The sequence below is a fragment of the Leptospira kemamanensis genome (assembly GCF_004769665.1).
Classification (GTDB): Bacteria; Spirochaetota; Leptospiria; order Leptospirales; family Leptospiraceae; genus Leptospira_A; species Leptospira_A kemamanensis.
Genome location: NZ_RQGG01000032.1, coordinates 461374 through 543613 on the forward strand (window position 1 = coordinate 461374; position 82240 = coordinate 543613).

83 protein-coding genes and 2 tRNA genes (1 of these 85 cut by a window edge) are annotated in these 82240 nt (G+C 38.5%); 34 read left to right on the plus strand and 51 right to left on the minus strand.

Annotation, left to right across the window (positions count from 1 at the left end; translation table 11 throughout):
* A protein-coding gene (locus EHQ59_RS12310; RefSeq protein WP_135619930.1) for a biotin--[acetyl-CoA-carboxylase] ligase crosses the window boundary here: on the minus strand, positions 1–412 show its 5' portion. It extends 344 nt beyond the left edge of the window; only the first 412 of its 756 coding nucleotides appear in the window; the start codon lies at positions 410–412; its stop codon lies beyond the left edge, outside the window.
* A gap of 61 nt (positions 413–473) precedes the next feature.
* On the opposite strand from EHQ59_RS12310, the gene EHQ59_RS12315 reads away from it, so the two are divergent.
* Both EHQ59_RS12315 and metF read left to right on the plus strand, forming a co-directional pair.
* Positions 474–1289 (plus strand): SDR family NAD(P)-dependent oxidoreductase, encoded by an 816-nt coding sequence (locus EHQ59_RS12315; RefSeq protein ID WP_135619931.1) that lies wholly within the window; start codon positions 474–476, stop codon positions 1287–1289.
* A 12-nt stretch (positions 1290–1301) separates the two neighbouring features.
* Positions 1302–2189, plus strand: coding sequence for a methylenetetrahydrofolate reductase [NAD(P)H] (gene metF / locus EHQ59_RS12320; protein WP_135619932.1), 888 nt, complete (start codon positions 1302–1304; stop codon positions 2187–2189).
* Here the strand turns inward: metF and EHQ59_RS12325 are convergent.
* Positions 2154–2651, minus strand: a complete 498-nt coding sequence (locus EHQ59_RS12325) for an MORN repeat-containing protein (protein WP_135619933.1) — start codon at positions 2649–2651, stop codon at positions 2154–2156. The genes metF and EHQ59_RS12325 overlap by 36 nt on opposite strands.
* 80 nt (positions 2652–2731) lie before the next feature.
* On the opposite strand from EHQ59_RS12325, the gene EHQ59_RS12330 reads away from it, so the two are divergent.
* From EHQ59_RS12330 to EHQ59_RS12340, 3 genes are read left to right on the plus strand one after another with little or no spacing between them, the layout of a single operon-like run.
* Positions 2732–3097: a response regulator gene (locus EHQ59_RS12330; RefSeq protein WP_135619934.1), complete on the plus strand. Its 366-nt coding sequence runs from the start codon at positions 2732–2734 to the stop codon at positions 3095–3097.
* Positions 3094–3696, plus strand: a complete 603-nt coding sequence (locus tag EHQ59_RS12335; RefSeq protein ID WP_135619935.1) for a chemotaxis protein CheC — start codon at positions 3094–3096, stop codon at positions 3694–3696. Before EHQ59_RS12330 ends, EHQ59_RS12335 begins: the two co-directional genes overlap by 4 nt.
* Positions 3696–5306, plus strand: a complete 1611-nt coding sequence (locus EHQ59_RS12340; RefSeq protein WP_135619936.1) for an ATP-binding protein — start codon at positions 3696–3698, stop codon at positions 5304–5306. Before EHQ59_RS12335 ends, EHQ59_RS12340 begins: the two co-directional genes overlap by 1 nt.
* Positions 5307–5332: 26 nt before the next feature.
* Here the strand turns inward: EHQ59_RS12340 and EHQ59_RS12345 are convergent, their stop codons facing one another.
* The 3 genes from EHQ59_RS12345 to prfA all read right to left on the minus strand — a co-directional run bounded on the left by EHQ59_RS12345 (position 5333) and on the right by prfA (position 8750).
* Complete coding sequence (locus EHQ59_RS12345) at positions 5333–5917, minus strand: hypothetical protein (RefSeq protein WP_244245516.1); 585 nt, start codon at positions 5915–5917, stop codon at positions 5333–5335.
* 4 nt (positions 5918–5921) lie between these two features.
* Positions 5922–7613, minus strand: a complete 1692-nt coding sequence (locus EHQ59_RS12350; RefSeq protein WP_135619937.1) for a S8 family serine peptidase — start codon at positions 7611–7613, stop codon at positions 5922–5924.
* A 75-nt stretch (positions 7614–7688) separates the two neighbouring features.
* Positions 7689–8750: a peptide chain release factor 1 gene (prfA, locus tag EHQ59_RS12355; protein WP_135619938.1), complete on the minus strand. Its 1062-nt coding sequence runs from the start codon at positions 8748–8750 to the stop codon at positions 7689–7691.
* Positions 8751–8817: 67 nt separating this feature from the next.
* Between prfA and EHQ59_RS12360 the strand changes: the two genes are divergently transcribed.
* Positions 8818–9438, plus strand: a complete 621-nt coding sequence (locus EHQ59_RS12360) for a hypothetical protein (protein ID WP_135619939.1) — start codon at positions 8818–8820, stop codon at positions 9436–9438.
* Positions 9435–10562, plus strand: coding sequence for a hypothetical protein (locus EHQ59_RS12365; protein WP_135619940.1), 1128 nt, complete (start codon positions 9435–9437; stop codon positions 10560–10562). The genes EHQ59_RS12360 and EHQ59_RS12365 overlap by 4 nt, the downstream gene beginning before the upstream one ends.
* On the opposite strand, the gene EHQ59_RS12370 is transcribed toward EHQ59_RS12365, so the two are convergent.
* From EHQ59_RS12370 to EHQ59_RS12400, 7 genes are all read right to left on the minus strand, one after another.
* Entirely contained in the window at positions 10559–10756 is a 198-nt protein-coding gene (locus EHQ59_RS12370) for a hypothetical protein (protein ID WP_135619941.1), read from the minus strand. The genes EHQ59_RS12365 and EHQ59_RS12370 overlap by 4 nt on opposite strands.
* A 98-nt stretch (positions 10757–10854) precedes the next feature.
* Positions 10855–12006 (minus strand): carbon-nitrogen hydrolase family protein, encoded by a 1152-nt coding sequence (locus EHQ59_RS12375; protein ID WP_135619942.1) that lies wholly within the window; start codon positions 12004–12006, stop codon positions 10855–10857.
* Positions 11999–12421 carry an NUDIX domain-containing protein gene (locus EHQ59_RS12380; protein WP_135619943.1) on the minus strand — a complete coding sequence of 141 codons (423 nt, stop codon included), beginning with the start codon at positions 12419–12421 and terminating at the stop codon, positions 11999–12001. Before EHQ59_RS12380 ends, EHQ59_RS12375 begins: the two co-directional genes overlap by 8 nt.
* A complete protein-coding gene (locus EHQ59_RS12385) occupies positions 12418–14868 on the minus strand; it encodes a hypothetical protein (protein WP_135619944.1) in 2451 nt (816 codons plus the stop codon). The genes EHQ59_RS12380 and EHQ59_RS12385 overlap by 4 nt, the downstream gene beginning before the upstream one ends.
* Positions 14869–14872: 4 nt before the next feature.
* Positions 14873–16315, minus strand: a complete 1443-nt coding sequence (locus tag EHQ59_RS12390; RefSeq protein ID WP_135619945.1) for an MDR/zinc-dependent alcohol dehydrogenase-like family protein — start codon at positions 16313–16315, stop codon at positions 14873–14875.
* Complete coding sequence (locus tag EHQ59_RS12395; RefSeq protein ID WP_135619946.1) at positions 16315–16977, minus strand: rhomboid family intramembrane serine protease; 663 nt, start codon at positions 16975–16977, stop codon at positions 16315–16317. Before EHQ59_RS12395 ends, EHQ59_RS12390 begins: the two co-directional genes overlap by 1 nt.
* A gap of 2 nt (positions 16978–16979) precedes the next feature.
* Positions 16980–17798: an adhesin OmpL37 family surface protein gene (locus EHQ59_RS12400; RefSeq protein ID WP_135619947.1), complete on the minus strand. Its 819-nt coding sequence runs from the start codon at positions 17796–17798 to the stop codon at positions 16980–16982.
* Between the two features lie 161 nt (positions 17799–17959).
* Between EHQ59_RS12400 and EHQ59_RS12405 the strand changes: the two genes are divergently transcribed.
* Together EHQ59_RS12405 and EHQ59_RS12410 are read left to right on the plus strand one after the other, a co-directional pair.
* Positions 17960–18502, plus strand: a complete 543-nt coding sequence (locus EHQ59_RS12405) for a hypothetical protein (protein ID WP_244245528.1) — start codon at positions 17960–17962, stop codon at positions 18500–18502.
* The gene (locus tag EHQ59_RS12410; RefSeq protein WP_135619949.1) at positions 18499–19536 is read left to right on the plus strand and encodes a zinc-binding dehydrogenase; all 1038 of its coding nucleotides are present in this window, start codon (positions 18499–18501) and stop codon (positions 19534–19536) included. The genes EHQ59_RS12405 and EHQ59_RS12410 overlap by 4 nt, the downstream gene beginning before the upstream one ends.
* Positions 19537–19703: 167 nt before the next feature.
* Here the strand turns inward: EHQ59_RS12410 and EHQ59_RS12415 are convergent, their stop codons facing one another.
* A complete protein-coding gene (locus EHQ59_RS12415) occupies positions 19704–21656 on the minus strand; it encodes a PP2C family protein-serine/threonine phosphatase (protein ID WP_135619950.1) in 1953 nt (650 codons plus the stop codon).
* Between the two features lie 36 nt (positions 21657–21692).
* Between EHQ59_RS12415 and EHQ59_RS12420 the strand changes: the two genes are divergently transcribed.
* Both EHQ59_RS12420 and EHQ59_RS12425 read left to right on the plus strand, forming a co-directional pair.
* Positions 21693–21989, plus strand: a complete 297-nt coding sequence (locus EHQ59_RS12420) for a hypothetical protein (RefSeq protein ID WP_135619951.1) — start codon at positions 21693–21695, stop codon at positions 21987–21989.
* Between the two features lie 18 nt (positions 21990–22007).
* On the plus strand, positions 22008–22949 hold the full coding sequence (locus tag EHQ59_RS12425) for an NAD(P)H-dependent flavin oxidoreductase (RefSeq protein ID WP_135619952.1): 942 nt from the start codon (positions 22008–22010) through the stop codon (positions 22947–22949).
* 66 nt (positions 22950–23015) lie between these two features.
* On the opposite strand, the gene EHQ59_RS12430 is transcribed toward EHQ59_RS12425, so the two are convergent.
* From EHQ59_RS12430 to thyX, 4 genes are read right to left on the minus strand one after another with little or no spacing between them, the layout of a single operon-like run.
* Positions 23016–24329: a protein-disulfide reductase DsbD family protein gene (locus EHQ59_RS12430; RefSeq protein WP_135619953.1), complete on the minus strand. Its 1314-nt coding sequence runs from the start codon at positions 24327–24329 to the stop codon at positions 23016–23018.
* A gap of 10 nt (positions 24330–24339) precedes the next feature.
* Positions 24340–25737 (minus strand): hypothetical protein, encoded by a 1398-nt coding sequence (locus EHQ59_RS12435; RefSeq protein ID WP_135619954.1) that lies wholly within the window; start codon positions 25735–25737, stop codon positions 24340–24342.
* Positions 25734–26447 carry a FecR family protein gene (locus EHQ59_RS12440; protein ID WP_135620030.1) on the minus strand — a complete coding sequence of 238 codons (714 nt, stop codon included), beginning with the start codon at positions 26445–26447 and terminating at the stop codon, positions 25734–25736. Before EHQ59_RS12440 ends, EHQ59_RS12435 begins: the two co-directional genes overlap by 4 nt.
* A 52-nt stretch (positions 26448–26499) precedes the next feature.
* The gene (gene thyX / locus EHQ59_RS12445; protein ID WP_135619955.1) at positions 26500–27423 is read right to left on the minus strand and encodes an FAD-dependent thymidylate synthase; all 924 of its coding nucleotides are present in this window, start codon (positions 27421–27423) and stop codon (positions 26500–26502) included.
* Between the two features lie 91 nt (positions 27424–27514).
* Here thyX and EHQ59_RS12450 point away from each other — a divergent pair, with 91 nt between their 5' ends.
* Positions 27515–29392, plus strand: a complete 1878-nt coding sequence (locus EHQ59_RS12450) for an alpha/beta fold hydrolase (RefSeq protein WP_135619956.1) — start codon at positions 27515–27517, stop codon at positions 29390–29392.
* A 12-nt stretch (positions 29393–29404) separates the two neighbouring features.
* Here the strand turns inward: EHQ59_RS12450 and EHQ59_RS12455 are convergent, their stop codons facing one another.
* A complete protein-coding gene (locus tag EHQ59_RS12455) occupies positions 29405–29926 on the minus strand; it encodes an SRPBCC family protein (protein ID WP_135619957.1) in 522 nt (173 codons plus the stop codon).
* Positions 29927–29977: 51 nt separating this feature from the next.
* Here EHQ59_RS12455 and EHQ59_RS12460 point away from each other — a divergent pair, with 51 nt between their 5' ends.
* Positions 29978–30451, plus strand: a complete 474-nt coding sequence (locus tag EHQ59_RS12460) for a nuclear transport factor 2 family protein (RefSeq protein WP_135619958.1) — start codon at positions 29978–29980, stop codon at positions 30449–30451.
* Between the two features lie 8 nt (positions 30452–30459).
* Here the strand turns inward: EHQ59_RS12460 and EHQ59_RS12465 are convergent, their stop codons facing one another.
* The 4 genes from EHQ59_RS12465 to metG are packed head-to-tail and all read right to left on the minus strand — an operon-like array spanning position 30460 to position 34766.
* Positions 30460–30816, minus strand: coding sequence for a rhodanese-like domain-containing protein (locus EHQ59_RS12465; protein ID WP_135619959.1), 357 nt, complete (start codon positions 30814–30816; stop codon positions 30460–30462).
* Positions 30813–31421, minus strand: a complete 609-nt coding sequence (locus EHQ59_RS12470) for a phosphoribosyl-AMP cyclohydrolase (RefSeq protein ID WP_135619960.1) — start codon at positions 31419–31421, stop codon at positions 30813–30815. The genes EHQ59_RS12465 and EHQ59_RS12470 overlap by 4 nt, the downstream gene beginning before the upstream one ends.
* On the minus strand, positions 31418–32716 hold the full coding sequence (locus tag EHQ59_RS12475) for an adenylate/guanylate cyclase domain-containing protein (protein ID WP_135619961.1): 1299 nt from the start codon (positions 32714–32716) through the stop codon (positions 31418–31420). Before EHQ59_RS12475 ends, EHQ59_RS12470 begins: the two co-directional genes overlap by 4 nt.
* A gap of 4 nt (positions 32717–32720) precedes the next feature.
* Entirely contained in the window at positions 32721–34766 is a 2046-nt protein-coding gene (gene metG, locus EHQ59_RS12480) for a methionine--tRNA ligase (protein ID WP_135619962.1), read from the minus strand.
* A 120-nt stretch (positions 34767–34886) separates the two neighbouring features.
* Between metG and EHQ59_RS12485 the strand changes: the two genes are divergently transcribed.
* Together EHQ59_RS12485 and EHQ59_RS12490 are read left to right on the plus strand one after the other, a co-directional pair.
* Entirely contained in the window at positions 34887–35378 is a 492-nt protein-coding gene (locus EHQ59_RS12485; RefSeq protein WP_425270143.1) for a tellurite resistance TerB family protein, read from the plus strand.
* Positions 35371–38094: a TIM44-like domain-containing protein gene (locus tag EHQ59_RS12490; RefSeq protein ID WP_244245517.1), complete on the plus strand. Its 2724-nt coding sequence runs from the start codon at positions 35371–35373 to the stop codon at positions 38092–38094. The genes EHQ59_RS12485 and EHQ59_RS12490 overlap by 8 nt, the downstream gene beginning before the upstream one ends.
* Positions 38095–38096: 2 nt before the next feature.
* Here the strand turns inward: EHQ59_RS12490 and EHQ59_RS12495 are convergent, their stop codons facing one another.
* On the minus strand, positions 38097–38807 hold the full coding sequence (locus EHQ59_RS12495) for a class I SAM-dependent methyltransferase (protein ID WP_135619964.1): 711 nt from the start codon (positions 38805–38807) through the stop codon (positions 38097–38099).
* A 23-nt stretch (positions 38808–38830) separates the two neighbouring features.
* Between EHQ59_RS12495 and EHQ59_RS12500 the strand changes: the two genes are divergently transcribed.
* The 3 genes from EHQ59_RS12500 to EHQ59_RS12510 are packed head-to-tail and all read left to right on the plus strand — an operon-like array spanning position 38831 to position 41252.
* Positions 38831–39304 carry a TIGR04452 family lipoprotein gene (locus tag EHQ59_RS12500; protein WP_135619965.1) on the plus strand — a complete coding sequence of 158 codons (474 nt, stop codon included), beginning with the start codon at positions 38831–38833 and terminating at the stop codon, positions 39302–39304.
* Positions 39305–39315: 11 nt separating this feature from the next.
* Positions 39316–40566, plus strand: coding sequence for a serine hydrolase domain-containing protein (locus EHQ59_RS12505; RefSeq protein WP_135619966.1), 1251 nt, complete (start codon positions 39316–39318; stop codon positions 40564–40566).
* A gap of 2 nt (positions 40567–40568) precedes the next feature.
* Positions 40569–41252, plus strand: a complete 684-nt coding sequence (locus EHQ59_RS12510; protein WP_135619967.1) for an START domain-containing protein — start codon at positions 40569–40571, stop codon at positions 41250–41252.
* A 221-nt stretch (positions 41253–41473) separates the two neighbouring features.
* Here the strand turns inward: EHQ59_RS12510 and EHQ59_RS12515 are convergent, their stop codons facing one another.
* The 3 genes from EHQ59_RS12515 to EHQ59_RS12525 all read right to left on the minus strand — a co-directional run bounded on the left by EHQ59_RS12515 (position 41474) and on the right by EHQ59_RS12525 (position 44909).
* Positions 41474–42277, minus strand: a complete 804-nt coding sequence (locus EHQ59_RS12515) for a hypothetical protein (protein WP_244245518.1) — start codon at positions 42275–42277, stop codon at positions 41474–41476.
* Positions 42241–43023, minus strand: coding sequence for a hypothetical protein (locus EHQ59_RS12520; protein ID WP_208652371.1), 783 nt, complete (start codon positions 43021–43023; stop codon positions 42241–42243). Before EHQ59_RS12520 ends, EHQ59_RS12515 begins: the two co-directional genes overlap by 37 nt.
* A 209-nt stretch (positions 43024–43232) precedes the next feature.
* Positions 43233–44909, minus strand: coding sequence for an acyl-CoA dehydrogenase family protein (locus tag EHQ59_RS12525; protein WP_135619969.1), 1677 nt, complete (start codon positions 44907–44909; stop codon positions 43233–43235).
* A gap of 133 nt (positions 44910–45042) precedes the next feature.
* Here EHQ59_RS12525 and EHQ59_RS12530 point away from each other — a divergent pair, with 133 nt between their 5' ends.
* On the plus strand, positions 45043–45543 hold the full coding sequence (locus tag EHQ59_RS12530; protein ID WP_135619970.1) for a crossover junction endodeoxyribonuclease RuvC: 501 nt from the start codon (positions 45043–45045) through the stop codon (positions 45541–45543).
* Here EHQ59_RS12530 and EHQ59_RS12535 read toward each other — a convergent pair.
* A complete protein-coding gene (locus tag EHQ59_RS12535; protein WP_208652372.1) occupies positions 45511–46260 on the minus strand; it encodes an SDR family oxidoreductase in 750 nt (249 codons plus the stop codon). The genes EHQ59_RS12530 and EHQ59_RS12535 overlap by 33 nt on opposite strands.
* A gap of 138 nt (positions 46261–46398) precedes the next feature.
* Here EHQ59_RS12535 and EHQ59_RS12540 point away from each other — a divergent pair, with 138 nt between their 5' ends.
* On the plus strand, positions 46399–46989 hold the full coding sequence (locus tag EHQ59_RS12540) for a TetR/AcrR family transcriptional regulator (RefSeq protein ID WP_135619971.1): 591 nt from the start codon (positions 46399–46401) through the stop codon (positions 46987–46989).
* A gap of 170 nt (positions 46990–47159) precedes the next feature.
* On the opposite strand, the gene EHQ59_RS12545 is transcribed toward EHQ59_RS12540, so the two are convergent.
* Entirely contained in the window at positions 47160–47690 is a 531-nt protein-coding gene (locus tag EHQ59_RS12545) for a DUF1697 domain-containing protein (protein ID WP_135619972.1), read from the minus strand.
* 51 nt (positions 47691–47741) lie between these two features.
* Positions 47742–48782, minus strand: a complete 1041-nt coding sequence (locus EHQ59_RS17725) for an arylesterase (protein WP_167481404.1) — start codon at positions 48780–48782, stop codon at positions 47742–47744.
* Positions 48783–48881: 99 nt separating this feature from the next.
* Between EHQ59_RS17725 and EHQ59_RS12555 the strand changes: the two genes are divergently transcribed.
* A complete protein-coding gene (locus EHQ59_RS12555; protein ID WP_135619973.1) occupies positions 48882–49172 on the plus strand; it encodes an LIMLP_16025 family protein in 291 nt (96 codons plus the stop codon).
* Between the two features lie 93 nt (positions 49173–49265).
* Here the strand turns inward: EHQ59_RS12555 and EHQ59_RS12560 are convergent.
* Positions 49266–49337 (minus strand) — tRNA-Pro (locus EHQ59_RS12560).
* 72 nt (positions 49338–49409) lie between these two features.
* Entirely contained in the window at positions 49410–49898 is a 489-nt protein-coding gene (sixA, locus tag EHQ59_RS12565; protein ID WP_135619974.1) for a phosphohistidine phosphatase SixA, read from the minus strand.
* A gap of 72 nt (positions 49899–49970) precedes the next feature.
* Between sixA and EHQ59_RS12570 the strand changes: the two genes are divergently transcribed.
* From EHQ59_RS12570 to EHQ59_RS12585, 4 genes are read left to right on the plus strand one after another with little or no spacing between them, the layout of a single operon-like run.
* Positions 49971–50489, plus strand: coding sequence for an RNA pyrophosphohydrolase (locus EHQ59_RS12570; protein ID WP_135619975.1), 519 nt, complete (start codon positions 49971–49973; stop codon positions 50487–50489).
* Positions 50490–50510: 21 nt separating this feature from the next.
* Positions 50511–50798, plus strand: coding sequence for an acylphosphatase (locus EHQ59_RS12575; protein ID WP_015677089.1), 288 nt, complete (start codon positions 50511–50513; stop codon positions 50796–50798).
* A 1-nt stretch (position 50799) separates the two neighbouring features.
* On the plus strand, positions 50800–51816 hold the full coding sequence (locus tag EHQ59_RS12580; protein ID WP_135619976.1) for an aldo/keto reductase: 1017 nt from the start codon (positions 50800–50802) through the stop codon (positions 51814–51816).
* Between the two features lie 14 nt (positions 51817–51830).
* A complete protein-coding gene (locus EHQ59_RS12585; protein ID WP_135619977.1) occupies positions 51831–52526 on the plus strand; it encodes a hypothetical protein in 696 nt (231 codons plus the stop codon).
* 8 nt (positions 52527–52534) lie between these two features.
* On the opposite strand, the gene EHQ59_RS12590 is transcribed toward EHQ59_RS12585, so the two are convergent.
* The 5 genes from EHQ59_RS12590 to EHQ59_RS12610 are packed head-to-tail and all read right to left on the minus strand — an operon-like array spanning position 52535 to position 56851.
* Complete coding sequence (locus EHQ59_RS12590; RefSeq protein ID WP_135619978.1) at positions 52535–53248, minus strand: histidine phosphatase family protein; 714 nt, start codon at positions 53246–53248, stop codon at positions 52535–52537.
* Entirely contained in the window at positions 53249–53698 is a 450-nt protein-coding gene (locus EHQ59_RS12595) for a hypothetical protein (protein ID WP_135619979.1), read from the minus strand.
* Positions 53688–54719 carry a phosphotransferase family protein gene (locus EHQ59_RS12600; RefSeq protein WP_135619980.1) on the minus strand — a complete coding sequence of 344 codons (1032 nt, stop codon included), beginning with the start codon at positions 54717–54719 and terminating at the stop codon, positions 53688–53690. Before EHQ59_RS12600 ends, EHQ59_RS12595 begins: the two co-directional genes overlap by 11 nt.
* Positions 54720–54725: 6 nt before the next feature.
* On the minus strand, positions 54726–55901 hold the full coding sequence (locus EHQ59_RS12605) for an acyl-CoA dehydrogenase family protein (RefSeq protein WP_135619981.1): 1176 nt from the start codon (positions 55899–55901) through the stop codon (positions 54726–54728).
* Between the two features lie 47 nt (positions 55902–55948).
* A complete protein-coding gene (locus tag EHQ59_RS12610; RefSeq protein WP_135619982.1) occupies positions 55949–56851 on the minus strand; it encodes a LysM peptidoglycan-binding domain-containing M23 family metallopeptidase in 903 nt (300 codons plus the stop codon).
* Positions 56852–56929: 78 nt separating this feature from the next.
* Between EHQ59_RS12610 and EHQ59_RS12615 the strand changes: the two genes are divergently transcribed.
* Entirely contained in the window at positions 56930–57829 is a 900-nt protein-coding gene (locus EHQ59_RS12615) for a CPBP family intramembrane glutamic endopeptidase (protein ID WP_135619983.1), read from the plus strand.
* Positions 57826–58587 (plus strand): hypothetical protein, encoded by a 762-nt coding sequence (locus EHQ59_RS12620; protein ID WP_135619984.1) that lies wholly within the window; start codon positions 57826–57828, stop codon positions 58585–58587. The genes EHQ59_RS12615 and EHQ59_RS12620 overlap by 4 nt, the downstream gene beginning before the upstream one ends.
* A gap of 14 nt (positions 58588–58601) precedes the next feature.
* Here the strand turns inward: EHQ59_RS12620 and EHQ59_RS12625 are convergent, their stop codons facing one another.
* The gene (locus EHQ59_RS12625; protein WP_135619985.1) at positions 58602–58937 is read right to left on the minus strand and encodes a hypothetical protein; all 336 of its coding nucleotides are present in this window, start codon (positions 58935–58937) and stop codon (positions 58602–58604) included.
* Between the two features lie 21 nt (positions 58938–58958).
* Between EHQ59_RS12625 and EHQ59_RS12630 the strand changes: the two genes are divergently transcribed.
* Positions 58959–59387: a DUF423 domain-containing protein gene (locus EHQ59_RS12630; protein ID WP_135619986.1), complete on the plus strand. Its 429-nt coding sequence runs from the start codon at positions 58959–58961 to the stop codon at positions 59385–59387.
* On the opposite strand, the gene EHQ59_RS12635 is transcribed toward EHQ59_RS12630, so the two are convergent.
* Positions 59363–59689 (minus strand): hypothetical protein, encoded by a 327-nt coding sequence (locus EHQ59_RS12635; RefSeq protein ID WP_135619987.1) that lies wholly within the window; start codon positions 59687–59689, stop codon positions 59363–59365. The two genes, EHQ59_RS12630 and EHQ59_RS12635, sit on opposite strands and share 25 nt — an antisense overlap.
* Before the next feature lie 22 nt (positions 59690–59711).
* Positions 59712–61223 (minus strand): carboxypeptidase M32, encoded by a 1512-nt coding sequence (locus EHQ59_RS12640; RefSeq protein WP_135619988.1) that lies wholly within the window; start codon positions 61221–61223, stop codon positions 59712–59714.
* An 82-nt stretch (positions 61224–61305) separates the two neighbouring features.
* Here EHQ59_RS12640 and EHQ59_RS12645 point away from each other — a divergent pair.
* Positions 61306–61376: transfer RNA gene (locus tag EHQ59_RS12645), tRNA-Gly, on the plus strand.
* Positions 61377–62130: 754 nt separating this feature from the next.
* Here the strand turns inward: EHQ59_RS12645 and EHQ59_RS12650 are convergent.
* The 7 genes from EHQ59_RS12650 to EHQ59_RS12680 all read right to left on the minus strand — a co-directional run bounded on the left by EHQ59_RS12650 (position 62131) and on the right by EHQ59_RS12680 (position 70835).
* A complete protein-coding gene (locus tag EHQ59_RS12650; protein ID WP_135619989.1) occupies positions 62131–62544 on the minus strand; it encodes an iron chaperone in 414 nt (137 codons plus the stop codon).
* A 12-nt stretch (positions 62545–62556) separates the two neighbouring features.
* Complete coding sequence (locus EHQ59_RS12655; RefSeq protein ID WP_135619990.1) at positions 62557–63948, minus strand: MATE family efflux transporter; 1392 nt, start codon at positions 63946–63948, stop codon at positions 62557–62559.
* Positions 63949–63973: 25 nt separating this feature from the next.
* Entirely contained in the window at positions 63974–64936 is a 963-nt protein-coding gene (locus EHQ59_RS12660) for an SRPBCC family protein (protein ID WP_135619991.1), read from the minus strand.
* Positions 64929–65291, minus strand: coding sequence for an ArsR/SmtB family transcription factor (locus tag EHQ59_RS12665; protein WP_135619992.1), 363 nt, complete (start codon positions 65289–65291; stop codon positions 64929–64931). Before EHQ59_RS12665 ends, EHQ59_RS12660 begins: the two co-directional genes overlap by 8 nt.
* 524 nt (positions 65292–65815) lie before the next feature.
* Positions 65816–66898, minus strand: coding sequence for an alkene reductase (locus EHQ59_RS12670; protein ID WP_135619993.1), 1083 nt, complete (start codon positions 66896–66898; stop codon positions 65816–65818).
* 110 nt (positions 66899–67008) lie between these two features.
* A complete protein-coding gene (locus EHQ59_RS12675) occupies positions 67009–69027 on the minus strand; it encodes a 7TM diverse intracellular signaling domain-containing protein (protein WP_135619994.1) in 2019 nt (672 codons plus the stop codon).
* Positions 69028–69092: 65 nt separating this feature from the next.
* On the minus strand, positions 69093–70835 hold the full coding sequence (locus EHQ59_RS12680; RefSeq protein WP_135619995.1) for a hypothetical protein: 1743 nt from the start codon (positions 70833–70835) through the stop codon (positions 69093–69095).
* Between the two features lie 131 nt (positions 70836–70966).
* On the opposite strand from EHQ59_RS12680, the gene EHQ59_RS12685 reads away from it, so the two are divergent.
* From EHQ59_RS12685 to EHQ59_RS12695, 3 genes are all read left to right on the plus strand, one after another.
* On the plus strand, positions 70967–72196 hold the full coding sequence (locus EHQ59_RS12685; RefSeq protein WP_135620035.1) for a PAS domain-containing sensor histidine kinase: 1230 nt from the start codon (positions 70967–70969) through the stop codon (positions 72194–72196).
* A 95-nt stretch (positions 72197–72291) separates the two neighbouring features.
* Positions 72292–73437, plus strand: a complete 1146-nt coding sequence (locus EHQ59_RS12690; protein WP_135619996.1) for a hypothetical protein — start codon at positions 72292–72294, stop codon at positions 73435–73437.
* 53 nt (positions 73438–73490) lie between these two features.
* The gene (locus EHQ59_RS12695; protein ID WP_135619997.1) at positions 73491–74513 is read left to right on the plus strand and encodes a pirin family protein; all 1023 of its coding nucleotides are present in this window, start codon (positions 73491–73493) and stop codon (positions 74511–74513) included.
* Between the two features lie 48 nt (positions 74514–74561).
* Here EHQ59_RS12695 and ilvD read toward each other — a convergent pair whose 3' ends face one another.
* The 4 genes from ilvD to EHQ59_RS12715 form a co-directional block, all read right to left on the minus strand.
* Positions 74562–76238: a dihydroxy-acid dehydratase gene (gene ilvD / locus EHQ59_RS12700; RefSeq protein WP_135619998.1), complete on the minus strand. Its 1677-nt coding sequence runs from the start codon at positions 76236–76238 to the stop codon at positions 74562–74564.
* A gap of 69 nt (positions 76239–76307) precedes the next feature.
* Entirely contained in the window at positions 76308–76958 is a 651-nt protein-coding gene (locus tag EHQ59_RS12705) for a hypothetical protein (RefSeq protein WP_341867148.1), read from the minus strand.
* A complete protein-coding gene (locus tag EHQ59_RS12710; protein ID WP_135619999.1) occupies positions 76955–79606 on the minus strand; it encodes a TonB-dependent receptor plug domain-containing protein in 2652 nt (883 codons plus the stop codon). Before EHQ59_RS12710 ends, EHQ59_RS12705 begins: the two co-directional genes overlap by 4 nt.
* A 56-nt stretch (positions 79607–79662) precedes the next feature.
* A complete protein-coding gene (locus tag EHQ59_RS12715) occupies positions 79663–80244 on the minus strand; it encodes a TetR/AcrR family transcriptional regulator (protein ID WP_135620000.1) in 582 nt (193 codons plus the stop codon).
* A 148-nt stretch (positions 80245–80392) separates the two neighbouring features.
* Between EHQ59_RS12715 and EHQ59_RS12720 the strand changes: the two genes are divergently transcribed.
* Entirely contained in the window at positions 80393–81085 is a 693-nt protein-coding gene (locus EHQ59_RS12720) for a nitroreductase (RefSeq protein WP_135620001.1), read from the plus strand.
* Between the two features lie 65 nt (positions 81086–81150).
* Positions 81151–81753 (plus strand): class I SAM-dependent methyltransferase, encoded by a 603-nt coding sequence (locus EHQ59_RS12725; RefSeq protein ID WP_135620002.1) that lies wholly within the window; start codon positions 81151–81153, stop codon positions 81751–81753.
* Positions 81754–81837: 84 nt separating this feature from the next.
* On the opposite strand, the gene EHQ59_RS12730 is transcribed toward EHQ59_RS12725, so the two are convergent.
* Positions 81838–82240: ankyrin repeat domain-containing protein (locus tag EHQ59_RS12730; protein ID WP_135620003.1), on the minus strand; the 403-nt coding region annotated here is incomplete at its 5' end.

Below are 82240 nucleotides of genomic sequence, written 5' to 3' on the forward strand. Positions count from 1 at the left end.
TTAGTCCAATGCCAATGACTATATCATAAACCCCATTTGTGAATTCGGATTGGACTAAAATGCCAGCTACCTTTTTATCTTTTTTATAAATATCATTTGGCCACTTGATGGTTGTGTCTTCTAAACGTTCAGGAAAAAAACGATAAATTGTTTTGAGTAGTGCGGAAGAGATAAAAATAGAAACCAAAGGAAGTGAAATTTCAGCTGCAGATAACCTAATTTTACCTGAAAAAATCAAAGGATCTTCGCCTAACGACTGCCAAACATTTTGGCCCCTACCTTTTCCAGCAGTTTGTTCATCTGCGATTACCCAAGAACCAAATGGAATTTCTGGATCCCGAATCCATTCATTGGTTGAACTTACGGAAGGTAGTCTATGCCCTAATTCAGGTTTCAAAAGTCGGTATTGCATTTGAGTCTATTTCCTATATGATTCGGATTGACGAAACTAAAAAATTCACTAATGTATTTGTATGAAATTATCTGGAAACACGATTTTAATCACTGGCTGTGGCATGGGGATTGGAGCTTTAACTGCGGAACGTTTAGCGAAAGAAGGAAATGATATCATTGGTGTGGATATCAATACATCTCTTTTAAAAGAAATCCAAACAAAGGTGGAATCCTTTGGAAAAAAATTTTACGGATTTGCTTGTGACCTTTCGAAAGAAGAACAAATCACGGCTCTTATCAAAAAAATTAGAAAAAACAAACTTAAGTTTCAAATTTTAATTAACAATGCAGGCATTGCACCAAGTGGTCCCTACGAAGGAAAAGACTTCTCAGTTTGGGAGAAAGCTTTACAAATCAATGTTCATGGTCCAATGAAACTTGTGTACGAATCGTTACCCATTCTCAGAGAACAAAAGGAAGCTGCTATCATCAATCTAGCAAGTATTGCAGGCAAATTTGGAACAGAAGGAACCGTTACTTATTCTGCAACCAAACATGCAGTGGTCGGTTTTTCCCAAGCCTTAAAGATGGAATTGTACGATACCCAAATTGGAGTTAGTTGGATTTGCCCGTCCATGGCAAAAACGAGAATGATTGATGGTGTCAAACCTTCCTTTTTTACCCCTTTGATCGAACCAAACCAAGTGGCAGATGCGATTTGTAAAGCCATCCAAAAGAACCCAGGAGAAGTTTTGGTTCCTTCCTACCTGAGGTCTACCATCGTCATCATGCCAGCGTTGTTTCCAAAATTTTCCCTCTGGCTTGCCGTGAAAACAAAAGCGTCAAAAGGTTGGTTACTTGCAAACAAGGGACTTGAGAAAAATATTCCTGTTTAGAGGATAGGTTTTATGCACATTTCTCAGGTCCTCCAGAAAAAACAGACTACGATCAGCTTCGAATTTTTCCCTCCCAAAAATGAGGAAGCATCTGAGGATTTATTCCGCAATATCCAAGAATTATCGCAAATGAATCCAGCCTATGTCAGTGTTACCTATGGCGCAGGAGGATCCACGAGAGATTTAACACACGATTTGGTCGTGAAGTTACAAGAGCAGACTGGTTTAACGATTGTTAGTCACTTAACGTGTGTAGGTTCCACAAAAGACGAAATTCGAGAGATTTTAAAACGATACGAAAAAAGTGGAATCCATAATATCATGGCCCTCCGCGGGGATCCACCGAAAGGACAAAACGAATTCCAAAAAACAGAAAATGGATTTGGATTTGCGGGAGAACTTGTTGGGTTCATCAAAAAAGAATTTCCAACGATGGGAATCGGAGTTGCTGGTTTTCCAGAAGGCCATCCCTCCACACCGAATCGTTTGAAGGAAATTGAATTTTTAAAATGGAAAGTTGACCAAGGTGCAGATTATATTTGCACCCAAATGTTTTTTGATAACAATTCGTTTTATGATTATGTGGAACGTTGTGAAATCGCAGGAATCAAAGTTCCAATCATCGCAGGAATTATGCCAATTACTTCTCGAAAAGGATTGGCACGTATGGCGGAACTTTCTTTAGGAACAAACTTCCCTGCCAAACTTCTAAAATCATTATCTCGCGCAGAAGATGATTCTTATGCTGAAAATGTGGGAATTCACTGGGCGACAGAACAAGTCCGTGATTTATTAGATCATAAAATTGCCGGCATTCATATGTATACTTTGAATAAATCGAAAGCAACACGTCGGATTTATGAATCACTCGGGATTCGAAATTTCGATACGATCGTTTGATTCTGCTTTCGGAGATAATCCAATGAATTGGTTTTGGTTCCAATAACCCTCCAAAACCAAACTACCTTTTACGTTGGTGATTTTGCCTTTGCCAACCAATTGATTTTCTGACCAAATTCCTTCTAAAAGAAAACCATCGGCAAATCGATATTTGCCAAGTCCTTCCCGTTTTCCTTTTAGATACGTCCCAATAAATTGATCACCATTCGCATAACGATACGTACCTGGACCGTCTTTATAACCGAATTTATATTCTCCTTCAAACTGATCTCCATTCGCATAAAGGTAAATTCCAATGCCATGTTTGACATCTTCTAAAAATTCACCTTCAAATTGATCCCCGTTTTCATATTTGACCGTGTGTTTTCCGTTTCGGCAATTTTCGCCTTCACAGATTTTTTGGTTCGACTTACAAAAAACAAAGAGAGAGAAACATAAAATGATTAAGTAATGGGTATACATGGATGATTTCTGGATAATAATTTCGTCAACTGTGTTTATACATACTGTTATAAAACTAGATTGGAAATAAGGCAATCGATATGTCACAAAAAAAAGCCCTCGTTGTAGATGATAGCACAGTCACCAGATTGATGATTCGAAAAATCATCTCGGAAAAACACCCAAATTGGGAAATCTTGGAAGCTGAGTCTGCAGACAAAGCGACCTTAATCCTGCCAGATCATCCTGACATTGACTTTTTTAGCTTAGATCAAAATATGCCTGGCACTATTTCTGGACTCGACCTAGCTGAAAATTTGAAATCATCTTACCAAAACGCAAAAATTGTTCTGATTACTGCCAATATCCAAGATGCAATAAAAAATAAGGCAAAAAGTTTAGGAATCGATTTTATTGAGAAACCTGTCACAGCTGAAAAAATTATCCCTGTTTTAGAGAATATATGAATACTCTTACAGAATTAGAACGAGATTCCCTATGCGAATTGTTTAATATCAGTTTAGGTGGGGCAGCCAAATTGATGAGCGAAATGATTTCGGACGAAATTTTACTAACCGTTCCAACTTTAAAACTCATCACCAAAGCAGAAGCTCGCAATTTTGAAAATCTAGCGGAACAAGAAGTTTGTACAGTAGAACAAAAGTTTGTTGGTGATATTGGAAATGGCTCAGCTTTCCTTTTATTTCACAAAAGTGCTAGTTTAGAAATTGTGAAGATGATGATGAAAGACTATGTTGCCCTCAATGAAGTTTCTCAATTTGAAAAAGATGCTCTGAGCGAAATTGGAAATATCATTTTAAACGCAATATTATCAAATTTGGCAAAGATGTCGAATTACAAAATAGAAACCAATGTTCCTGAATTTTTCGCAGGAAAGTATGAAGACCTACTTCTAAATCGAAATCCTGAAGAAGATAACTCGATTCTTTTAGTTTTTATTGATTACCAATTGAAAGGCAAAGAAATCAAAGGTTATATCTTTTTTATTCTCAATTTTGACAGCATTAAAAATTTATCACGAGTTCTAATAGAAAAATTAAAATAGTGAATGTTTTAACGAAAAAACATTTATCGACGGTGATCAAAAAATCAGGAATTGGAATCCTGATTTTAGACGAATCACTTAAAATTATTTTATGTAACCAATGGTTTTTAAAACATTCCCACTTACTTGAATCCAATCTACAAAACAATTTTATTACTGATGTATTTCCAGAACTATCAGGAACTCGAACGCTAAAGTCGATCGAACAATGTTTAGAATTTTCACAATATTCAATTCTAACTCATACATTAAATCCTTTCCCATTTCCTTTGTTTGAAAATGAACAACAAATGTTAAAAAATGAAAGGATATATCAATATCTTCATATCATTCCAATTTCCATTGATGATGAACCGAATCGTTTTTGTATGATTCAAATTTCTGATGTTTCCCAACAAGTCACACGTGAAAAACTATTACGAGAACAAATGATCATCGCAAAAGAGAGAGAAAGCGAAGCAAAAAAAGCATCCCAAGCCAAAACGGATTTTTTAGCTTCGATGAGTCATGAAATTAGGACTCCACTGAATGCTATTTTAGGAATGGCTGATACCTTACATGAAACAGAGTTATCAAAAGAACAATCCGAATATCTAACCATACTGAGGAATTCAGGAAAGGCTTTGTACAATATCATCAATGATATTTTAGATTTATCTAGAATTGAATCTGGAAAATTGGAAATTGAAAACATTGAATTTTTTATCCATGATTTGTTAAAAGAAACGATTTCTCTCTTCTTAATAAAGGCAAAATCAAAAGGGATCCAAATCTCTTATTCCATAAGCGACGATATTTCCAAAATGGTCAAAGGTGATTCCACTCGAATCCAACAAATCCTTATCAATTTAATTGGAAATGCGATGAAGTTTACCGAAAAGGGAAGTATCTTCGTTAATGTCTTGTTAAGCGAAAATAAAACCAATTTGGTATTTAAAGTCGTAGATTCCGGGATTGGGATACCAAGTGATAAGTTAGAATCTATTTTTGAAAGTTTTACCCAAGTTGATAGTTCCACCACACGCAAATATGGGGGAACTGGTCTTGGATTATCCATCACTCAAAAATTGATTATGATGATGAATGGAAAGATATCCGTTCAGAGTGAAGTTGGAAAAGGTTCAACCTTTATCTTCGAAATACCCTATGAAGGTATTACAGAGAAAGGATCACCGTTGCATCAAGATTGGCTCGATTTAGAATTACCATCACCAGAACAGTTTCCTCCATGTAAAATTTTATTAGCCGAAGATTCAGAAGAAAACGTATTCATCATCAAAACTTTTTTACGAAAATACCCTATTGAATTGGAAGTAGCACAAAATGGAATAGAGGCTCTAAGTAAGTTTCAATCAACGAACTTTGATTTGATTTTGATGGATATGCAAATGCCTGAGATGGATGGAATGGAAGCCACCAAACAAATTCGTTTCATTGAGCAAACAAAAGGCACTGACCATCGTAACGAAATCCCAATCATTGCGATTTCTGCCAATGTGCAAAAGGAAGAAATCAGAAAAAGTTTTTTGGTCGGGATTACATCCTATCTTGCGAAACCTGTCCGTAAAATTGAGATTTTGAAATTAATTTATTTTTATATAGCGATGTAAAGAAAAACCAATCATTGGTTTCACATTTACTTTAAAACTTTTTCCACTGCTGTTTCAGGGTATGCTTCTAAAATTGAAGACTCGTTCAGAAGTTCATTCGCTTTTTCCACTGAAAGATAACCTGGTTCCGATTGGAAACTTGCCAAACGAGGATGAAAGATATGAAACACTTGTACATTGTATTTTTTAGCAAGTTGATAGATGACTTCTTTGGATTGGTCAAATTGAAATGAAACAACTACAATTCCGGGCAAAACAATATTGGGGCCATAACCATTCCCTGGATTGTATACCTCAGTCACTTTGGTTTCGATTGCGGATTTAGTTTTATTTTTGATTAAAGGTTTCCCTGGAGATCTAAAATTCCAACCAACTTTTATATTTTTATTCGCATAACTCTTAGTTGGTGCGGATGTCACTTGGTTTGGTTCAATGAATTCTGCTTCCATATTTGGATTCCGATAAAATGTTTTCTGAATTCCACCTTCTTTGAATGTAATTTGGTTCGGTGGATCCTTCGCTTCCAATCGAAAACTTGGTAACAATCCAATCACAAAAATAAAAATTCCCAAGTGGGCAAACGTTATGTTCTGGTGAGTGTTATTTTTCATTGGATTACCTTCCATAGATTTTCATACGGACAGATTGAATGGTTCCCGTATCACCCACACCGTCATCATACACTCGAATCGTCCAAACTCCATTTGGATTCTCACCTAAAGAACGAGCGATTCCAAATCGATAGGTGGAAGAACCTGTCATAGTTGCAATGGATGTATTCCCAAACGTGCAACCTGAATTGGTGGATGGATTGGCACAGGCATGTGGTTCGGCAAGCACACTGGCCGTGTTTCCATTGGGAGACGTCACAACAATACCAAGTTCTGGAAAATAGATATGATTGGTTGTGATTTCTACATCTACATATTCAATATAACTTATGCTAGAGGATACAGGATAGTTCACAGTAACGCCAGTTATATTGTTATCTGGAATTGCATCTCCATAAGGAATAGAACCCATATCTTCGATCCTTTGTGGTGTTGTAATCGGAGTCCAAGAGCTCGCCGCTAATAATAATTGTTCTGCATCCACGGCACCAAATCCATACTTATGATTGACATGTAAACCTGCACCGTTTGTCACCCAATCGCCATCAGAAATATCATTTTGTCTTGCCGAATACGCGACAAGTTCTCTCACATCTCTCCAAGTTAAATTGGGATACTTACTCAATAACAAGGCAACTACACCTGCCGCAAGTGGTGTTGCAGACGACGTTCCGTTAAACCTTCTTGTATAATTTGCAAAAGTATAATCACCAGAGGTTCCGCCAGCATTCATCCCAAACACACCCGCTGCATCGGTGGTTGTGATGGCTGTGGTGTAAGCAGAAGCATCATTGCCCTGCGTATGCGCTACGGCCCAAAGGTTTGCTCCTTCTTCTGAATACGATGCCTTCTGACCATTTTGGCCAATCCCGCCAATTGCCATGACACCAAAGTAATTGGCTTGCCCATCATAATTGGCATTGTCCACTAACAAAGGTGATGAAACAGTAGCTCCATTGGCTCCATTTCCAGCTGCCCAAAGATAAACAGTACCTTTTCCACCACGACCAAGACTAATGCCTTCGTTGATTCCTTGTTGCCATAACGAACTAGAAGGCCATAACCAACCATAGGTATCAGGAGACCCCCAACTATTATTGGAGATGAATACTTTCCCACTTTCATTGACCATGGCTCGGTATTCATCAGATGTATAGATCGTAGATTTTTCTAATAAGTTGACACCTACTAATTTGGAACACGGAGCTGCTCCCCTAACACCGATTCCATTTCCACCACGAGCACCGATCACACCTCCCACGGCAGATCCATGGAAACTAGATGAATAAGCATGCGAAGGAAAAAGTGTATTGTTAAATAAATTCAAACCTTTAGTAGAAATAGAAATATTGTCTTTTAAGTCTTCGTGAGTTAAATCAATACCATCATCTACTACACTGACAATGACTTGGTTTCCAGAATAACCTTGGTTCCAAACCGATTGAACGTTTGCATCTTCCCCTGCTATCCCACCAAATTGTCCGTAATTAAAAAGATGCCATTGGTCATTGTATAAAGCATCGGAACTCGTAGGTGAGAACGTACAATCAAGTTCTCTGGCATTTAAGATGGAATTGAGTAAGTATAAAAATAGAAAATCGTCGCTGACTAAGTCATTCTTTTTTCTGGGAACACAATGACTCAAAAAAAGTAGTGCCACCAACAAAAAAGCGGAGATCCAACGTTTGCGAGTCATGGTATTTGTTTCCTCACTAAAAAATAACAATTAGCGGATTGGTTTCAACCGAATTCCGGGAAAAAATATTTCTTTTTAAGCTTTGGCTTCTGCTAAACGTTTAGACCGATCTTCCTGCACCAATGCATCAATTAATTCGTCCAAATCCCCTTCCATAATCGAAGGAAGATTATGGCTCGTAAAACCGATACGATGGTCTGTACAACGTCCTTGCGGAAAATTGTAAGTACGAATCCTTTCCGATCGATCACCAGAACCGACTTGGGCTTTTTTAAGTGCGTCTGCGCTTTGTTTGGCGGACTCTGCTGCTTGGTCAGCGATCCTTGCTCGGAGAACTCGCATCGCTTTGTCACGGTTTTTAATTTGGGAACGTTCTTCTTGGGAAGCAACCACGATACCAGTTGGAATATGTGTGATCCGAACCGCAGAGTCTGTTGTGTTGACGTGCTGCCCACCAGCACCTGACGAACGATATACGTCGATTCGCAGATCACTTTCTCTAATTTCGACTTCTTTTTCTTCGGCTTCTGGAAGAATGGCAACGGTGACAGCAGAGGTATGAATCCTTCCACCCGATTCGGTTTCAGGAATTCGTTGTACCCGATGTGTTCCCGATTCAAATTTGAATAAATCATAAGCCTTATCATCATCTAAAGAAAATACGATTTCTTTGTAACCACCGATCCCAGTTGGACTCATATCGATGATTTCAGTTCGAATTCCTTTTTTGTCCGCATACTTGTTGTACATACGAAACAAGTCAGCACAGAACAAACCAGATTCTTCGCCACCCGTTCCGGCACGAATTTCCACAAGTATACTTTTGCCAGAGTTCGGATCTGGAGGTAATAACATAATTTCGAGTTCTTTTGCCAGCTCTTCTAATTTTTTTTCACCTTCTTCAATCTCGGACTTCAACATCGTATGCATGTCTGGATCATTTTCCGACTCTAATAATGTTTTTGCATCTTGGCAATCTTTGGTGATTTTGAGATATTCGTCTGCTTTTGTATATACTGGTGTTAGGCGAGATCTTTCTTTCGATAGATTCTTCAAAGTATCCGATGCGGTGGCCTTTGCGAGCTCATCCTCGATACGCAGGTATTTTTCTTGAATTTTTTTCAATCTATCTATCATGTCTATGGAAAGGATACAGAATGCCTGTTTTTGATAAACCAAAATCTAATGAGGATTTAAGAAACACGTGAACGAACTCCCACATCAGGGCAAATCCAATGGATTTTTAGAGGGTCTTATCGAGTTATTTGCTGGGTTTGAGGACTACAGAAGCCCCTACGCTCCCACAATCCAACCTCCCGAAGAATTACTCAAAGATTTAGTTCAGAACGCATCCTTCAAATCTGGCCTCATCAGCGCGACCTGTTCCCTTCCCCCAGGGCCACTCGGAATTTTGAGTATTCTCCCTGAGTTACTCATGGTTTACCGCATCCAAGGCCATTTGATTATGGACATCGCAGCTCTTTATGGAAAAGAAGTGCAAGTAACCAAAGAATTGTTACTGTATTGTTTATTCAAACATGGCGGGGCCCAAGTATTTCGCAAAATTATTGAAGAATCAAGTTTCAAAATTTTGATTCGCCCAACAACCGTTAGATTATTTCAATCCGTTTTAGAAAAACTGGGGATTATGATTTCCAAATCCATCATTCGAAAACAATTTGCGCGTTGGGTTCCCATTGGTGGCGCGGTGGTAACAGGTACATTTGCTTATTACGATACAAAACGTGTTGGAAAAACGGCGATGGAATTATTTTCAAAAGAAATCCACTCGGAAGAAATCCGGGAAATCTTGGAGACTCAGTGAAATTTTATTTCCTTTTCATTTTTACTTTTTTGACTCTCAGCCAATGCCAATCCAAACATGAATCCTTAGTTTCTGAAATTGAAGATCTTATAGCGAAAGAAAAATTTGAGAAAGCACTTGTATTATTACAAGATCGTCTTTCGGCAAATCGTTCTAGTGCAGAAGTTTTATCCAAAAATAAACCAAACCAACCTAGGTTGTTTGCGGTATCAGAGGACAGAACTAAAATCGTTTGGACTGAAAACAAAACTTTATTTTTTAAAGATTTGGTTAATGACAATCGAAACTCGATCGAATTGAAACTTCGACCTGATTCCATTCAACTGTCGGCTAACGGAAATTATGTTGCAGTTCAATATCCGCTAAAACAATACGGTGGATGTGCCTTATTTGGGTATTCAACTTCGGATTCAACCTTAGAACACGAGTCTATTGTGCACATCCCGTGTAAAACAGGAATGGGAATTTCCAACTCGGGAGATATTTTATTATACTTTTTTGAAAATCAACTTTTCGTCGAACAAACTGGAAAAACGTCAAAACCAGAGCGTTTCCTTTCGGGAGAATTGTTTCCTTCCCCGTATCCAAAATTAAAAATCCAATATCATATTTCGTCGATCGGAAACGAATATTTGGTTTGGTCGGGTGTAGGTGGAGCTTATCATTTATTTTATCTCAACATAGAATCCAAACGTGTTTCTTTACTTTCAAAAGACATAGTCCTTCCAAAATTTTATTACAATAGCGGTAACTCTGGTTATGTGGTGGGTGGCAAAATTGGAGACTTGTATTTCAAAGAAGTCTCATACCAACAAGGTAAATCTCCTTCCATCAATCGCGGAATTCCTATTGTCACGAGAGAAGCCTATTCTTGGAGGTTAACTGGCAAGGATGAATTTATCACAACCAACCAAAACGATCCTAACCAACCAATGAAATGGAAAGTTTCTGGTAAAAAGGAACATTTCCCTTTTTTCTTAGAACGATTGTGGGGAGTGGCTGGGGATAAAATTGTTTACGAAAGTAGTCGTGGCGAACTCGTGTTAGACGATTTAAATTTCAGTGAAGAAGACTGGAAAATTTACGAATACTTTAAAAAAGTTCGCAAAATGAATGACGGCTAGGCTGCTTGTTCTTTCTCTTTCTTAGCTGAAAATATGTCACAAGCTTTGTATAAATCTTGCACACAATGGGAGGTCAATCTTTCCAAATCCTCGGACTGCAAACGATCCTTGGAACTCGGGCAAACAGAAAGTCCCTTTGCATATAAGGGGCATTTTACATAAAATTCATTTTTAGGTAGAGACTTCTGTGGCATAACTCTGAAAATTTTTTGTGAATTCGGTGCCCTGTCAAACGGATTTTAAATGAAATTCTAAATTTAAAATTCAAAAAATCTGCCTAACAGTCATAAATTTAAAAGTACAAATTTAAGATTGTAGGGTTTTCTACCGAGATCACTTGGTCTTCGAATGTAAAGTCTCTCAAATTGAAAGTTTTGCCATTCCAATGATTCTCAAATAAATGCCCAGAGAGAAACACTTGTACCAAGTCCTGTGCTCTAGTAGATTTGATGTATTTTGCCATCCCTTCTCGTTTCCAAACGTTTACATCAGTTAAATCCAAACCAGACCATTTCATATCAGGATACACAGACGCGGGTGAAATGATTCCATCAATTGGTTTCCCTGTTAGGCGACTATATAAATAAGACTCAAATACATCCTGTCCAATCAAAATAGCAACTTTCCAACCTGGTACGATCCAAATCCGATCTTGGTTGGTTTCACCTGGAGAATAAACTTTTTGTTCTTCTTCCGACAAAATGGTTTTTTTTACCAATGGCTCCATTAATTTTCCATCTGCCGAGAAAGGGATCGCCACATTGTACAATGGACCCTTTGAATCCAATACAAGGTTACCTTTTACAATTTTAGGATTTGGTAAAACAATGGTTCCACCAAGGATGGGAACATTAAAGTCTTTTGCTAACGAGGAGAAAGTACGAACGTAAACTTCTGCCATTAGTTCCGATTTTGCTAAAATCAAATCAGTAAGTTTGAAGTTTTCGCCTTTCGTTTTGAGTGCTTCTGCTAAGGAATCTGAATTTAAAAATCTAGATTTTTCATTGAGAAAAATGAGTCCACTTCCAATGTGTTCAGGAAAAATAACAATAGTTTTGCGATCAAAAATACCGGAAGACTTACCTTTGATCAAAGTTTCTTCAATTCGTTCTTTCCACCATTCTTCTTTTACGTAATCTTCAGGTTTTAGAACTAACTGGATTCCTACTAAGTTTCCATATTTTCTATCTGCACCATTTGTTTGAATGGTAACTTCATTCCATGTTTTGATCGGTTTTTGAATTTCTTCATCAACTTCAGGTTTGCTAAAATTAAAATCAAATTTGAAATCAAAGTTAAAACTAAAATCGGATTTTGGTGCTTCTATTTTAGGTGTCGGTTGAAAGGATTCGAGATCCTTTAAGTAGGTTGCAGAACCATATCCAATTCCAAACAATACGATGAATATTAAGATTTTATATGGTGGTACATAAAGGTTATGCATATTGTTTTAAATAAAGTTGGACAGCTTCCAACATATACTCCGAAAAAAGTTTTTTGGGGTCAAAGGATTTGATATCAACCCATTCCATATAATCATGTTCGTCTGACAATTCTACTTTTCCTTCAATTCGTTTTGCATCATAGGCTATGATGATACAAGGGTGATTTCCTTCATTCACTCGATGTTTATAAACAAAGATTGGATTTGGCTTCACCTCGATTTTAATATTAGGACCAAGTTCCTCACTGATTTCTCGGGAAATACTCTCTGTCCAATCTTCAAAAAATTCGTCTTCATTCATTCGACCACCAGGAAGGTCACCATGTCCCGATTTTCTATCGCGTAAAACTAATAATAAGTTTCCATCACGTAGAAACAATTTTTGGGTAATTTGAAAAAAACCGTGTTTACTCAAAGTGAACTTCCCCAAACATCAATTTGGTGATCAACTGCATATAATTCTGGTTTTGGTAGATTTTTTGTTTTATGTTGGTTCACCATTCCTAAAGATACACTCGCTAATTGAGAAATAATCGGATCCATGGATTCAGTAGGTACTCCGAAAAACAAAAAGTTCACTGGGCTTCCATCGCTAATTAAATAAATTTCTTTTTCTAATTGTAAGTCTGGAACCTGAAATAAGATTTTCGAACCTAAATCCATTTGAGTTTGAGGATCCAAAATTCTATGGAAAGAAATTTTCACATCTTTTCCATTTAGTTTGGGAGTTTCACTGGAATTTAATTCATTGGTCCATTGGATGAAATTAGAAAATTCGACCGTTTTAGTCGATCCAGATGCTAAAAATAATTGATTGTGTTCACTTTTAAGAATCCAAGTTTCAAAATCCTTTGGTTCTAAAATTGACTCTCCCGTTACACCAATCACTAAATCAATGTTTGCAAACTCATATTCAGTTATCGAGTGGAAAGATTGTTTTTCGAAATTTGAATCTTTATCAAATTTACGATCCACTTCCAAAATATCCAAGTTGGATTCGTGTAAGGAACCACCTATTAAATATTTTTTTAAAAAACCACCGATGTTTCCCTTTGCTCCCAAAAGAAGGACTTTTCGTTTGGATAAAACTTTTCCTATTCCATGAAGGGTATTTTCAATTGCATTGATGATGGAACGTGCTACCTCTTTTGATTCTTCCAAGGTTTTCTCTGTGGAGATCGCAATAGAATACGCAGGTAAAAATAAATTCTGTTTCTCTTTTTTCACTTTGGTCAAACGATCATATCCGTTACGAGTATGTTCCACCGATCCGATGACATGTGTTTTTAGAATTTCTGAAAAAGATTTGTTTTGAAGCGAAGTAGATTTTCCTTCTACCCAAAACTCAGTTAATACATCTCCGAAAGAAATTCCATCTAATGCGCGTTCATTCAGTATTGGCGCAACATAACCACCATCTTCTATCAAAATCATTTTTTCGTCTTTTTCAACAATCAACAGAAGTTGGTTTAAAAACAAATACATTGCTAACTGACGCATGGCATCAAAAAAACCCATTTTGGCTTCTTCTAATTTATGTCGAAAGGAAACATGTTTTTGGAAATCACTGTATAAGGGAGATACTCCATAATAAGGAGTATTGTTTTTTGTGAGTTTAAACTCAAGACCAGCCATGTAAAAAGATTCAGTTGGTATATCGAGTAAAATATCTAAATAAATGGGTGGGATGTTCCCACCATATTTTACAAACGCAACATTGAGTGAATTTGCTTTCAGTCTTCTAAATGTTTCAATCAAAGAAATGATTTCAGAAGTAATATGATGGATTAAAAAAATATGAATGCCTTCAAAATTATACTGATGTCCCTTCCCGTTAGCAATTTTTTCCAAAATTGGCATTCGTTTTAGATAGAAACTTGAATCAACTAACGTACGTTTCTGATTAAAACTAAAGTTTAAAACTCGATCCAACCGAGATAAATCTACATACACTGAAGTTCTTCCAATGATGGCTCGTAAGGTATTTCCTTCTTTGATTTTTTTAGAAGCGGAAGAATCTTCTAATAGTAAAAATAGTTTTTTTAAGATGGAAAGGGAAACACTTGGATCGGAACTCAAAATCAAATTTCGGTATTGTTCCTCCCAATAAAAATTGATATTGGATAGTTTACCCAAAGGTGTTTTTTCGATTTGTGAGAATACTTTACTAAAATGGCTATTTTCTTCTTCGTAAAATGTTTCCCCTTTTTGTGCAACATTGATGATTCCATTGCTAAGTGATTCACTGATTTTAGATGCACCTGCAATGTAGGTTCTAGAGTGAACATCACTGATCACTTCATGATGAATATTTGCCAAATTCAAACAACCATCTTCCCGTGAATCAATCGTTATGCGAATAAAAAAATCACCAATACGATTTTGGCTTTGCACCCTTTCCATCAAAATATAATACCCAGATGGATGAACAAATTCAGTATCAAAAGGAAATAATAAAGCAATGGAGGAATTTTTATTTGGATCCTCTCCATAAAATTCAGGATGGATTTTTTTAGCGATGGATTGTTGTTGGAACGATCCAAAAACAAAACGTAAATTTTCTTCAAATTCTTCTCGAAACAATACCCAATCTTTGAGGATTCCAGCTCTTGCAAACACTTGCACGTGTTGGATGTGCATGTCCACTAACTCATGATTGATGTTAGGATTTATTTTGTAAGTAAATGCTAAATCCCCAGGTAAGGATTGTAAAAGGTTACCAATTTCTTCTCCAATCGTTCGAGACAAAATCGAAAGTCCAAAAAAGATTCGAAGATTGGTTAAATCAATTTCCCATAACCCCTCTTCTACTTCTTCTAGGGTTGGACCAAGTGATGTTTTTATGTTTTTTTCTAGAGGCATATGATTATTGGAAATCTACAACTACCTTCACACTAGAGGGATCTTTTGCTTTTAAATAAGCTTCCTCTAATTTGTCAGAAGGGAAACGATGAGAAATCAAATTAGTTTCTAAAGACTTGGTGATCTCTGGATTATCTTTTAAAAGGGAAATAGCCAAATGGAAGTCTCCACAACGAGAACTATGAATTTCTTTTCCTTGTTTGAAGAAATCTCCCACCAAACGAAACTCAGTCGGCCAATTCGCGGTTGAAGTTGAATCCACAAGAATTGCTCCCCTTGGACGAACAAGTGAATTTTCATGATTTGGATTTGGACGAATGGTTAACCCAATCTCTTCTGGTTTTGAAACAATAACTAAATCAAAACGCGGCATTTGGCTTGCAAAAGTGCTGGAAGCCAATATTGTCTCACCTGTCTTTACATCTCCTTCAAACACTTGGAACTTTTGTTTTAGTTCAGCTTTTATTTTTTCTGAAACGCCATCAAAAACAAAAATAGTTTTGTTGGTTCTTTCTTCTTTTTGCCAATGGAAATTTGTATTATCGATTGTGTAAGGTAAAATTGAAAGTTCATCTACAACGAGTTCTGTTAAATGTTCTAAACCAGCCATGGTTTGCCCATTCGTTGTTTTTAGATGCACTTCCCGTTTTGCAATTCGTAAGGCAGTATCAAAACCAGAAGTAGTGGAAGTGGTGTCGTAAATGATATCAAATTTGTTTTCTAAATTTTCTACATTTGTGATACGAAGATCAACAATCTCATCAGCACCCATTTCTTTTGCCAATTTTACCAAATGATCATGTCGTGTAATGGCCGTGATGCGAAAATTTGATCCGTTGGTTTTACGGTAAGAGGATAGTGCTGCAAGTACCAAACTGCCCAATCGTCTTGGTCCAAGAACGGCAACATGGTCTCCAGATTTTGGTGGTGAGGCAATGATGGCTTGTAAAGCAGCAGCAAATGGTTCCATCAAAACAGCAGCCTTGGAAGAAACACCTTCTAAATTGATCGCTGCATGCACTGGCGCTAAAATATATGGACCAAAACCACCCGGCAGGCGATCAATTCCCAAAACTCTACGTTCGGGAGAATGGGTGGGGATTCCTTCTTTGCAAAATACATCTGGATTTTTGTCACCACGTGCTTCAAAGGTATCGTTGATTTCGACAACAAATTGTTTTCCTTGGTTTTCTTCGAGTCCTTCTGCTAACACTTCATGGCCGATGATTTGTGGAAGGGGGAAAGGTAAAAAACGTCGATCGATGTCTGTGGAACAAACTCCACAGGAAATGGTTTTGAGAGGAATGTAACCTGGACCTAATTGGAGGTAGGTTGAACCATTTCGTTTGATTTCCCAACCTTCTTTTTGATTGCCAATGTATTCGTATTCCGCTGATTCAAACGAGTCATCGGAAAGGTAATCCTTTGCTCGAAATTTTAGATTCATTACCTATTGTTGATAAAAAATAGAAGAATGATCGTCAATGTAAAAAAGGTAAAGTTAAGGAGAAAGCCCTGTCTGATTTCTTGTCTTTCTTTTTCACCGAGCAAATAACTTGTCACAAATACGGAAAAAAATCCACCCAAGTGCGCCCAATGTGCCACATTATCTCTAGCAAATACGTTCGTTACGTCAGAGTAGACCATCATCCAACCAAATAAAAAGACAGGAAACGGAATGGATTTATGTTTTGAAATTGGGAATCGAAAAGGTGAGAGTAAAGTAGCTGCGGAAGCAAGTCCGGAGATGGAACCACTTGCTCCTACGATGGGTGTTTTATCTCCCAAAATCAACCCACGGATGATTCCGTCGCCTAACACAGACAATAAACCAGCCATAAAATAGAAGAGTAACCATTTGGCTTTCCCAACTCTTTTTTCCACCACTCGCCCAAGTAATAAAAGAAAAAAAAGATTTGAGAGTAAATGAGCTCCTGATCCGTGAAAAAAAGTGGATAAAATCCAATTGATGGGTTCTATCTCGCCAGGTGTGGCGATGAAATATTCGGTCACCAAGCTTGGCATCAAAATAGAAACCGTTGGATATAATAAAAAAAGGAATAATGCGAAACTTGCAGTTAAAGGAAATTCCCAAATAAATGATCGCATAACTATTTAAATGTGGGAATTTTTGGTTCTTCTGGATTTCGAAAATAAGCAGGATCAAAATTCGGAATCCCAGTCGCTAGTTCGTGTAAATCCGGTTGTTTCCAAATTTGTTCGTAATAATTTAAACTACCATAAGAATCAAAATGACTATCATATAATAATCGTAGGTATTTTTCTTTATCACTGACGATGATTCGGATCACTTCATTCACCATTGCTTCAAAAGACCGACTTTCTTTGTCAAATTCATCAACGGAATCATGTAATAATCCCAATAACACGATGTATTTTTCAGCTTGTTTTAATGACTTTAAGGAATACGCCAATTCTTGTAATTTCATCAAATACAAATAAGGCCTGATATTTTTCCCGATGGTTAATTTTTGTTTGGCAACCGCGATTTCCCGATAACCCAAACGTAAATATAATTTCGTTTCTGTTTTTTCTTTTCCATTGGCAAGCCTTGCCAATCTTCCCAATTCAATTTCCAATTCTTCAATTTCATCTTCCAATACATTGATGTACAATTGGATGAGAAGTCCCTGGGTTCTACGTAGTTCTGCATATGATTTACCCAAATCCATTTGCAGATGTAAGATTTCGGATTCAATGTGGTGTTGTACGCAACGTTTGAAGTATTTTTTTTGGTCTTCAGTCCCTCGGTTACTGATTGTTGAATTTAAAATGCGAAGAAACTCGTAGTTATCCTTAAGTCCATAACTAACACGAATTAACTGTGTAGCTTTGGAGCTGGATTGATCCGGTGTCATCTCTCCCATGGCTGTAAAGAGAAGCATCAGTATGACTGAAAAACGTTTCATCTATGCAACTAGTTTCGGCCGTACCTGGAAAACATTAGCATGATAAAAAAGAAAAGACAGTTACGTCTCATATTTTAGAATTATGTCGAGAGGAAGCTGTGCAAAAGTTAGGATCACTACCCATTTCTCCATTAGAAGCCATTGACCAATTAAAATCGGAAATGGAACAACCAGTCTGGGAAAATCGCCTCTTAGAATTGATGAAATTGGCCGCCAATAACGACAAAAACGTATGGGCTATGATTTACCAAATCATACGGGAAGCTGATTCGGGCAGGTTGTCTTGGGGGTACCATAAATCATTACTGTCGGGAATGGTTTACCTACTTGCTTATGTGGGAGATTCCAAAAGTTACCGAGTCCTTCTGAATTATGTCAAATCTTTGGACCGTGCCATTCCCATCGGCGCCATGGAATTAATTTCCGATTTACTTCCGACTTTTGCCGAACTCGACATCCGAGAGTTGTTTACGATCGCATCCAATCAAGACGAATTAAAATCTGCGTTTGGAGTTTTGGCTTTATGCAAACTCAACATGGAAAATCGACTTTCTCAGGAAGAAAAAACCAATTTACAATCGTTTTTATCCAATTATAAAAATTTGAAATACTATTTAAACGATACCATTGATCTCACCTTAGAACAATTAAACGAAACTGATTCGAGTGAGTTATTATCAGAACTTGATGGAATTATGTTATGAAAGCTGCGGTATTACCTTCTGGATCTAGATCCCTAGAGATCCAAGAATTGGATATTCCTCCTTTACAACCAAACCAAGTTAAGGTGAAAGTAAAAGCCTGTGGCATTTGTGGATCAGACATTCATTTTATTTTACATGGAAAAATGAAAGCAACATACTCACCATGTGTTCCTGGTCACGAAACATCTGGTGTTGTCACCGAAATTGGGGAACAAGTTACAAAACTCAAAGTTGGTGACCGAGTGGTTGTGAGTGCCGGTACCTCTTGTGGAAAATGTAAACATTGTTTGGCGGGTAGAGAAAATCTTTGTGAACATATAGGTGTCATTGGTTTTAACCAAAGGGGTGGTTTTGCAGAATTCATCCAAACGGAAGAACGTTACCTCCATCTTTTACCAGAGGAAATCCCTTTTGCAGAAGGTGCCATTTTAGCTGATGCTGTATCAACTCCTTACCATGCTGTGAAATACCAAGGAGAACTAAAAACAGGGGAAACCATCGCCATCATTGGTTGTGGTGGGCTTGGAATCCATGCAGTAGCTATCGCGAAAGCCCTCGGTGCTGGAAAAATTTTTGCAATCGATATTGACAGTGGAAGTTTGGAGAATGCAAAAGCGTATGGTGCCGACGAACTCATATTAGTTGAAAAGAATATGCAAGTGGGTAAGGTTTTAAAAGAAAAATCGGGGGGAATCGATCTTTTATGTGATTTTACGGGTTATATGCCCAATATCGAAAGTAGTGTCCGTGCCATGAACCGAGGCGGACGGATTGTCCTTGTTGGCATTGGTAGAAACAAACTCGAAATTCCTATGCCATTTTTTCTCATTGAAAGGCAAATTCGGATCACAGGTTCCTATGGTTCCGATAGACGCGCCATTCCCGAACTCATCCAACTTTACCAAGAGAAAAAACTCAATTTAACAAAATCCATCAGTGGGATTCACAAATTGGAAGATACAAACGAATTCCTACATGCCTTAGAAGAAAAAAAAGGAAACCCAATTCGTTTTATCATCAATCCTGAACTTTGATTGAAGCAAACGATTTGATTCGTAATAAAATTTTGGATTCACTGACAAAATGATAAGGAATCCATCTCCACTCTCGGAATTGTATTCCGATTAGGAATGGGTACAAACGTTATAGTTCTCATTCTCAAATCTAAGATAATCTCCAAAGAAAATTGGAATCGAATCTATTATTTGATTTCAACCAATAAGTAACTTAAGTCATCCATTTGGTGTCTCCAACCATTCGAAAATCGAAACAAAGAATCCTGTAGGATACTCGATAGGTCTTGGATATTGTGGAATCGATATTCCCATAACAATGATTTGAGTCGATCTTCTCCAAAACTTTCTCCCTCTTCATTTAAGAGATCAAAAATCCCATCCGTATAGAGTAAAATTTTGTCTTTTGGTTGGAGGTTTACGGTTTCCTCCTCATAGGATTGGTGGGAAAAAAGACCTAATGGTTTTCCTTTGGCTGTGAGTGGTTTCACTTCTTTTTCGGAATTGCGAATGAGAAGAAAACTCGGATGACCTGCGTTACTTAACGTTGCAGTATAAGATTCGGTATCTATAAAGAGATATCCCGCAGTGATGAATAAATTCTTTGTTTTTCCTACTAAATGGCGATTCATCAAATGAAACACTCTTGCAGGAAATTGTAAATAAGGCCCTGCACCAACAAAAGCCATCTTCGACATAGCAGCAACCATAGCAGAGGAAATCCCATGACCCGAGACATCTGCAATGAGTATGGCCCAATTCCCCATACTATCTTTAGTATGATCAAAATAGTCCCCTCCTACTGATTCTAAGTTTTGCGAAAACCCAATGATTCGAATTTTTTCATCCTCATTGTATTTAGAGGACAATAAAGATTTTTGTAAGGCATTTGCTAAAGCTAAATCCTTATCAATTTGAATGAGTCTTTGTAATTCCTTATTTTTGTTTCGAAGCTCAGCATTCATACGATTGATGGAATGGAGTAACTCCCAATAATGTTTGAACACGTAGTATCCAAAAAAACCTAACATCAGAAAAAATCCATAGTGGATGATTCTAAATTGGTGATTCAAAATTTCTAAATCCACAAACGTATCATGAAGACCCGAGATCACAATGATGAGTATCCCAAAGATGATTTCTCTTACCTGTCGATTTCCTTTAATGAAAACATAAATCGAAGAAAATATTGCGATAGTGGCTTCTAAAACAACAATCCAATTGTATCCTTCTTCGCTATTTAAAAAAGAGATTCCATCTTCATAGTGTCGAAAGATGGAAAGTAAAAATACAATCACATGAACAAATGCAACCAGTTTGAATAAATTTCTGAAAAATGGAGGGAAAATGCAAACTAAGAATAACAACAAAGCAAATGGGAAAAAAGTAAAATTGATAAACGTAAGTGGTATGATATAAAATGAATATTGCCGTAGTGAAAATCCAACAAAACCATTTAAGGCTTCCATCAATGAAGCAGACATCAAAAGAATGGAAAAATTCAAAAAAATCATTTCCTTCTTTCGCAAAAAATAAAATCCCATGAATATAAAAGATAACACGAGTAAAACCGGTGCAAAAAATGTTTTGGAAAAGTTTTCCATAAACAAATCAATCAGTGCTTGAGAATGGTTTTTAAAAATTACATCCTGATCCATTCCAATATAACCTAGGTACCGAGATTGGAATTGGATATAAATGGAACCTTGGGGGGTTGCATTTAAAGGGATCAAATGAGGAAAAATAAAATCAGATACATCTGATTGATAAACAATCTCTTTCCCTTGGAATACTTTAAATCTTTCTATCGCAATTTCTGAATACAGGATTGGACTTTGCAATTGGCGAATGAATTGGTCACTAAACTTGATGTATAAATACTCTTTTGTTTTTGTTTTAAAACCTAATGACTTTGCCTCGAACGGCAACCATCCTTCATTGGGAATTGTTTCGGGGTCTGAAATTTCTTCTTCGGACCAAAAATAAAACCTGTCGATTAGGTATACCGACTGCTCGAATTGGTTTTCTACTTTGCTTTCCGAATGAAGGTCAAAACAATTTTGAAAGAAAAGAATCCAAAGGAAAAAAAGAACAAATTGAATCTGAATCAGAATGGATTTATATGATTTGACTTCTTTCAATTTTCAATTCCTATAGGAAAAGCAGGATTACATTCAATGAATCGCGTTCGATTCCAATCATTTTTTTACCTACTTCCCTTACTATTATTGTCTCTTTCTACTCTTTGGTCACAAGAGACCAAAAGTCCCCAACAGCTCTTCATGGAAGACAAAATGGAGTGTTATTCGATCGCTACTGAGATCGATGGCCAGGAATACCAAAAGTCGCTCAAATGTATTTCACAAGATTCCATTTGTTATATCATCCAAGGATTTGCAATGAGTTGCATTCCTAGATCTGGTCGTTATCCGTCAGACCTTCCTAACCTAACACCGAAACCAACTCAGCCATAATCGTATAACAGGAGATTTATGAAAATCAAAACAAAAATCAGTGAAATGTTAAAAATTGATCTACCAATCATAGCAGCACCGATGTTTCTCGTCTCATACCCAGAATTGGTTGTGGCCGTATCGGAAGCAGGTGGGATTGGTTGTTTCCCATCACTCAATTACCGAACTCCAGAACAATTACGGGAAGGAATTTTAGAAATCCGTTCCAAAACCAAAAAACCGATCGGAGTGAATTTGATTTTACATAAGGAACATAATCCGAATTGGGCAAAACAATTTGAAGTGGTAATGGACTTAAAAGTGGAATTAATCATCACAAGTCTTGGTACACCGAGAACGATCGCCAAAGAAATCAAAGCAAATGGTTCAGCTCTTTTTTGTGATGTGACCACTCTCAAACACGCGAACATTGTCGCAAAGTCTGGGGCCGATGCACTCATCGCTGTGTCCCAAGGAGCAGGTGGTCACGCGGGTGCGATCACTCCTTTTGCCCTGATCCCATACCTCAAAAAGGAAACAGGACTTCCTGTGATCGCCGCCGGTGCCATTTCCAATGGTTCTCAAATGGCGGCCGCATTATCACTAGGCGCAGATGCGGTTTATATCGGTACTCGTTTTATTGCAACTCCAGAATCGAGAGCTCAGAATGAATACAAACAGATGTTAATCGATTCAAGCCCAGACGAAATTGTGTATACAGAAAAAATCTCAGGGATCCCAGCCAATTGGTTGGCAAAATCTGTAGAGAAGTCTCCTGAGATTTTGGAAGACGGTCCTAAAAAAATTGCCGCGGGCCATGCAGGTGGAGAAAAAGCAATCGAACAGGAATACAAACGATGGCGAGACATTTGGTCTGCAGGGCAAGGTGTTGCTCAAATTGACGTCGTCAAACCTGCTGGAGAAATTGTAAAAGAAATCGCAGCTGAATATTTATCAACGATCAATTCCCTTCCCCGCTAATTTCGCTAAACAAATGTCATGCGAATCTATCTAATGTTGATGGATTCGCATGGTTTTCTTTTGTCTCTATAAAGACGATTTTTTCCATTTTTGAATGGTTTCGATCATCCCTTTTGTATCTAAATAGTCATTGGATTTGTACAAAATTTTCCCTTCGGGACTCAGGATCAAAAAGAAAGGGAGTCCTATTTTTAACTCTGGATATCTTGGATCAGCCGAAAAAGTTTCAAAGATTGGATCTGTATCAACAACTTTCCACAAGACAACTCCTTTCTGAAATGTATCATTCCATTCCTTGTTTGAAAGAGTGAGTTTCTGAAATTCTTTACAATTTGTACACCAGTCCGCATAAAAATCGATGAAAATCGGTGTTTTTCGTTCTTTAGCTAAAGCATAAACATCTGATTCATTTCGATACCAAACCAAATTTCCATGTTCTTCGGTAATCAATGTTTTACCAGAGTTTCCTAGACCATTCTCGCCACCTAACTCTTGTTTTAGGAATGAAACAGTGAGGAATGAAAAGAGAACTAGGATTGTGGTGATGGAAACAATTTGATAGAGAGATTGTTTCATTTTGTCTGTTTTTGTTCCTTCTTTCTTTTGAAGGTACAAAAACATTAGAGTGATTGACCAGAGGAGAAATGTTTTCGCACTGAGACCTTCCGGAAAACCCCAAAGATCAAATGCCTTTTCTAAATAGGTATACGAAAAATAAAAGATAAGGATGGCTAGAACCCATTGGATATACTTCATCCATTTTCCCGATTTCGGTAAGGACAAACCAAACACACCGATCATCAAAAAAGGGATCCCAAGTCCCATACCAAATAAAAACATTTTAAAGGATGTAAATAGAATGGGTAATACTTTAAAACCTTCTGTTTGGTACGTGATAAGTTGCACTAAGATGGAAACCACAACAGGACCTACACAAGGTGACGACAACAAACCTGCACCCATTCCTAAAAAGAAAGTATTCGCATAATTTACGTTTACCGAATTTTTTAAATCCCCGGAAAAAAATGGGAAATACAAAAACTCGGCAACACTAAGTCCCAAAACAAATAATAAAACTGCTAAAACAAATTGTGTTTCTGGAAATCGTAAAAAAGAATTAAACACCCCTCCACTCAAACCAGCAATCAAACCAAAGATGGCATACATGAGTGCCAGTCCAAAATAATACACGAGTGGATGTGACCATTTATGTTTGGCGACACGTGTTTTTAAAATGCCAGCTGTGATCGGATACAAGGGATAAACACATGGTAATAAACCTGCAAATAATCCTCCTAACGCTAAAAAGAACACAGTGGTAAACGAAAAATTGCCTGAGGACAATTGGGATTCAATGAAGGTTTGGATTTCAGAAAACATATACTTTATCTTAGAACGTAGCTGTGGCTTTCAAAACAATACTCCGATCCAATCTTCCATATTCGGAGATGGGATAGGAAACAGGTTTTGAAAACTGTTCTATATATTCGACACGATTTGATGCCTCCCCGGTACTGTCTACATACCATTTATTGGGTTCTCCTTTTGTGTCATAAGAACGCACTTCTGTATAACCCAGAGCAAACCTGGTGGAAGCCGTAAACAACCATTCTGCAAAAATTTGTTTGGAAACATAGTAAGACTGATCGGAATACCTAGGTTCTGCGGTTCCAGGTTGGAATCGGACCCATGGTTCTCGTTCCACCGATTCTGTGGCTCGTAGACCAGGACTCGGACCACCTGTGGCAACTTCCCCTCGGGTCACAAGACGAAGAACACCATTCCCAAGCCCCAACCAAAGATAGGCACCACGGCCCGTTGTCTCTGGAATCATGGTTCCTGGTTGGTAAGGTGCCATTCGATCAACGATGGTTCCCCCCAATTGTTTTTTGAACATTCCCCCGAGGCCTAAGTTGACCCATTCTTTCCAAAGGAGATTCGTTTCTAAGGCAACCACTTGTTCTTGGTTGAGTGAGACAGGGCCTTGTTTTCTTGTATTGGGATTTCCGTCATCCAAAAGGCATTTTGTTTTTCCTTCTCTACATTCATCACTCGCATAACCAAACGCATTCGATGCTCGACCAAGTAGGTGAAATCCAGTTTTGAAGTTTTCTGTCCAAGTTGGTTCCCAAGAAATTTTACCAATCACATCGTAACCAGTGTTCGTTGTGTTTGGCACATTCCGATACCCATCTCCATTCACAACTGCTGTTTGCAAAGAAAAGGATTTCCAACGTAATATATAATTGATTCCTAAATCCACTGGGACTCTTGCAAATCCTAGCGATTCCAATGGTGATTTATCAAAGTAACGCCAGTCATAATACCCAGACCATACCGAAAACATATGAGGTAATTCAAACATCCCAAATTGGAGTTGGTGTTTGGTTGGCCCAAGTTCAAAAGTTTTGGAGAGATTGGCTCGTCGTACAAGAAAAACATAGGGATTGGATTTATTGCCAGTGCCCGCTGCTGTATCGTTGGTTAATGCATCATTTCGTAAGATTTCTCCCCAAAATTCTGCTTTGATGCCTAAATCCTCCCATTCTTTGGAAATGGAAAACATCGTCCAAGGCAAAGAAAATCCAGATTTTTCAGAAGGAGAAAGATCCGTGGTTCCAGAGGCTTTATCTCGAATTCGTAAGGAAGCTGTGGGAGTGATGATGGCACCTAGTTTTAAACCATAGTAGCCATCTGGTTCTTCTTTTTTAGTAGTCACAACTTCTTCGCCTAAGATAGGATATGCGAAGAAGAAAAATACAACTATGAACCTAAAATTGATTCTCACTTATTACCGTAGGTTTCATCCGGAGTAAAACTTTTATCTTCCCATCCAATTGGTTTGTGGCATGGAAGGCAACGATTGAGCATTGGAAATTCTTTACGTTTTTCTTTCAAAAGAATCGTTGCTCCGTCTTTTGTGATTATATCTTTGTATTCGTTTTTCTCGAGTTCTGTCGCACCTTCTTTTTTGGCACCACCAGTTCCTTTTGCAAACTCGGTTCCATTGATATTCACAAGACCTTCACAAACACAAGTGTAACCCTTTTTCTCTTTTTCTTCGAAAAACACACCGAAGGCGGTGCCACGAACTCCTGCCGTAGTAGTAGGTGTTGAAACTTCAAAACTTCCTTTTTTGAAACCGTTCACACGAAACCAAGCGGCTCCGTTTTGGACATAGGCTTTGGCAACTTTTTTGTCGGAGCTCCATTCTTGTAAGGTAAAGTCAGTATTTGGTTGGATTCGAATTTCTGTTTCTTGGTACAAAAAGTCCACTTTGGAACCATTTCCCGTTTTGATACGATCTCCGGGTTTTAGTACATCATTTACTTTGAGTGTTTTCCAAAGTTTGGATGTATCGGATGCCGATAAAAAACTCACCTTTCCTCGAGTGAAGGTTGCCACAGCAAATTCTTCCGCCGAAAGAGAAACGGTCGTTAGGGAGAGAAAAAGAATTGTTAGAGAGATTTTGAGGCTCATAATCACTCTAACAATCATAAGGAAATAAATTATCAATCAAATTCTAGAAAAAGAAATGGATGGTTTCAGATTACCAAGGGATCGGAAACCCCAATTGAGACAATTTGTATTCCAATTCCTCGCGTTCTCGGCTTTTCTTAGCAGTAGAACCTTGTTCGTCTAACATTCCTAGTTCGATTGCCTTCTTTTTGGCTCCGTCTTTCCCGGATAGGTTCAATGCCGCAATGATTTCTGTGTCGTATTTGGTCAAGTGGAGGGCACTCAAACGGTAATCCACAAAGGCTTCCCAAGTATGAGGAACCCATTTTTGCACAATTTGTTCTCCAATCGTTTTGGCAAACAAACGGATTTCCAATTGTGCATGGTCATCCATACGAAGAGCTAAGAAATGTAATAAATTATGAAGGTCGATTTTCCAATACGCTTCTGTGTATGTGGCAAGAGGAAGGTCTTTTCGCGCTTGTTCCCGTGCAACTCCCATCTCCAATCTTTCATTGTAAATATCGTTTGCAAATTTTTGAAATTCCGTTTCACGCTTTGTTAGGTGATCGCCTTTGGATGATTCTAAAAAGCCATCACTTCCTTGTTTGTTCCCAATCGATTGCACTCTCCATTCTCCAGGCAAAGTGGTTTGTGCAGAGTCAATGGCTACGGAATAACGCGTAGAGTATTCATTGACATTTGCCATACGATGACGGATCCATTGGCGCCAAGTGTCCATAGGAACACGAACATGTAGCTTTAGTTCGCACATTTCAAACGGAGTGCTATGTCTGTGGCGCATTAAGTAACGAATGAGACCCCTGTCTTCATTTACCTTTTTTGTTCCTTTTCCGTACGAAACGCGTGCCGCCTGAACGATCGATTCATCTGAGCCCATGTAATCAACGAGTCTGACAAACCCATCATCCAAAATTGGGAAAGGTTTTCCTAAAATGGAGTCTAATTCGGGAACGGATACTCTTGGAATGGATTCGAAATCAGATTGTTGCATATTAGCTTTATTTTTTAGTTCACAGGCATATGAAAAGTCGAAAATAGAGTTATAGCGTACCGCACAGGCACATAAATAGAAAGGATGCTAAATGGCACTTGAAGAAAATACGTTGGAAGATCGTTTGATCAAAATTTCCAACAGAGAAAGTAACAAAAATCTCATGGTTAGTCCGGACAAAATTTACATTTTCCCGGTGCCCAAAACCACTTTCCAATTTTTGGAAAATATATGGCAATCCTTCACCAATAAAATGGTATCTCTCGTCGATTTCAACGATGATCCCATTTTCAATTTTTCCATTTTTGAAGTCATTGACCAAGACGAAATGAAAATTGTGGCCACTGCGACCCATTTCAAACTGAAAGAAATCGCGGAACGCCGAAAAATCCCAGGGATCGAAGAATACATCAAAAAATCGAGACCCATCCATTTGGCCGACCCACGCAACGAATCAGCACGTTTTATCCGCAAAGCCATCATCGATTTTAATAAAGGGCTTCGTCCTGAAGTCACCTTTGTGAACCTCAAAGAAGAAGAAATTCATCCTGAAAAAAAGGTACTTCTTTCTGAAACGATGAATCATGCGATTGGCATTCCACTTTTTGTGAATGAAAATCCCATCGGTATTTTATGGGGCATCACCAAAGACCCTATCCCCGATGACCAAATCAGGCAACTCACCTTACAACTTTATTCCCTCTTTGATGTGATTGAGTTTGTTGTCGCAAAAGAGATGGAATCGGGGAACGACCATTACATTGCCCAAAAGAATATCGAAAAGGCAGATACAGTTTCCAATTCTCGAAACCTTTTTTATACAACCACCAAAGACCAAAAAGAACCTGTAACCTCCATTATATTCAAATCTCACCAATATAACATTGAATATAGAATGGATGCTTCCTTCATTATTCCAACTACTGATGGTTATGCGGTTTCACTCAAAAGTTTTATCCCTGAAAAACTAAACAATACTGGAAAAAACTTACTGCTCATCCCTGGATTTTTTTGTAGACGATCCGTGATGGACAAACTCGCAAAAGAATTAGCTTTAAAGTATGGATACCGTGTTTTCCTCATGGATATGCGAGGAAGGTCCAGACAAACCATGCCAAAACATGGGAAAAAAGAAGGATGGACTGTTGATAATTACATCCAAGACGATTTCCCGGAAGTATTACGTTGGATTCGTTGGCATTACCCAAGTGAAAGGACAGTCGTTGTAGGACACAGTATGGGTGGAATGATCCCACGATTTTATGTGTCTTCCTATGATACGATTAAAGAACAAAAAGAAGAGTTCAATTTACCACAACCTGAAGAATACATTGCTGGCATTGTTTCGATCACATCTCCGAACTATATCAGCTTAAAGTCCAATTTTATTGGTTTGGATACATTGAAACGTGGGTTTAATCTGCTCCCTCATAAAATGATATCCGATATGATTTTGAGTATGGCAAGTTTTTCTATGCAAGCCACCATCCAAACCATCGACCTTAAAAAATTCTTCAAACTGATTTTAAACCTCCATTCCAGTCTGAGAAGTTTTAGTTATAATATTGGAACCAAATCGCTAACCATCAAAGACTTTGTGGGATATAAAGAAATCACTCCTCCTGAATGGTATTTTCTCATGGAAGACGTGTTTTGCGAAGAATCGGTTTCTGTGATCATGCAATTTTTCCAAAGCCAAATTTCCAATGAAAGAAGTTTTTGGTCAAATGATGGTCGTATCAATTACACGGAAAATTTTCTAAACAATTTCACGATGCCGATTTATAGTGTAGTTGGAACTGTTGATAAAATTGTTCCCGAGGAAAGTTTAACCGAACTAAAAGATCTTAAATCGGAAAACAAAGTGACCACCTATTATGAACAGGGACACCTTGGAATCATTTTCCATGGGGAAACAGTTCGTAAAATCTGTAAGGGAATGGATGAGTGGATCCAAGGATTAAAATAAATTCACATTCCCCTAACGACCGCTAAACCGGTTGCGAATGAATTCCATTTCTTTTAGTAATGTGGCATCGCGACCGGCAAGGACAGACGCACCTCTTACGGGGATACTTGTGATTTCTGAATCTTCAATGATGGTCACAACGGTTCCAGGAATTTTTGGCTCTAGGATGTAAGTCCAGGATCCACGCATTTTGATACTAGCATCTATGAGTTCAATTTTCCATTTCCGATTGGGAATGGATTCTCTCAATTCAAAGATCATAAATCCACCCATATCTGGTGTTTCCATCCATTTTGTGGGAGTGCCATCTTGCCTTGTTTCTAAAATTTTGATCGCCACTACTTCCTTTCTGCGATTGGGAAGGTCGTTAATATCGGTGATGTAATTCCAAATGTCTTCTGGTTCTGCTTTTAGCCACTCACTTGTTTCTTTTTGGAATTTTGGATCTTGGAAATAACCCACTGCAAGGAACAAAACCACAAGTCCAATCAGTAAAAAACTCGTACCAAAAGCAAAAAGGAGAATCCGTTTCATGACTTTTTTTCTTGCTAAGTGCAGAAAGAATCAATCATAATCTTTTCCACAATGAATGCAAATGAAGAGTTGATCCAAAAGTTTTACACAGCCTTCCAAAACAAAGATGGTCAGACCATGGTTTCTTTATACCATCCCGAAGTTCAATTTGAGGACCCTGCGTTTGGGAAATTAAACGGAAAGGAAGTGGGAGCTATGTGGCTTATGTTACTCGAAAAAAGTCAAAATTTGACCATTCGATTTTCGAATATCAAAGCAAACGATACAGAAGGTTCTGCAAATTGGGAAGCTGATTATAGTTTTAGCAAAACAGGGCGACTCGTACAAAACAAAATCCATGCAAGGTTTACCTTCAAAGATGGTAAAATCATCCAACACAAAGATCATTTTTCCATGTGGAAGTGGCTTGGGATGGCAATGGGACCGATTGGTTATGCACTCGGTTGGTGGCCTGCTCTTGCAAACAAAGTGAAAAAAGAAGCAGTCACCGGACTACAATTGTATATGAAACGCAAACGTATGTAGTGTTTTGATTATGGTTTTGGCATATTGGAAAGGCCACCCGCATTGATCACTTGTTTGTATCCAATGGATTCTAAAAAGGATTTGGCACTTCCACTGCGACCACCTGATGCACAATAAACAATGATCGTTTGGTTTCTATCCCCAAACTCATCCACACGTTTAGAAACTTCATCTACTGGAATATTATGTGCATTGGGATAATGACCCGAATTGAATTCTGCAACTGTGCGTACATCGACAACGAGAGCACCCGAATCAATTTTTTCTTTTAGTTGTGACTGGTCCATTCCAGACGCATTTCTCATAAGGAAAAAGATGACACCTACAGCAATGACAACGATAACAATTAAGACCATTCGATTCAAATTGACTCTCCCACTTTATTAGAATAGACGAATGAAACCGAATCATTCTGACCAAGTTCTCGAAAAAAACAGGAATAATAACCTGTATGACAAGCAGCTCCCTCTTGTTCGGTCACATACTGCACAAAAAATGGATCGGAATGGAGGTAAATTTGTTTTAGGTTTTGTAAATGTCCTGACTCTTCCCCTTTGACCCATTTTCCATTGCGGGAACGACTATAATAAGTACCAAACCCAGATTCAATGGCACTCACCAAACTTTCTTTTTTTCCCCATGCTAACATTAAATCTTTTCCTGTTAGGTCTTGGGCTAAAAAGGGAATGAGTGTTGGTATCGATTCCAAGATCGAATCTAACTCCGATTGACTCACTTTTAAATTTCCATTATCCCATAACAGTTGTTTAGCGATTTTTCTTTCCTGCGAATGAATTTCTAAAAAACAATCTTCATCGCAGTCTACAAATAGGTTTGCCTTGGTAAAATCAAAACTTTGCAAAAACTCTTGGGTTTGTTTTGTATCGAAAACCTTAAGAGAAACTTCGTGAGACAAAAACTTGGGTTTGGAAAGGACCACTATGTCTTTTCCCTTGGGAATTTGGATCATACTGGCACCTCGATGGACAAAATTTCTGTGGTTTTTGTTTTTCCACGTAATGACAATGGACCCATTGTTTTGATTTTTAGATTTTGTTTATATTCCAAAGAAACATTTTCCAATAGTTCTTTTGAGATTAGAAAATTCCGTTTTAGTTCTTTGCCAAGAGCTTCGAGGCGACTTGCTGCATTGACTGTATCGCCAATCACAGTATACTCCAAACGTTTTTCCACACCCACATTCCCAACAATGACGGGACCGTAATGGATTCCAATTCGCATGGAAATTGGTTTTTCCCCTTTGGACTCTCTATTTTTGTTCCACTCAGCTAATGCCTGCAACATGGCAATCCCTGCTTTGACAGAATTGGTAGCATCTTCTTTCGAAGTGGTTGGGGTTCCAAACGTAACCATCATTCCGTCACCAATGAATTTATCGAGAGTACCTTGGTTTTGGAAAACGATGTCCAACATGATGCTGTGGTATTCTGATAATAGTGACATGGTTTTTTCTGGTCCTAAGGTTTCCGAAATCTGTGTAAAATTGGCAATGTCGCAAAACAATACTGCTACAGTAGATTCCTTTCCTCCTGGTTTGAAAAAATCTTCCCCTGCGTGATCTAGTTTTTCTACAACATTGGGAGAAAAATAACGCGTGAGTTGGGTCATTTTCACTTCGTTGGTCACGGCGGCAAGCACCGTTCGCCTAACACGGTATGTTAGATAGGCCAAAAAGAAGCCGAGTACTCCGATGATTCCCATCGACATAATATAATTATTCACATGGGCAGCAGGACCAAGGACAGCCTCTTTAAAGTTCTCTGTCGTTACAAATCTTGGATCTTGTTGGGCATACACCAAAATCGCAGCTTGGCTAACCACCACACCTAACGCATACAACATTGGGTATAAAGGTTGAATGCTAAACGCATTGATGATGAGTGTACCAGCGATGATAAAATGAACATAGGTTTTGATGAGGTAAGTTCTTGGAACCTGAGTCTCTCCACCCACTGCATTGTACCAAATAAAGGGAAGGATCGTAATCATCACTAAATCGATCACAACACAGAAAATTCCTACAAACGATACATACTTTCCTTTTTTTAAAAATTTAGAAAGTATGTACAATACAATGTTTAAAGAAATGGAAACTATCGTAATTGCAAATATTTCATATAAAGTTTGTGCAACAAAAAAAGTAACAATAATTAAAAGGGATAAGATAACCATTTTTCCATAGAGACTAAATTTAATCCCTTGGATTTCTTTTTCCCTTAGTATTTGTTCTGACTTTGTTGCCATAGTTTTATTTTAAAAGGTCACCTGGATTTGCATCACGATCAGGAACAAACAAAGATAATGTTTTTTCCTTTCCTGAAGCAAGTAACATCGCTTCTGATAAACCAAATTTCATTTGGCGAGGTTTTAAATTGGCAACGACTACCACTTTTTTACCAACCAACTCTTCGGCAGTGTAACTTGCTTTGATTCCTGCAAATACGTTTTTGATTCCTTTTTCTCCTAAATCAACTTTCACAAACAAAAGTTTGTCGGCTCCTTCGACCGGGTTTGCTTCTTTGATGAGTCCCACTCGAAGTTCCACTTTGGTCAATTCATCTATGGTGATGAATCCATCTTCCGAAACCGTACCAACTTTTGGTTCGTTTGGATTGGACTTAGATGGTTCTTGTTTGGTTGGAGTCGGATTTGCTTTTTCGAAGGCTTCTTTTGTTTCTGAAATCATAAGTGAAATATTTTTTTCCTCAACTCGTTTGGATAACATTTGGTAGGGACCAAGAATTTTGTTTTCAATGGTTTCTGACAGGTTTAAAAAACTCAAAGTTGGAACTTGGAATAACTCCGTAATTGCGTTGGCAATTTTAGGAGTTACTGGTGCCAAATAGGTAAAAAGAATTTTAGCACAATTGAGGGAAGTGGTCACAACTTCTCTTGCTTTTTCCACATCCGATTTGATTAAATTCCATGGAGCATAATCATTTACATATTTATTGACTTTATCACCAAGACCCGTGATTTCACGCATCACCTTAGAATAGTTACGTGACTCATATGCTTCTCGAATTTCAGTTTCTTTGCTAAGAAGTTCAGTAACTAAAGATTTTCCTTCTGTAGACAAGGTTCCTAGTTTACGATCCATTTTGTCTAAAATTGATGTGGAAACACGAGACACTAAATTGACTAAATTGCCAATTAAATCGGAATTCACACGCGAAACAAAATCATCAAACGAAATGTCGACATCCTCCATCCCAGAGCCGAGTCGGCATGCCATATAAAAACGGAAATGTTCTATATCTAAGTATTTGGCAAACGTGGAAGCATTGATAAAAGTTCCTCGAGACTTGGACATCTTTTCTCCATTCACAGTTAAAAATCCGTGAACATTCAATTGGCTAGGAGCTTTGTATCCGGAACCCATTAACATGGCCGGCCAAAAGAGACCATGGAAATATAAAATGTCTTTTCCAATGAAGTGGACAATTTCTCCTTTTCCTTCTTTCCAAAACTCATTGAATTTTTTTTCATCTTTCAGGTGGTTTAAAGAAGATGCCATATAACCGATAGGTGCATCTAACCATACATAGAAGTATTTGTTTTCTTCTTCTGGGATCGCAAATCCAAAGTAAGGACCATCTCGGCTGATGTCCCACTCTTGTAACCCGGATGTAAACCATTCTTGTAATTTCTTTTGGGCTCCTTCATTCAATCGGTTCCCTTCTTCCATCCAAGTTTTGAGTTGGTTTTGGAAATCTTGAAGTTTAAAAAACAAATGTTTGGATTCTTTCAGGACGGGAGTGGTTCCACAAATGGAACAATAAGAGTCCTTTAAGTCTTTTGGTGAGTAACTGGTACCACAAACTTCACAAGAATCGCCGTATTGGTCTTTTGCTCCACACTTCGGACAAGTTCCTTTGATGAAACGGTCAGGCAAAAACATTTTGTCATGTTCGCAATACGACTGTTCAATGTTCCGAGCAACAATATGTCCATTTTTTTTAAGAGTTAGATAAATTGATTCTGAGAACTTTCGGTTTTCATCCGAATTGGTTGTGTAATAATTATCATACTCAACACCGAAGGAAGTGAGATCTCTGTAATGTTCCTTTTGCACTTCCTCAATCATGGACTCGGGAGTTTTGCCTGCTTTTTTGGCAGCGATCATGATGGGTGTTCCGTGTGTATCATCGGCACAGAAAAAATAACACTCGTTCCCTATTAACTTTTGGAAGCGCACCCAAATGTCTGTTTGGACAGCTTCTAAGATATGACCCAAATGGATGGAGCCGTTGGCATAAGGCAAAGCACTTGTAACTAAAATGTGTTTCGACATAGATTAGTTCCAGTTTCCTAATGGGATTTTCCAATTCAGCCTATTTTTGAGAAAAATCAAGAAAAGAGAAAAAAAATGAAGTTGAAGGAAGTGAGATCACTCATAAACTTCCTGTTTGTTATGGCTAAGAAAATCGTTCAAAATTTGAAACAAGTCAAAGGCAATAAAAAGAGTCACCCAGAAACCATCCACAAGACTCTCGACATCGAAACTGACCTACACATTGAATATGCAAAAGTTCTTTTGAGTTTGTGGTCCTACGCTTGTAATGCGGATGGCCAATTCAAAAAAAAGGAAGGAGAAATTGTAGGGGAACTGGTGAACGTTCTCTTTGAACCAGATTGTTTGCTCAGTGGTTTTCAAGCTCAGAAAAAACAAGTTTTAGACATTTTATCCAAAACGTTTGATAACCCCTTACCAATGAAAACCATCACGAAAGTTGTGGCCGATAGCGATGAATATGCATTGAATTTTTTTGAAGATGCAGTTTGTATCGTTGCCTCAGATGGTTCTCTCAACAAAGCGGAAATTCAATTTTTAGATGACTTAGCCAAAGAATTCAAGATAAGCCCAATGGACAAAGTGCGAGTCGAAAAAAAATACCTTGCGTAACATAGTCTCGTTTCTTTACCTACTTGTCTTTTGGTTGAGTGCCATAGAGGCAAGACCAGGGATGGGAAATTCCTATCGATCCTCTAGCTCTAGTTCCAGTAGTCGCAGTTCTTCTTCTAGTTACAAACCTTCGTATTCTTCCAGTTCTTCCTCCAAACCAAAAGACTCGTCCTCATCCAATTCCTATTCTACATCTAGCGGGCCTACTCCTTCATCTTATTTTGATACGACCATTCACAAAATCTATGTCCATTTTCATAACGATGGAACTGTCGACGTACAAGAATCATTTCGTATCCAGAAAGACCAATCCAAAATAGGAATCAAACGTCCTACATTTTTAATTGCAAAGGAAACTGAAATTTCCAATTTGATTGTTTTACCAGAAACACTCCAATCTTCGCATCACGCAGGTTTGGTTACTCTCTTTTGGCCAACACAAGATCAAAATCCTGAAATGGAGATTCAAATCCGTTACCAAATCAAAGAAGCCTATTTATCCTTGGGAACGTTTGCACTTGTGAATTGGAGGTTTTCCAAAACAAGCCAATCCTCAGAACCTTTCCAATTGGTTTTGACTTGGGACCCAGATTCTTTTTCGAAACAACTCCGCATTCAAAAAGAAATGTTTAATTCCTCTCTATTGGAGTATGAACGCAAAGATCTTCCAATATCCTTTGAAACTTCCCGATTTGAATTGCAAAAGGAAGAAAATGTGGAAACAAACGCGATCGTAGTCATTGATATGCCAAATGGAATCCAAATTGGATCTAAAACTGACTCGGATCTTAGAAATCAAAATCCAAAAGCGCTAACTGAACAAAATTTTTCTTCGCATAACAGTCACTATCAGATAGACGAAACGGTTACCATCCAGGAAAATGGATCCCATTTTTACCAATCCAAAATCTTTGTGCATAAGGAAAATCCAAACCACGATTCTCTCCAATACCAATTGGGTTTAAATCGATTTCGGGAATATGGCGAAACGTTTTGGAATTATTTTTGGGCTCCAGCCTTTCAAATTTCCTACGGATTTGAAGGTCTCACTACCCATTTTTGGCATCTCTTTAGCGTGTCTCTTTCTGACGGAGAATCTGTTTCCAAAGACCAAACGATGTATTCTTTTGCCTATCACACACTGGGGGAAACTTCCAATCGAAACAAGGAAGGTCTGGAACGTTGGATTCGCATTACTCAATTGGAAAAACGAGAGAATTTAGAACTGCAATCATTCTCCTTACGGGCATTATGCGAATCTGGAATTGATCCAAAACTTACAAAAATGGAATTGGTGTTCACTGCTTGCGAATATTGTTCTGAAATTGCAAACGAGTCAAGTTTAGTGATCCCTGTGGAACCAAAATGGGAATCGGATGGTTTTTCCTTGGTTTGGAATGACCCCATTCCTTCTGAGTATTCCATTTATCTCAGGTTGAGGGAAGAGAACAAACAGATCACATACAATCCAATTCTCATTTATTATGCGGTTCTCAATGCATTTTTCCATTCTCCAGGGTCTGGAAATCATTTGGGGCATCTCATCACAATGGGAATCACAAGCCTTGTTTTTCTCATCACGGGTTTTGTGTTTGTGAACCGAAAAAAACACCAAAGATCCAAAAAAGAATCCTACCAAACCATTCTCTCTGAAATTAGAAAGTATGATCCAAACTTTGATTTTTCTCTTTTTCGGAATAAGGTAATTTCTATTACCGAAAAAACGGTATCTGCCTGGGACAAAGGTACGATGGAACCTGTCCGAAATTTTCTTTCTGCTGCCGTATTTCAAAGATTTTCGATCCAACTGCATTTGATGAAGTTAGTGGATGGGGAAGTGAATCGAATGAAAGATTTCTCGGTTGTATCAGTCCAGATCATCGACAAAACCATGGAATCCGATTATTTAACCTTACACTTAAAATTGAAGTGTAAAACCAAAGACAAAACCTTTCCCAAACAAACCTCGGAATTAGAAATCCAAAACAGTTTAGAAAAAACAAGTTTTAGCACGTATGAAGAAATCCATTCTTATACGAGAAAACTATCCACACAAACGAAACCTAAGATTGATTTGATCCATGATTTATGCCCAAGTTGTGGAGCATCTGCCAAGTTTTCGCATACCACGAATCGTTGTGAGTATTGCGATGGTATCTATAATTCAGGGGAAGCGGATTGGGTACTCACAGAAATTACACAAACTGTGGAATGGGATTCTGCCAAACAATCCAAACTGAAAAATTTACCAGAAGGTGTCGCAAAACAACTATTAGAAGACAGAGCGGCTACTGTATTTTGGAAATACATTCACTTTTTATCCACCCCCAATAGCCAAATCCTTCATCGAGAAGCAACAAGGGATTCCTATCAAAACTTAGGTGTTTCTGGTAAAGAACCGATGTTTACCCCAGTTGTCGGATCATGTCATTTGGTTGGATATGAAAGTCAATCCACACCCCATCAAATGACATGTGAAATCCGTTGGAGTGTCGCACGAAAAAAAGGACTTCTACCCGAACACAGGCGATCTCATATCAGTTTGGTTTTGCCAAAAGAAAGGCCAAAAACATTAGGATTTTCAGAGATGTCATGTGAAAACTGCGGAGCGCCATTGCCTGAAGTGGATGCCAGTGAATGTAGTCATTGTCAAAAACCGATCCCTGAAACTGTAACCGATTGGTTATTCCATTCGATCCAGATGGTTTCCCTCTAAACTCAAACTTTGGGTTTGGAATAACAAATCCAATGCCGATCGGAAATAACTTCTACATTCAGTTTATGACTCATTCGAATTATTGAAATCATTTCTGTCACTTCTTCCCATCGGAAAGCCGCAAGTAAACTATTGAAAAAATCTTGTTTTAAAATTTCTGTTTCGTTCTTCGCATAACGTTCGACTAGTTGGTGTGCCTCTGCAATGGAACTGGGTCGCAACAAATCACAAATAAAGATAAAACTCTCATCATCCACTGACCTTTGGATCGCAGACCAAAACTCATACGGATTATGGATATGGTGTAAAAGTGAATTACTAAACACGAGTTCATAACTAGATTCGGGAACAAACTCTTGGATGAGTTCGTTTTTAAAAATCATTTTATTGTTTCTTTTTTCCCCGTTGAAAGTAGAAAGGCGCTTCTTACAAAAATCTAACATGTGATTGGAGCCATCAACAAACGTGAAATGTGCATTAGGAAATAACGGGAACAGACGAGAAGACATATCTCCAGGTCCACATCCTAAGTCTAACACTGAGTGTGGCGAAAATTGGAGAGGAAGTCTATTTTGAAACTGTTTTATGATCATCGAATGCGCGGATTCAAAATCGGCATTGGCGTAAGAAGCAACTTGATTGGGTTCTTCCATCAATTCCGGTTCGGGGATTCTCGGTTGGTTTTGAAGGTTTGTTTGTTCCCAATTTTTCATTTCTGTATGAGGTTCAGTTTTCTATGAAACAAATCATTTTATCCATTCTTTTCTTATCTTTCATCACAAATTGTATGATCACCGAAGGAATCGGAATTCAGACCTATGGGGCTGTCAAAGGGTCTGAGGCAAAAAAAAGGATTTCAGAGGCAATCCAAGAAGCAGAAGCAACTGCTTCAGCATTTTGGTTAGCCCAATCTGGAATGAAAGGTGGCCAGGGCCCCATCTCACCACTACTCCTCATCAATGGTTTTTTAGCCAAGGCATTGTTTTCTTTCACTTCTAAAATCGAAGACAATGAACAATTTATGGAATCATCTGTTTTACAATGTGAATCCGACATTCGGACGAAAGGTGCCGTTATATTGGGCAGTGTTTATGATGGCCTAACAACTGTTGGGGGAGTCGCGAGAGATGCATTATTATTACCTGAGTTTGCTTCCTGTGATCTTGAAAATACAGGCAAAATCATCACACTCGAGCCAATTCGATTTTAAGGAGAATTTGTATGAAACACAATCGATTATCTCAATTTGCTTTTCTTAGTCTCTTAATCCTTTTTTTCCAATGCCAAAAATCCGTGGAAACAAACAAAGAAGCTCGTTCTATCTTATTTGCTGGAATCTTAGGTTCCTGTTTTAGTTTGGATTCCTGTTTTGACGAGTACGCGCAAACAACGGATGAAGGTGCGAGTTTCCAAGTGTATGACCAAAACGGTTCTAGAATTTATGCAAGGCAGTCAGTCTTAGATTATAACACTTACAAACCCATTGCCTCTGGATCCAAATGGGTGACGGCGATTACGGTCATGCGAGCCATTGATTGTAATGCTAATACTGCAAGTGATTGTGGAACAGTAGCACAAAACTCTTGCAATAACGGAGCAGTTGCCGGTGCAATCACACTTTCTCGCACCACGGGCCAAGTCTTTGGTTGGACGGGAACGTATGCCAATATCACCTTACGCCAATTACTTTCCTTTACTTCGGGATTGAATGCGGGTGGTGGAAATGGTTCAGGCCAAGCCAGTTGTATTTCCACTTTGCCACTGGGTGCTTCAAATACACAAAAAGACAGTTGTGTGAATGAGATCCGGGACCAATCCACAGGGACTCCAGGAGCACTCTACCAATACAATTCGAACCATATGGCCGTCGCACAACGGATGTTAGAAAAATCTTGCAATCAATCATGGGATACTTTATTTACCCAGTTGATTGTAACCCCCCTTGGTTGGGATGCAAGCCAAGCTGTTTGGCGAGGGAATTTTCGCACTGGAGAAGATACTGATGGAAGTTTGTCAGGTGCCTATGGTTTATCAATTTCACCTTCGCACTACGCTGGGATGTTGAATGTTTTACTAACCAATGGAACAGCAAAGAATTCTAGCGGAACCAATGTGAATACCTTTCTCTCTACCACTTCTGTGACGGAAATTCTGGCAGACCAATACAATGGAGCCAAAATTGGATACTCTCAATTTTCTGCCTTTGGTTACCGATGGCAATATGGATTGGGAAATTGGAGGTTTTGTACGGTTACCGATGTTCCTTCCGAATGTGATAAAGATTTGATCTCACATAGCATTGGAATCAATGGATTTTTCCCTTGGTTGGATAAAAATAGAAGTTATATGGCAATCCTTGCAGTCAATAATGTGGGAAGAAAAAATGGATTGAACTTGTTACCACCTTCTTCAACCTCATTATTCTTTGCAGAAACAGTAAGACCACTGATCCATACGCAAATAGGCAGGTAACCATGATCAAAACACAGACGATATTCAAAATTCTCTTAGGATGTATCCTAATTACAAATGCTCTTCCACTTTTTTCCCAAGCTCCAGAGTGGTCGGAAGCCAAACGAAAAAAAGGAATTCAAATTCTCACAAGGCCTGTGGCAGGTTCGAATATCGAAGAGTTTTTAGGTAAAACAGAAGTAGACGCATCCATTTCTCAAATCATCGCCCTTCTAGTCGATCCACAATCTTGCAAAAACTTATACCACCAATGTAAGGAACTCTCTGTCCTTTCTGGTTCCGAAAAAAAATCATCCGTATATTTGCGAAATGGTGCTCCATGGCCTGTGAATGATCGCGATGTCATCATGGACCGAAGTTTTGAACAAAACGAAAAGACTCTTACCACGACGATGAAGATGAAACGATTAGATTCCAATGCAAAGGCCGCTCCATCGGGTGTCACAAGAATGCCAGCATTTGAAGGATATTGGAAACTCATTCCTCTTGCAAATGGCAAAACCAAAATCGAATACCAAGCTCATTTTGAGCCAGGTGGATCGGTTCCACAATCGGTCATCAACATGGTGTTAACTGACACTCCTTACGAAACTTTATTAAATTTAAAGTCACTCGTGGAACAAGGGAAACACAAAGAAGCCAAATACGACTGGATCAAAGAACCAGTAACAAATCCTGCAAACTAGTTTTTAATCACAAAATAGAAACGTATCCTACGAATTCAAAATGCAAAAATGAATTCGTGGGATAAAGATTGTATGTGTTCCAAGCAGATTGGAATCAAATTCACGCACATCTTCTGGTTCAATCAAACTTTCTCAAAAAAATCAAATGGAACTGGAAGGTGGAAGAATGGAATACAATCGATTCCAGAATTACACTTTTGAAATCACTCGCCTAACTGAAATTAAAAGGCAGTTCTAAAACCATAGGAAATAAAATTCGAACCACAATTGGGGTCGGGTGGACAATACAAACCAAAAATTCCAGAACGATGGTGAACTCGTAAAAAGATTTCCGTTTTTCGTTCAAAAGGAAGATACGAACTTACCTCTACCATCATATAATTGAGAAGTGCTCTGGACTCTATGGCATCTTTTTGCAGGCCAGTTTCTAAATAATAACCTTTCGCTTTATTCTCCAATCTTGGATTTTCGGATGCCAAGGACAATCCTTCCCCAAGTGAGAGACTGATGGGAGAATCATAGATTCGATTGATTTTGACAATGTAAAATGCGTTTGTTTCCCAATGTTTCATTTCGCCAAAATGTTTGGTGACATTTGCTTCCCATAAAAAATCAAACCATCGAATCCGATATTCAAGGGGTCGAGTGACTCCAATCGTTCCTATATACGATTCTTTATAATCAGTCTTCTGGCGAAAGACAATGGGAATTAGATCCGTTGTCGAAAAGATTCCACCATATAACACAACACTCCAATTTTCTTTCGGAAGCGAAATGGAATGCAGGTGGGAGATAGGAGACAATGAGAAACCAAATAAAAGTAGGATTGTAACTAGACGCTTAGCTCGATTTCGCAATCGATTTTGTGATCCCAATCGTTGGTTTGGTGATCCAAAGTCCACTAATGGATTTTTGAAATGGATTCTGATTTTGAAAATAATTTGTGAAGGTAAAAACATTTGGTTCGTAGAGAAATCCATAGATCCGTTTAAGGTTGGAACCAATCTTGGTTTCGTTTTTCCCATTCCGATAATTGTAAATGAATGGCATCATAATTTTGTAAGAACAATCGGCGTAAAAAAAGTTCATACTCTTTACAGTTTTCTGTTTTGGATTGTTCCATGGATTCCCGAAGTTTTGTTGGTTTCTCTTGGACACAATACTTTTGTAAATGAGAAGGATATCGATTGGAATTGAGTATGGGAGCTACGATACTCGAACCTGTTCCAATATAAAATGGCATGGGAGCCCAAATGGTTTCATCAGTGGATAAAAAAGAAATCCGATGTAAATTGGTTTCTCCAGAAGTCCAAACGAGTTCTGCTTCTGTTTCCATCGTTCCGTAATACATCATTGTGAGAGCAAGTAAACTGATTCCAATACTTTTGAATGGCCTTTGGCTTTCACTCCGAATGACAAGAGTTAAGTTGTCGATATTGGTGAGTTCAAATCCTCTATCCCAACGCGGAAGTTCATTTGGACTTATGGGTTTTGGTTTTGTGATGATGGGAGCCTGATTGGGATCAGGTGGTGCCATCGGAACGGTTGTAAGATCGGCAACATTTACCTGGTCCTCTAATAAAACTGCCGGGGGAACAGGAAATACCTCTGGAAATACTTTGGCAAGTATGGGATCCGTAGTGGTCCATCGAATGGAAATGGTTTTGCTTTTGGAAAGTTTTGCTTCGGAACTGAGTTCTGGCATTGGTGTTTTGCAAGACATTTGCAAAACCAAAAGAACACTGAAATAAAATACGAACTGTAACTTCATATAACAGAGATAAGATTTAGACAATACCTTAGACTTTTTTTCTAAAGAAGGAAAGAACATTATCTATTTAGATTCTAAATTTAAACATAAAAAAGCCCGATTTCTCGGGCTATTCACTCGATCATGTCGTATGTTTTATGACATACAACAAAATGTTTTAGTTGGATCTAAAACGAAAGAGAAAACTCCTCCGTTTTAGCTTCTTCTATTTAGGAAGCGAGAGCTTGGTCAAGAAGGTCTTTCGCTACTACACGAAGAGCCATTACTTCTTCCGCACCTTCAAAGATAGAGAATACACGAGCATCCACGAAGTAACGTGATACTGGATATTCTTCCGCATAACCCATACCACCATGAATTTGCATTGCTTCACGAGTCACCCACTCAGCAATTTTGGATGCATACAATTTCACAAGTGTTGCTTCCATTTGGCCTTTGTGGTCATCGAGTAACGTTGCTACATAGTTTGTGTATTGGCGAGTGGCTTGTGTGATCATTGCCATCTTCGCAATTTTAAACTTTGTTAAAGTATAATCGTAAATTGGTTTTGCGAACACTTTACGTTCTTGGGAATAACGAAGTGCTGCTTCGAGAGCTGCTTGCATCACACCATTGGCACGTGCTGCCGTTTGGATCCTTCCACCAGCAAATCCTTCCATTTGGAAGTAAAAACCTTTTCCGCGACCTGCGTCGCCACCAAGTAGGTTTTCTTTTGGAACAAAGTAGTCTTCAAAAGAAACTTCGTAAGAGTGCATTCCACGGTAACCAATCGTTCCGATTGCTTTTCCTTGGATGGAACCACCACCTTCTTGTTTGTAGCTGAACTCATGTCCTTCAAAGGATGGTTTTTCAGCAAGTAGGATTGATAGACCTCTGTGTTTGAGACTTGGGTCAGACTCTGTACGGCAAAGGATGAGAAGTAAGTTTGCATACCCTGCAAATGTACACCAAGTTTTGACTCCATTGATGACAAATCCACCTTCTACTTCTTTTGCTGTTACAGAAACTCCGGCAACATCAGAACCGTAGTTAGGTTCTGTTACCATGATCCCTGCAAATTTTTCACCAGAAGCAAGAAGTGGTAACCATTTATTTTTTTGTTCTTCGGTTCCCCCTTTGAGGAGGGCCTTCGACATAATTTCAGGACGAGTGATGAGGGAACCTGCTGCTCCGAGTGAGCCTCTAGAAAGTTCTTCTGTTACCACTAACATCGAGATGTTGTCAGGGCGATCGTTTGGTTGGATTCCACCAAACTGTTCTGGAATACAAAGACCAAAACATCCCATGTCACGAAGGCCATTGATGATCTCTTGTGGGATCAAATCATCATGTCTGTGAACATGTTCTGCGTGAGGAACAACTACGTTCTCAGCAAAGTCTTTGAAAATTCCACGGAAGTTTTCGTGGTCTTCCGAAAGTCCGTAAGCACCGAAATGTCCAAGATCAACAATCTTGTCTACGATGGCTTCGTAGTTTTCCATTTTCGATGCGGCTTCAACAAACGCATTGATTTCATCGGAAAACAATTTAGAGAATAATTCTTGGTAGGTAAGTTCGTATTCTGCAGGACGCGCTGCGAGTTCAGAACGAATGTTAGAAACAGTTTCCGCCACAAATGTAAGCGCCATTTTCTGTTCCAATTCACCAGTTCCTTTGGAAGCGTCCCAAGCATATACGATGAAGTTTTCAGCTACACGTTGTTGTGCTGTCATCCAAGCAAGTTGGTAAAACACATGTTGCGTTTTGTCCATTTTGCTGATGGAAACTTTACCGTTGTCGGAATTTTTCTGTGCGAGTCGTTTCGTAACTTCATTGAGGAGGGCGGCTTGGGCGATCAATGCCTTCTCCGCCTGGGATTTTTCGAGTTTCACTGCCGTTGCGGTCATGTGTTTAACGTTCCTGCGGGTGGTTTTCTTCCACTATACGGAAGGAAAGTACCCTGTCATTTTCATTTTTAGACTAGGTTTTGGCTTTGAGTCAGTGAAAACTGTCCGAAGATAGATTTTAGGAAAGAAATAATTGAAAATTATCGGAATTGATCCAGGGTCCCACCGAGTGGGCTATGCCATCTTGTCCTTCCCCGAGGGACAACGCCGTAACCCAAGCCTATTGGGATACGGAACCATCGAAGTGACTCCGAAAACCCCTTCCCCTGATAATTTATTGCAAATCCACAGGGAACTCCAGGCAATTCTTACTGAATTCCAACCGGAATGTGCGGCCGTCGAAGAACTGTTTTTTGTGCAAAACACGACTACGGGGATGAAGGTTTCCGAATCTCGCGGAGTGATTTTACTCACCTTGGGAGAAAACCAGATCCCGATGGTTTCCCTTACGGCCACACAAATCAAAAAAGGAATCTCTGCCAAGGGGAACGCGACCAAAAAAGAAGTGCGTGCTGCCATCCAAATGATTTTAGGATTTAAAGATCTAACAGGCCACGACGACTCTTGGGACGCCATCGCTTGTGCCTTTGTAGGTCGTTCTTTAGTTGGAAGTGCTCCGAGCCAAATTCATTGATAAAAAGATTTCATTCTTTTGTTCACGACTCACATTCGCTGTCACTGTTGAAAAACCAGTGGTGATTTCTAAATCTCCCTTTTTTAGTCCCTCTATCACACTATCCGCATACACGTCCAAATTGAGTCCCGCCGTATGTGTGTTAGGGATTCCCAAATCGGTATCAACCATCGGTGGAGATACTTCAATGACTTCGATGGGTTGATTACGAAATTGAAATCGTAAGGTCAATGTGAAGGAATGTAATGCTGCTTTTGTGGCACTATACACTGGAGCATACGCCAAAGGTATATGGGATAAACCAGAAGTTGTATTTAAAATGACCGCATTCTTCTTTGCAAACAGGTGTTTAGCGAATAACATAGAAAGATGAATGGGCGCTCCTAAATTTACATCGATTTCCTTTCCTAAGTCTGTCCAAGGTTCTAGTTCGTTTAATTTAGGATACCGTTGGATCCCTGCATTATTGAATAGTACATTGAGTTCTGGAAAATCTTTTGTAGTTTCTTGAAACAATTTTTCTCTCTCATCAGCTTTAGAAATATCACGAAGATAAGTCCCCCATTTGGGATATGTTTTCTGAATCTCTTCCAATTTCTTTACATTGGTTCCACAGACTAAAATTTGGTTTCCCAAATCAGAGAATCGTTTTGCAAGAGCCAGACCGATCCCACTTGTTCCCCCAGTGATGAGGATTGTATTTCCATTCAATTGCATTATATTTACCTTTTCCTTAGTTACATTTACATTATTTTGTAAGTTACAAAAAATCAAGTCCGTAAGTTCGCAAACTGACATTTTTTTCGTTTTGTAATTTGAGATTGACCCTCCCGATTTTCCCCGGAAACTTTCCTTATGCCAAGAACCGGTCTCACAGCCTCGGAAATCCAAGACAAAGCGGTGGAAATTGCGATCGACCAAATGCGGGCCAAAGGATTTGAAAAAGTTCGATTGGTGGATGTAGCCAAAGAAATGGGGATTAGCCATGCGGCTCTCTATTCCCATTTCCAAGACAAAACTGCACTTTTTGATGCTGTTTCGGAACGATGGCTCAAAAGATTGGATGAGAAACAAGATTTGCTTGTAACTGAAAAACGGGATCCTATCCAAAAAATCCTTACATGGTTTCTAAATTTACACCGAATGAAATTGGAAAAAGTAAAACTGGATCCTGAATTGTACAAAGCATTTGATATGGCAGCAGAAGAGTCAAAACCCTTCATTCAAACCCACTTGTCCAATATGCGAATCCAAATGTCTAGTTTGGTCACAGAAGCCATAAACCAAAAAAAAATCAAAAAACGTGATGTGAACCTTGTGGCAGAAATTCTGATTTCGGCAGGAGCGGCTTTCACTCACCCTAAACTTGTGGCCCAACATTGTCATGAGAACAGAGAATCCTTGTTAGTGGATACGATTGAGGCAGTATTGAAGGGATTAGGTTGAGATGGTAATCAATGTAGAAACTTATCTGAAACGTAATTTCGAGATGATTACTAAATATATGAAGTTTTCCAAAATATTAGATTAAACTACCAAACCACTGGTGGATTTAAAACTTAGTCTCCAAAATATTTTCCAGAGGTTAGAGAAAATGTTGGATCTCTATATTAATTTTACTCTTTTTCACCTGCTAAAAATCTAGCAGTGTTTACATTACGGATCGTCATGGATTTGTACAATTTATGGCTGATGAGTTTTGCCAATTGACTTTTGTTTACATTTTCTCGTTTGATATTCCAAAAGATGGCGCCTTTGATATAACGAATCTCTAAAAATTCTATTTTGAGAGGAAGTTCCTCAATGATTTTTTTGGAATCAGCTTCTGGAAACAAATAGGCCACATCCGTTCTTTGTGTTGGATCATTTTGCCATTCCTCTGGAATTGATTTGGCTATTTTTTTCATTTCATTTTCCGTCTTAACGATGGTTGGGATTTCAAAATCAAAGGTATTATGAAAACAGTTTTGAATTTTCATTAAAACGGATTTGGTATCTAACTCTGATTCAAAAAGAATATTACCAGAGTTAATATACGTGGAAACCTGACTGAAGCCTAAGGATTCAAAGAGGGTTCTTAATTGTTTCATATCAACTTTTCGATTCCCTCCTACATTGATTCCTCTAAATAGTGCAATGTATTTCATACTTTGTTAAAAGCGAGTCTCTACATTTGAACAAATTCTCACATCATTACTTTAAGGTTTTGGACAAACCAAAAGGAAATCTTCAAACACTTGGGAGATGAGTAGTTTGTCTTTGTACACAAGACCCGTGCTTCCTGCAGAAATTTCTGCCCCTTCGTTGGCATACACTTCCGTGATTTCTTTTGTTTCTGGATTGATTTTGAAAACTCGAGTAGGTGCTAAGTTGGTTCGGTTCATGACATGGCGAATGAATTTATAAGTAGAATCATGGGCGGCAAGCCATAACATTCCAGAATCATCTTCTAAGATATTATCTGGTCCCGCACCGATCTGAATCGATTCTAAATATTGCAAATTGATTTTGCCATTCACTCGATTCACTTCATACACACGAATTGCTTTTTCTGAAAACACTGAACGATACAATAACTCTTGATTGCCTTTTTTACGAATATAAATTCCATTTCCAAGCATCACAGGAACTTCTAAATTTTGAAAGGTTTTGCCATCATAATAGGAAATATCTGCTCTTGCACTGCGAATGATCATGTCCCAATACTTGCGAATTGCATTACTTGTTCCATTGTCATTAGAAGAAAAAATTTCACCAGACTCGTTCATAAAAATATCATTTGGACTTGTGAGAGAAGGATCACTTAAAGTTTTAGTATGTGTCCATTTGCCTGTTTTGGAACGTTCAAAGATCTCAAGTGTATGTGGATTATCCTCTTGGAGTGTGTGGGAGATGACAGCCAAAGTATCCACACCATTTACCTTCGCATAACTAATCCCATGTGGTCTAAAATTCTCTGGGTAATTGGTTTCTATTTTTTTTGCGTCTAATTTCTGTTTTGGATCGGCAAAGGAAATTTCATATAAGGCTCCAATGTCTTTTAGGCCATTTCTCCTTTCATGGGAAGAAACAATGACAGTGGAAGTTTCTCGGATGAGATCAAAGTCTTCTGGTCCAGGTGTGCCCGAAATTCGTTCACAACCAGCGATTGGTTTCTCTTGGATTTGCCCTCCACAGCTTACCAAAACTAGCAAAAAGGAGAAAATGAGGATGAGAAGTCGAAGCGAAGTCACGTGCATTTGGGTAGTTTACCCTAAAAATTCACTTTCCACTATCAATTTCTTTCTCGACATTATTGTGCAGTGCAAAATAATGGAAACCAGAAGGAGTCCTTTCCGATGAGCAACGTGGAAAACAAACTACAAGATATCGTGAATGCCGGAATTGGTGCTGTCAAAACTTCGAAAGAAGTTTGGGAGAAACTCGTCGAGGACCTAAACGAGAAAAAAAGCCAATTTGAAACCAACTTTCAAAAGCTGAAAGAACAAGGGGAAAGTGACACGAGTGACAAAGCCCTAAAAGTAAAAATGGGTGTAGCTTGGGGAATCGTTCGAATTGAAGAGCTCAAAGACAATGTTGTGAAGTATCTCGACAAAGTAAAAGAAGGCAAAGACAACAAACCTTCCTAAGGTTTTATTTTTTCATCTCACCATCCTGAATTTTCTACCGGCAGGTTTGTGCTCAAACCTGCTGGGCTTTTTGAAAAAAAAAACAATGTAACATCGGAGTGACCGGATTTGAACCGGCGACCCCTTGCCCCCCAGACAAGTGCGCTACCGCTGCGCTACACCCCGTGTTATGAAATCCAAAAACTGAATCTTACAAACTTGGTCAAGTCTTACTGATTTTAGAAAGTGGAAACTGACTTATGATCCTAAATTATCAGGTGAGATGGCCCAGATGATTTGGCCGTGGTTGAATTTTTCACGAGCAACATTGATGGCGATAGTGGAACCAGGTTGGAAAACCAAATTTTCAGACAAACTGGAATTTCCAAGAAGTTGTGCGGCAAAATAAGTAATATCAGGATTATGACCAACTAACAAAACTGTATCGGAATTGGTAAAATTCACTAAACAAGAGACGATGTCAGAACATCCCCGACCAGCCGCCAAATCATCCGAAGCCACCATTTCCCCGTTGTATTTCAATTCTTCCGATAAAATTTCTGCAGTGTGTTTGGTTCTTGTATAAGGACTGTAATAAACTTGTTTCACAGATAAAGATGAGTTTTTGATGAACTTTCCAATTTTATGAATATCACTGATTCCTTTGTCGGTAAGTTCTCTTTGTGAATCGGAAATGGTAGGTGTGGAGTTCTCTGCCTCACCGTGACGAACCAAAATGATCTTCATACTATCTCCTAATCCCAAGATTGAAACCACGGATTTCCCAAGAAACAAAAAATTAAGGAATTTCTTGCGAAAATGAATGAGAGAGACATTCTAACGATTATGACAAACAAACCCTACCGCAAAAATGTAGGCATGGTAGTATTTAACTCTTTGGGAAAAGTCATTGTCGGTGAAAGGACTCAATTTCCTGGTTCATGGCAATTTCCTCAAGGAGGAATTGATGAAGAAGAAGATTATCTAGAAGCCGCTAAACGCGAATTATACGAAGAACTTGGAATCAAAAAAGCGATTTATGTAACAGAATATCCAGATTGGATTCCATACGATTTTCCGAGTAATTTAGGACTCAATTCCCATTTACAAAAGTTTCGGGGACAATTACAAAGATGGATTTTGTTTTATTGGGATGGTGGTTTAGATGAGTGTGACCTAGTCCACCATGAACAAGAATTTTTGACCATTCGTCATATGGAATTAGAGGAAACAGTCCAAGCAGTGGTTGACTTCAAACGACCCGTTTATGAAAAGTTTGTTCCTCTTTTTAAATCAGCGATTCAAAATTACATTGCAGAGAATGTGAAAACCAAGTAAGGTATTTGTAGGAGACAATCTTTGGGAAAATCAGAAGAAGCGAGAGCAAGAATTTTAGTGCGGGGAACCGTACAGGGTGTGGGATTTCGATATTATATCTTACAAAAAGCCCAAGAAATGAGACTCAAAGGTTATACACAAAACTTACCGAATGGGGAAGTCGAAGCTGTGGTAGAAGGGGACAAACTTTTTATAGAAGATTTGTATCGTGCCATGCAACGAGGACCAACTAAGGCTAAAGTAAAGGATCATGTGATTGAATGGAGTGATCCTAAAAACCAATTCAAAACTTTTTTAATTAAAAAATAACATGAAAAAACGAAGACTTGGCAAAACAGGAATGGTGGTTTCCGAAATTTGTATGGGAACCATGACTTTTGGATCTTCATGTAACGAAGATGAGGCGTTTCGAATTTTAGATCGAGCATATGACGCAGGTATTGATTTTTATGATACAGCAGAAATTTATCCTGTTCCCCCGCAAAAATCTTGGGTTCACCGAACAGAAGAAATTTTTGGTAAATGGTTAAAAACAAAACCGAGAGATGGGATCATCCTGGCAACCAAAGTGGCAGGACCAGGCCACGGATGGTTTAGTCCACCACTTCGCGAAGGAAAAACAGCTCTCGACAAATATCATATTCGTCGCGCTATCGAAGGCTCCTTACAGAGATTAGGTGTTGAGACAATTGATTTGTACCAAACTCATTGGCCAGATCATGATGTTTCTTATGACGAAACCATGGAAGCACTGACGGAATTAAAAGAAGAAGGGAAAATTCGTTACGCGGGTTGTTCGAACGAAACATCTTTTGGACTTATGAAAAGTCTTTGGACTTCGGACAAATACAATTTGATTCGTTATGATTCCATTCAAAATAATTTTTCCATTCTCAATCGTCGTTTTGAAGATGAGTTAGCACAAGTTTGTCGCAAAGAAGGTGTATCCTTACTTCCTTATTCTCCTTTAGCAGGAGGAGTTTTAACTGGTAAGTACAATGGTGCAACCAAACCAGAAGGAGCACGTTTTGTGCGTTATATGGTGGAAGGGGAAAGACAAAAACGAATGTCGAATCGTTTTTTAAACGAATACACATTAGCTTCCACAAAAGAATTAATGGAAATTGCAGCGAAGTATGGCATGAGTTCTACCGTGATGTCTGTAGCGTGGAGTAAACAACATGATTTCGTTGCCTCTACCATCATTGGCGCCAATACAGTCGAACAATTAGAAGAGTCATTGAAGGCGACAGATGTCATTCTTTCGGATGAGATTTTATCTGAGATCAATGCTGTTTCCAAAAAAATTCAATACCCAATGGGTTAAGGACAATCTCACATATGAGTTCAAATTCCGAATATCCAAACCAACCTAACGGGAATGAGGAAAATACCGAAGTGGCAATGGAAAAAAAAGTCTCCAGATGGGAACGTATCTCCTCTGGATTATTTCGAAAGTTTTTGATTCTTTTTTTGGTGACTTATTTATTTCCGGAGTGTTCCAGTTTTGGTCCTAAAAATTCGCAAAGTAGTTTGATCATCGTCAACATGACCATTGTGAAAGATGAAATGATTTTGGATGAACTTATCGATCCTCGATTCCAAAAAGTCACGTTACGAAAAGGCGAAAATACTATCGAATATAGTGAAAGTTCGGGTCATTATTATTACTTTCAAAACTTAAAAGAAGGCCAATACGAAATCTTTGATGCCATACATTTATTGAATCGTGGCGCTTCTGATTTTGCATTTAGTAGCACCAAACAACCAAACAAAATAGATATTGATTTTGACTTAGATGAGATTCGAAAGTCAAGAGTGGATTTACAACCAGGAACCGTTGTGTTTATGGGAACTTTTCATGTTTCAGTGGATTTTAAATTCCAAGAAGAACCTAAAATTACAGTCCGCTATAGTAAAACCAATGAGGAAGAACTTGCGGCTATGGATCATTTGTATAAAAATTATCCAAGAACTGGCTGGGGACAAAAAGCAAAAAATCGAGTGAAATTACTTTCTACGTTTACCCAACCCTAACGTTTGTTTTATACAATGGTAATCAGGTCGGGATCTTGTAAGTGGGGAGTTGCATTCCAACACACAGGTTCCCAATGATTGTTTTCACGACGAAATACACTTAAAGAAGAATTCAAAATTGATTTCATAAAAATCGGAAATTCTTTAGGATTCATTTTACAAGACAAACCCATCATAATCGCAATGGGAGTGCTAGATGAAACAACTAAAGTGCTTTTGACATCATTTGGAATATGTTTTGGTCCAAGGGAAACTTTTTCGACATATTCTGTAAATGTATATGGTTCCACAGGATCCCAAACTCCATTTACCCAATCCGCTAACACAAGTTGGATGAGCTCTTGGAAATAACGTCGTGTTTCTTCTTTACCTTCTTCCCAAGCGTGTTTGTACGATTCATATAAATTTGCAAAATGTTCGTTTGTGTTTCGAATTTTTGCGGCAATACCCAACCACATCCGAGAGTCAAATTCATCCCAAGCGGAATCTTCTACAGGATCAGGAATACAAAAACGATCGTTGGTAAAACTTTTGATAATGGCTTCGGCAGTTTGTTTTTGACGGTTCAAGGAACCTGTATAAACAGAATCGAATTCAATTCTCTGACTTTTGAAATAATCTCCTAAGAGTTTTGCTTGGTTCCATCCAAGTTCTGTTAGTTGGTCATAATTTTTACCCAGTCGATCTGCTTGCCCATGTCGCACTAAATACAAATAGGACATTTAGGTTTGGAACCTCGGATTGGAAACAGAAAGGTTTTCTTTTAATTGAGATTTTACCAAATTCCAAACTTTTCCTTTGGGAGAAGGATCCAATCGAATTTCTGTGTCATTCGTTTTCGAAATTTCATTTTGGTTTCGGATTGTTTTTGCCAATTGTTGGTTCCACTCATATAAAACTTGGGATCTTTCTTTTTTAGTCAGTTTCTGAAAGATATCCATAGGATATTTAGTTTCTAAGTCGGAGAGTAAAAGTTTAGAATCTAAAATTTCCAACCAAGATTTGGTGTATTCAGAATTTTCAAATTCTCTTGCGATCACACCTAACATATTCCAAGACACAAGAGTTTTGTAAGATAACAAATCATCCCCTTCCAACTTCGGAAGTAATTCTTTCATCATAAACTCTTGGATGGTAGAAAGTAATTCTTTTGCATCAGGTCTATACTGCATTTTCCAATTCCTCAATGAGACGCATGGCTTCCCATTCCATTTCTGCTGTCCTTCTACCGATGGACGCAAGTTCGATACCTTTGTCTTTCCCAGACAAATGCCTTTCTGCTTGTTGAGCACTTCCAATCGCCCAACGTATATTTCCCATAATTTCCCAAAAAGTGACTTTGTATGGATCCACTGGGATTCCAGAAGTCATTTCGTAAGCTTTGTAAAAATCCTTTCTGTCACCGAACCCACCTACCTCTTTACCAATTCGTCCAAATCGCCAATCTCGCATACACAACCAAGCTATGTCTTCGTGACGATCTCCAAAGTGGGCAAATTCAAAATCTAAAATCCCTTGCAGACCTTCGGCATTCATCATAAAATTTCCTGTACGATAATCCCCATGAACCAAAACAATTTTATCGATGTTAGGTGCATGTAATTCCATCCAATGCAAACACAATTCAATAGCAGGATGAGCTTCCGGTAGTTCGTCAAGTGATTGGTGTAAGTCGGTAATGGATTGTGAGATATAGTTGTCGATCGGAACCAATTTTAATTTTTGTTTGAGGTCTGAATCTGTTACCATTTCAGGAACAACTGTATGGAGTTTTGCTAAATTGGATGCTAAATCACTTACCATCTTGGTTTTGCGATATCCATCTAATTCTTTGTCTTTTGTAATGTAACGACCTGTTGCTTTGCCTGCAATTTTTTCCATTAGGAAAAAAGGAGAACCGATCACAGATGATTCTTCTTCTAAAAATACAGGAGTTGGTGTTTTGACACCAGCTTTGTATACAAGTTCTGCCACTTTGAATTCATCTCGTTTGGATAAAGAAGAAAGCAGGCTTCCTCCTTTATCCGTGCGTAGAACAAGAGATTTTTTGGAAACATTCGATTGGATTTCCAATGCATAATTGTCTTGGCAAGCACCACCACTAAGATGAAAAATCTCGGTAACTTTCACAGGTTCTTTCCAAACAGATGTTAAATGGAGTTCTACCTTTTCTTGTAAGTCTTTAATGTCCATGAATCCTTAAAAATCCCATTTCTCTGATACATAGTTTCGACCAATGACCATTTTGTGCACTTCCGATGGTCCATCCGCTATCCTTGCGGCCCTTGCATCGCGGTAGAATAATTCGAGAGGAAGGTCTCTTGAGTAACCTTTTCCCCCACAAATTTGAATCGCCATATCGATTGTGTTACACAAGGACTCACTCACCTTCCACTTAGCCATCGAGGTTTCTTGTCTTGCATCTTTTCCCATTTTCAAAAGCCAAGCAGCTTTGAGAGTCAATAAGAATGCCATTTCAATTTCCGTTGCTCTTTCGGCAAACATCCATTGGATCCCTTGGTGGTCTGCGATCCTCGAACTAAACACTTCTCTTTCTTTCGCATAACTACGTGCAATCGAAAGTGTTCTTCTTGCCATTCCTGTCCAACGCATACAGTGTGTGAGCCTTGCTGGACCTAACCTTTCTTGGGACAATCGAAACCCTTCCCCCACTCGACCGAGAACCATATCTTCAGGTACTTCTACATTTTCAAAATTGAGCTCACAATGTCCTCCTGGGCCGTGTGAACCCATGAGTTCAATTTCACGAACCATAGTGTAACCTTTCGCATCGGTAGGGACAAGAAACATTGTGGTTTTCCGAAAACTTCCATTCACCTTTGCCATCACGATGAGATACTTGGCACCATTGGCTCCCGTGCAATACCACTTACGACCATTGAGAATGTATTTATCCCCTTGTTTTTCTGCATTGGTTTGTAAAGATGTGGGATCGGATCCTGCTCCTGGAGATGGTTCTGTCATTGCAAAACCAGTGCGAAGTTCTCCTTTGATGAGTGGATGTAAAATTAATTCTTTTTGTTTTTCCGTTGCCGCAAGGGAAAGTAAATGCATATTCCCTTCATCAGGTGCATCACAATTGAAAATATAAGGTGCGATGGGAGAACGACCCAGTTCGCTAAATATGATACAAGTTCCGATTAAATCCAAACCCAATCCACCTTCTGATTTTGGAAGATGTGGTGTCCAAAAACCTGCTGCCTTTACTTTAGCACGCGCTTGTTGGTTAATGTTTTCTGGCATTCGACCTTTTTCATAGTCGTAATGTTTTTCCAGAGGAATAATTTCTTCTGTTATAAAGGATTGGATATTTTTGCGAAGTGTTTCTACTTCTTGGGGAATTTCAAAGTCCATTGAATTTAAAGAAGTAACACAATCAAGATAGATCGTAAAATCTTTTTTTAATGGGAACGGAAAATAGGCCTTTCTCTTTTTGAATTTCTTCTAATTTCAAAGTGCAAATGTGGACCGGTCGCTCTACCTGTTTGTCCAACTTCCCCAATTTTTTGGCCCTTTTTTACTTTTTGTCCTTGTTTTACAGAAAAGTTCAAAAGATGTCCATATCGTGTTTCATATCCTAAACTATGTTTGATGATGATTAAATTTCCGTAACCACCTTGGGATCCAACAAAACTCACTTCTCCTTCCATCGAAGAAAATACATCTGATCCTTGTTTGGCGGCCATATCTAATCCACCATGAAATGTTTCTTTTTTTGTGAAAGGATCTAATCGTTTTCCAAAATTAGAAGAAATAATAGCGGTTGTTAGCGGGAACTGAAACCCAAATCCATAAAAAAATGATTTCTCTGATTTCCCCATAGAGATCCCAGGTAAAAACCATTTCCCACGATCAGCATCATATTGTAATTTGCTCGGATTGGTTTGGTATTTGTTCGCTAAACTTTGTTTTGTTTTGTCATCCCCTTCTGTTTCTTCTGGGTGAAACGTTCCACGCATATTAGGAATTTCCAAAACCATTCCTGGGGAAAGATCATGTGGGGAACTCAGCTCATTCACCGACGACAAGGTTTCCAAATCCATTCCTGTTCGAGCCATGATTTTGAAAAAATTATCTTCCTTTTGGACTTTGTATTGGTAATACTTGAGTGGGATTAAGGATTCGTTTTTTGTTCCCGATTTTGAAATCCTTAGATTCTCTTTGATTTCGGAACGAAGATTTTTTAAAAGAGGATTGCTGTAGTCTAAATTGGCAAGGGTAAGAGGTCCAGAAAACAAATGGGTAGTGGAGCCCAAACTGATCCAAATCAGTGTCCATTTGAGAAAAACGACGATTTTAGACATAATCTTCTAAACTGATTATCGACCTTTTCCCAAAAAAACGATGACGTTTCTTGCGGAAATTGAGGAACTGTAAGGCAGATGCAGAATCGATATTTTGAGATCTTTCGGCTCACCGCCTATTCATTGGGTCTCGTTTATGTTTGTTCCTTTTTTTATTCCGTCTTCTTTTTGGCCTTTGTGAACCATTCGGTTTTAAACCACCGGATTCCAGAAGAGCAAATCCAACCGCTGTACGAGGAATACTCGGAAGGAAAGTTGGATTTTTCAGGACTTTTGGCTGAGTACCAAAAAGTTGTGACTCCCATCAAAGACCAGTTCCAAAAAGAAATCATAGAAAATCCAAATATTTTATTCAGTGAATTTTATGAACTCGTATTTACTGATAAACCTCACTACTTATTAGGAATTTCGATTCCATGGTTTTTATGTTATGTGGGACTCGGTTATTTATTATATAAAAAAGTCTTACAAATCCCTGTGACCAACTTACAAGATGAGTTATCGATCCCCATTTTGCTTCGTGGTATAATCAATGGGTTGATCTGTTTTTTCGTAGTTGTATTCTTTGGATTGATACTCGAGCGATTATCAGTTCCTTTAGAATCTGGTTTGTTCGCGAAAAAACTTTACGAATCTCTGCATGGGAACGGTTATCTTCTTGCTTGGGGAATTTATGTGGTGGGAATCATCACCGGAATTTTAGAAGAAATCTTCTTTCGAGGATTTTTACTCAAAGCCTTTATCGATAAAGGTTTGACTCAAGAAGGTCTTCTTATCGTATCACTTTTGTTTGGTTGGCTACATTACGGAGAAGGCACTTCTGTCGCTATACCATTTATCATCTGTGGTGTAGGTATGTTTTTCGGTTATTTATATATTAAAACAGGAAATCTTTGGATATCGATGGCATGTCATGCTACTTATAATTCCTTAGGTTTGATCAATGCTTATCTTCAATTACCAGTGGTCCAATCATGAAAATTTTTAACCAAGGATTTCGAACTCGTTATATCGAAGTTTTATTATTAATCATCATATGTTTTTCTTTTCCCAATTCTCTTTTTGCTGGAGAAACAGTAGAAATATTGGGTGGCCCAGAAGATGTTAACGTTCGTTTGTTGGCCGTTCTAAACAAATTAGATCCTGATTTTTATGCAGATGAAAAAACCCAAGGTTTTGTTTATCGATATCGTCACCGATGGACCAATCCTTATGATTTTAATATCTATGTAGGGAAAGTTGGAAAAACTTCTCCTGATTCCATCATTCGTATTGAATCTCCGAGGAGAGGACAAGAGAAAATGTGGAAACAAATCATGGAACAGGAGTTATTACAAAAACCTCCCCATGAGTCTGCTGTTCCTTTGTCTGAAAAATACCATATTGTATCACAAGGTCTAAATTTGATTACACCGATGGCTTCGGTAGGTTACAATTCATGGAATTCTCCTCTTTTTACCAACCGAGATACTTTTGTTAGTATGAGTCTTTATCTTTTATGTGATCTGATTTTGGCAGGTGGAGCTTATTTATACGCTCAAGAAAATTTACCCAAAAAAAATATTTATGAAAATATGCTGAATGTAAAAGGACCTGGCAGTGTTTGGGAATCACCCAATGCAGTTGGAATTTTTGCAGCCCTAGCTGTCACCCGCGCGGTACGTGCTTTTGATGCTTGGGAAGATACAGCCGCTCACAATAAAACGGCTCAATTCGGTTGGTCTTTTAAGTTTTAGAAATTACGATTCAATTAAGATTTGAACAGGTCTCTTGCCGCATCAGAGGCACTAGATCTTTCAAAATCTTCTCTTTCAATTAAAGTAAGATCTAATCCTTCCTTATCAATCCTACTTAAAATTTTACCGATATCTCCCACCTTACTCAATTTAGTTGCTAAGTATTTAAAAGTAATTCCACAATCGGGACATTTTTTATCTTTTAGATAATTTAGGCCGAGTTTTTTACAATTCCCACAAGTTCCATAAAGATCATCGATATACAACAATTGTTTTTTGATATCTTCAACATTGAGTTGTCGCCAAACTCGAACAAATTTAGTATTCTTTCCGGATGCATCTGCAGTCATAGGCAATAGGAAGTATCGAATATGAAACTTGTCAAGAAGCAATCCGATTTGGTTCTTATCTTACTCATTTGTTTGTCTGGGTTTTTGGCCGTTGCCATAGGAGCTTTTGGTGCCCATGGTTTAAAAAGAATCATATCACCTGAACTTATGGTGATATTTGAAACAGGAAACAGATATCATTTTTATCATAGTTTGGTAGCCTTACTTACCTTTACGATCACACTAATCGCAGAACAAAATCAAACTTCAGACAAAACGAAACAATATCTCAATCGAGCTAGTTGGTTGTTTCTAATTGGAATTTTGATTTTTTCCTTTAGTTTGTATGCACTTGCCATTACAGGAATTAAAATTTTAGGAGCGATCACTCCCTTTGGAGGAGTGAGTTTTCTCTTTGGATGGTTGTTTTTGGGAATGGGGATGTATTACTTCTTCGTTCCGAAGAAATAATGGCCTTGTTTACTAATTAAATTTCTAGAGATCAGTCCGTCCGCAATGAGGAGTAAACCTTCTGCGGCGGCTTTTTTTGATTCTTCCGTTGTGTCTTTTTGTAACGCCATTAGTTCGTGAACATACTTTCTTCGTTGTAAATCCAAAACGCCTAACATGGAACCTGCGATTTTTTCATCCATTTGTAAAAACGCTAACGCTAATGTTTGAGGCGGAGTTTCATTACACAAATAAAACAATGCTAAATTATCAAAATACGAAAGTTGACTGAGTTTTTCTAATACTTGTTCTGATCCTGACATGATGGTTCCTTTTTCGATTCAATTATTTGGAAATTGAAACTTCTTTTACTTTATCCTCTAAATATGATATAAGATATTTTGCGTTTGCTGGTTCCCCAGTTGCACCTAAAACTAAATTCTCAATGGTTTCCATTTTTCCTTTGGAATGGATATTTGTTCTCAACCAAGATAATAAATCAGAGAAGTCACCTTTCGCAGAAAATTTGTTATGCGAATCAGGGTATTCTTCTGTAAATTTTTTGAAAAACTGGGCACTAAAAATATTTCCCAATGTATAAGTTGGGAAATATCCAAAGGCTCCCATCGACCAATGGATGTCTTGTAAAACACCTTCTGCATCATTTTCAATGGTCATTCCAAAACTTTCTTTCATTTTAGAATTCCAAATTTCAGGTAAATCCTTCACTTGGATCTTTCCATTGATCAAATCTCTTTCAATTTCAAAACGAAGAATGATGTGAAGATTGTAAGTAACTTGATCTGCTTCTACACGTATTTTTGATTTTTCTGTGCTATTGATGTACTGATATAATTTTTGGAATGGTAAATCTGTTTCCGATAACTCAAAGTCATCTAATAAAATTGGATACATAAACTCCCAAAAAGGTAATGATCTACCAACTTGGTTTTCCCACAAACGGCTTTGCGACTCGTGAATTCCTAAGCTTAAATATTCCGTCAATGGATTTGGCCAATTCGGCATTTTAGACAATCCAGATTCATATAATGAATGTCCCGTCTCGTGTAACACACCAAAGATGGAAGATAAAGGATCAGTTTCCGAATACCTGGTAGTAATTCGTTTATCACCTTTTCCTAAACTTGTAGAAAATGGATGGTTACTGATATCTAACCTTGATTCTTTCGTAGTGAGTCCGAGGATAGAAGGAAGTCGATTGCAGAATTTAGTTTGTTTTGTGATAGAAACTGGTTTTAGAAAAGGAGAACTAAATTGAGGAGCTTTTGCTACAATTGGTATCAATGATTTTTTTAAATCAGAAAACAAATTTTGAATTTGGTCTGCCTTGGCACCTTTCTCATATGTATCTAATAAGGCATCATACGGTTCTGTCGTATAACCAAAGTAATCTGCTTGCCTTTTAGATAATTGAACCAGTTCTTCCAATCGTTTGGAAAATAGTTTAAAGTTCTTTTCCTTTTTTGCTTCTGCCCATTCCGCATGTGCTAAGTTCGTTAGTTTAGCAAATTCGGAAACGAATTCTGAAGGCAATTTATCTGCCTTTTCTTTATCTTCCATTAGAATCTCTAACTCTCGATTCCATAACGCCCTTTCCGATTCTGGAAGTTCTTTGACGGCAGTTTTTGCGTTTTGGATTTGCTCCAAAAACGATTGATCCGTCATCCATTCATGAGTGAGCTCCGCCACGGCAGCAATTTGACTGGATCGATACTCGCGTCCCTCTTCTGGCATCATCACTTCCGAGTCCCAATGAAGGACGGAGGCAATGTCTTGGAAAAGTTTGATTTTTCGATACTGTTTTCGGTAATTTTCGAGCGCTTGTGGGAGGGCCATAGACTCATTTTCTGCCTACCTCACATTCTGGAACCAAAAATCATTGACCCTTAACCCTCAACCAAAACTATGTATTTACGTCGCGGGTGTGGTGTAACGGTAGCACAGCAGCCTTCCAAGCTTCTGGCGAGGGTTCGAGTCCCTTCGCCCGCATGACAATCTTTCTTACAAACTAATCACCAAATTCAAACCATTTGACTCGAACAGCGGCGCGAGCTGGAACATGAGTGACCCATAGGGAACGAATGTTTCAGAGAGAAAGCCACGATGGCTTTCGTCGAGCGACGCCGTGCCTCGGAGCGCAGTGAGGACAGAATGTCCGAACAGCGGAGAGGGCGAGTCCCTTCGCCCGCATGACAATCTTTCTTACAAACTAATCACCAAATTCAAACCATTTGACTCGAACAGCGGCGCGAGCTGGAACTTGAGTGACCCATAGGGAACGAATGTTTCAGAGAGAAAGCCACGATGGCTTTCGTCGAGCGACGCCGTGCCTCGGAGCGCAGTGAGGACAGAATGTCCGAACAGCGGAGAGGGCGAGTCCCTTCGCCCGCATGACAATCTTTCTTACAAACTAATCACCAAATTCAAACCATTTGACTCGAACAGCGGCGCGAGCTGGAACTTGAGTGACCCATAGGGAACGAATGTTTCAGAAAGAAAGCCACGATGGCTTTCGTCGAGCGACGCCGTGTCTAGGAGCGCAGTGAAGACAGGATGGAATGGGGGTACACGATTGATATTGGTATCCCCACCCGATTCAGGGAGGGGTTCTAGACCCGCCACCCAATGCATCCTCTTTATCATACCCAGTCGAATTTTGATATCAAAACTGAGTTTTCTAAAATTTAATTTCTAAAAAGTTCATGTTTAGAACAGGAAGAAGTAGTGTCGAAAGATGAGTGGTTCACCACCAACTATTTCTTCGAATTTTTGTTTCGATCTGTTCTGCTTTTGTTTTTTTTTCTTTTAATGTGTTTTCTTGGATTCTAAATTTTACGATTTTGCGAATCAAATCAAAAGGAATCGGTTTGTCCAAAGGAAATTGAATCGAACCTTTTCCTATTTTATAATTTGCTAGTTCCTTTTGAAATTTTGTATTTCCAGAAGGCAAAGCATAAAATCCAATATGTGTGCGAAACGCTGCAAAGTGAACCAGATTACCTCCTTGGATAAATGTTGGTATTGCATATCGAATCGCCTCACTTGAATTTGGTGCTGCTTCTCGAATTGTATTTCTCACATTCGTTAAAATCGTTTGAACTTCTTTTGGGAAAGATTGTATATATTCATCGATTGTACTTGGTGATTTTGTTTTCATGATTTTTATCGATTACACTTTGGTTTCTTTCCATTTCCCTTTCGTAAACAGCCACAGAGTATAAACTCCTACTGAAGTTTCCGAAATCATCATAGCCCAAAAAACTCCACTATAACCGAAATTCAAATATTTGCCTAAAGTATATGCCAGTGGAATTTGAATGATCCAAAAAAAGATAACATTGATTTTAGTAGGAGTCATTGTATCTCCAGCACCATTAAATGCCTGACTTGCCGCCATCCACCAAGCATAAATAAAGTAAGAATAAGAAACAATTCTTAGCCACTCCGATCCAATCATAATCACAGTTGGATCAGAACTAAATATGGAAATGATTCCTTCACTATAAAAGAAATATATGATCGAAACAAGAATTAAGTAACCCATATTACAAAATCCAGTAAACCAAACGGACTGCTCAGCACGATCCGGTTTACCTGCGCCAAGATTTTGACCAACGAGGGTGGCAACTGCATTCGACATTCCCCAAGATGGCATCATGGTAAACATCATAGTTCGTAAAGCAATGGTTGCACCTGCAACGGTTTGACTACCGAATTCGGAGAGGATTCTCATAATAAAGATCCAAGATGTCATTCCCACAATCATTTGTCCAATTCCACCCAAAGAAGTTTTGAGGATTCCAAAGATAGTATCCCATTCGATTTTCAAATGACGAACGAAAATTTTGATATGTTTTCCACCTTTAAACAACAACCAAAACTGAAACATAACACCGATTCCACGACCTATCGTAGTTGCAATCGCAGCTCCTGTGATTCCATAAGCTGGAATCGGACCCCAACCGAATATAAAAATAGGATCGAGTATGATATTGAATCCATTGGCAATCCATAATACTTTCATGGATATAGCTGCATCTCCTGCACCTCTAAATACTGCATTGATCAAAAAAAGCAATATAATGACAATATTTCCACCTAACATCCATTGCATGTATTGATAACCTTCATTGAGAACCCATTCATCTGCTCCCATTAATGCCAGCAGTTCTTTGGAATAAATGATACCAGCAATTGCAAAAGGAATCGATGCAAAAATAGCAATCCATAGAGATTGGATGGCTGCAATTCCAGCCTTATCCATTTCCTTTTCACCAATTCTTCTTGCAACAATTGCAGTCACAGAAAATGACAAACCCATAGCAACCGAATACAATAAAAATAGATAAGTTTCTGTTAAACCAACTGTGGCAACGGCGGATGCACCCAAAGTTCCTACAAAATAAATGTCAACTACTGCAAAAACAGATTCTAACACTAGCTCCAATATCATAGGAACTGACAGTAAAAAGATCGCTTTTTTAAGATTTACTTCAGTATAATCCTCTTCCGATCCAGATAGAGCTTTTTTTAAGTCATTCCACAAACTTGCACTTGTCATATTTTAAATTCCTAAAAATTGAATTCTATTTTGATAAATAGCCATTTAGTCTACTTAATGTTTGGTGAGCACCTTCAATCGCACCAAAGTTAACTACCGCATTTCGTTTTTCTGGACTTGAGAATGCCATTTTCATTTTAATGATTGTATGGTTGTTTTTGGTTGGAGTAAACCAAATCTTCACGAAAAAGTCATCATCTTTTGTATCACTACCTGATCCATGATGGTATTCAAGGTATTCATTTTCCTGAATTGATTTATATTTGATTACATTCGGATATACTTTACCATCTTCACTCACCATTTTAAAGATCCATTCTCCACCTACTCTAAATTCCCTTGAATCAGTGGTTGTTGTGAACCCATTAGGTCCCCACCAGGACTGAATATGATTTGAATCAGTAAACGCTTGATAAACTAAATCTAAAGGATGTGCTAATTCTTTTTCGATCACTAGCTCATTTGGGGAAGGCAAAGCTTCGGATTCGAGTTTTTCAAAACTTTGTGACCAACCTTCCTTCATACCTGATTTAGCAAATCCATCACGAATTTGATTGTTCATAAATTCTGTGATTAATATTACTTGAGTGAAGTTATCTTCTTCTTCAAACAATACTCGAAGTTTCGAATTAAGAATCGAACGATCACCTCTTACTCCAGCCATTTTTTGAACTTCTTTAACCCATTCTTCTGGATGTTCATCAACTAAATCACTCATCACAAAACTTTCATAAGGTGTAATTTCCAAAAATTTACCTACCACAGGATAGTCGATTCCTTCAGGTGACCTCATAACAATTCGATATGATCCACCTACTTTAAAATCAAACTCAACTGTTGGATTTGAAAATCCTTTTGGACCCCACCATTTTTCAAGATGTAATGGATTCGTCCAAACTTCCCATACCAGTTTTAATGGTGCCTGAAATTTTCGTTCAATTCGTACGATTTTTTCCTCTAGTGTTACAATAACATTTGATTCAAACATTCTTTTGATTCCTTTGCGATTTTTGAAGTTCCTTAAGATATTCATCAAGTCGATCCAATCGATCTTCCCATAACTTTTTATATTGTTGCAGCCATATATTCGCTTCTTCTAATGCTTCCACTTTGATTCTGCAAGGGCGATATTGAGCAGACTTTCCTCTCTCGATCAAACCAGCTTTTTCTAGTACTTTGATATGTTTGGAAATTCCGGGTAAACTCATCTCAAAAGGTTCAGCCAATTCCAAAACGGTGGCTTCTCCCGAAACCAATTGCATCAGGATCTTTCTTCGAGTTGGATCCGCTAGGGCCTGGAAAGTGGAATTTAACTGTTCTTCCTTTTCTTCTAATTTTACCATTTAGCTAATTAACCTTTTGGTTAAATAATAAAATGAGTAAAGAAACGTCAAGGGAATTTGGAAGCGAATTAGGATATTTTTGAAAGTGAAGGCGGTACACGATGGATATCCGTATCCCCACCCGATTGAGGGTGGGGTTCTAGACCCGCCACCCAATGCCTCCTCCGTATCACAACCGAACTCCCTAGAAAAGAATAATCCCAATTTTCCCTGTTTTAATTCCAAAAGGTTCACCTTTCAGCAATAGGAGCCGTAGAGAGCCACCAATGAATGAGGGTATTCAGGAATAATGCCCTTTGCCAGGGATCTGGAGGGCTTGGTCCCTGGACATTGTTAAATGGTCAGGGACGGAAGCGAACGCGCACCCCGGAGGAGCCCGGTCACGTTTTCAAATGTTTGTTAGTTATCATTAGTTTGTGAGGCGCCTAATCTAAGCAATGCGAATCAAGTTACCAAGAGGTAATCCATGTTTGGATTTTAACATTGGTAACTTTTGTTTTGTTCTATTGATGAAAGTGGAAAGTTTACTTTACTTCAGCAAAAGGATAATCGGTGTAACCTTTTTCACCTGGGGTATATAATGTTGTTTCATCAAAATTGACTAAAGCGATATTTTTTTGAAAACGAGTGACTAAATCTGGATTGGCTAAAAATGGTTTCCCAAATGCCACCAAATTCGCGTTACCTGATTCGATATCCTTTTCTGCGCGAATGGCATCATAACCACCACTTAGAATCAAAGTTCCTTTAAAATGATTTCGTATCGCAGACACGGTCTTTGGTTCAACAACAGGTGCACCCATTGAGGAATGATCCACCAAATGGATGTAAACAATTCCAATCTCTTTTAATTTTTCTGCGAGCAGTGAATATTCTTCGTGTGTTTCTGGAAATGGATACAAATCATTAAAAGCGCCGTAAGGAGACAGACGAATTCCTGTTTTTTCTTTACCGATGGCCGCACTCACTGCTTTAGCAACTTCTAATACAAAACGAATTCGATTTTCAATTGATCCACCATATTCATCAGTTCGTTGATTCGAAGAAGGATGTAAAAACTGTTCCAACAAATATCCGTTTGCTGCATGAAGCTCCACTCCGTCAAAACCGGCTTCGATTGCATTTTTTGATGCACTTACAAATTCAGAGATGGTAGATTGAATTTCTTCTTTTGACATTTCCTTCGGAACAGGATGATCTAACATACCTTTTTCATCTGTCCACATTTTACCTTGTGCGAGAATCGCAGATGGACCCAACACTTTTGCGGATTTCGGTAAATTCAATTCATGTCCAATCCGGCCAGTATGCATCAATTGCACAAATATTTTACTCTCTTTCTTATGAACTCTTTCGGTGACTTGTTTCCAAGCTGCGGTTTGTTCTTTGGAAAAAATTCCGGGGATTCTCGCATAACCAAGACCATTCGGTGATGGAGAGGTCCCTTCGGTGATGATGAGGCCAGCTTCAGCCCTTTGTTCGTAATACTTGGCTACAATCTCGCCTGGAATATTTCCAATGGACCTTGATCGTGTCATGGGGGCCATCACCACATGGTTTTTTAATTCTAAGTTTCCTAATTTTGTTTTTTCGTACAATCGGTTCATATCAATTCCTTCTTTGTTGCTGCAATATAGTAGACTATCCTGTATATCCATTTGATATAAAATAATTTGATGTTAAAGTATTTTTTTTTAAAAAAAATACCACTTTTTATCTATAAATCGAAGCCTAGAATGGTGAGGTCATCTTGGCGATCGATCCCATTTTGGAATTTGTTCAGAGTATGCAGTAGGTTGTCCTCAACTTGACTTAAGGGAAGATGGGTTGTAGATAATAGAAAATTGTGCAAACTCTCTTCTCCAAATTCTTCATTTTTAGAATTGAAGGCTTCGTAAACTCCATCCGTAAACACGAACAATCGATTTCCATTTTTAAAATGGAAGGTCTTCATTTCATAATGAGTTTGTTTTTTTAATCCAATCATCCTCCCTGTTTTCGCAAGAATCTCTCTTTTGCCATTCTGTAAAAGTACGGCAGCAGGATGGCCGGCGGATGCATATTGAATCGTTTGTTCTTTCAAGTCGATATCCAAAATCATCGCCGTCAACAAACTGTTTAGGGAAACAAAATTATCCATAAACTCTTCATTAAATATTTCTAATACTTGATTGGGACCAAGTTCAAATTGTTTGATGGGATCATAAAGGCCTTTAATTGCCATCGTGATCATGGCTGCATGTACACCATGCCCCGTGGCATCTGCAATCATAATTCTATACTTGGAATCTTTTAAACGAATGATATCAAAAAAATCCCCACCTACTTCGGATAAAGGGTAATATCGATACTCTAACTTTAGTTCATTGATCAATTCTGAACTCACTCGAATTGAATTTTCTTGGATGTTTTTTGCCACAAAAAGATCTCTTCGCATGGCGCTTAGAGTTTGATTAAGTTTTGATGTTCTTTCTTTTACTTTTTCTTCTAAATCTAAATTCGATCTTTCTAAATTTGCTTTCACGTTCGCTTCGGCAATTTCCTTTTCGCGAATGATCATATTGTAACGATCAGCTAAGGCAAAAGCAAGTAACATCATTTCTGCAACAGAACCATACTGTGGACCTTCGATGGTAAATACATTGGTAGGTATATAACCTAATGCTCTTAATGTGGAAATGATCAAAGCTAAAAACAAAAATGCAAATGCTAATAAGAAAAAATAGGCTATTCTTTGTTTTTTTAAGGAACACATGACTCCGATCACCAAAATCCAAAGAGACGTGATGGAGTGACTGAAAACAAGCCATCGAATAAAAGTATCAAAGGAAATAATATATGCGATTGGAAGTAGGATTTGAAGAGCAATTACAATTAGATTGATTCGATCTAATTTGGGCAAAATCTCTTTTGTGTGTAAAAGATTACGCATAAAAATTAGAAATAAGATCAAAACAACTGAGATCAATAAATTGATCGCATATTGGTCTAACCAAGGCGAATGTTTCCAGAAGTATTCAGACGCAATTCCATTATAGGCTGCAATCGTGATCGCAATACTCAAAACCACAAATACATATAAAAGATAACTTTCATCTCTAAGGATAAAAAATAAAAACAAATTGAAAACAATCATTGCAATCGCAATTCCAAAATACATCGCTTGCATCACATGATCGTCGATTTCATGTCGATCGTAATTTTTTTGCCGCCATAACTGAATTGGCAAATTGATTGAGTTAGGAGAATTGACTTTTATGTAAACATCCGTAACGGAGTCTTTTCCAAAGCTGATAGGAAAAACAAAAAAACGTGATTGGTAAGGACGTAAGTTAGAGGGAACAATATACCCGGAAGGGAAAACTTTGGTACCAGTATTTGTTTTTACGTATAAATCCAAAGTCTTTAATCGAGGATAGGTGACTACAATATCGGTTTGGATTTCTTCCTCTGTTGGGTTTTGGATTTTGATCTTCAACCAAAAGGTTGATTGGGAATAAGAAAAATTATATGCCTCTTCGGAAGAAGGATATTTTTGAAATTGATTTTGGAACTCATCTAATTGGACTTGGTTCCAGTTTGAGACTTGATTTTTATCTTCATAAACTAACATTGATTTTGCTAGATAAATCGGACTCTCACCTAATGATGTCAAATTAATCATGGGGCTCTCTGCAAATACATGAGTCCAAGTGCCAAAGACAATCAGTGATACCAAAAATTTCTTAAAACACATTTGAGTTTTGAAATGAATTCTTCTTTTTAGAATAAGGTTTCATTTTCCTAATGTTCATTTCCATACTAATGAGTTTGGAACAAATCCAATGCATAGAGATGTTGGTCTTTTGTGAAAAGGGAAATTCCATGAAAACTGGTACTCAATCCAAGCGGACCTTGTAAGATATGACGACAAAGGATTTCACCCTTGGTTCCTAGTAAAATCACTTCCACTTGGTCTTTTTCACTATACTCATCAAAACAGGAAAGAAGGACAATCGAATGTTTTCCATCAAACGTATAGGTTTGTAATACTTCCGACTGGATTGGATAGTTTGAAAGTAAGTTTCCTTTTGTATCTAAGATCACAATCTCTCGGTAGTCATTTGTGATGAGAATCGTTTCGTCAGTAATCAAAATGGGAGTTTTATTTGTCCCAAAGGAATGGGGACCCAATGTATCGGAAGAAGAAAATTCAAGTTCTTTGATGATTTCTAAATCATGGTTAAGAAGATACGATTTCTCCCAAGTGAATGGCATCAAAATTCCATGGGCAAACTCTAAAGGTGGAGTTGCTAACGTGAATAAAAGTTCTACACCTGAATCTTTTTGATCATAAAAACGTTTTTGCTTTCCTGATTGGATATCATCTACAATCGAATAATAATAATAAAAATGGAATTGGGAATCAATGAAGACGGGATGGAAATCCGATTTGTATTGGAAAACAACTTCTGCCTTTTCGTTCTGAGCAAACACACCTTTCACAGTATGGAATAGGATGACATCCGTTTCGGTGGCAAAGGCTTTTCCAGTAAACGGCTCGTTGTGAGCGGATTTGATTTTGTGAATGAGTTGTTTTTGATCTAAATCATACACATGAATTTCATTGGCATGTGGAAGATATAATCTTCCAAACAAAATCGAAAATTGAAAATTATGTACAATTCGATTTTCAGATACATCTCGTTCTTCCGTGGAGAGAATTTCATAACAACGAAAGGCAAGTGGAATCGACAAAAGGAGATTTCCTTTTAAATCAAAAAGTAATAATTCGTTTGGACGATTGAGTTTGGAATAATACTCAGAACCTTTTTGGTATCCTTGGTAATAGGCAAGATAACCCGAATGATAAAAAAGATAGGGAATCCCAATTCCTTCTCGAAAGGGAGATTTCACTGTATGTTTCCAAGTTATGTTTTTGTTTTTGAAATCATAACCATACAAGGTATAGGTGGATGTTTTTTCCGTAAGAACAACAAAGTAATCGATCCCAATCCACTCCGTATACAAAATTGTTTCTTCGGAATCAAAAGAAACTAAACATTCACTTAAACTTGGAAATCCTCTCTCAGCTAATTCAAAATACTCTTTTGGGAATTTAGTTTTGTACCATTGGCGGATCCAACGTTTAGCTGTGCTAGTAAGTCGCGTCTCCCTGGTTTCGAAAAGACGTTTTAGTCCTAGTTCTTCCTTTGTAGAAATTCGTTCTAATATTTCCTCCACAAAGAAATAAGGAAATTGAGATTCAAAATGAGCAAGTAAACCAGTGATGTCGGGACTTCGAATCAAATCGGAACGCGATTTGTCCAGAAGTTCAGCAGTTTGTTCGTAATACTCAGGATAGGTGGAACGCGGATCACCAGTGCCCTTCACTCGGATCCACCAATAGTGGTGACAGTCTTGGCATTCATAAATCTCATTGTATGGAGTCAGTGCAACTCCCACAATGTCTACCGTGGAAAAATGAGGGGTTTGGTTTTCCTCTTGGATTGGTTCCAATCGGGAAAATGTTTTTTCACCTTTTTGACAAAACAGACATGCCATACTAAGAAGGAGTTTAGTTAGATCTCATTTTTACACTTGGTCAAGTGAAATTCCAACCGACCGAATTCTCCAATCTCCATCACTTAGTTCTTGGCAATTTTTTGCCAAGTGATGAATTCTTGTCATTACCTATGTCGCTCGGCCAGAAGTCATATGAGGATCTTTTACAGGAGATAAAAGATTTAGAAAAAGAGAACCAGATTCTCAAAAATACCATTTTAAGTGCCGATACCCAACAAACAAAAGTTAGTAACCTTTTACAATTCACTCAGTTTTCCATTGATACCATTTCTGATTCCATTCTTTGGTTAGATGAAAATGGAAAGTATGTTTTCGTAAACAATGCTGCTTGTAAAAACTACGGTTATACCAAAGAAGAATTATTGTCCATGACTATGTTTCAAGTGGACCCTTTGTTTACGAAAGAGATTTGGGATGCTCATTGGAAAGAAATTTTAGAGAAAAAAACATTTACAATCGAAACAATCAACAAACGGAAAGATGGAAAAGTTGTTCCAATCGAAGTCACTGTCAATTTAGTTGAATATGGTGGAAAACAATACAACTGTGCCATAGTTAGAGATATCACCGAACAAAAACTAAACGAATCTAAACTAAAACAATCAGCAATTCGGTTAGCAGAATTAAATGCCACTAAAGATAAATTTTTTTCGATCATTGCTCATGATCTACGTGGACCACTTGGAACCCATAGAGAATTTGCAAAACACCTGAGCGAAAGAATATCCTCTTTCACAGAAAGCGAAAGGGAAATTAATTTACAAGTATTAGAAGAATCTTCCGAAAACCTATATTCGCTGATGGAAAATCTTTTGAACTGGGCAAGAAATCAAACTGGTCATATCCAATTCCAACCAATTCGGATACAAATGTATGGCCTTGTAAATTCCGTTTTGGAATTATTCCTTTTGTCCATCCAGAAAAAACAATTACAAATCCGGAATGAAATTCCTCAGACACTCGAAATCATTGTCGATTCCTTTATGATGGAAACTGTATTTCGTAATCTATTAACCAATGCGATTAAATATAGTTTTTTAGACCAAACGATCACCATAGGTTATGAACTGATCCAAAACAAAGGGGAAACTTCCTTATTCACACATCGATTTTTTGTCAAAGATGAAGGTGTTGGAATGACCGAGGACCAAATCCAATCTCTCTTTCGATTGGATAAAAAGTATTCTACACCTGGCACTGATTCGGAAAAAGGAACAGGACTTGGTCTCATTGTCACGAAAGACTTTATCGAAAAACACAATGGAATCCTTTGGGTGGAAAGTGAACCAAAGAAAGGAAGTATTTTCTACATAGAACTAGGACAAATCGCAATTGAATGAATCATAATTCGTAAATCATTTAATTTTTTATTCCCTAACTGCTTTTCTATTATTTTTTAATGGATCACGAACCAAGCCTTTGCATTTTTGAAAGAATGCGAAGCCGCTTCATACTCCTTTGTTTCATTTCTTCTATCCTTACCTTTCCGTTATTAGCACAACCTGTCACCAATGGAAATGAACCCGTTAACGGAACACAAACTCCTCCGCCAAAAAAATCTTTTTTTGGATCCAGACTTTCCGTTTTGGAACTGGCAGGTGAGTTTGTTCAAACTCCTTCGGAAGGTGGTCCTCAATCTGTTTCGAGCATCTTAAATTCGGCAAGGATTGCCTCGAGTTTTGCCAACAGCTCCGCTTCGAATAATTTAAACCCACCAGGGATCATCACAGAAAGTGCAGAGTCAAGACCCGCATCGACCATCTCCCCTCGGATCAAATACTCTCATCAATTTTCAGAAGACTTCTTCATTGGTTTTGTTTATGCAAAAGGGGAACAATACAACGATACCAGAACCAGTTTTAGTACCAACGGTCTCTATCTAAATGATAAAATTCGCTCAGGAATCAATGAGGTAGGATTTCGAATTGGAATGGGCCCCATCAATTATCTCACAGATTCTTTCTCTTCCGAGTTTAGTTTTAGTTATTCAGAACTTTCTTCCAAAGGTCCATTTCAATCCTTCCAATTAAAATTTCCTTTTTTACGAACGGGAGAACAAACGGTTACAGAAGGTTATGCGTTCTCAACAGGTTCTGTTGAATTTAGAACGAAGAACTATGGTATGAATTATGGTTTCTCAGCATCGATTACAGATTGGCTGAATTTTTATATGATTGGAGACTTAACTATTTTCTCAGGGCAACTCAAACTCTTAAGTTACGGAATTGAAACCTCTTCCACAGGGAGTTTAAATGCAAGTAACCAAGTAGTATTTTCTTCTCCCGTTTCCAAAACAGACATTACCATCTTCCAGTCCAAGCAAGGTTTGGCTCGGGGACTCGGTGGTGCCACTGCCTCTTTTGAAGTTGGTCTTGTTTGGAAAGTGTTTGATACCTTAGGAATCAAATACGGTGGATTTTACCAAATTTCATCTTTCAGTGTTTCGGAAGTGACTGGATATAATTTTGGTCCAGGAAAAACTCCTGTGGAACTAAGCTCAGTTCCAGACCTCAATTCTTCCCAAAGTGCAAAAGAATTTGGCTCTTTTGGGGTGAATGTATCCCTTGTGAAAAACTTTTGATCTAGTTTTCTTGTCTTATCATTAGAGGGTGAACCTCTGGTGACAGGACAACTATGAAACACAAATCCATACTCTATGCGCAAAAATTAGATTTCCAATGGCCAACTTCGGATCCCTTCCTTTTCTGTGTCCACCACGAAGACTTTTATCCCAATGGAAATGGTAAATTCGGACCCAATGCGTCCTTACAAGGAAGGCAGATCGGACAAGATTTTGCGGGGAAGGATGGATGGAGGATGTATCATGGCGAAACCATTCCTGGATTTCCTGGCCACCCACACCGCGGTTTTGAAACGGTTACTGTGGTTCAGCGAGGGATCGTAGACCACGCTGATTCCCAAGGGGCCGCTGGTCGTTATGGGGATGGAGATGTACAATGGATGACAGCTGGTGCTGGTATCCAACATTCGGAGATGTTTCCCCTCATCAATGAAACAACTGACAATACAATGGAACTTTTCCAAATATGGTTGAATTTACCCGCTAAACACAAGTTTGTTGATCCTCATTTCAAAATGTTTTGGAATGAAGATATCCCTTTGAAACAAATCACCGATTCAAATGGAAAAAAAGTAAAAATCAAAACAGTCGCAGGTACTTTGTTTGGTGATAAAGCATTAGATCCTCCACCAAACTCTTGGGCGGCAGATCCCACAAACGAAGTGGGAATTTATATTTTAGATTTAGATCCAGAAGTACAATTCGTACTTCCTAAAACCTCAAATGGGAATCATCGCAATTTGTATTATTTCCGGGGAGAAGGTCTTGTTGTTGATGGAACACAAGTTCCAGGAAAACATATGTACAATTTGAAAGCGGATGAAGCTGTTGAAATGCGAAATGGTTCCGAAGTGGGTCGAATTCTCATTTTAGAAGGGAAACCAATTGCAGAACCAGTGGTTCAATATGGTCCTTTTGTGATGAACAAACAAGAGGAAATCCAACAGGCGTTTGACGACTATCGCCGAACTCAGTTTGGTGGTTGGCCTTGGGACTCCTATGATCCCGTTCACGTTGGCAAAGGTAGATTTGCCAAACATGCAAACGGGAAAGAAGAATTTCCCACAAAAACTTAAAGGTCTGTCTTTCTACAGATTGGATGATTTACAGACGGATTGGTAAGATTACCGGTCCGTCAAACAACCTGTACTGGCATCCTTCACCATTTGGATGTACTTCCACAGATAACCACTTGTGATTCGGTAGGGAGGTTTTTTCCACTGAGCGCGGCGTTTTTCAAGTTCCGTCTCACTGATTTTGAGATCCAGTCGGTTTGTGCGAGCATCGATCGAAATCACATCCCCATCTTGGACAAGAGCAATCTCTCCCCCTTCCATGGCTTCCGGAGTTATATGACCCACCACAAATCCATGGCTTCCCCCTGAGAAACGACCATCGGTGATGAGGGCCACATTGTCCCCAAGTCCAGCACCAATGATGGCAGAAGTAGGTTTTAACATCTCTGGCATTCCAGGTCCCCCTTTGGGTCCCACATAACGGATCACAACCACATGTCCTGGTTTCACTTTTCCATCACGAATGCCTTCGTTTGCTTCCACTTCTGAATCAAAACAAATGGCTTTTCCTTCAAACATTTCCCCTTCATGGCCAGTGATTTTTGCAACGGCACCTTTTTTGGCAATATTACCATATAACACTTGTATATGGCCTTCTTTTTTAATTGGATTGCTCACAGGTCGGAGTAAGTCTTGGTCTTTCGGAAGGTCTGGTAATGATTCTAAATTTTCTGCAATGGTTTTACCAGTCACAGTCATACAAGATCCATCTAACATTCCTTCTTTTAACATGAATTTCATGATGGCTGGTGTGCCACCGATGGCAAAAAGATCTTCCATAAGATACCTTCCACTTGGTTTCATGTCTGCAAGGAGTGGTGTGGTATCGGTAACTTTTTGAATTTGGTCTAAGTCCAAATCAATACCCATCGTGCGTGCAATCGCAATCATATGGAGAGCCGCATTTGTGGATCCACCAAGGATTGTGATCACACGTAGTGCATTTAAAATGGATTTTGGAGTGATGATATCAGAAGGTTTGATGTCCTTTTCTAAAAGATTGTAGATATACTTTCCAATCTCTTGGCATTCTTTCTTTTTTTCTTCACTGCGAGCTGGAGATGAAGAACTAAAAGGCAAACTCATTCCCATCACTTCGATTGCCGTTGCCATCGTATTGGCCGTGTACATCCCACCGCAAGCACCAGGTCCTGGGCAGGAATTTTTGATCACTTCTTTGAAATCTTCTTCTGAAATTTTGCCGTTAATCTTTTTTCCATAGGCTTCAAAAGCAGATACGATATTTAATTTTTCACCTTTAAAGTGACCACCATTGATCGTTCCACCATATACCATGATGGAAGGGCGATTCAGTCTTGCCATGGCCATAATGGCTCCTGGCATATTTTTGTCACAACCCGCTGTAAAAATAAGTCCGTCATAAAAATGAGCACCAGCAATGGTTTCGATGGAGTCCGCAATGATTTCTCTGGAAGGAAGGGAATAACGCATTCCATCATTTCCATTGGTAATCCCGTCACTTACCCCGATGGTGTTGAATAATAAACCAACCATTTGTTTTGTATCGAGGACACTTTTCTTTTGCAACGCAGACAAGGTTGTCAAATGCATGTTACAAGGATTCCCATCAAAACCAGTACTTCCAATGCCAACAAAAGGTTTGTTTAGGTCTTCATAAGGAACACCTGATCCTATGATCATCGCTTGGGATGCTGGGAGAGATTCATCTTGGGTTAAAACGCGGCTGTATCGATTCAAACTCATAATTTACAATTTCCTTGGGATTAAAGTCAAAATGAGAGAATGGAAGAGAAAGGAAAGCGGATTTTAAACCTAGGGAAGTGTGATTTCCAATAGGACTTTGTTTTCAAAACTTTCCCTTGCCAAAATTTGTTCCCATTCTAAAAATTCTAATCGTAAACAACTGTTAGCTTTGTCTCGACTTGATTGTGATAAAAATCCATTGGCAGAGATCGTTTTTGCTGCTTTGGCAATTTTACCTCGTGGGGATTCTAATAATTGGATCTCGGAAAAAGTGGCCAGTCGCACATTGGCACTTGGTACATAACCAGATGTCTCACAAGACTCTGTCACTTGGAATTGATATCGACTTTTCAACGTTTCGATGTTAGCGTTGGAAGTGGCTCCTAAAGAAAGAATCCCCGATTGTAAAATGGATTCTTGGCAATCTGGTGTACGATTTTGAATGGTTCGAGTTTCATTCAGGTTGAAATTGACTTCGGCTTGTGTGATGATGAGTTGGTTGTGGTCACAAACTCCCAAGGGCCTACGACTACAGGTTTTCGTATTGGGAGTCGTATCTACTTTGATGCAGTTTCCAAAATTCCTCTGCCAGTACAAAGTTGTGAGGATCCATGTTTGTTCTTCTTGCTTTTTCTTTTGCAATTCTTCTCCCGTTTCAAAACAGGAAACCAAACAGAGGAAGGATAAAAGAAAGATTTGGATCCAACGAATTAGCTTCAAAATCGAACCTCCATCCCTATATTGATGAGAGGTATGATCGCCATCTTACCATTTGGAGTTTGGGAAATGATAAATGGTGAGTTGACGGTATCATAGGTAGGACTTGGGTTTTGGTTTCTTTGGTAATTTTTGGTATTATCAAATTCAAATCCAGCTTGGTTCCTTCTTCCATAAAAATTCACAAACTCAATATAGGTATTGATGTACCCCCAAGAAAAATTTTCAATGCGATCAATTCGTAAATCAAATTGATGGAAGGGTAAAAACCGATCACTGTTGTAATTGTTCGAATAATTGGGAAAATATAAATTGAGTCCAAACGTTGCTGCTTGGTTTGCTCGCGTAGCACCCGTTATGGGAGTATAAGGAGTTCCAGAAAAGTAACGAAATCTACCACCAACCATCCATTCTGCATTAAATTTATAACCAAAAACTAAGTTGAGAATATGAGTGCGATCCAGGTCATACAATTCTTCTTTGTCATTATTATAAATCACTTCTAAATTGTTATCATCGTAATAGTTGAGATAGTTTGTGCCAAATTTTGTTTGGGCGAGAAGCCTTCTTGTGTTATTTTGTAAAGTTCGATTCCGTGATTCCTCACTGGTAAGTCGTGATTGGTTATTGATTCGTTTTGTGATGGAATTGGTATAGGAAATCCAACCAAAAAGACCTGATTGTTCCCTCGGATCCTTTGTTTTTTTTAAAAAGATTTCGACACCTTCTGAATACCCATAACCTGCATTTGAATAATTTAAATTTTTAGGAGTGATGGGATTGGCAAATACCTTCGCTGTTTCATTCACAAAAATCCTTGTGTCGTTATTGAGTGCATAAGGATCAACTATATAACTATCAGGAACAATGATGTTTTGGAAGATGTTCCGAAAACCTTCCACTTTGATTTGCCAGTGGTTTGCGAAGTCTTGGCTGATCCCAAGGGAGTTGTGTTCCGACCGTTCCATAAACAAATTGGGATTCCCTGATTTTTTGGATAAGGCTTCCACAGATACTGGAGCATTATAATGAATGCCATGTCCTGCCATTAAACTTGTTTTTGTGGAATCAAATACGTAACCAGTCGTAATTCTCGGAGCCAAATTACTTTCATTGCTACCCGAGTAGTGGTCAATCCGTGCCCCTGGTGTTAGGCGAAATCCTCCATACTTAAATTGAAATTCGCTATAAGCAGATTTTTCACGATAACGAATTCGATCTCCATCAATCACGGAGCGAAACGCTGCATTTGAATTGAGTAGGTCATTGAAAATATTATAAAACAAACGATTGTAAGATGATATATTTTCTCCCTTCAGTGTTGTTTCTCGAAATCTGCCTTGCACACCCACTTCAAATTTTAAGTGTTCTTCCCATATCTCCCATTCTAAGGCGTTTTGAACATAGGTGATAGTATCAGAAGTACGGTTTTGTAAACCAAAAATATTTTCGGCCGTAAGTGGGTTTGTGAAACGAAGTTCAAAAAATTCATCAAACCAAGTGCGTGAATAAGACAAGGTATTACGAAACGATTTTCCTTTCCAAATGTAACGAACTGCATCTGTGCGAAACATTCGGTCAAGACCCGTGGGAGGTCTTGGGTCTTCCCCTCCCCGTTCAAAATCTGCCTGTGCTTTGGTATAGGCTTGGCGATCTCGAGTGCCAAAGGTTTGCACTGTCAAACGATGGTCTGGATTGATGTCCCAAATCATTTTCCATTGGTAGTCATGGTATTCCGCATACTTGGCATCTTCCGGAATTCCTTGTGGGTAGGTTTGCAAAAGGACCACATTCGGATAATTTTTACGACCAGAACTGATCATGGCAAGACCTGGCAAAACTTTTGTTTGGTTGTAGATATCCGATAAAAACAAGTTGATATTGATGATGGTTTTGTTTTCATCCACTCGATCAGTTCCTTCGATGGCTATGATTCCTCCAGTCGCATAACCATACTTTGCTGGAAATGCACCTGTATACACATCAAAAGATTTGATTAAATTATTATTCAAAACCGAAGATTGATTTCCCAAATGGAAAGGATAAGGAAGTGGAAATCCATCAAAATAATATTGGTTTTGCCTCGTTCCTCCACCGCGTAAGGAGAGGTCCCCTCTTTCGCTATTGGAGTATGGATTTCCCGAAATCAAATTGGTTCCTATGTTTGTAAATACAGATGGCAAAATGCCAACGGGCGCACCGATCACAACCCCTGGAACCGTTTGTAAGGCTTTGAGTGAATCACCAGAAACTCCAGGCAATCGTTTGATTTCATCTTGGACAAGGCCATAACGAGAGAGTGGTGTTTTATCTCTCTCCCCACTCACGAAAATTCCCGAAAGAGTGGTTTCAGCGATCGTGACAAGAATTACTTGACCTTTGTATCTTACCTCTCGAAAGATGGATTCCGTTTTGTCTGCAGTGGAGATTTTGATTTCGTAATAACCAGGATCGGGAAATGTAAGTTTGGCGATCCCTTCGGAATTGGAGATTCCACTGGTTTTTCCTTTTTTGGAAATCACAACAGCGTTTGCGATTGGTTTCCCTGTGTTGGATTTGACGATTTGAAACGTGACTTCGAGATTCCCTTCCGCAAGGAGTGGATTGGTTCCAGAGGAAAATAAAAAAAACAAAACGATCAAATGAAACAATAAATTCAATCTTAGTAAGGAAAAGAAACAAAATGAACTTCGCGGAGGATTTGGTTTCATTCGGCGGTGGGAATTAAATTCTCAGCGATTTTGTACAATTCCTCTAAAGATTTTTTATCATCTAAGAGACGGTAACTTTGTAACACACCCTCATACACAATAAACAGCTGTTTAGCGAGTGATTGACAATCGACACTTGGTTTGGTATATCCGTTTGCAACAGATTCTTTTAAAAATTCCGATAAACAATTGATGGTTTCATTGGCAATCCTTTCAATTTCAGAACGGATATGAGTTTCTCCTGGATGGATTTGTGCTCGGAAATTGGCCATCCCACATCCAAACAATTGGGATTGTCTTGCTTCCCTAGAAAGGATTCGCACCCAAGCTTTGATAAAATCCAATGGTTTTGGATTTCGTTTCATCAATGTTTTGAGTAAGTTTAAATTTTCATCGGAGTAGAGTTTTAAAACTTCTTTGCCCAATTCTTCTTTGGAAGAAAAATGTTGGTACAAACTCGCCTTCACCGTTTTCGCTTCTTCTACGATTTGGTTAAGGCCAGTTTCGGCATAACCTTGTCTGAGAAAAAGGTCACGGCTTACGGACAAGAGGCGAATTTTAGTCGGTTCCTTTTTCATTTCTGTCCTACGTTTCGAGAAAACAAAATCTGAGCAAGAAATACACCAACCGGTCTGTTCAAAATTTCTTTCCATTTTTAGATTCCGATGGATTTTTTTTCTTGCAATTACATACCGACCGGTATGTATGTTTTCCAGAAGGTGACCGATGAACCAAGAACTGATTTCCATCCATGAAGTCGCAAAAACCGTTACAGAGGCAATGGACACTCGCCATAGCATTCGCGAGTATGAATCGAAAGAGGTTCCTCAGGAAATACTCCAACGAATTTTCACCAAAGCATTACGTAGTCCCAGTTGGAAAAATTCACAACCTTGGAAGGTTCACATTGTGAGCGGAGAAAAACGAAAGGAACTGTCAGAAGCACTTACCAATGCTGCCAAATCTTCAAGTCCCACACCTGAGACGGGTTGGCCGGAATCTTATCCGAGTGATGCCAAAAAACGAATGTTTGATTTGGGCATGAAAATTTACGGAGTGGCGGGAATTGATCGAAAAGACAAAGAAGCACGGGACGAGTTTATGTTACGTAATTTCAGTTTTTTCGGTGCACCGACTGCCGTTTTTATCACTTCCAAATTTGATCTGAATTTTTTTGTAGGAATTGATTTAGGATGTTTTTTGCAATCGGTTTTACTCTTAGCACGAGAAGAAGGACTTGGCACTTGCCCACAAGCCGCACTTGGTGCCTTCCCTGTGATGGTACGGAATGCACTGGACCTTCCTAACGAAGAGAAAGTGATTATGGGTCTAAGTATTGGTTATCCCAAAGCGAATTCTGATCTCAATCGTTACCACACGCCTAGGGAAGAAGCGAACGATTTAATTCGAGTTTATTAAAAAAACATTTTTGTTTTTGGAACTTTGGGATAAAATACACCAACTGATCAAAAAGTTAGGTATCTATGTACGACAAAGATTTCTGGAACGAACGTTATGCGAATGAGGAATATGTGTATGGGAAAGCTCCGAATGAGTTTTTACATTCACGTCTTCCCAATTTAAAAAAAGGAAGGATTCTGTTTCCATGTGAAGGGGAAGGAAGGAATGCTGTATTTGCCGCTGGCCTAGGATGGGATGTGTTTGCATTTGATCAGTCAGAATCGGGTAGGCAAAAAGCACTTCAATTAGCGAAGGAAAAAAATGTAAGTTTCCACTATGAGATTTCAGATGTCCTCAGTTACCCGTATGCACCAGAACAAATGGATATGGTGGCACTTATTTTTTGCCACTTTCACAAATCCATCCGAACCACTGTGCATAGAAATTGTGTGCGTACCTTAAAACCAGGTGGAATTTTACTACTCGAAGCCTTTTCTCCTGACCAATTGAAATACACATCTGGTGGTCCAAAAGATCCTGATATGCTTTGTCACTTAAAAGACTTACGCATGGACTTTTCTGAGATGAGTGTAGAATACGAAGAAGCTTTGGAAATTGAGTTAAATGAAAGTCCGTTTCATCGAGGTAAGGCGGCCATTGTCCGGCTCGTACTTCGAAAATTATAATCGAAAATTAAAAAGTGCGAAGCGTTAACCGAATTCTATTCGCCATCAAACATTTGTTTCACGATTAATGAGCAGTGGGAATGTTTATTTGAGAGAATCCAAATATTTTAGGATTCCCTCTTCTCCCCTTTCCTCTGCAAGTTCGGAAATGCTCACCCCACCCACTGTTTTGGCTTTGGTTTCGGCACCCGATTTTACAAGTAGTTTCACAAGTTCTAAATTTCCGCGATACACTGCACGGTAGAGGGCCGTCTCCCCCATGGTGTTGCGAAGGTTGACATTCGCACCTTTTTGGATGAGAAATTTTGTAAGTTCCATTTCTTCTTCATCCACAGCTCTGATGAGCGAAGAATTTCCAAGAGAGTCTTTGGCATTGATGGAAACACCTTGGGCTAACAAAGTTTTGACTTCTTCTAAATTCCCTTTTTCGACTGCATGAAAGAGACGTAATTCCAAACTAGGAGGAGTTTTCACAACGGTTTCATCC

Bases quoted from the DNA above. Each gene is read 5' to 3' on its own strand.
- EHQ59_RS12315 (WP_135619931.1), top strand. From the start codon at position 474: ATGAAATTATCTGGAAACACGATTTTAATCACTGGCTGTGGCATGGGG.
- metF (WP_135619932.1), top strand. From the start codon at position 1,302: ATGCACATTTCTCAGGTCCTCCAGAAAAAACAGACTACGATCAGCTTC.
- EHQ59_RS12325 (WP_135619933.1), bottom strand. From the start codon at position 2,651: ATGTATACCCATTACTTAATCATTTTATGTTTCTCTCTCTTTGTTTTT.
- EHQ59_RS12330 (WP_135619934.1), top strand. From the start codon at position 2,732: ATGTCACAAAAAAAAGCCCTCGTTGTAGATGATAGCACAGTCACCAGA.
- EHQ59_RS12335 (WP_135619935.1), top strand. From the start codon at position 3,094: ATGAATACTCTTACAGAATTAGAACGAGATTCCCTATGCGAATTGTTT.
- EHQ59_RS12345 (WP_244245516.1), bottom strand. From the start codon at position 5,917: ATGAAAAATAACACTCACCAGAACATAACGTTTGCCCACTTGGGAATT.
- EHQ59_RS12350 (WP_135619937.1), bottom strand. From the start codon at position 7,613: ATGACTCGCAAACGTTGGATCTCCGCTTTTTTGTTGGTGGCACTACTT.
- prfA (WP_135619938.1), bottom strand. From the start codon at position 8,750: ATGATAGATAGATTGAAAAAAATTCAAGAAAAATACCTGCGTATCGAG.
- EHQ59_RS12370 (WP_135619941.1), bottom strand. From the start codon at position 10,756: ATGCCACAGAAGTCTCTACCTAAAAATGAATTTTATGTAAAATGCCCC.
- EHQ59_RS12375 (WP_135619942.1), bottom strand. From the start codon at position 12,006: ATGCATAACCTTTATGTACCACCATATAAAATCTTAATATTCATCGTA.
- EHQ59_RS12385 (WP_135619944.1), bottom strand. From the start codon at position 14,868: ATGCCTCTAGAAAAAAACATAAAAACATCACTTGGTCCAACCCTAGAA.
- EHQ59_RS12390 (WP_135619945.1), bottom strand. From the start codon at position 16,315: ATGAATCTAAAATTTCGAGCAAAGGATTACCTTTCCGATGACTCGTTT.
- EHQ59_RS12395 (WP_135619946.1), bottom strand. From the start codon at position 16,977: ATGCGATCATTTATTTGGGAATTTCCTTTAACTGCAAGTTTCGCATTA.
- EHQ59_RS12400 (WP_135619947.1), bottom strand. From the start codon at position 17,798: ATGAAACGTTTTTCAGTCATACTGATGCTTCTCTTTACAGCCATGGGA.
- EHQ59_RS12405 (WP_244245528.1), top strand. From the start codon at position 17,960: ATGGAACAACCAGTCTGGGAAAATCGCCTCTTAGAATTGATGAAATTG.
- EHQ59_RS12410 (WP_135619949.1), top strand. From the start codon at position 18,499: ATGAAAGCTGCGGTATTACCTTCTGGATCTAGATCCCTAGAGATCCAA.
- EHQ59_RS12420 (WP_135619951.1), top strand. From the start codon at position 21,693: ATGAATCGCGTTCGATTCCAATCATTTTTTTACCTACTTCCCTTACTA.
- EHQ59_RS12425 (WP_135619952.1), top strand. From the start codon at position 22,008: ATGAAAATCAAAACAAAAATCAGTGAAATGTTAAAAATTGATCTACCA.
- EHQ59_RS12430 (WP_135619953.1), bottom strand. From the start codon at position 24,329: ATGTTTTCTGAAATCCAAACCTTCATTGAATCCCAATTGTCCTCAGGC.
- EHQ59_RS12440 (WP_135620030.1), bottom strand. From the start codon at position 26,447: ATGATTGTTAGAGTGATTATGAGCCTCAAAATCTCTCTAACAATTCTT.
- thyX (WP_135619955.1), bottom strand. From the start codon at position 27,423: ATGCAACAATCTGATTTCGAATCCATTCCAAGAGTATCCGTTCCCGAA.
- EHQ59_RS12450 (WP_135619956.1), top strand. From the start codon at position 27,515: ATGGCACTTGAAGAAAATACGTTGGAAGATCGTTTGATCAAAATTTCC.
- EHQ59_RS12455 (WP_135619957.1), bottom strand. From the start codon at position 29,926: ATGAAACGGATTCTCCTTTTTGCTTTTGGTACGAGTTTTTTACTGATT.
- EHQ59_RS12460 (WP_135619958.1), top strand. From the start codon at position 29,978: ATGAATGCAAATGAAGAGTTGATCCAAAAGTTTTACACAGCCTTCCAA.
- EHQ59_RS12470 (WP_135619960.1), bottom strand. From the start codon at position 31,421: ATGATCCAAATTCCCAAGGGAAAAGACATAGTGGTCCTTTCCAAACCC.
- EHQ59_RS12475 (WP_135619961.1), bottom strand. From the start codon at position 32,716: ATGGCAACAAAGTCAGAACAAATACTAAGGGAAAAAGAAATCCAAGGG.
- metG (WP_135619962.1), bottom strand. From the start codon at position 34,766: ATGTCGAAACACATTTTAGTTACAAGTGCTTTGCCTTATGCCAACGGC.
- EHQ59_RS12485 (WP_425270143.1), top strand. From the start codon at position 34,887: ATGGCTAAGAAAATCGTTCAAAATTTGAAACAAGTCAAAGGCAATAAA.
- EHQ59_RS12495 (WP_135619964.1), bottom strand. From the start codon at position 38,807: ATGAAAAATTGGGAACAAACAAACCTTCAAAACCAACCGAGAATCCCC.
- EHQ59_RS12500 (WP_135619965.1), top strand. From the start codon at position 38,831: ATGAAACAAATCATTTTATCCATTCTTTTCTTATCTTTCATCACAAAT.
- EHQ59_RS12505 (WP_135619966.1), top strand. From the start codon at position 39,316: ATGAAACACAATCGATTATCTCAATTTGCTTTTCTTAGTCTCTTAATC.
- EHQ59_RS12510 (WP_135619967.1), top strand. From the start codon at position 40,569: ATGATCAAAACACAGACGATATTCAAAATTCTCTTAGGATGTATCCTA.
- EHQ59_RS12515 (WP_244245518.1), bottom strand. From the start codon at position 42,277: ATGGGAAAAACGAAACCAAGATTGGTTCCAACCTTAAACGGATCTATG.
- EHQ59_RS12520 (WP_208652371.1), bottom strand. From the start codon at position 43,023: ATGAAGTTACAGTTCGTATTTTATTTCAGTGTTCTTTTGGTTTTGCAA.
- EHQ59_RS12525 (WP_135619969.1), bottom strand. From the start codon at position 44,909: ATGACCGCAACGGCAGTGAAACTCGAAAAATCCCAGGCGGAGAAGGCA.
- EHQ59_RS12535 (WP_208652372.1), bottom strand. From the start codon at position 46,260: ATGCAATTGAATGGAAATACAATCCTCATCACTGGGGGAACAAGTGGG.
- EHQ59_RS12540 (WP_135619971.1), top strand. From the start codon at position 46,399: ATGCCAAGAACCGGTCTCACAGCCTCGGAAATCCAAGACAAAGCGGTG.
- EHQ59_RS12545 (WP_135619972.1), bottom strand. From the start codon at position 47,690: ATGAAATACATTGCACTATTTAGAGGAATCAATGTAGGAGGGAATCGA.
- EHQ59_RS17725 (WP_167481404.1), bottom strand. From the start codon at position 48,782: ATGCACGTGACTTCGCTTCGACTTCTCATCCTCATTTTCTCCTTTTTG.
- EHQ59_RS12555 (WP_135619973.1), top strand. From the start codon at position 48,882: ATGAGCAACGTGGAAAACAAACTACAAGATATCGTGAATGCCGGAATT.
- sixA (WP_135619974.1), bottom strand. From the start codon at position 49,898: ATGAAGATCATTTTGGTTCGTCACGGTGAGGCAGAGAACTCCACACCT.
- EHQ59_RS12570 (WP_135619975.1), top strand. From the start codon at position 49,971: ATGAATGAGAGAGACATTCTAACGATTATGACAAACAAACCCTACCGC.
- EHQ59_RS12580 (WP_135619976.1), top strand. From the start codon at position 50,800: ATGAAAAAACGAAGACTTGGCAAAACAGGAATGGTGGTTTCCGAAATT.
- EHQ59_RS12585 (WP_135619977.1), top strand. From the start codon at position 51,831: ATGAGTTCAAATTCCGAATATCCAAACCAACCTAACGGGAATGAGGAA.
- EHQ59_RS12590 (WP_135619978.1), bottom strand. From the start codon at position 53,248: ATGTCCTATTTGTATTTAGTGCGACATGGGCAAGCAGATCGACTGGGT.
- EHQ59_RS12595 (WP_135619979.1), bottom strand. From the start codon at position 53,698: ATGCAGTATAGACCTGATGCAAAAGAATTACTTTCTACCATCCAAGAG.
- EHQ59_RS12600 (WP_135619980.1), bottom strand. From the start codon at position 54,719: ATGGACATTAAAGACTTACAAGAAAAGGTAGAACTCCATTTAACATCT.
- EHQ59_RS12605 (WP_135619981.1), bottom strand. From the start codon at position 55,901: ATGGACTTTGAAATTCCCCAAGAAGTAGAAACACTTCGCAAAAATATC.
- EHQ59_RS12610 (WP_135619982.1), bottom strand. From the start codon at position 56,851: ATGTCTAAAATCGTCGTTTTTCTCAAATGGACACTGATTTGGATCAGT.
- EHQ59_RS12615 (WP_135619983.1), top strand. From the start codon at position 56,930: ATGCAGAATCGATATTTTGAGATCTTTCGGCTCACCGCCTATTCATTG.
- EHQ59_RS12620 (WP_135619984.1), top strand. From the start codon at position 57,826: ATGAAAATTTTTAACCAAGGATTTCGAACTCGTTATATCGAAGTTTTA.
- EHQ59_RS12625 (WP_135619985.1), bottom strand. From the start codon at position 58,937: ATGACTGCAGATGCATCCGGAAAGAATACTAAATTTGTTCGAGTTTGG.
- EHQ59_RS12630 (WP_135619986.1), top strand. From the start codon at position 58,959: ATGAAACTTGTCAAGAAGCAATCCGATTTGGTTCTTATCTTACTCATT.
- EHQ59_RS12635 (WP_135619987.1), bottom strand. From the start codon at position 59,689: ATGTCAGGATCAGAACAAGTATTAGAAAAACTCAGTCAACTTTCGTAT.
- EHQ59_RS12640 (WP_135619988.1), bottom strand. From the start codon at position 61,223: ATGGCCCTCCCACAAGCGCTCGAAAATTACCGAAAACAGTATCGAAAA.
- EHQ59_RS12650 (WP_135619989.1), bottom strand. From the start codon at position 62,544: ATGAAAACAAAATCACCAAGTACAATCGATGAATATATACAATCTTTC.
- EHQ59_RS12655 (WP_135619990.1), bottom strand. From the start codon at position 63,948: ATGACAAGTGCAAGTTTGTGGAATGACTTAAAAAAAGCTCTATCTGGA.
- EHQ59_RS12660 (WP_135619991.1), bottom strand. From the start codon at position 64,936: ATGTTTGAATCAAATGTTATTGTAACACTAGAGGAAAAAATCGTACGA.
- EHQ59_RS12665 (WP_135619992.1), bottom strand. From the start codon at position 65,291: ATGGTAAAATTAGAAGAAAAGGAAGAACAGTTAAATTCCACTTTCCAG.
- EHQ59_RS12670 (WP_135619993.1), bottom strand. From the start codon at position 66,898: ATGAACCGATTGTACGAAAAAACAAAATTAGGAAACTTAGAATTAAAA.
- EHQ59_RS12675 (WP_135619994.1), bottom strand. From the start codon at position 69,027: ATGTGTTTTAAGAAATTTTTGGTATCACTGATTGTCTTTGGCACTTGG.
- EHQ59_RS12680 (WP_135619995.1), bottom strand. From the start codon at position 70,835: ATGGCATGTCTGTTTTGTCAAAAAGGTGAAAAAACATTTTCCCGATTG.
- EHQ59_RS12685 (WP_135620035.1), top strand. From the start codon at position 70,967: ATGTCGCTCGGCCAGAAGTCATATGAGGATCTTTTACAGGAGATAAAA.
- EHQ59_RS12690 (WP_135619996.1), top strand. From the start codon at position 72,292: ATGCGAAGCCGCTTCATACTCCTTTGTTTCATTTCTTCTATCCTTACC.
- EHQ59_RS12695 (WP_135619997.1), top strand. From the start codon at position 73,491: ATGAAACACAAATCCATACTCTATGCGCAAAAATTAGATTTCCAATGG.
- ilvD (WP_135619998.1), bottom strand. From the start codon at position 76,238: ATGAGTTTGAATCGATACAGCCGCGTTTTAACCCAAGATGAATCTCTC.
- EHQ59_RS12715 (WP_135620000.1), bottom strand. From the start codon at position 80,244: ATGAAAAAGGAACCGACTAAAATTCGCCTCTTGTCCGTAAGCCGTGAC.
- EHQ59_RS12720 (WP_135620001.1), top strand. From the start codon at position 80,393: ATGAACCAAGAACTGATTTCCATCCATGAAGTCGCAAAAACCGTTACA.
- EHQ59_RS12725 (WP_135620002.1), top strand. From the start codon at position 81,151: ATGTACGACAAAGATTTCTGGAACGAACGTTATGCGAATGAGGAATAT.